Below are 115,343 nucleotides of genomic sequence, written 5' to 3' on the forward strand. Positions count from 1 at the left end.
CCTCGCTGTCGGAGGTCAGGAGCAGCACGTCGGCGGCCGCGTACACGGTCTCGACGTCCCTGCGCCAGCCGAGGAGGCGGAAGGAGTCCCAGACGGGCATGGCGGCCCGCTCCACGTCCTCCTTGAGCTCGCCGCTGCCGCACATGAGGAACCGGCACTTCGGCATTCGTTCCAGGACGAGCCGCGCCACCTCGACGAAGCGGTCCGGCCGCTTGCTCCGCTTCAGCCTCCCGACGTACGCGACCACCGGGGCGTCCGGTGGGACGCCGAGCGACTCCCGCGCCGCGGCGCGGGACGGCAGAGGGCCGAGCTCGACACCGGGCGGGATCACGACGTACTGCTCGGGCCGGCCGATCCCGGTGGCGAGGAGGTCGTCGCGGAGGCGGGCGGCGACCGTGACGAGACGGTCGGAACGCCGGGCGAGGAACCGCTCGGCCCGCCGGTAGGCGGCTCGCCGGAGACGGGAGACGTCGTCGTGCAGCAGGTGCCCGTGGAAGACGTGCACCCGGGCCGCGCCGCCGCCCCACATGCCGGCCGCCAGCCGTCCGAGCGCGCCGGCCTTGGTGCCCTGCGTGTGCACGATGTGCGGCTGGAACTCGCGCATGGCCCTGACCAGACGGAGGAGCGCGCGGTAGTCGTCGGCGGGCTTGATCGCGCGGCCGAGACCGGGCACCCGGTGGACGGGGATCTTCTCGTCGCGCAACTGCAGGTGGTCGCCCTCGCCGCCGTCCACGTAACCGGTGTACAGGCGGTGGTCGAACTCCCGCGGGTCGAGGCGCTCGCAGAGCGCGGCGACCTGGGTGGCGGGGCCGCCGACGTTCATCCGGGCGATTATCTCCATGACACGAATCCGGTCATCCGGTTTCATGCTGGCTGCTCCCTGATCATGTCGGAGAAGCTAGCCCGCCTTACGATGCGCGACGGGGCGTCCGGAGGCACCCGGAGAAGACTTTCCCCTATCCGTGCCCAAGCCTTACACCCGCGGAGTCGGGCAATGAGGGCCCGTCCGGGACGCCGCTCCTACAGTCGTGCCCATGGCGGAGAACCTCGCTGAGAACCCTGCTGAGCACCTCGCGGAAGGCTACGCGGCAGGTTACGCGGAGAAGCTGGTCGTCGTCGGCCAGGGCCGCGCCGGGCTGCCCCTCGCGATGCGGGCGGTGGAGGCCGGGTTCCGCGTCGTGGGGATAGACGCGGACGAGTGGCGGGTCAAGCGGCTCAACGCCGGAGAGGCGTGCGTGGAGGGCGTCACGGAGGGTGAGCTGGCCGTGGCCCACGCCTCCGGCCGGTACGGCGTGAGCGCCGACTACGCCGACGCGGCCGGTTTCGACGTGTGCCTGGTGACGGTGCCGGTCCGGATGCGGCACGGCGCCCCCGATCTCGGGCCGCTGGCCGCCGCCGCGGAGCGGCTGGCACCGCTGCTGCGCCGCGGCACGACGGTGGTCCTGGAGTCGACGACCTGCCCGGGGACGACCGAGGAGTTCCTCCGGCCGCTGCTGGAGGACGGATCAGGCCTGGTGGCCGGGGAGGACTTCCTGCTCGGGCACAGCCCGCGCCGTGCCGAGCCGGGCAACCCGCGGTGGCGGCTCGGCAACACGCCCAAGGTGGTGTCCGGGGTCGGCGCGGCCTCGCTGGACCGGATAGCCGAGGTCTACGGGCGGCTGGTGCGGGAGGTGGTCCGGGTCTCCTCGCCCCGGGTGTCCGAGCTGACCGCACTGCTGGAGGACGCCTTCACTCACGTGAACACCGCGCTCGCCAACGAGTTGTCGGTCGTCGCCGGGCAGGTGGGCGCCGACCCGTGGGAGGTGATCGAGGCGGCGTCGACCCGGCCGTACGGCTATCTGCCGTTCACGCCGTCACCGGGGCTGGACGTCCCGTGCCTGCCGCTGGACGTGTCATACCTGCCGTGGCAGGTCAGGCGGGGCGGGGGCGGCGCGTCGCGGCTCGTGCAGCTGGCCGACGACGTCAACGGGCACATGGCCGATCAGGTGGTCAGCCGGCTCGGCCTGGCCCTCAACCGCAGGTGCCGGGCGGTGCGGGGCAGCCGCATCCTGCTGCTCGGCCTGTCTCCCATCGAGGTGCCGAAGGCGCTGTGCCGCCTCGGCGCCCGGGTGCGGGCCGCCGAGCCCCGCGCGGGCGAGATGCTGCCGCCGGCCGGGCTGGAGATCGTGGAGGCGACCGGCCCCGAGCTCGCCAAGGCCGACGTGGTCGTCGTCCTCAGCGGGGACGACTGCTTCGACTACGAACGGGTCCAGCGGACGAGCCGGTTCGTGTTCGACACCCGAGGGCGATGCCGGGGCCCGAACGTGGAACGGCTGTGAGCGAGCTGTGAGCAGGACCGTGCGTAAGCGCCCGTGAGTAGGCGCCCGTGAGCCGGCGGCCTCAGCGGCGGGCCCTGGCGGACACCGTGGCCGCCAGCCGCCGGGGCACGTGCCTGCCGATCCCCGTGAGCACCTTGTAACGGGTGGACGGCACGCTGACCACGCGGCCGAGGGCCAGGTCCCGCATGGCGTCGCGGGCGACCCGGTCGGCCGACAGCCACAGGAACCGGGGGACGCCGGAGACGTCCATGCGCGCCCGCTCGTGGAACTCCGTCCGGACGAGCCCGGGGCACAGCGCCATCACGCGCAGCCCCGTTCCCGCCAGCTCCGCGGCGGTCGCCTCGCTGAAGCTCACCACCCACGCCTTCGACGCGCCGTAGGTGCCGCTCGTGAAGAACGCGGCGACCGAGGCGACGTTGATCACACCGCCCGGGCCGCCGGCGGGCATGGCCGGGAGAGCGGCCCGGGTGAGGCGGAGCACCGCCTCGCAGTGGATCCGCAGCATCCGCAGCTCGTCCGCCATCGGCACCTCCCGCCCGTTGCCGTTGTGGCCGAAGCCGGCGTTGTTCACGAGCAGGTTGACGCCCGCGCCCAGCCGCTCCTCGACCGCCCCGATGCCGTCGTCGAGGCCGAGATCGGCGGGCAGCGTCTCGACGGCGACGCCGTAGCGTTCGCGCAGCGAGCCGGCCGACGACGCGAGGCGTTCGCGGTCACGGGCCACCAGGACGAGGGAGAAGCCGTCGGCGGCCAGGCGGCGGGCGAAGGCGGCCCCGATTCCCGCGGTCGCGCCGGTGATCAGTGCGGTGGGCATGACGGTGAGGCTACCGCGCCCGGGGCTACGTCCCGGTGTGCCGCGCGATCAACTCCTCGACCTGGCCACTCAGCTTGGCGGCCCGGGGCCAGCCCGCGTAGAGGGTCAGGAAGACGACCGTCTCCCTGAGCTCGTCGGGGGTCAGCTCGCCGGCGCGCAGCGCGGTGTCGAGATGAAGTTCGATCACGTCGTCGAGCCCCTCGCCCACGAGCAGGCCGAGCAGCAGCAGGCGCCGTTCCCTGTCGCTGAGCGTGTCGCGCGACCACACCTCGGAGAACACGTGCTCCATCGTCATCCCGAACAGGCCGCCAGATTCCTCGCCGGCTCCGCCCCCTCCGAAGACCTGCTTCATGCTTTTCAGCCCTCCCGCTCACCCGGCCGCGAAGTTCCTGACGACATGCATCAAGGTGTCGTTTTCTGGGCAGGGACGCGTTACATCGCCGGGACCGGCGGCGGGAATCGCGGCGGAGATCGCGGTCCCTCCCGGCCTCCCGGCCCGGTCGTCGGGTCGGCGGTGAGCGGGACGCGATCCGGGTATGGCCTGAATGGCGATGTCGTCGCCGCTGGTGGATGGTCTGCCAGGATAATTTCGTATCCTGCTGTTCACAGGCGGCGCCTGGCCGGGCATTCTGGCTTGAGGTAACAACACGAGCCAAGGAACGGCCAAGATTTGGTCAAGTTTTCCAAGATGGCGTCGTGTTGCCGGGAGATGGATACTTGGGAAACGGGCACTACTACCTCGTAGACCCGCAAAGCGGAGGTTGCGCCCCAGTGGAAATACCGCGGGTAAGAACCGGGGTGGTAGGAGTGGCCGTTGGTACGGCCTTGGCCGCCTCGGTTCTGTCCGGCTGTGCCGGCCCCCAATATACGTATGTGCGTGACCAGGACGGCGCGACCTACTTCAAGGTTCCGTCGAGCTGGCAGCAGGTCGACCCGAAGGCGATCGAGGCGGCGCTGTTCGGAGATCCGGACTCGGCGACGGCGCAGGTGCAGAAGGAATCGGTCTGGACGGCCGCGTTCGACGCGCACGCCAAACCGTCGGTGCTGCACCTGCTTGAGGGCTCGCCCGGAACGGACGACCAGCCGTTCGTCTTCGCCAAGGTGCAGAAACTCACCGAGGATGAGCAGAATTCAGCTTCGCTGAACATGTTGCGCAATTCGAGCGGGCTGCCCGTCGCGGTGACCGAAGACGTGCGGAAGCAACTCGAGAGCGACCAGGAATCCCAGCTCAAGGGGTTCGAACTGCTCGCCGACGACGTTCTGCCGGTGGCGGACGGGGTGCGCGGAGTGCGAAGCGTGTTCAACTACCGTTTGGACGGCGGAGTGCAGACGTTCGACGAGACCGCGTATCTGTCCGCGGACGGCTCGCACGTCTCGACGCTGCTGATCCGCTGCTCGGCCGCCTGCTATCGGCAGCGGGCCGCCGAAATCGACCTGATCGCCAAGTCCTTCAAGGTCAAGCGCCTTATCAACCAATGAAGGAGCCCCTCATATGAGCACGGCCCTCCCACCGAAGTACCACACTGAGGGGCTTCGGGAGCCGGGATCAGGTCCGGAGGACCGTGACCCCGTGACCCGGAAGCGGCTGGCGCTGTGGGACCGGACGAAGTTCCTGCTCCTGCTGGCCATCGCGTACGGCGTGCTGCTGTGGAACACGACGGCGACCTACGAGGGGATCATCTCGCTCCGAGACGCCCTCGTGATCACCACCCAGCAGGCGTGGTGGGTCCTCGCCCTCGCGGGCGTCGAGGTGGTGCGGCAGTTCCACTTCCTCATCAGCGAGCGGTCCGCCGGCTATCACCGCCTGTGGACCCACAAAATCTTCGGCGGCTGGAACCGCTGGACCCACCGCCGGTTCAACGACTGGAACCGCTACCGCATCGCCCGGGCGATCAAGTGGGTCATCTGGATCGCGGTCATCGCGCTCGTGCTGGCCAAGGTGCAGAGCGTCTCGCCGATCCAGGCGCTGTACAACGTGCCCGCCACCATCTGGGGTTTCCTCCCCACGGTGCTGCAGATCGTGCTGCTCATGCTGCTGGCCGTCGGCCAGTTCGTGGCGATCTTCTGGTTCCTGTCGCGCGGCGGCGTCGACGTGTACTTCCCGGACGACATCAAGACCCGGTTCTCCGATGTCTGGGGCCAGGACCACGTGGTCGAGCGGGTCAAGGAGAACATCGTCTTCCTGGAGAAGCCCGACGAGATCGAGGCCAGGGGCGGCTACGTGCCGAGCGGCATCCTGCTGTGGGGCCCGCCCGGCACCGGCAAGACCCTCATGGCCGAGGCGGTGGCCGGCTCCACCGGCAAGCCGTACGTGTTCGTGGACCCCGGCGCGTTCATCAACATGTTCTTCGGCGTCGGCGTGCTCAAGGTCAAGTCGCTGTTCCGCAAGCTGCGCAAGCTGGCCCTGCGGTACGGCGGTGTGATCGTCTTCTTCGACGAGGCCGACTCGCTGGGCAACCGCGGCGCGCTGGCCCAGGGCGGCCCGGGAGGCTGGGGCCGTTCCGTCCCCGCGCCGTTCGAGGAGGCCGGCTGCAACGGCTTCGCCTACCTCGACCCGCACACCCGCCGCGTGCTCGGGCGGCACACCGCCGAGGCCCCGGCCGCGGCGCCGCAGGTCTCCAGGACCGGCGCGTTCGTCAACCGGCTCATGTACGGCGGGGGCATGGGAGGCGGCGGTGGCGGCATGGGCACGCTGGAGGCGCTGCTCACCGAGATCTCCGGCCTGAAGAAGCCGCGCGGCTTCGTCAACCGGTACGTCCGCAGGCTCCTCGGCATGCGGCCGAAGCCGCCGCCGAAGTACCGCATCCTGATCATGATGGCCACCAACCTGCCGGAGGCCCTCGACGAGGCGCTGCTGCGCCCCGGCCGGATCGACCGCATCTACAAGGTCGGCTACCCCTCCAAGGCGGGCCGGATCCGCACGTACAAGGGATACTTCGACAAGGTCAGCCACCAGCTGACCGACGAGCAGATGGACAAGCTCGCCACGATCACCCCGTACGCCACCGGCGCCACGATCAAGGACATGGTCAACGAGTCGCTGATCACCGCCATCCGGGACGGCCGAGACGTCATCACCTGGTCGGACGTGATGCGGGCCAAGCGCCTCAAGCAGCTCGGGCCGCCCGAGGACGTCGAGTACATCGAGCGCGAGCGGCACGCGGTGGCCGTCCACGAGGCGTGCCACGCGGTGGTCGCGTACCGGACCCGGCAGCACCTCGAGATCGACCTCGCGACGATCGAGAAGGGCGCCGACTACCTGGGCATGGTCGCCAGCATCAAGCCGGAGGACCAGTTCACCCGGTGGAAGTCGGAGTATGAGGCGGACATCATGGTGTCCCTCGCCTCGCTCGCCGGCGAGCGGCTGTTCTTCGGTGAGGACAACTCCTCGGGAGTCTCGGGCGACCTGCAGTCGGCCACCATGCTCACCGGCCTCATGGAGGCCCACTGGGGGATGGGAATCGGCGTCGCCTCGCTGCCCGCCCTCCAGGAGCTGGGCCTGCGCGAGGGCAAGGCGGCGCAGCCGAAGCCGGGCGGCGGGAGCGGCATCGGGTTCACCGGCAGCCCGGCGGGCCACCGCGACGAGATGGTGCCCGACATGCTCCCCGAGCGCATCGAGTTCAACCTGGCCCAGCTGCTGGAGAAGACCGCGGAGCTGATCAGGGAGAACCGGCGGGCCGTGCTGATCGTCGCGCACGCCCTCGAACAGCACAAGACGCTCAACGGCGACGACGTGGTGGCCGTGATCGAGGGCCGGCGGGGCCCGCTGATCGACGGTTCCGTCTACATCTCCGACGAGTTCTACGAGGAGATCGAGGCATACCACGCCGCGGCGGTGGAGGCGCACCGCAGGCACAGCACGGTCCCGGTCGAGCTGCCGTTGCCGCCCCTCCGGGCGCTGGAGCCGTCGACCGTGGTGGCGCCCATGGCCGGTCCGCCGGCGATCGCCCCGGCGGGCGGGCCGCCGCCCGTCTTCGCGCCGGTGCAGTCGAACGGCACCTACAACGGGGGCGCGTACGGTGTGCCGCCCGCGCAGCCGGACTTCATCCCGTGGAACGGCGGCCCTGCGCCCCATCACCCGGCGCCCCTCGCCGCGGCCCCGCCCCGCCGCAGGTCGTACGGGACGCTGTGGGCGGTCGTGGGCGTGATCGTGGCGTTCGTGCTGCTCGTGCTGGTGGGCGTCGCGATCGCCGGGACGTCCGAGGGCGCCCAGGCGGCGGCCGGGCTGCCCGGCGGCCTGCCCGCCAGCACGGCCGTCATGCTGACGGTCGGGCTCGTCGCCGTGATCGGCGGCATCGCCGCCGCCGTCGTGCTGGTGCGAGGGCACAAGGCGGCCCGCCGGCAGGCCGAGTACGACCGGGACCGCGCGGCCGAGCGGGCGCAGCTGCTCGCGGCGGCCATGGATCCCGAGGTCGCCATGCGCCTGCTCGGGTACGACGGCCGTCGCGGCCCCGACCCGTCGTAGGCCCGCTCGTAGGGCTCGCTCAGTTCCAGTCGCACGCCAGGTCTCGTCCGCGGAGCCGGTCACCCCACGCCGGGTGACCGGCTCCCGCGCTCCCTGCCCATCCCGGGGGCTGCGGGACCTCGATTCAGAGCCGGAAGCCGAGATCGGGGACGATCTCGGCGACGTCCATCTGGGCCTTCTGGAGCCTGCCGGAGTAGTCCCAGTTCATCGCCTGCCACCGGGTGAACTGGTCGAGCACCCAGACGCCGCTCTGCCTGCTGCCGTTGCCCGAGCGGCCGTTGCCGCCGAAGGGCAGGTGGGCCTCGGCGCCGGACGTCGAGTTGTTCACGCTCACCATGCCCGCCGACACGCCCTCGCGGAACCGGAACACCGCCTTCGGGTCGCGGGTGTAGATCGACGAGGACAGCCCGTAGCCGGGCCGGTTGGCCAGCTCGACGGCCTCGTCGAGCGTCCTGAAGGTGGTCACGCCGACGATCGGGCCGAACGTCTCCTCGAGGAAGAGACGGTCGTCCGGGCGCAGGCCGTCCACGACGACCGGGTGATAGTAGAGGCCCTCGCCGTCCATGCGGCCCGTCGGGCCGGGCAGCACGGTGTGATGGGGCTGAATCCAGCCCAGATACTCCTCGTAGCGCTCGGCGAACCTGCGGTCGAGCAGCGGGCCGTACAGCACGTCGCCGTTCGGGTCGCCGATCTTGGCGGCGCGCACGGCCGCGGCGAACCGGGCGAGGAACTCGTCGTGCACGTCCTCGTGCGCGATGACCGTGCCCAGCGACGTGCAGCGCTGACCGGCCGTGCCGAACCCGGCGAACAGGGCGCCCTCGACGGCCAGGTCGAGATCGGCGTCGGGCATGACCACCATGGGGTTCTTGCCGCCGAGCTCCAGGCAGGGCGACTGCAGGTGCCGTCCGCACAACTCGCCGACCGACCGGCCGACCTCGCTCGATCCGGTGAAGCCGACCTTCTGCACGGTTCCCTCGCCGAGCGCCCGGTCGAGGCCCGCGAAGGTGGCGGGGCCGTCGGCGAACACGATGTTCAGCACGCCGTCGGGCAGCCCGGCCGCCGTGAACAGCCGGTAGAGCGCGTGGGCGGAGGCCGACGCGTACTCCGCGGGCTTCCACACCACGGCGTTGCCGCACAGCAGCGCGGGCACGAGATACCACGACGGGACCGCGACGGGGAAGTTGCCGGCCGTGACGATCGCCGCCACGCCCACCGGCACGCGGAAGGTGAAAAGGCTCTTGTCCGGCATCTCCGAGGGGACGGTCTGCCCGTACAGGCGGCGGCCCTCGCCGAGGAAGAAGTCGCAGGTGTCGACGATCTCGCGGACCTCCCCGAGCGACTCCGCGTACGGCTTGCCGATCTCCTCGGTGACCAGGCGGGCCAGGGTCTCGGCGTTGGCCTCGACCAGGCGCCCGATGGAGGCGATCGCCCGGCCACGCACCGGCGCGGGGACCCGCGCCCAGTCGTGCCGCGCCGCCGCGGCGGCGCGGCAGGCGCCGGCGAACACCTCCGGGCCGCCGAGCAGGACGGTCGCGACGGTCTCCGCCGGCCGTGCCGGGTTGACCGACTCGTAGGGGACACCCGAGGGGACGTCCGCGCCCCCGACGATGGAAACGATCTGCCGAGCCACCGCTGACCTCCGGAAGGATTTCTCTGCCTGGCGTCTCGATTACACAGTATTTCCGGTGTTTCCGTCCGCCACGCCTGAGACCATCCCCTCCCTGTGGGCGATCGCGGCGGCCTGCCCCCGGTTGGTCACGCCCAGCTTCGCGAGGATGTTCGACACGTGGACGCTGACCGTCTTCTGCGAGATGAACAGCCGCTCACCGATCTCCCGGTTGCCCAGCCCGGCCGCGACGTGCGCGAGCACCTCACGCTCCCGGCCGGTCAGCGCCGCGAGGACGTCCGGCTCCGCCGCCTGCCGCGAATCGCCGGCCGGCCGGAAGCGGGCCCGGCGTCCCAGCTCGCCCAGTGCCGCCAGGAGCGGCCCCGCCCCGAGGTCGCGGGCGGTGCCCGTGGCCGCCTCCCACTCCTGGAGCGCGGCGTCCCGGTCGCCTGACTCCAGCAGCGACTCCGCCAGCCGCCGCCGCGTCCGCGCCTCCTCGTAGACGAAGCCGAACCCCCAGGCGTCCGCGGCGCGGCGCCAGACCGCGGGATCGGCCGTGCCACGCGCCCGGTGCCACTCCGCCTCCGCGCGGGCCAGCCAGGCGGCGCCCTCCGGGCCGAGTTCGGCCCGCGGCCCGGCCGGGCCGTTCTCCGCCGCCCAGCGCGCCCGGCCGAGCAGGTCGTCGCCCCGCCCGTCCGGCCGTCCCGCGTCCGCGAGCGCCGACAGCCCGGTCGCCACGACCCGGATCAAACCCGCGTCGGACGGGTCCAGTGCCTCGACGATCGCCTCGACGTGCTCAAGCGCGATCGCGGGGTCGCCGCGCCAGAGAGCCTGCTCGGCGGCCATGCCCCGGGAGATGTAGGCCACCAGCTCGTCGGACCAGAATTTCGAGAGCCATCGGAGCCGTTCGTCGGCTCCGGGCCGGCCCCGGCCCACCTCGACGAACAGCGCGAACGACGACAGCGTGGCCTCCGCCCGGGTGCCCACCCGCACGGGGAAGCCCTCGGCCAGCCGTTCCGCGGCGTCCCAATCACCGCCCGCATAGCGAACCAGGTAGTCGAGGAACCTCAGGTCAGTGCCGTAGGTGCTCCAGGTGAGGCCGTTCTCGCGGGACAGTTCGATGCCCGCCCGCGCCGTCGGCCCGGCGGCGCGCAGCCGCCCCCGCTCGTACTGCACGCGGGCGTGGTTGAAACGCGCCCGCAGGTCGATCGCCAGGTCGTCGGACCGGCCGACGGCCTCCGCCAGGAGCTCCTCCGCGCGGTCGGCGGTGCCCGCCGCCTCCTCCTGCAGCGCTAGCGACACCAGCGCGCTGGCCTCCGCGTCGTGCGCGCCGGTCGCGCGGGCTACCTCCAGCGCCCGCGTCGCCGTCGCCTTCGCCTCGTCGACGCGGAGGTTGTACCAGAGCGTCCTGCCGTAGGTGGCCAGCGCCATGGCTCGCAGCGGGCTCTCCGGCGCGAGCTCGACCGCCTCCTGCGCCATCCGGAGCATCTCCCCGGCGTCACCGTCGTCGTCGGCGAGGAAGTAGGCCAGCCGCTCGGCGGTCTCGGCCCGGACGACGGGGTCGTCGGCGAGCCGGTAGAGGCGGCGCAACTGGTGGATCGCCCGGTGGTAGTCGCCCACGGCGGCGGCGGTGCGGGCGCTGAGCAGCGCGATCGCGGCGCGGGACGCTCCGGCGAGCGCCTCGGCCTCCGGCACCCGCTCCCACAGTTCGAGCGCCTGTTCCAGATGCCGGTGGGCCTCCGCGGGCGCGCCGAGCCTGGCCGCGCTCCGGCCCGCCTCGACCGAGGTGGCCAGCGCGTGAGCGAGGTCGTGGCTCGCCAGGTAGTGGTGGGCCAGCTCCGCGGCCGAGCCGCCGCGCTCGGCCAGCAGCCGGGCGAACGTCGCGTGCAGCCGGGTCCGCTCGCCGGGGAGCAGGTCGTCGTAGACGGCCTCCTGCAGCAACGCGTGGCGGAAGACGTAGCCGTCGGTGCCCGCCGTCAGCAGGCGCCGGGAGACGATCTCCCGCAGCGCCTCCTCCAGGGGGAGGTCGGCGAGCCCGGTGGCGTCGCGCAGCAGGTCGTGGTCGACGCGGCGGCCCGCGACGGCCGCGACCCGCAGCACCTGCCCGGCGGTGTCGGAGAGCGCCTCGAGCCGGGCGAGCAGCAGATCGGCCAGGCTGCTCGGCAGCCCGCCGCGGTCTTCCGCCGCGGCGAGCAGCTCCTCGGCGAAGAACGGGTTGCCGCCCGCCCGCTCGATCACCCGGGTCACGACGGCCCCGTCGTTCCCGTCGAGGGTGGACAGGTATTCGGCCATCTCGCCGTCGTCGAACGGCCGCAGCTCGACCCCCGTGACCAGCGGCAGGCGCTGCAGTTCCGCGAGGACCTGCCGTAGCGGATGGCGCCGGTGGAGGTCGTCGGTGCGATAGGTGGCGACCAGGCACACCCGCTCGCGCTGCAGCATGCGGGTGAGGAAGACCAGCAGGTCGCGGGTGGACCGGTCGGCCCAGTGGACGTCCTCGACCACGAACAGCACCGGGCTGAGCCCGGCGACCTCGGCCAGCATGTCGATCACCGAGCCGAACAGCCGCTGCTGCGCCAGGGTGCCCACGGGGGCGCCGGCCGGGTCGGCGTCGTGGCCCGGCAGGAGCCGCCGGAGCGCCGGCCGCGCCTCGACGGCGGAGACGACGGGGCCGGCGGGATCGGCCAGAGCGCCGCGCAGCGCGTCCGTCAGCGGCAGATACGGCAGGGCGTCGCCGAGCTCGGCGCACTGGCCGACCAGGATGACGAAGCCCTGCCGCCTGGCCCGGTCGCAGAGCTCCGTGACCAACCGGGTCTTGCCGATCCCGGCGTCCCCGCCCACGAGCGCGACCCCGGCGAGGCCCGCGGCGGCGGCGTCGAGCACGGCTGCAAGACGGTCGAGCTCCCTGGAGCGACCGATCAGTCTCCGCGCGTTTCGCGCCATCACGGTGGCGAGTATGTCAGGCCTCCGCGGCACCGCACCTCCCCTCGATAGCGCCCGCGAGAGGGCACCCGGGCCCGGTGGCCTCTCCGCGCACGTCGTCACAGCCGGGAGCATGGCAGGCGGCACCGACATTCCCGTCCGCCGGCGGGAACGCCGGCCCCCGGAGGTCCGCCTGCCCGCGGAGCGTTGATCGGTGAGCTCTGCAACTTTCAGCGAGGCCGTTTCGGCCGGTGTGCTGGCGATCGCATGAGGATGGCCGTCGAACAGCATGGATATTCGCTTTCGTGACATGGCGGGCCGAGAGCGGGTCTGCGAAACGTTTCAAGTGTCATTGACGGTTCGAAGGGGCGGTCCGATACTTTCGCCGCAGCGCCGATACTTTCGCCGTGGCGGTGCCGGCAGCGGTGGCCGTCACTCCGGTCGCCCGCGGGCCCGCGCTGCCCGGACCCCAGCCCTCATGAGGAGGAAGCGCGCCATGAACCCCCCTGTCCACTGGAAAGGCCGCAGGCGCGGCCGTGCCCGGTCGTTCGTCGTCCGGGTCCTCGCCGTGGTGTTCGCCGCGGCCGTGGCGATGCTGCCCGGCGTCGCCCACGCGGCCGTCACCACCAACCAGACCGGTACCAACAACGGCTACTTCTTCTCGTTCTGGACCGACAGCCAGGGCACGGTCTCCATGGATCTGGGGTCCGGCGGCAACTACAGCACCTCATGGCGCAACACCGGCAACTTCGTCGCCGGCAAGGGCTGGAAGCCCGGCGGGCGCAGGACCGTGAACTACTCCGGGAGCTTCAACCCCTCCGGCAACGCCTACCTGTCCCTGTACGGGTGGACGAGAAACCCCCTCGTGGAGTACTACATCGTCGACAACTGGGGCACCTACCGCCCCACCGGCACCTACAAGGGCACCGTCACCAGCGACGGCGGCACCTACGACATCTACGAGACCACCCGCTACAACGCCCCCTCCATCGACGGCAACCAGACCTTCAACCAGTACTGGAGCGTCCGCCAGCAGAAGAGGACCGGCGGAAGCATCACCGTCGGCAACCACTTCGACGCCTGGGCCCGTTACGGCATGAACCTGGGCAGCCACGACTACCAGATCCTCGCCACCGAGGGATACCAGAGCAGCGGAAACTCCAACATCACGATCGGCTCGTCCGGCGGCGACAACGGCGGCAGCACCACGCCGCCTCCCAGCGGCGGTGGCGGGCAGATCAAGAACGTCGCCTCCGGCCGATGCCTGGACGTGCCCAATGCGAGCACCTCGGACGGCACCCAGGTGCAGCTGTGGGACTGCAACGGTCAGAGCAACCAGCAGTGGAGCTACACCTCCGCCCAGGAGCTGCGCGTCTACGGCAACAAGTGCCTCGACGCCGCAGGCACCGGCAACGGCGCCAAGGTGCAGATCTACAGCTGCTGGGGCGGCGAGAACCAGAAGTGGCGGCTCAACTCCGATGGGACGATCGTCGGCTCCCAGTCGGGGCTGTGCCTGGACGCCGCCGGACAGGGGACTGCCAACGGCACCCAGATCCAGCTCTACTCCTGCTGGGGCGGCAACAACCAGAAGTGGACCCGCAGCTGATCCGCTGAACCCTCCCCTCAGGTGAGAGGGCTCCGGTGCGGCGGAACCCGCCGCACCGGAGCGTTCCCCGCCGACTCCGAGGCCAATTGTCGGAGGCCGTGGCTAGTCTGCGGCGCGTGATGGAACGGCGGAGCCGGGAGCCTTTGTCGGCGGATGCTCCCGACAGCATGACCAGCGCGGGCGGCGGGGCACACGCGGCGGCCAGGCGCACCCACGCGGAGCAGCGGGAGCGCAGGGTCGCCGCGGGCCTGTCGGAGCTGGAGCGGTGGCTGGCCGACCAGGTCGGGCAGGGCATCGCGCAGGCACGGCAGACGGGTCCTGCGGACTGGGACGACCTCGCCCGGCGGCTGGTTGACGCCCAGGCGCCGGGCGTGGCCGGCACGGTCACCCGGCTCTCGCGCGTGCTCACCGCAGAGGAGTGGCCGGGCCTTCTTCTCGGGGAGTACGCGCTGCTCCATCTGCTCGCGGTCGCCCATCGCCGCGCCGCCGCGCTGCCCGAGCCGTTGCGGCGGACCGTGCGGGCGAGGGTCGGCTTCCCCGTGACCAGGGAGTCCGTCCTGGCCACCCCGGCGGTGCGGGACCACTGGGATGTCGTCGGCCGCCGGGACGAGGAGCAGGACCGGCTGGTCGCCCGGCGCGCGTGGCTGGCAGGGCGCACGACGGGCCGCCTGGCGATGGTGCTGTCGTTCTCGCCGGCCGGGCAGCCGATCGAGCCCTTTCCGCCGCCGGGCACGACGATCGACGCCGACCTGGCCTTCTATCCGGGGGCGTCGCCACTGCGTGCCCTGGTGGCCGAGCGGCGGGGCCTCGTCGACGCGGGACCGCCCCCGGGGACGAAGGTCTCGCAGGTCCCCGCGCTGATCGCGGAGGTGCTCGCGGCAGATCCCTGGACCGACTCCTGGCCGCTGGTGCTCGACGGGGCCGTCCCCTGCCCGGACTGCATCGCGGACGACGAGGGGAACGCGCTGCCGCTGCATCCGTCCGCGGGCGTCCCATGGCGGCTGCTGGCCGTCTCCGGCGGACGGCCGGTGACGGTCGCCGCCGAATGGACACCCCGTGGGCTGCGGCCCCTCGCCACGTGGGACGAGGAGGGCCGGGTGGCGCCGTTATGACGGCCTCCTGGGAGGAGTTGGTGTCCACCGCGCTGGTGGGCGCCGACCGTCGCGCCGTCCCACCGGAGAGCCTGCTGGAGCAGGCCGCCGAGCAGGTGGTCCGGATGCGCGCGGGACGGCGGCCGGGCCGGAGCAGGCCGCCGGCCCCGGCGGCGGCGGAGACGCTGCCGCCCGTGCCCGGTGCCGCCGCGGACCGGCTGGCCCGGATGCTCGCCGGTGAGCAGAGCAGGCTGCTGACCGAGTGGCTGGAGACGGCCGCCGCCCGGCGGGTGCGGGTCCCGGCCGGCATGCTCCCCGGCCTGCTCGACCTCGGGGCGCGGGACCGGTCGATCCGCGCCTGCCTCGGGACGGTCACAGGAACGCGGGGCCGCTGGCTCGCCGGGCTCAACCCCGCCTGGTCCTACCTCCTCGACGAGCCGGCCCACCTGCCCCCGGACGAGGTGTGGGAGCTGGGCACGAGCGGCGATCGGCGCGCCTGGCTGGCCGCGACGCGCGCGCGTGACCCGGCCGCGGCGCGCGAGCTGCTCGAAGGCGGCTGGAGTGCGGAGACGCCGGAGGACCGGGCGGCATTCGTGGCGCTGCTCGCCGACCGCCTGAGCATGGACGACGAGCCGTTTCTGGAGGCGGCGCTCGACGACCGCCGTCGCGAGGTGCGCCAGGCGGCGGCCGACCTGCTCACCCGGCTGCCCGGGTCGCGGCTGGCCCTGCGGATGACCGGGCGGGCGGCCCGCCTGGTCCGCCGGGACGGCCGGGGGCTGCGGGCCGAGCCGCCGAAGGCCTGCGACAGCACGATGGAGCGCGACGGCGTGCGGGCCAGGCCGCCCGCCGGGACGGCCCAGCGCGGCTGGTGGCTCCAGCAGGTCGTCGCGCACACCCCGCTGTCCTTCTGGGCCGCCCACCTCGGGTCGCCGGCCGGCGACGTCGTGCGGCTCCCGCTCGGCGACTGGGCGCGGGAGGTGCGGATGGGCTGGATCAGGGCCGCCATCCTGCAGCGGGACCCCGCGTGGGCGCGCGCCCTCTTCGCGGTCGAGCCGCTGACCGACCTGCTGGCCGTGCTGCCTCCGGAGGAGCAGTCGAACCGGGCCGCCGACCTGGTGCGGAGGCAGCCGGTCGACGGGCAAATGATCATGATGCTGGGCGGGGTGGCCCGGCCCTGGGGCCCGCGGCTGACGGACGCCGTGCTGAAGAAGATCGCCGAGACCGTGGAGGCCCAGCCCTGGAACGCCGGAGAGCTGATCCGCCTCGCCGGAGAGCGGCTCGACCCCTCCGCGTACGCGCGGGCCGAGGGCGTGCCCGAGCTGACCGCGACCCTGCGCTTCCGCTTCGAGATGATCAAGGAGCTGTCGTGACCACCGTTCTGCGCCCGCACGCGGAGGACCAGTACGCGGACGAGCTGGAGATGCTCGCCAAGACCGACGACCGGCCGCGCCCGCCCGGGTGGCGGCTGTCGCCGTGGGCGGTGACCACCTACGTGCTGGGCGACGGAGACCGGATCACGCCGAAGTACGTCGGCCCGAGACGGATCGTGGAGGTCGCGGTGGCGACCCTCGCCACCGACCGGGCGCTGCTGCTGCTCGGCGTCCCTGGCACGGCCAAGACCTGGCTGTCGGAGCATCTGGCCGCCGCCGTCAGCGGCGACTCGACGCTGCTCGTGCAGGGCACCGCGGGCACGCCGGAGGAGGCCGTCCGCTACGGGTGGAACTACGCCCGCCTGCTGGCGGAGGGCCCCTCGCGGGCCGCCATGACGCCGAGCCCGGTCATGCGGGCCATGGCCGAGGGGCGGCTCGCCCGGGTGGAGGAGCTGACCCGGATGCCGTCCGACGTGCAGGACGCCCTGATCACCGTGCTGTCGGAGAAGACGCTGCCGATCCCGGAGCTGGGCGAGGAGGTGCAGGCGGCCCGGGGCTTCAACGTCATCGCCACCGCCAACGACCGCGACCGGGGCGTGAACGACCTGTCGGGCGCGCTGCGCCGCCGCTTCAACACGGTCGTGCTCCCGGTCCCGTCGACCCCGGAGGAGGAGGTCGAGATCGTGGCGAGGCGGGTCGCGCAACTCGGCCGCTCCCTCGACCTGCCGGAGGGGGTCGCCGGGATCGAGGAGATCCGGCGGGTCGTCACGGTCTTCCGCGAGCTGCGCTCGGGCGTCACCTCGGACGGAAGGACCAGGGTCAAGTCTCCGAGCGGCACGATGAGCACGGCCGAGGCCATCTCCGTGGTCACGAACGGTGTCGCGCTGGCCGCGCACTTCGGCGACGGGGTGCTGCGCCCGGCGGACGTCGCGGGCGGCATCCTCGGCGCCGTCGTGCAGGACCCCGTGCCGGACCGCGTGGTCTGGCAGGAGTACCTGGAGACCGTGATCCGCGACCGCGAAGACTGGCGCGACTTCTACCGGGCCTGCCGTGACGCCGCGCTCTGACGGCGTTCCCTCTGCCGCGACCCCCACTGCCGGCGCTCTCTCTGCCGGTGGTTCTGCCGGTGCTTCTGACGGTGCCCCGGCAGGAGCTCTCTCGGGGGCGGGCCGGCTGACCGTCGGGCGGGCGCGCGTCGCGGTTCTCGGGATCCGCCACCACGGGCCGGGCTCGGCGAAGGCCGTCCGGGCGGAGCTGGAACGGCTCCGCCCGGATCTGGTGCTCGTGGAGGGCCCGCCCGAGGCTGACGCCGTCGTCGGGCTCGCGGCCGACCCGGACATGCGGCCCCCGGTCGCGCTGCTGGCCCACGTGCCCGGTGAGCCGTCGAGGGCCGCCTTCTGGCCGTTCGCCCGTTTTTCCCCGGAATGGCAGGCCATCGCGTACGCGCTGGGCGCGGGCATCGAGGTCCGCTTCTGCGACCTGCCCGCCGCGGCGACCCTCGCGCTGCAGGCGGATCCGCCCACCCGTGATCCCATCGCCGAGCTGGCCGGGGCCGCCGGATTTGACGACCCGGAACGCTGGTGGGAGGACCTCGTCGAGCATCGCGGCGAGACCGGGACGCTCGACGCGGTCGCCGAGGCCATGACCGCCGTACGGGAGGGCCACGAGCCCCGGGGCGTGGAGGCGCTGCGCGAGGCCCACATGCGCAGGACGGTGCGGAGGGCGGCCCGGGAGGGTCACCGGACCATCGCCGTCGTCTGCGGAGCCTGGCATCTTCCCGCGCTCGCCGGCCCCCTGCCGCCGGCCGACGACGACGAGCGGCTGCTGCGGGGCCTGCCGAAGGTCAGGGTGGCGACGACGTGGGTGCCCTGGACGCACGGGCGGCTCGCGGCGGCCGGCGGCTACGGGGCCGGGGTGGCGTCCCCCGGCTGGTACGACCACCTGTTCGCCGCCGCCGACCGGCCCGTCGAGCGCTGGCTCACCCGGGCCGCCGCCGTCCTGCGCGAGCAGGACCTGCCGGTCTCGTCCGCCCACGTGATCGAGGCCGTACGGCTGGCCGAGACGCTGGCCGTCCTGCGCGGCAGGCCGCTCGCCGGGCTGTCGGAGGTGACCGAGGCCGTCCGGGCCGTTCTCTGCGACGGCGACGAGCTCAGGGTCGAGACGATCCAGCGCCGGATGGTCGTGGGGGAGCGGCTCGGCCGGGTGCCAGGATCGACCCCCATGGTGCCCCTGCAGCGCGACCTGCGGGAGGAGCAGCGCAGGCTCAGGCTGAAGCCCGAGGGGGAGGCCAGGCAGGCCGACCTCGACCTGCGCAAGCCGCTCGACCTCGGCCGCAGCCGGCTGCTGCACCGGCTCGACCTGCTCGGCGTGCCATGGGGAACGCCGGTGCCGGTCCGCGGCAAGGGCACGTTCCGGGAGTCGTGGACGCTGGAGTGGCGCCCCGAGCTCGACCTGGCCCTGATGGAGGCGGCGGTGTGGGGGATCACCGTCGAGACTGCCGCCACGGCGCGCGTCGCCGAGCTGTCCGCCTCGCCCCACCTCGCCGACCTCACCGCGCTGGTCGAGCGCTGCCTGGTCGCGCACCTCCCCGCGGCGCTGCCCGGGGTGCTGCGCGAGATCAGGGAGCGCGCGGCCCTCGACACCGAGGTGCGCCACCTGATGGCCGCGCTGCCCGCGCTGGTCAGGGCCCAGCGGTACGGCGACGTGCGCGGCACCGATGGGCTGGGGGAGATCTCCGAGTCGCTGCTCGCCCGGATCCGCGCCGGGCTGGGCCCCGCGCTCACCGGCCTCGACGAGGCGGCGGCACGTGAGATGACGGCTCTCATCGACGGGGTGCACACCGCCGCCGGGCTGCTGGGCGACCGGCGATGGCCGGCGGCCCTGGCCTCCGTGGCCGGACGAGACGGTCTCCCGGGGCTGGTCGACGGCCGGATCACCCGCATTCTGTTCGACGCCGGGAGGCTGGACGACGTGCCCGCCCGGATGGCCAGGTCGATGTCGCGCGGCGGTCCGCCGGCCAGGGCCGCGGCCTGGATGGAGGGGTTCCTGTCCGGCGGCGGGCTGCTGCTGGTCCACGACGCCCGCCTGCTTACCACCGTGGACGACTGGCTGACCGGCCTGTCGCCGGAGGCGTTCGTCGAGGTGCTGCCGCTGCTGCGGCGTACGTTCGGGGCGTTCGCGCCCGCCGAGCGCCGGATGATCGGCGAGCGGGTCCGGTCCGGCCGGGCCGCCGCTCCGGCGGAGCCGGTGGAGTGCGACGAGGAGCTGGCGGCGGGAGCCGTACGGACCGTGCGGCGGATCCTGGGCGACGGGTGGTGACGGTATGGAACACGGCGGTACGGGACACGGCGGTATGGGCCACGGCGGTATGGGCCACGGCGGCATGGGGCACGGCGACGGCGCGGGACACGACGGTATGGGCCACGGCGGTACGGGACACGACGGCGCGGGACGTCACGACGGCGGTGACGGCACGCCGGGCGGGGCGGCCGGCGACGAGCGGTCGCGCCGGTGGCGGCTGGTGCTCGGCGGCGCTGCGGCCGGCACGGTGACCGGCACCGGGGCCGGCACCGGGACGGGTCAGGCGGGGGGCGGGCTCGACGGCGGGCTCGACGGCGGGCTCGACGGCGCGGACGCCCGCATGGACGCCGCGCTCGCGGCGCTCTACGATGGGCCGGGCGAGCGCGGCGCCGGGCTCGGCACGTCCGCGCCCCGGGTGGCCCGGTGGCTGGGAGACATCAGGGAGTACTTCCCGTCGACCGTGGTCCAGGTGATGCAGCGGGACGCGGTCGAGCGGCTCGATCTGACCAGGCTGCTCCTCGAACCCGAGATGCTGGAGGCGGTGGAGCCCGACGTCCACCTCGCCGCCGCTCTCCTTTCGCTCAACCGGCTGATGCCGGAGCGGGCGCGGCGGACGGCGCGCGAGGTGGTGGGCAGGGTCGTGGCGGAGCTTGAGGCGCGCCTGTCCCGGCGCACCCTCACGGCCGTGACCGGGGCCCTCGACCGGTCGGCCAGGACCCGCCGGCCGCGCCGGGCCGCCGACGTCGACTGGAATCGCACCATCATGGCCAATCTGAAGAACTACCTGCCCGAGCGGAACACGGTCGTGCCGGCCACGCTCGCCGGCTTCGGGCGCAGGCGGCAGGCCGTCCAGCGGGACGTGGTGCTGTGCGTCGACCAGAGCGGGTCGATGGCGGCGTCGGTTGTCTACGCGAGCGTCTTCGGCGCGGTGCTGGCGTCCGTGCGGTCACTGCGGACGTCGCTCGTGGTGTTCGACACGTCCGTCGCCGATCTGACCGGCCGGCTGGACGACCCGGTCGACGTGCTCTTCGGCACCCAGCTCGGCGGCGGGACGGACATCAACCGCGCCGTCGCCTACTGCCAGGGGCTCATCACCAGGCCGGCCGACACGATCTTCGTCTTGATCAGCGACCTGTACGAGGGCGGGGTCCGCGAGGAGATGCTGCGCCGGGTGGCCGAGATGACGGCGTCCGGTGTCCAGGTGATCGTGCTGCTCGCCCTGTCCGACGAGGGGACGCCGCAGTACGACGGCGACAACGCGGCGGCACTGGCCGCCCTGGGGGTCCCGGCCTTCGCGTGCACCCCGGACGCCTTCCCCGATCTCATGGCGGCGGCCGTCGAGCGCAGGTCCTACGACCATTATCGGATGGCCGCGTCCGGGCCCCGATCCGTAGGGTCGCCGACGTGACCTCCGTGATGACGCGGCCCCGGGTGTTCGCTCCGCGCTACCGCGCGGTGAGCACCGGGTTCGTGGCCCTCTCCCTGCTCGTCGCCTTCGAATATCTGGCGGTGGCCACGGCGATGCCCCGCATCGGGCGTGAGCTGCACGGCTACCACCTGTACGCGCTGGCGTTCAGCGGCAACCTGGCCGCCAACATCATCGCGACCCTCGTCGGCGGGCGCTGGAGCGACGCGCGCGGCCCGGGGGCCGCCCTGTGGGCCGGTGTGGGCGGCTTCATCGCCGGGCTGGCCGTCTCCGGCCTCGCGCCGGGCATGGAGGTCTTCCTCGCCGGCCGCTTCCTGCAGGGGTTCGGCGGCGGCCTGTTCAACGTCGCGCTCTACGTCCTCGTGGCCAGGGTCTACCCGGCGCCGCTGCACCCGCGCGTGTTCTCGCTGCTGGCGGCGGCCTGGGTGCTGCCGTCCATCGTGGGACCCGCCCTCACCGGGATCGTCGCGGAGCGGTGGAGCTGGCGCTGGGTCTTCCTGGGCGTGGCCGTCGTGGCCGTGCCCGCTGCGCTGGTGATGCGGCGCGGGCTGCGCACCGGCGGAGAGAAGCCCGCGGCCGGCCCAGCCGGAGAGCTCCCGGCCGGCGAAGTCTCCGGCGCCACGGCTCCCGGCTTCCCGCGCCGTCTCGCGTGGGGCGTGCTGGCCGCCCTGGGCGCGGCGCTGCTGCAGTACGGCAGCGGCACGCCCGAGTCGGGGATCCCGCTGGCCGCGGCCGGGCTGGCCGCGCTCGCGCTGTCGCTGCCCCGGCTGCTGCCGTCCGGCGCGCTGCGGGCCGCCCGTGGGCTGCCGGCCGTCGTCGCCCTGCGCGGGCTCGCCGCCGGATCGTTCTTCGCGGCCGAGGTGTTCGTGCCGCTGACCCTCACCGCGGAGCGCGGCCTGTCCACCGCCCAGGCCGGTCTCGCCCTCACCGGCGGCGCGGTGGCGTGGTCGTTCGGCTCGTGGATCCAGGGGCGACTGCCGGGCGCGCGGGTGCGGACGCTCCGCCTCGGCACGGCGCTGATCGCCCTCGGGGTCTCGATCACGGCGCTTACGGTGTTCCGGCAGGTGCCGGTGGCCGTGGCCTTCGGCGGCTGGATGACGGCGGGGCTCGGCATCGGGATGGTCTTCCCCACGTTGTCCGTGCTGGTCCTTGAGCTGTCGGCGCCGGGAGAGCAGGGCCGCGCCAGCGCGTCGATGAGCATCGGCGAATCGGCCCTGTCGATCGTCGCGGTGGCGCTGACGGGGGCGCTGTACGCCGTCTTCCGCGGCACTCCCGCGACCTACCTCGTGTGCTTCGGCCTGCTCGTCGTGATGGCCGCGACGGGCACCGCGCTCGCGGACCGGGTGAGACCGGAGCCGGAACGGGACTGACCCGCGGCTTCGCCGGGGCTCGCTCTCCGGGCAGTGCCCCCGCGTTTTGACCACCGCCCGGCAGCGGGCACCATGGAGGTCTAGCCGAGGGGGATCCAGTGCCGCGTGTCCGGGAGCTCGAAGTCTTCAGGATGACCTTGCCGTACGGCAGGCGTCCGGAGACAGTCCTGGTCAAGGTGACGGACTACGGCGGCATGGTCGGCTGGGGCGAGGCCGTCGAGCCCGACCGGCAGGGGCCGCTGGAGAGATCCCTGCCCGCCCTGGTGGGCGTCGACTGGGAGCATCCGTCCGAGCTGGGGGTGGCCCCCGGCGGCACGGCCGGTGACATGGCCTGCTGGGACCTGTGGGGCCGCATGAACGGCGTCCCGCTCGCGCACGCGCTCGGCGGGACCCGCACCTCGCTGACCGCCACGGTGCGGCTGTCGGCCGACCGCTCCCTGGAGAGCATGGTCGCCCGGGTGAACCGGCACGTCTGCGCGGGCTACGGCCACGTCACCCTCGACGTCCACCCCGGCTGGGACGTCGAGCCGCTGCGCGCCGTCCGGGCCGCCTACCCGGCGCTCGCCATCGCCGTCGACGGGCGCGGCGCCTACACGGAGATCGAGCAGCTCGAAGCGCTGGACGCGTACGGGGTGGCCGCCATCGAGCGTCCGTTCAAGGACCTGCTGACCAGCGCCGACCTGCAGGACCGGGTGTCGGCGCCGGTCGCCGTCGAGGTCGGCTCCCTCGGCGAGCTCGACGAGGCGATCGGCGTCAACGCGGGCCGCGCCCTGCTGCTGCGTCCCTCCCGATTCGGCTCGCTGGCGTCGGTGCGGCTCGCGCACGACCGGGCGGCGGAGGCCGGCTGGGACATCGTCTGCGCCGGGGGCCTGGGCGCGGGGCTGGCCCGGGCCGCGACCGTGGCGGTGGCGAGCCTGCCGGGCTGCACCCTGCCCAGCGACGTCGCGGAGCCGCCGCGCAGTGCCCAGGTCGTGCTGCCGCCCGTCGGAGCGTCCGGCGGTGTGGTGGCCGTGCCGCTCACGCAGCCGGGCCTCGGCCACACTGTCGACGAGTCCCGCGTCCGCCGGATGGCCCGGCAGTCCTTCCACGTCTGAGGGGCGATCCGGCAGGACCTCACACCGGGACTCTCACAGCGGGGCCTCACACTGGGGCCTACACGGCGGCGCAGCCCTCGCCGATGGGGGCCACGGCCGGTGAGGGGTCCGGTGAGACCTGATGGCGACGCGGGGCGGGGGGCGCCGGGTCCTTGATCGCCTGGTCGGTGAGCAGCCGGATCCGGTCCCAGTCGGGATAGACCGTGCTGATCAGCGGAGGGACGAACTGGAGGCTCGTCACCCTGGCGTGCTTGGCCCGCAGCGCCAGCGGCACCAGGTGTTCCAGCATGGGCCGGGGGATGTCGGTCCTGACGATCCTGCGGGCGACCGCCGCGAGCTGCGTGAAACGGCTCAGCACGGTCGCCGGGTCGGCCTGCTGGAGCAGAGCGCCGAACACGCACCGCTGGCGGCGCATCCGGTTGAAGTCGTCGCTGCCGGTGCGTGAGCGGGCGTACCACAGCGCCTCCGTGCCGCTGAGCCGCCGGGTCCCGGCCCGCACCACGCCCTCGTCGTACCTGCCGAAGACGATGTCCCGGTCGACGGTCAGGACCAGCCCGCCGAGCGCGTCGATGATCTTGGCGAAGCCCCAGATGTTGACCAGGGCGTACCAGTCGATCCGCAGGCCCAGGATGTGGCCGACCGTCTGCTTCAGCGTCTCGGCGCCCATGTGGTGGCGGCCGCCGAACAGTTCGGGGTGGTCGTCGGCGTACTGCCAGACGGAGTAGAGCAGGTCCTCGCGCCAGCCGGGCTTCGACTCGGGCAGCTGGAACCCGTACGGGAAGCGCAGGGCCATCGGGCTGCCCGGCGGGAAGAGGATGTGCTCCAGGTTACGGGGCAGGCCGAGCAGCACGGTGTCGCCGGTCTCGACGTCCACGCTGGCGACGTTGACGCTGTCGGTCCTGATGCCGACGCGGCCCTCGTCCCAGTCGCCGCCGAGGAGCAGGACGTTGACCCGGCGGCGCCCGCCCCACGGGTCGCCTGGCCGTCCGGCGCCCTCCTGGCTGGAGAAGACCGAGTCGATGGTCCGCCGCGACACCGTGAGGTAGCGCGCCGTGATGGCGAACGGCGCCGCGACCGTCACCGCGAGGACTCCGGCGAGGGCGCCGGTGACGATCTGCGCGGACGGGCGCAGCCGTCCCGGACGCAACACCATGAACGAGTGGACGACCAGGCAGAACCACGCGGCGGCGCAGACACCCGCGACGAGGCTCATCTGGGCGAGCCAGTTGAGCGCGCGCGCCGCCAGCCCCGCGTCGGCGCCCGCGAGCACGCCGGCCACGCAGACGAGGACGGTCAGGTGGCAGCAGAGCAGGGTGATCCCCGTGCGCCGCCATCCGGCGCGCAGGTGCGCGGCGCCCGGGAGCACCACCGAGAGCGCCACCCAGCCGAGCAGCGCCGCCGCCATCCGCCTCGACGCACCAGGGGTGTCCATGGTGGACATTGAAGCGGTCCACGTCCGGGGAAGACCGGCGCCTGGGCCGAGCCGGGCGTGTTCATGCCGTCGCTTGACCCCCGCGCGGCCTCATGCGGACCGGCCGTTACCAGGGGAAGCCGAACAGCCCGAAGTAGGCCGCGGTGACCAGGAGCAGCCCGGTGCCGCCGAGCACGCCCGTGAGGACGGACTTCTCCCAGCGGCTCGGCTGCCAGCCCTCGTGGAGCCCGGTGAGCACGGCCGCGACGGCGGCCACCTCCTGCACCAGCATCACCACCGCGAGGATGCGCACCACGAGCCAGCCGGCCTGGACGGCCGGCCACGCCCCCGCCTGGTTCACCGAGAACAGCACGATGAGCGTGATGAACGCCAAGACCGCGGCGAGTTCGCCCAGCCCGGTCCAGGCCATCCGGCGCAGCCGCCGCCGGATCGTCCCCCACAGCTCGGCGTTGGCCTGCAGCCGCAGGTCACGGCCGCGGAGCCGGACCACCATCTCGGTGACGGGCGCGGCGACGTATCCCACCGCCGCAAGGCAGAGCGTGAGCCACAGGAAGGTGCCGTCCCCCCACCAGGGCGCGGCGGGCACGTCGGCCGCCTCGAACCGCTGCACCGGGGTCGCCCCGGCGATCGGCAGTGACGGCTTGGCCGTACCGGGCAGGCCGTTGATCCAGTTGGCCAGCGTCGGCAGGTAGCCGGGGGCGTACCGGCCGCCGTTCAGCCGCATCGCGTGGTCCGCCCCGGCGAGGTACCGGATGGTGTAGTCGGTGTTGCCGCCCTGCTCCAGCGACCGGGTCAGGGTCTCGGTGCTCTCCACGAACGGGATGGACGGGTCCATCGTGCCGTACAGCGCGAGGACGGGCTGGTGGACGCCGCGAAGCGCGGGAACGCCGTCGTAGCGGAGGAAGTCGAAGCCGACGCCGCCCATCGCCCGGGTCAGCAGGTCGCGTACGCCGCCGGGGGCGTGCAGCCGCAGCAACTGCTCGTTGAGCGCCCACGCCACCTGCCGCAGCGGCGACACGTTGGGCGAGGAGACGAGGACGACGAAGCTCGCGGCCGGATCACGAGCGGCGGCGACGGGCACGACCCAGCCGCCCTCGCTCACCCCCCACAGGCCGGCCCGGGCGGGGTCGACGTCGGGCCGTGCCCGCAGCACGCGGAGCATCCGGTCCGCGTCGTCGGCGAGCAGGGTGAAGTCGCGGCTGCGGAAGGAGTAGCCGACGGTGCGCTTGTCGTAGGCCAGGGTGACGATGCCGGCCTTGGCCAGCCACTCCGCCTGCACCGTGAACTCCCCGCCGTCGCCGGAGCCGGAGCCCTGCACGAAGACCATCGCCGGGTGGCGGCCGGGAGTCATGGGATAGCGGATCGTGGCCCTGAGCGTCTCACCGCGCGCGGACACGGACACGGTCTGCGTCCCGACCGGGGCGGTGGCCGCGACCGGCCGGACCTCGGCGGAGGGCTGCGCGGGCAGCGACCGGAACTCGGGCGACGCGGAGAGCGGCGGCGGGTCGAAGGCGGGCGGCGAGATGAGGTGGCCGAGCGCGGCCAGGACCACCATCAGCGTGCCGGCGATCATGGCGAGCGTGCTCCGGCCGAAGTTCATGAGGCCGTCCCCCCATGCCTTGTGTATTACCGGAATCAGGCTAAGTCATTACCCGATCTCCGAGCGGGCGGCCATTGGGAACAATGGGGCCACTTTTGTCACAGGGACCTGTTAGCTTCCTGCGACATGCGTGTGCTGCACACCTCCGACTGGCACCTCGGCCGGTCCTTCCACCGGGAGAGCCTGCTGGGCGCCCAGGCCGCGTTCGTCGACCACCTGATCGAGACGGCGCGGGACGAGCGGGCCGACGTCGTGGTGGTGTCCGGTGACGTTTACGACAGGGCGCTGCCCCCCGTCGACGCGGTGGCCCTCTGCAACGAGGCGCTGGCCAGGCTCAAGGCCCTCGGCGCGCACACCGTGCTGATCAGCGGCAACCACGACTCCGCCGTCCGGCTGGGGTTCGGGGCCGACCTGATGGAGCGGGTCCATCTGCGCACCGACCCCGGCCGGGCCTGGGAGCCCGTGATCGTCGGAGACGTCGCGTTCTTCGGCATCCCCTACCTGGAGCCGGAGGTGGTGCGCGGCCCGTGGGAGCTGGCCGAGCGCGGCCACACGGCCGCGATCACGTACGCGATGGACCGGATCAGGGCCCACCCCGCCGCGCGCAAGGTCGTGCTGGCCCACGCCTTCGTCACCGGCGGCGAGGCGAGCGACAGCGAGCGCGACATCAGCGTCGGCGGCGTCGCCCACGTGCCGCTCCACGCGTTCGACGGGGCCGCCTACGTGGCGCTGGGGCACCTGCACGGGCGGCAGACGATGAGCGAGACGGTCCGCTACAGCGGGTCCCCGATCGCCTACTCCTTCTCCGAGGCCACCCACCGGAAGGGCACGTGGCTGGTCGACCTCGACGCGCAGCGGCCCGGCGCGCCGCGGGCGGAGTTCGTCCCCGCGCCGGTGCCGCGCCCGGTGAGCCGGCTGCGCGGGCGGATCGCCGACCTGCTCGCCGACCCGGCGCACGCCGTCGCGGAGGACCACTGGCTGCAGGTGACGCTCACCGACCCGGTCCGCCCGCGGGAGGCGATGGAACGGCTGCGGTCCCGCTTCCCGCACACCCTGGCCCTCGTCTTCGAACCCGAGAACGGCTCCGATACGGCCCCCCGCCGGGCGCACATGGCGGGCCGGGCGGAGATCGACGTGGCGCTCGACTTCGTCCGGGAGGTCCGCGGCGAGCCGGCGGACGACGACGAGAGACGCCTGCTCGAACGGGCCGTTGAGGCCTGCCGCGTCAAGGAGAGCGCGTGAGCGGGCGGCGCGGGCGGGCCGCGTCCCCCGCGAACGGGCGAGAGGAGGCCCGGTGAGACTGCACCGGCTGCGGCTGACCGCGTTCGGCTCCTTCGCCGGCACCGAGGAGGTGAACTTCGACGCCCTCGGCGAGGCCGGGCTGTTCCTCATCCACGGGCAGACCGGCGCCGGTAAGACGACCGTGCTCGACGCGGTCTGCTACGCCCTTTACGGCCGGGTGCCCGGCCGGCGCGACAGCGCCCGGGCGCTGCGCTGCGACCACGCCCCGCCCGATCGCGGTCCCGTCGTCGTCCTGGAGGCCACGATCCGCGGGCGGCGGCTGCGCGTCACCCGTTCTCCCGCCTGGATGCGCCCGAAGCTGCGTGGAGACGGCCTGGTCGAGGAGAAGGCCAAGGCGCTGGTCGAGGAGCTCACCGACCGGTGGATCACCCGCAGCACCCGCAGCGACGAGGCGGGTCACCTGATCGGCGAGCTGCTCGGCATGAACGCCGACCAGTTCTGCCAGGTGGCGATGCTGCCGCAGGGAGACTTCGCCAAGTTCCTCCGGGCGGACGGCGACGACCGGCGCAAGCTGCTCGAACGGCTGTTCTCCGTCCGGGTCTTCACCGACCTCGAGGGGTGGCTCGCCGATCTGCGCACCCGCACCGGGCGGGAACGGCAGGAGCTGGCCCACCGGGTCGACTCGGTCCTCGACCGGATGCGCGGAGCCGCGGGCGACGGCCTGCCGCTCCCGGAGGACGACGCCGACCCGGCGGCCTGGTCGGGCGCGGTGACCGAGTCGGCGCGGGCGGTCCTCGACGAGACGGTCGCCGGGTGCGAGGCCGCCCAGACCGTCCTGCTCGCGGCCCGCGCCCGGCTGCGGGCCGGTGAGGAGCTGGCCGACCGGCGCGGCCGGCACGCGGCCGCGCTCGCCCGCAGCCGCGAGCTCGACGCCGCCGCCGACGAGCGGTCCGACCTGGAGGTCATGCTCGACGACGCCGCCCGCGCCGACCGCGTGCTGCCGCTGCTCCGCCAGGCGGGGCAGCGGGCCGAGGCCGCGGCCAAGGCGGGGCGGCTGGCCGCCGACGCGGTATCGCGCGCGCTCCCGGGCGAGGACGCGCCCGGCGCGGACCGGCTCGCCACCCTGGAGCGGGAGCGCCGCGACGAGATCACCCGCGTGCGGCAGGCCCTCCCGGAGGAGTCGCGGTTGCGCGAGGTCCGGGAGGAGCTGGATCGCACGGCACGCACGCTCGCCTCGCTCACCGACGAGGATCGGCTGCTGGCCGAACGGCTCGCCACGCTGCCCGCCCGGCGGGGCGACGCGGAAAACCGGCTGTCGCGGGCCCGCGTCGCCGCGGCCGCCGTCCCCGGCCTCACGGCCGCCCGCGACGCGGCGCTGCGCCTGCGCGAGACGACCCGCCAGGCGGCGCTGCTCGACGCGGAGCTCGAACGGCTGGCCGCCGCCGAGGCGGAGGCGCTCGCGGCCCAGGCCGAGCTGCCGGCCGCGCTGGCCGCCGCCGACGGCGAGGCACGGGCGGCGCGCGAGGCCGCGGCCCGCCTTCCCGGGCTGGAGGCGGCCCGCGGCCTGGCCGGGGAGCGGCTGGAGGCCGCCCGGCTCCGAGACGCGCTCCGCGCCGAGCTGGAGGCGGCGGCGCAGGCCCGGCGAGCCGCCGTCGACCGGGCCCAGGACCTCCGCGACCGGCTCCAGGACGTACGGCTGCGCCGGATCGAGGGCATGGCCGCCGAGCTCGCGGCCGGGCTCGTCGAGGGCGGGCCGTGCGCGGTGTGCGGGTCGACCGATCACCCGGCCCCGGCCCGCGCCGCCGTCCGGGCGGCGACAGCGGACGACGAGCAGGCCGCGCAGGACGAGTTCGACGCCGCGCAGCGCGACCGCGAGGAGGCGGAGAGCGCCGCCGCGGCGCTGTCGTCGGCGCTGGAGGCCGCCTCCGCGCGGGCCGCCGGCCGCACGGCCGAGGAGGCCGCGGCCGCGCTGGCGGAGACCGAGGCGGAGCTGGCGGACCGGCGTGAGAGCGCGGCGCGCGAACCGGTCGCGGCGGAGCTGGCGGAGCGGCTCGCGGCCGATCTCGACGCGGCCCGCGACCGCGCGGCGGAACTGGCGTCCGCCATCACCGAGACCCGCACGCGCCGCGAGGCCGTGCTGACCGAGCGGGCCCGCGTCGCGGCGACCCTCGACCAGGGCCTGTTCGACACGGGCGTTCGCGGTGGGGCCGGTGATCTGGAGAGCACGGATCTGGACCCCGCGAACCTGGGTGGCATGGGTCGGGGTGGCATGGCTCTGGGTGGCATGGGTCTGGGCAGCGCCGATCTGGGGAGCCCAGATCCGGCGGGCACGGATCTGGAGGGCGCCGATCCGGAGGGCACGGATCTGGAGAGCGCGGTGGAGGCGGCGGAGCGGCGGCTGGAGCGGGCGCGGGCGCTGGCCGCCCGGGAGGACGAGCTGGCCGTCGAGGTTGCCGGGCTGGCCGCGGAGCACGACGAGACGGACGGCCGGGCCCGGCAGGTGGCGCTCGACCTGGCGGCGGCCCGGGCCCACGCCGACGGCCTGGCCGCCGACAAGGGCCGGCTGTCGGCGCTGATCGACGCCGCCAGGGGGAGCGATCCCACCCTCGCCGCCCGCATCGAGCGGCTCGAGGACGAGGCCACCCTGGTCAGGGAGGCGGCGGAGGCCGTCCGGGCCGCCGCCGTCGCCGACGGGGAGCGGGAGGCGGCGCTCGGACAGGCCGCGCGGGCCGCCCGCGAAGCGGGCTTCGCCGGGGTGGAGGACGCCGAGGCCGCGGCGCGGCCGGCCGCCGACCGGGAGGAGATGGCCCGGCGGCTGCGGGAGCTCGACGCGGAGCGGGCGAGTGTGGAGGCGCTGCTGGCCGATCCCGAGCTGACCGCCGCGGCGGCCGCCCCGGCGCCCGATCTGGCCACGCTGGAACGGGAGCACGCCGAGGCCGAGCGGGAGCACGGTGCGGGGATATCGGCCAGGGACCGCGCGCGCGACCGCCTCCGCCAGCTCACCGGGCTCGCGGCCGAACTGGAGGCGGCGCTGCGCGCCTACCGGCCGGCCGACGAACGTCACCGGCTGGCCCGTCGCCTGGCCGAGCTGACCGGCGGGACCTCCTCCGACAACCGGTGGCACATGCGGCTGTCGTCGTTCGTGCTCGGGGAGCGGCTGCGGCAGGTCGTGGAGGCGGCCAACGAGCGGCTCGACCGGATGTCCGGCGGGCGCTACCTGCTCCGGCACGACCTGGCCAGGTCGGCGGGCGACCGCGGCAGGTCGGGCGGCGGGCTCGGCCTCCGCGTCCTCGACGCGTGGACGGGCGTCGACCGCGACCCCGCCACGCTGTCCGGCGGGGAGAGCTTCATCGCCTCGCTCGCGCTGGCCCTCGGCCTGGCGGACGTCGTCACCCAGGAGGCGGGCGGCGCCGAGATCGGCACGCTGTTCGTCGACGAGGGGTTCGGCACGCTCGACGACGAGACGCTCGACGACGTGCTGGACATCCTGGACGGCCTCCGGGAGGGCGGCCGGGCGGTCGGCGTGGTCAGCCATGTGGCCGAGCTCCGGGTGCGGATCCCCGCCCGGCTCCGGGTCGTCAAGGGCCGGTCGGGGTCGTCGCTGTCCCAGCGCTGAGGCCGGCGCTGGAAATCCCGGCGCTGAGAGTCCCATCGCCGGCCGCTCTTGGCCCCGTACGGGTCCTCAGGTGAGGTGGCCGGGGAGCCAGCGGGCGGCGAGCAGGTAGCCGCCCAGCACGACGGACGCGGCGGACACCAGCAGGAACAGCAGCACCCAGAAGGTGCCGGGGAGGCGGGTGAGCCGCGCCAGCTGGTCGGCGTCGGAGTCGGGCGCCCGCCCCCGCCGGCGCTTGGTCTGCAACTCCAGAATCGGGCGCACCCCGCCGAACAGCAGGAACCACACCGCCGCGCAGGCGATGGCGGACTGCACGCCGGCCGGAGCCCACCACGACAGCGCGAACACCGCGCCGCCGACGACCAGCAGGGTCAGCGCCCCGAAGAAGTTTCTGATCATGACAAGCATGCAGGCCAGCAGCACGAGCACGGCCCACAGCAGCAGCGTGATGTACCCGGCCGCGACCAGCCAGGAGGAGCCAAGGCCGACCAGGGATGGCGCGACGTAGCCCGCGGCCGCCGTCGCGACCATGCCGGGTCCGGTCGGCCGTCCACGGGTGAGGGTGACGCCGGAGGTGTCCGAATGCAGCCTGATCCCGCGCAGTTTGCGCCGGGTGAGCACGGCGGCGAGGGCGTGGCCGCCCTCGTGCGCGATCGTGATCAGTCCTCGGGAGAAGTGCCACGACGGCCGGTACGCCACCGCGGCGAGGGCGGCGAGGCCGGACAGCGCGACCAGCCACGGTGAGAGCGCGACCTGGGTCGCGGTCAGTTGGTTCCACAGGTCTTTCAGGGGGGTCACCTCCGCGCCGAATCGTACGGCCTGGAACGGGCCGCCGACATGTCGTGCCGCCGGAGATGTGGGGCTACGAAGCCGACTACCTTCTATCTGTGGCTGAGCGGCGTATGCGTGGACTGCGTGGTATGGGTGGGCTGTTGCGGGCGAAGCCCGAGCCCGCTCCCGAACATTCGATGGATCCCCGGGCGGGCGACGAGATCCCGGCCAGGCAGAGCGTCGTCGACAACGCGGTTTACGTCGACGGCGAACGGGTGGACTCTCCCGGGTCCCTGACGGACGCGATCGCGGCCCTGCGGTCCCGGCCCGGGGCGATGGCCTGGATCGGGCTCTACCGGCCGGAGGACTCCGAGCTGGTCAGAGCGGCCGAGGCGTTCGGCCTGCACGAGCTGGCCATCGAGGACGCGATCGTGGCGCACCAGCGGCCGAAGGCCGACCGGTACGGCGGCACGTTGTTCGTGGTGCTCCGGGCCGCGCAGTACCTCGACAAGCCGGAGAAGGTGGAGTTCGGCGAGCTGCACGTCTTCGTCGGGCCCGACTTCGTGCTGACCGTCCGGCACAGCGAGGCCCCCGACCTGTCCAGGGTGCGGCGCCGGATGGAGTCGGATCCCGACCTGCTGCGGCAGGGCCCGCAGGCCGTGCTGTACGCGATCCTCGACGCCGTGGTGGACGGCTACGCGCCCGTCGTCGCCGGCCTGCAGAACGACATCGACGAGATCGAGGTGCAGGTGTTCGGCGGCGACCCGGCCGCCCCCCGCCGCATCTACTCCCTGTCCCGGGAGGTCATCGAGTTCCAGCGGGCCGCCGCCCCGCTCGTGCCCATGCTCGACGGCTTCATCGAGGCGTCGCCCAAGTACGGCGTCGACGAGGAGCTCCAGCGCTACCTGCGGGACGTGGCCGACCACGCGATCACGGTGAACGAACGGGTCTCGGCCTTCCGCCAGATGCTGCAGGACATCCTCATCGTCAACTCCACCCTGGTCAGCCAGCAGCAGAACGAGGAGATGACCAAGCTGACCGGCGCGAGCATCGCGCAGGGCGACGAGGTCAAGAAGATCTCGGCCTGGGCGGCGATCCTGTTCGCCCCCACGCTGGTCGGGACGATCTACGGGATGAACTTCGACCACATGCCGGAGCTGCACTGGGTGCTGGGTTATCCCATGGCCGTACTGCTCATGGGGGCCGTCTGCCTGACGCTCTACTTCGTCTTCAAGCGCCGCGACTGGCTCTGACCCGTTCCGGGTGGGTGCCTTTCCCGAGATGCCGGTTGTTTTGCCAACTATCTAGATATATCGTTGGCGTATCCCGATAGTTGGATGGTGACCGATGCGCGACTATCCGTCCCCCTTGTCGCCCCGCGTACGCCGGGGCGAGGTGAGAACCGCTCTCCTGCTGCTGCTCGTGGAGGAGCCGCGCAACGGCTACCAGTTGATCGAGGAGATAGGCCGCCGCAGCGGCGGCGTCTGGCGCCCCAGCCCCGGCTCGGTCTACCCCGCCCTGCAGCAGATGGAGGACGAGGGACTGGTGACCGGTGAGGAGGGCGGCGGCAGCCGCACGTACCGGCTCACGGAGGAGGGACGACGCCGCGCCGGCGAGCGGGCCGAGCCGTGGGCCGACGTGGCCCGCTGCATCCCGCAGGACCGGGACGAGCTGCGCCTGCTGTGGGGGCAGCTCAACGAGGCGTTCCTCCATCTCTTCCAGGTGGCCGACGACGACCAGGTCGTCCAGGCCAAGCGACTCCTCAAGAAAACGAGACAGGCGATGTTCATGATTCTTTCGGAGGACGGATGAACCCCGCGGTGTCCGTGCGCGGACTGCGGAAGTCGTACGGAGACGTCGAGGCCGTCAAGGGCGTCGACTTCGAGGTGGCCCCGGGGGAGGTGTTCGGCTTTCTCGGGCCGAACGGCGCGGGGAAGACCACCACGATCAGCATGCTGTGCACGCTCGTCACCCCCACGGGCGGCGCCGCGGCCGTCGGCGGCCACGACGTGGTGACCCAGCGCGACGACGTGCGCCGCAACATCGGGCTGGTCTTCCAGGACCCGACACTCGACGGCTACCTCACCGCCGAGCAGAACCTGCGCTTCCACGCTGAGCTGTACGGCGTGCCCAAGACCGTGCTGGCCGACCGGCTCCGGCAGGTCCTGGAGATGGTCGGTCTGTGGGACCGCAAGGAGAGCAGAGTCTCGACGTTCTCCGGCGGCATGAAGCGCCGGCTGGAGATCGCCCGCGGCCTGCTCCACTCGCCCAAGGTGCTGTTCCTCGACGAGCCGACGGTCGGGCTCGACCCGCAGACCCGGGCGGCGATCTGGGGCTACATCACCCGGCTGCGCCACACGGAGGACATCACCATCTTCATGACCACGCACTACATGGACGAGGCCGAGTACTGCGACCGCATCGCGATCATCGATCACGGCGAGATCGTGGTCGTCGACTCGCCCGAGGCGCTCAAGGCCAGCGTCGGGAAGGACCGGGTGCAGATCCAGACCGGCGACGACGAACGGGCGATCGCGGCGCTCCAGGACCGTTTCGGCATCGAGGCGGCCGTCCACGAGGGACAGGTGACGTTCGCCGTGGCCTCCGGCGAGGAGTTCGTCCCCCGGCTGTTCGCCGACCTCGGCATGCCGATCAAGTCGGTCAGCGTGTCGCGGCCCTCGCTCGACGACGTCTTCATGTCCTACACGGGCTCCACCATCCGCGACGCGGAGTCGGGCTCGGCGGGCAACCAGTGGATGCGCGCCATGGCGCGGGGAAGGTGATCCGATGGCCACCGATGTCGTACAGGTGACCGTCCCCAGGTCGACGGGCGGACATCACGTCCGCGCCGTCAAGGTCGTGCTCCACCGCGAGCTGCTCCGGTTCGTCAACGACCGCACCCGCATGGTCACGATGCTCATCCAGCCGGTGCTCTGGCTGTTCGTCATGGGCACCGGTCTCGGCACGCTCGTGCGCGGATCCATCCCCGGGATCGACTTCCGCACGTTCATGTACCCCGGCATGATCTCGATGACGGTCATCACCACGGCCATGTTCTCGGCCGGGTCGATCGTGTGGGACCGCGAGTTCGGGTTCCTGCGCGAGATGCTCGTCGCCCCGGTGAGCCGGGGAGCCATCGTGGTGGGCAAGTGTCTCGGCGGCGCCGTCGTGGCGACCTGCCAGGGCGTCGTCATCCTGGCCCTCGCCGGGCTGGTCGGCGTGCCGTACTCGCCGGTCCTGATCGTCACCCTGCTGGCGGAGATGTTCCTCGCGGCGTTCACCATCACGGCGTTCGGCGTGACGATCGCCGCCCGGATGAAGAACATGCAGTCCTTCTTCGGCATCATGCAGATGGCCATCATGCCGATGATCTTCCTGTCGGGCTCGATGTTCCCGCTCGCCAACCTGCCGTCGTGGCTGCACGTGCTGACCACGATCAACCCGCTCACGTACGCCGTGGACCCCATGCGGCAGGCCGTCTTCGGCTACCTGACCGTGCCCGCCCAGGTCGACGCGATGCTCAACCCCGGCATCAGCTGGTTCGGCAACCGGCTGCCGGTCGCGCTGGAGGTCGGCCTCGTGGCCGTCGTCGGGGCCGTGCTGCTGGGCGTCGCGGTCGCCCAGTTCCGCCGCACCGACTGAGGTCTCCCCGACTGGGCCGTTACCGACTGAGCCGCACCCGGCTGAGGCCCACCGATTGGGCCGCACCGGGGCTGAGGAACGACGACCGGCCCGGGGCGTGGCGCCCCGGGCCGGTCACCGTCAGGCGGTCAGCGCTTGACGCGCACCGAGTCGGCCTTGCTCGACGACCCCTTGGCGTGGCCGTCGCCGTCGAACACGAACTTCCAGCTGCCGGACCTGACCGCCTTGGTCTTGGTCCAGAGCTTGCCGGTGCTGTTGGTCCACGTGGTCTTCACGTACGTCCAGTGGCCGCCGGACCCCTTGAACCACAGCGTGACCCTGCGGTTGCCGTAGCCCTCCCAGCCCGCGTCCCACACCTGGAGCGCGCCGCGGAAGCTCAGGTACTTGCCGTACTTGACCGGTTCCGGGGTCGCGTCGAAGGAGACGAAGCGGGTCGAGTGCCGGGGCCGCGGCCTCGGCGCGACCACGTCCACCTGGTCGGTGTCGCTGACCGACGGGCCGGCGGTGTCGGAACCGGCGAACTCGGCCCGCCACCAGCCCGTGCTCCAGGCACGGACGCCGGTGGAGAACTCACCCCGCCAGTTGGTGTAGTCGTAGCCGACCCGGGTGTAGTGCGAGCCCCCTGCCGGTTTGAACTCGATGTACACCTTCTGGTCGGGGAGCCCACGCCGGCCGTGGAGACCGTCGGCGAGCAGCCGCCCGGACAGCGACAGCGTCTCGCCGCGCCGGACCGGCTCGGGGGAGGCGCCGAAGCCGGCGATGCCGGTGTCCCAGACCTGCCGCACCGTGAAGGTCCGCGACTCCTCCTTGACGGCGGAGCCGTTCACGGCCTTGATCCGCAGGGTCCACTCGCCCGCGGGCGCGCTCCTGCCGAACTTCTCCGTCGCCGTCCACCGGGTGCTCTCGGGGATGCCGACCTGGGGCGGCGCCAGCGTGAGCGGCTTCGCGGACCCGCCGCTGGGGGCGATCGAGGCGGAGACCTGGGCGGGGTTGGTGGTGACGAACGCGAAGGTCGCGGTGGTCCCGGCCCAGCCGGTCACGACCACGGGGCTGGGACTCACGTCGATGTGGGAGATCGACGGCGCCGTGTCCGCGTGCGCCGCGGGTCCGGCGACCAGCGTCGCCGTCCCCACGACGGCCGCGAGCACGGCTGTGGTGATGCGTTTCAACATCTCGGGTGAACCTCCCGTTGGTTGAACGCGGCATGAGGGTGCCACGTCGTTTCTCCTCAGTAGACGGGCGATTGACGGCGAAAGTTGTAGCAAGTCCCCATAGGACACCTATCTGGAGCGAAAGGGATAGGTTCGGAGGGTCCCGGGAAGAGAGGCCGAACGGAGATGACGCTCCGCCGGACGGAGCGTGCATCCTGCGACATAATCGGCCGTGTGGTGCGGGACGCTGTGGAGACGCATTTCGCCGAGGTGGTCGGTGCGCTGACGCCCGGACCTCCGACGGATCCGGGGCAGCCCGTGCGTCCGGGCACGACGCTCACCGGCGCGCGCTGCCGGGAGCTCTTCGCGGTCCAGCTCGGCAGTCGCCTCCTCGATGTCGCGGCCCGCCACATGCGTACGCAGGACGAGGGCTTCTACACGATCGGATCGTCGGGCCACGAGGGCAACGCGGCGGTCGCCGCGGCCCTCCGGGTGACCGACCCGGCGCTGCTGCACTACCGGTCAGGGGCGTTCTACCTGGCGCGGTCGGCCCAGGCGGGCCGGCTGGCCGAGGAGGGCCTGCGCGACGTGCTGCTGGGCCTGGCCGCCGCGGCGGAGGAGCCGATCGCGGGCGGCCGGCACAAGGTCTTCGGCAACCGCGACCTCGCCGTCATCCCGCAGACCTCGACGATCGCGAGCCACCTGCCCCGGGCGGTCGGCGTGGGCTTCGCCGTCGAACGCGCCAGGGTCCTCGGCGTCCCCTCGCCCTGGCCGCGGGACGCGGTCGCCGTGTGCAGCTTCGGCGACGCCTCGATGAACCACGCCACGGCGTTGAGCGGCCTGAACACCGCGGCCTTCGGCCGGTTCCGCGGGCTGGCGGTGCCGGTCCTCTTCGTGTGCGAGGACAACGGCATCGGGATCAGCGTCCGGACGCCGCCCGACTGGATCGAGCAGGCCCGCCACCCGCTGCTGGCGTACTTCCAGGCGGACGGCTGCGACCTCGCCGAGGCGTACGACGTGGCCAGGAAGGCCGCCGACCACGTCAGGACCACCCGGGCGCCCGCCTTCCTGCACCTGCGCACCGTGCGGCTGATGGGTCACGCCGGCTCCGACGTGGAGATCGCCTACCGCACCCGCAGGGAGATCGCGTCCGACCTCGACCGCGACCCCCTCGTCCGGACCGCCCGGCTGCTGGTCGAGGCGGGGCTCGCCCAGCCGGAGGAACTGCTGTCGCGCTACGAGGCGGAGCGCGATCACGTGCTCAAGCTCGCGATGGAGTGCGCCCGGCGGCCGCGTCTCGCGTCGGCCGAGGAGGTCATGGCGCCGATCGCGCCACGCCGCCCGGACCGGGTCGCGGCCGACGTGGCCCGCGTCGCCCCGATGGAGGTGCGGGAACGGGCTTTCGGCACGCTCCCCGAACTGGAGGGCAAGCTCACCCTGGCCCAGGCGGTCAACCGCACCCTGGCCGACGCGATGGCGCTCGACCCCGGCGTCGTGGTGTTCGGCGAGGACGTGGCCCGCAAGGGCGGCGTGTACGGCGTCACCCGTGGGCTGCTCCGGAGGTTCGGCGCCGAGCGCGTCTTCGACACGCTGCTGGACGAGCAGGCGGTGCTGGGGCTGGCGCTGGGCGCGGGGGTCTCCGGGATGGTCCCGGTGCCCGAGGTGCAGTATCTCGCCTATCTCCACAACGCCCTCGACCAGATCCGGGGCGAGGCGTCGACGCTGGGGTTCTTCTCCCAGGGCGTGTTCAGCAATCCGCTGGTCCTGCGAGTCGCGTCGTACGCCTACCAGAAGGGCTTCGGCGGGCATTTCCACAACGACAACTCGATCGCCGCGCTGAAGGACATCCCCGGCGTCGTGCTCGCCTCGCCCGCCCGCCCCGACGACGCCGCCGCGATGCTCCGCACCTGCCTGTCCGCCGCCCGGGTCGACGGCAGCGTCTGCGTGTTCCTGGAACCCATCGCCCTCTACCACACCCGCGACCTGTTCGACGAGGGCGACGGCGGGTGGCTCGCGCCGTACGCGCCGCCGGCCCGCTGGGGGGAGACGCACGTGCCGATCGGGCGGGCCCGGTCGTACGGCGAGGGGCGCGACCTCACGATCGTGACCTTCGGCAACGGCCTGCGGATGAGCCTGCGGGCGGCGGTCCGCCTCACCGCCGAGGAGGTGGGCTGCCGGGTGCTCGACCTGCGGTGGCTGTCGCCCCTGCCGGTCGACGACCTGATGCGCGCGGCGGAGCTCACCGGGCGGGTGCTCGTCGCCGACGAGACCCGGCGCGGGGGCGGGGTGTCGGAGAGCGTGATGGCGGCCCTGATCGACAACGGGTTCACCGGCCCCATCGCGCGGGTCACCTCGCGGGACAGCTTCATCCCGCTCGGGCCGGCCGCCGACACCGTGCTGCTGTCGGAGGCCGACATCGAGCGGGCCGCCCGCGCGATGCTCGCCTGATCCGTCGGCCGCCTGATCCCTCCCCGGCGCGCCGGCGTCCGCGCGGCGTGGGGTTCCGACGGAAGTTAGCGATCGTTCACAACGCGGCGAGAGCCGCCCGTGCCATGCCGTGCAGGATCGCTGCCATCGCGTCGGGCGGTAGCTCGCCGGCGCTGCGCGGGGTGGAGTTCAGCAGCCCGAAGACGGCGTGGGTGGCCGCGCGCAGTCGTGCCGGCGGGCACGCGGGACGGAGTTCGGTCAGCACGGTGACCCACTCTTCGACATAGAGCCGCTGGAGCCGCCTGATCGCCCGGCGGGCCGTCTCGGGCACGTTGTCGAGCTCCCGCTCGTGCACCCGGATGAGCGACGGATGGGCGAGCGCGAACTCGACATGTCCCCTGATCAGCGCGTCGAGGATGGCCTCCGCGGTGCCCGGGTCGGCGGTCGTGGCCAGGCGGGCGCCCTGGTCGCGCAGCCGCCCGCTGATGTCGAGCAGCATCTCGGCCAGCAGCGCCTCCTTGCCGCTGAAGTGCCGGTAGAGCGCGGGCCCGGACACCCCGACGGCGGACCCGATGTCCTCGATGGACACCCCGTGGAAGCCGCGCGCGGCGAACAGACCGGCCGCCGCGTCGAGGATCTCGGCCCGCCGGTTGCGGGTAGGTGTCGTGGTCACGACACCATGCTAGACGAGCCGAGTTAGCGGTGATTAACATCCAGGATATGAGACAGAGCACGTGGCCGGTGCTGGAGAGCCGGCTCGACCCGGGCGCGGAACCGTACAAGCGGAACGCCGAGGCGAACGAGCGCCTGGTGGCCGAGCTGCGCGAGCGCCTGGCGGTCGCGGCGCGCGGCGGCCCCGAGCGGTCGCGGGAGCGGCACGTCGCGCGCGGCAAGCTGCTGCCCCGCGACCGGGTCGACACGCTCCTCGATCCGGGCTCCCGGTTCCTCGAGCTGTCGCCCCTGGCCGCGACCGGCATGTACGGCGGCGACGCACCGGCCGCCGGGATCATCACCGGGGTCGGCCGCGTCTCGGGCCGGGAGTGCGTGGTCGTGGCCAACGACGCGACGGTCAAGGGCGGCACCTACTACCCGGTCACGGTCAAGAAGCACCTGCGCGCCCAGGAGGTGGCGCTCGACAACCACCTGCCGTGTCTCTACCTGGTCGACTCGGGCGGCGCGTTCCTGCCCCGGCAGGACGAGGTCTTCCCCGACCGGGAGCACTTCGGGCGGATCTTCTACAACCAGGCCACCATGTCGGCCCGCGGCATCCCGCAGATCGCCGCCGTGCTCGGGTCGTGCACGGCCGGAGGGGCGTACGTCCCGGCGATGAGCGACGAGGCGGTGATCGTGCGGAACCAGGGCACGATCTTCCTGGGCGGGCCGCCGCTGGTGAAGGCCGCGACCGGGGAGACCGTCACCGCCGAGGAACTGGGCGGCGGCGAGGTGCACGCGCGGGTCAGCGGCGTCACCGACCACCTCGCCGAGGACGACGCGCACGCCCTGAAGATCGTGCGGGACATCGTCGCGACGCTGGCCCCCCGCCCGCCGCGGCCCTGGGAGGTCGCGCCGCCGGAGCCGCCCCTCTTCGACCCCCGGGACCTGTACGGGATCGTGCCGCCCGACACCCGCACCCCCTACGACGTCCGGGAGGTCGTCGCGCGGATCGTGGACGGCAGCCGGCTGCTGGAGTTCAAGGCCGAGTACGGCACGACGCTCGTGACCGGCTTCGCCCGCGTCCACGGGCACCCGGTGGGGATCGTCGCCAACAACGGCATCCTGTTCGCGGAGTCGGCCCTGAAGGGGGCCCACTTCGTCGAGCTCTGCGACCGGCGCGGCATCCCCCTGGTATTCCTGCAGAACATCAGCGGCTTCATGGTCGGCAAGGCGTACGAGGCGGGGGGCATCGCCAAGCACGGCGCGAAGATGGTGACCGCGGTGGCCTGCGCCCGGGTGCCCAAGCTCACCGTGATCGTCGGCGGGTCGTTCGGCGCCGGCAACTACGCCATGGCCGGCCGGGCCTACTCGCCCCGCTTCCTGTGGATGTGGCCGAACGCCCGCATCTCCGTCATGGGCGGCGAGCAGGCCGCCACGGTGCTGTCCACGGTCGGCGACGTGGATCCGGAGGAGATCCGGGCGCAGTACGAGACCCAGGGAAACCCGTACTACTCGACCGCCCGCCTCTGGGACGACGGGGTGATCGATCCGGCCGACACCCGCACCGTCCTCGGCCTCGCACTCGGGGCCGCGGCGAACCGCCCCCTCGAACCCGTCGGCTACGGCGTATTCCGGATGTGAGGCACTGCCAATGACCTGTTCACCGGCTCCTCGCCCGCTCCGCGGGCGGACCGCTCCGCGCCGGGTCGGCCCGTGATGTTCACGAGCGTACTGATCGCGAACCGGGGCGAGATCGCCGTCCGGATCATCCGCACGCTGCGCGCCATGGGCGTCCGGGCGGTCGCCGTCCACGCCGACGCCGACCGCGACGCCCGGCACGTCCGCGAGGCCGACATCGCCGTACGGCTCCCGCACGGCTACCTCGACGCCGGCGGCCTGATCGACGCCGCCCTGCGGTCGGGGGCGCAGGCCGTCCACCCCGGCTACGGGTTCCTGGCGGAGAACGCGGAGTTCGCCCGCCGGTGCGCGGAGGCGGGGCTGGTGTTCGTCGGCCCGCCGCCCGCCGCCATCGAGGCGATGGGCGACAAGATCCGGGCCAAGGAGACGGTCGCCGCGGCCGGGGTGCCCGTGGTGCCCGGCGGGGCCGAGCCACACGACGATCTCGCCGAGGTGGCCGCCCGCGTCGGCTTCCCCGTGCTGATCAAGCCGTCGGCGGGCGGGGGCGGCAAGGGCATGGTCCCGGTCCGCTCGGCCGACGGCCTGCCCGCGGCCGTCGAGTCGGCCCGCCGTACGGCCCTGGCGGCCTTCGGGGACGGCACCCTGCTGCTGGAGCGGCTGATCGACCGGCCGCGGCACATCGAGATCCAGGTCCTGGCCGACGGCCACGGCACCGTCGTCCACCTGGGCGAGCGCGAGTGCAGCCTGCAGCGGCGCCACCAGAAGATCGTCGAGGAGGCGCCCTCGCCGCTGCTCGGCGCGGAGGAGCGGCGCCGGATGGGCGAGGCGGCGGTGGAGGCGGCCCGGTCGGTGGGCTACGTCGGCGCGGGGACCGTCGAGTTCATCGTCCCCGGCACGGGCGGGCCGTTCGCGTTCTACTTCATGGAGATGAACACCCGGCTCCAGGTGGAGCACCCGGTTACCGAGATGGTGACCGGCCTCGACCTGGTCGAGCTGCAGCTGCGGGTCGCCGCGGGGGAGGCCCTGCCGTTCGGGCCGGACGAGGTGCGGCTGACCGGCCACGCCGTCGAGGCCCGCGTCTACGCCGAGGACCCGGCCCGCGGCTTCCTCCCCACGGGTGGACGGGTCCTGGCGCTGCGCGAGCCCAGGGCCGGGCTGGACGTCCGGGTCGACTCCGGGCTGGCGGAGGGACTCGTGGTGGGCAGCGACTTCGACCCGATGCTGGCCAAGGTCGCCGCCTGGGGGCCGGACCGGGCCGCCGCGCTCGCCGGTCTCGACCGGGCGCTCGCGGCGACCGCGGTGCTCGGCGTGACGACCAACACCGGCTTCCTGCGCGCGCTGCTCGCCGACCCCGACGTGGCGGCGGGCCGGCTCGACACCGGGCTGGTCGAGCGGTTCGCCGCCGGTCTCGCGGGCGACTCCCCACCCGACGACGTGCTCGCCGCCGCCGCGCTGGTCTTCCACGCCGAGGCGGGTGGCATTGGTGGTGGCGCCGGCGGCGCGGGCGACCCGTGGGACGTCGCGGACGGCTGGCGGATCGGCGAGCGGGCCTGGACGGTCTACCGCCTGGGTGTGCCGGTCCGGGTGCGGGGGACGGCCGCGGACGCCGAGGAAGTGGAGGTCGACGGGCGCGGGCTCGGCCCGGCCCGGCTCGTCATGGACGGCGACGAGGTGTCCGTCACCATCGGCGGCCTCACCCGCCGCTACGCCGTCGCCAGGGACCGCGAGACCGTGTGGCTGGGGGAGGGCGGCCGGGCCTGGGCGGTCACCCGCCACGACCCGGGTGACCCCGGCGACCCGGAGAGCGCCGGCCACGCCGCCGACGGCGTCGTCCGCAGCCCCATGCCGGGCACGGTGCTGGTGGTGAAGGCGGCGCGGGGCGACCGGGTGGCGAAGGGCCAGCCGCTGATCGTCGTGGAGGCGATGAAGATGGAGCACACGCTGACCGCCCCCCTCGACGGGGTGCTCGCCGAGCTGCGGGCCAGGACCGGCCAGGCGGTCGAGCTGGACGCCGTGCTGGCGGTGGTGACGCCGTGAAGGTGACGATCTACGAGGTGGGGCCGCGCGACGGCCTGCAGAACGAGGCGGCCATCCTGCCCGTCGAGGTGAAGGCCGAGTTCGTCCGGCGCCTGGCCGAGGCCGGGCTGACGGTCATCGAGGCCACCAGCTTCGTCCACCCCAAGTGGGTGCCCCAGCTAGCGGACGCCGCCGAGCTGCTGGCGGGCCTGTCCCCGGCGCCAGGCGTGCGTTATCCCGTGCTCGTGCCCAACGAGCGGGGGCTCGACCGAGCCCTGGAGTGCGCGCTCGGCACCGGAGGCGTCACGGACATCGCGATCTTCGGCAGCGCGACCGAGTCGTTCGCCCGGCGCAACCTCAACCGCACGGTCGAGTCGCAGTTCGACATGTTCGCCCCGGTCGTCGAGCGGGCGCTCGCCAACGGCCTGCGGGTCAGGGCGTACGTCTCGATGTGCTTCGCCGATCCGTGGGAGGGGCCGGTCGCGCCCGAGCGGGTGGTGGAGGTGGGCCGGCGGCTGCTCGGCCTCGGGTGCGCCGAGCTGTCGCTCGGCGACACCATCGGCGTCGGCACGCCGGGCCACGTCGAGGCGCTGCTCGACGCCTTCGAGGCGGGCGGCGTCGGCCTCGACCGGCTCGCCGTCCACTTCCACGACACCTACGGCCAGGCACTCGCCAACACCCTCACCGCCCTGCGCCGGGGCATAACGGTCGTGGACGCCTCGACCGGCGGCATCGGCGGCTGCCCGTACGCGAAGAGCGCGACGGGCAACCTCGCGACCGAGGACCTGGTGTGGATGCTCGACGGTCTCGGGATCGAGACGGGCGTCGACGTCAGGTCGCTGGCCGCCACCAGCCTGTGGCTGGCCGACCTGCTCGGCCGCCCCAGCCCGTCCCGCGTCGTCCAGGCCCTCGCGAAGGAGATCTAGATGCTTTCCGACGAGCACGCGGAACTGCGCAAGACGATCGAGGAGTTCGCCCGCTCCGAGGTGGCCCCCGTCATAGGTGACTACTACGAGCGCTGCGCGTTCCCGTACGAGATCATCCGGAAGATGGGCGCGATGGGCCTGTTCGGTCTGCCGGTCCCCGAGGAGTACGGAGGGATGGGCGGCGACTACTTCGCGCTCTGCCTCGCGCTGGAGGAGCTGGCCAGGGTCGACTCCTCCGTGGCCATCACGCTGGAGGCCGCGGTCTCGCTGGGGGAGATGCCGATCCTGCGGTTCGGCAGCCCCGAACAGAAGGAGCGGTGGCTGCCGCGGATGGCCGCGGGCGAGGTGCTGGGGGCCTTCGGCCTCACCGAGCCGGGCGGGGGCTCCGACGTCCCCGGCGGCATGCGGACGACGGCCGTGCTCGACGGCGGGGAGTGGGTCGTCGACGGCACCAAGGCGTTCATCACCAACGCGGGCACCGACATCACCGGCGTCGTCGCGGTCGCCGCGATCACCGGGCGCCGGGGCGAGAAGCCGGAGATCTCCACGATCCTGGTGCCGTCCGGGACGCCCGGTTTCACCGTCTCGAAGAAATACTCCAAGGTCGGCTGGTCGGCGTCCGACACCCGCGAGCTGTCGTTCGACGGCTGCCGGGTGCCCGAGGCGAACCTGCTCGGTGAGCGCGGCCGGGGCTACGCGCAGTTCCTCCAGACGCTCGACGAGGGCCGGGTCGCCATCGCCGCGCTGTCGGTCGGCCTCGCGCAGGGCTGCGTGGACGAGTCCGTCAGGTACGCCGGGGAGCGCCGGGCCTTCGGCCGGGAGATCGGCCGCTACCAGGCCATCCAGTTCAAGATCGCGGATATGGAGGCGCGGGTCCACACGGCCAGGCTCGCCTACTACCACGCGGCCGAGCGGATGCTCGCCGGCCTGCCGTTCAAGAAGGAGGCCGCGATCGCCAAGCTCGTCTCCTCGAACGCGGCGATGGACAACGCCCGCGACGCGACGCAGATCTTCGGCGGGTACGGCTTCATGAACGAGTTTCCCGTGGGCCGCTTCTACCGGGACGCCAAGATCCTGGAGATCGGCGAGGGCACCAGTGAGGTGCAGCGCATGCTGATCGCCCGAGAGCTCGGCATGGGCGCTTAACCTGGTGTTATCGAGGAATACACGTGGGCCCGAGGCCAAAGACCTCGGCCCGGCGTCAGGGAAGATCTGGCAGGCCCGCGTCAGCCACTATCACTGACGCGGGCCGATACCCACCGTAGGTCCCGGAGCCGAAGCTAGCGGATGGTGACCTTCGCCGTTGCCGGGTCGCTCGGGAGGGCGGTCCGGGTACGGCCGAGGACACCTGCGCTGAGCACGAGCCACAGCAGGTCCCAGCCCCCGATGGTCCAGAGCGCCAGCGGCGCCGGCGGGCCGCCAGAGCCGATCATCACTGGGATCAGCACGAGGATGGTGTAAAGGCCGAGCGTGAGCGGCAGGAACCGGGACGACCCGGCCCAGACTCCCGCGCGGATGACGGCCACGCCGGCGGTTATGAGGCCTGCCCCGGTCAGGATCGGGGAGACGCTGAACAGCGCGTCGCCGAGGTCCGGGTTGCTCGGCCAGATCACTTCGGCCGCGGCGATGATGAGCTGGCCCCCGATCGCGGCGGCTAGGCCCGTGCGGGCTACCCGGCTGCGCCCACCAGCGTCCGAGAACGCGAGGGCGGCAACGGCCAAAAGCTCTCCGATGTGGATGATCGCCCGGATCAGCCAGCCCGACGACGGCTCCCAGCCGGCGATGGCCGAGCCGACGACGTACACGATGGCGAACCCGGTGATCAGAAGGGCGGCGACGGCGCTCACCCGGGACTTGTCCATACAGAGCTCCTCACAGCGGTCAACGGACTGTGAACACCGTGACGCACAGGGGAGGTCCCGGGCAGCCGTGCCGGCACCTGTCGCTCAACAGGTGCCAGCACGCTTGTGACCGACGCTTTCACGCTGCGACCATCGCGGGGTGGCTCGGTTCGGGATGCGCGCGCTGCCAGCGGCACTGCTGGTGCTCGCCGTCCTTGGCGCCGTCGCCTCGGTGCCGTTGTCGCTCGGGCGGGAGCCGCTGTACGACACCATCCTCTACCCGGTCAACGGGGTAGCCCTCACCCTGGCCGGTGCGCTGATCGCCTCGTACCAGTGGAGGAACCCGCTCGGCTGGCTGCTGGTCGCCATGGGCGTCGAGGCGGCCTGGGTCGAGTTCGCCGAAGGATACGGCTACCACCCTGGATGGCCGGCGGTCGACTCGATCGAGTGGGTCGGCAACTGGGCCAACATGCTCGGCATCGGGGCGACCGCGCTCGTGCTCACCCTGTTCCCGACCGGCCGGGGGCTCAGCCCAGGTCGGCGGGTGCTCGTGTGGGCGGGGGCCGTGTCGACCGGGCTCCTGGCGTTCGGAGCGGCATTCGGGCACGCCTCCGACCCGGTCTTTCGCTCCGGACGCAACCCGTACGCGCTTGACGGTCTGGAGCCGGTGTACCTCGTCGGTCAGGTGCTGTTCTCGGCATCGCTCGTGATGGCAATCGTCGTACTAGTCGTCCGGTTCGTCCGGTCGCGCGGGATCGAGCGGCAGCAACTGAAGTGGGTGGCCTACGTGGTCGCCCTGCTGGCGGTCGCCGGTCCGCTCGCCATCTTCTTCTACAACGACAGCGTTCTGGTCCAGATCGCGATCGCGGTGGTCGTCACCGGCCTGCCGGCTGCGATCTGCGTCGCGATCCTGCGCTACCGGCTCTACGACATCGACATCATCATCAACCGGACGCTGGTCTACGGTCTGCTCACCGTGTTACTCGCCGCCACCTACCTCGGCACGGCCTTCGTCCTCGGGGCGCTGATCGGCCAACGCGGGTCGCCGTGGGTGACGGCCGGGGCGACCCTCGCCGCGGCTACCGCATTCCGGCCGCTCCGGTCGCGGATCCAGCGCGCCGTGGACCGGCGGTTCCGGCCGGCCCGGTACGAGGCGTTCGCCCGCGTCGACGCCTTTCTCGCCGACCTCCGGGCCGGCCAGGCCGACCCGGAGGCGCTCGAAGCACTGCTCCGGGCGGTCACCGAGCGGCCGGACCTTCAGCTCCGGTACGTCCTGCCGAACGAACCCGTACCGGTCCAGCAGACCGACGACGGGCGCGTCACCCGGATCGTCGAGCGAGCCGGCACCCCCCTGGCCGTCCTCACCTACATCGACACCACGCCGGACACGGTCCAGCTGCTGGTGGAGGTCGTCGAACGGGCCGGCCTGGCGGTCGAGATCGGACGGTTGCGGGCCGAGCTCCACCGCCGGCTCCTGGAGGTCGAAGCGTCCAGGGCCCGCATCGTCGCCGCCGCCTACGAGGAGCGCCGGCGCCTGGAACGGGACCTGCACGACGGGGCCCAGCAGCGGCTGGTCAGCGTCGGCCTGGCGCTACGCCACACCCAGTTCGCGCTCAGCGACTCGGCGGCGGCCCGGGCCATCGACGGCGCCGTCGAGGAGCTGACGGTCGCCATCGCCGAGCTTCGGGTGCTGGCGCAGGGCGTACGTCCGGCCTACCTCGACGACGGGCTCGACGTAGCCCTTCGCGAGCTGGCCAGCCGGACCCCGCTGCCCGTCACCGTCCACATTGGACCCGACCGCTTCCCAACCGACATCGAGTCCACCGCGTACTTCGTCGCCTGCGAAGCGTTGACCAACGCGGTGAAGCACTCGGGCGCGACCTACATCGAGATACAAACCCGGATCCTCGATGACCGGCTCGTCCTGATTGTCCGCGACAACGGTATCGGCGGCGCCCAACCAGCCCGCGGAACCGGTCTGCGTGGACTCTCCGATCGGGTCTCGGCCCAGGGCGGTCGTCTCCACGTCGAAAGCCGGCCCGGCGCGGGCACCACCCTCACCGCGGAGCTGCCATGCGGATCGTGATCGCCGAGGACCAAGTGCTACTGCGCGAAGGACTGGTCCGGCTATTCACCGACCGCGGCCACGACATCGTCGCCGCCGTCGGAGACGCCGAGGCGCTGCGATCGTCGGTCGATCAGCACCGGCCCGACCTGGCCCTCGTCGACATCCGCATGCCGCCGACCTTCACCGATGAAGGCACGCGGGCCGCTCGTATCATCAAGGACACCTACCCGAACCTGGGCGTGCTCGTGCTGTCGCAACACATCGACACCAAGCACGCCATCACCCTGGTCAGTCGGCCCGGGTTCGGATACCTCCTCAAGGACCGCGTCCTCAACGTGGAAGACTTCCTCGCCGCGGCCCAACGGGTCGCCGGCGGCGGCTCCGCGCTCGACCCCCAGGTGGTCGGAGCCCTGATGGCGGTCCGCCGTGACGACCCCCTCGCCGCGCTCTCCGAGCGTGAACGTGACGTCCTCGCGTTGATGGCCGAGGGCCTCAACAATCCCGCGATCGCCCGACGCCTGGTCGTCAGTGAACGCACCGTCGAGGGCCACGTCAGGCATCTCCTGCTCAAGCTCGACCTGGCCGAGTCCAGCGACGGCAACCGCCGGGTGCTCGCCGTCCTGACCTACCTCCGGCGAAACGACGGCGACGCAGGGTAGGTGGATTCCCTCGGATGCGGCGGCGAGGCAGTCGCACACACGGGCACAGCGAGTGCAAGAGAGCCGCGGGTGAGTTGCCTGGACGGGAGGAGGCCTCCCCCATCGGCGATGGGGAAGGCCTCCGGTGCCGGTGCGGCGAGGACGTCAGCGCCGGTGCCAGTTGTGCAGGCAGTGCCAGCCCGTCGGGGTGCGGTAGTAGTAACGGCCGTGGATCCACCGGACGTGCCGGTAGGACGGGTACCGCTGGACCGGTACGAACCGGTGGACGTACCTGTGGCGTGGCGCCCACCACGCGGGCACGTAGCCGTCCGGACCCGTGAACGCCGGCTGATAGACGTGGTCGGGGTGGTGGACGGCCGTGGTGCCGGAGGCGGGCGCCGCCTGCGCGGGTGCGGCGCCGATGGCCATCCAGCCCGCGGCCGCGCAGGCGATCAGGACGGGGGCGATCCCTTTCGAGAGCTTCACCATGTCTCCCTTCGATGCGCGTCGTCGGCCCCGCTCAAGTGCCGGGACCTGTGCCGACTCTCGATGCCGGCATGCGCTTTTCACGGACGGTGATTCCTCGTTTACGGTCCGTTGACACATCTGAGCAGATGATCGTCTGTTTCTTTACCGTCCGGGTGCTCCATGCCCGAGTGGGGGGCCTCCGGGCTGGAGTTCTCAATTGGACGGATATACGGCCGAAATCCTAGAGTCCATTTCATGACGTCTGATGATCTCCTGATCCGCGGAGCCGAGCAGTCGGACGGCGAGGAGATCTTCGCTCTCGCCCGTGAGTTCGCGGTGACGTTCCGCCCCGAGCGGGCGCCCTTCGACGCCGCCCTGCCGCGGCTGCTGGAGGACGAGGACGCGTATCTCGCGGTGGCGACCGTCGGCGGGACCATCCGGGGCTACCTGCTGGGGTACGCCCATCTCACGCTCTTCGCCAACGGCCCGGTGGCCTGGGTCGAGGAGGCGATGATCGAGCGCGCCTACCGCAGGCACGGCATCGGCCGGCGGCTGCTCGAGGACTTCGAGACGTGGGCGCGGTCGCGCGGCGCGGGATACGTGGCCCTCGCCACGCGCCGCGCCGCCGAGTTCTACGGCGCGCTGGGCTACGAGGTCTCCGCGACCTACTACCGGAAACTGCTCAGATAGGCCCGCCGCCCGGGGGTCAGGCGGACGTGAGCTGCGCGTCCAGGCGGTAGCCGTCCACGGTGACGTAGACCGAGTCGCCGGGCCGCGCGTTGAGCCGCATCAGCACCGGCTGCAGCGAGTCGAAGACGGGCTGCCGGTCGCGCCAGACCAGGACGACGGCGTTGTCGCCCGGACCCGTCACCGACAGCAGGGTGCCGGGGCGCATGCCGAGCTGGGCGGCGTACCCCTCGGGCACCGCGACCGGCTCGCCCCGCAGGTGGCCGCTGGTGACGTCGATCCGCTGCCAGCGGCGCGGGTCGGACGCGGGGCTCGAGGACGGCCGGGGGTTCGGCACCAGATGCGGCCGGGGCACGTTTCCCGCCAGCGCGTTGAGCGCGGCGAGCGCGGTGGCCGCGTCGGGTCCGTTGTTGGCCTGCGACGGTATCGGGACGCCACCGCGGTGCTGGTTGTGCCCGTTCGCCCCGGGCGTGCGGCGCGGCAGCAGGGCGGGCGGCACGGCGGGCGGCGGCGGAACGCCCGGTCCCTCGCGGTGCGGCAGCGGGCCGGGGGCGGCGGGCTCGCTCTCGCGCATCGAGTCCAGCCACGCCGTGGCGGAGTGCGCCCGGATGCCGAGCTGCCCGAGCAACTCGATCACGTCCGCGTCGGCCGGCCTGCCCGCCAGGAGCTGCCGTGTCTTCTCGCGCAGGCCCGCGAGGTCGCCCACCACGAGCCAGCCGTCCTGCAGGCGGCGGTCGGGCATGAGCGTGACGAGCACGCGCCACAGCGGCGTGCCGAGCGCGGGCACCTCGATCGGGTGGGACGGGTCGGCCGCGATGAGCTGCTCCTGGGTGGCCGCCGCGCCGAGCCACTCGGTGAGGCCGAACAGGTGTCCGGTGAGCGGGGCGGAGTCGGCCGAGCGCAGCCAGAGCAGGACGCGCTCCTCGGCGGCCCGCTGGGCCTGCGAGAGGGCGTCGCGGTCGACGTTCAGGCGGTGGGCGAGCGTGCGGAGGCTCAGCGGCTCGGCGGCGAACAGCCGTTCGGCCGCGACGGCCCGGGCGAGCGGATCCCAGCCGCGGAACAGCCCCTCCACGACCGAGACCATCGGATGCTCGGCGGGGTTGGGGGCCGGAGGCGGCGCGGAGACGGCCGGCGTGGACCCGGTCGTGGGCCCAGCCGAGGGCCCAGCCGAGGGCCCAGCAGAGGGCACGGCTGCGGGCGGCTGCTGGGCCGCCGCGGGCGCGGCCTGCGGCGAGCCCGGCGCCTGAGGGGGCATCGGGACCTGCCCGGGCGCCGTCGCCTGCGGGTGCGTCGTCTGCGGAGACACCGTGGTCTGCGGAGGCACAGGGGCATGCGGAGGCGCAGGGGCCTGAGGAGGCACGGAGACTGGGGCTTGCCCGGGGACTCGCGGAGGCGCGGGGGCCTGGGGCGGCACCGGGGTGGCCTGCGACGCGGCCGGCGCGGGTGAGGGGAGGGGCGCCTGCGGCGCGGCCGGAGGCGCGCCCGCCGCGGCCGCCTGCCGCCGGCCGTTAACGGCGGGACCGCCCGGCGCCGCCGGAGGAGCCTGAGTGGCCGCCGCGGCCTGTCCGGAGGCCTGTGTGACGGCGGCCGGGGACGCGCCGGGCGCCGTCTGCCGGCCGAGGCCGAGGGTGTCGAAGATCTCTCGGAAGATCGTGGTCAGCAGCAGTTCGGGGGCGGCGGGCGCGGTGGGCGACTGCAGGTCGAGCGGGGTCAGCCGGCGCAGCCGGTACCAGCCGCCCAGGTGGTTGACGAGAGTGCGGGCCGGTTCGGGCCACCCCGGCAGGGCAGGGTCGAGGGCGTGCACCTGGAGGGCGGGCAGGAGGTCGGTGAGGGGCAGGTGATCCCAGCGGCCCATCGCGAGCCGCGCCAGCCGCTCACACAGCCAGTCGACCCCGGTCGCGTCCGCGGCCCGCCGGATGGTGACCGACGCCCACCATCCTCCGGGCAGGCGGGGGTCGGCCAGCGTCTCGGCCACCTGCTGAGGACGGCTCCAGCGCAGGGCAGGCACCAGGTCGCTCAGGCAGAGCTTCGAATCGGCGTCCATTGGTATGACCGCACCCTCTCCAGAGTGACGCATGTTGCTAATGGTGCAGCTTACGCCGGAAACCAGCAATTGGTGTCAATAGGGTAAAGCTCCCAAGGTGGGGCGGCCACCCACCTGCGCGACCGCCGCGGAACCCGCCTCGCAGCCTCTGCGCAGGGCCTCCCGCGGCCCGATTCCGGCCAGCGAACCGGCCAGGAATCCGGCGGCGAACGCGTCTCCCGCGCCCGTCGAGTCCACCACCGAGGCGGCGGCCGGCGGGGCCGCTGTGGCGACTATACGGCCACCGCGGGCGAGCAGCGCCCCATCCGGCCCGAGCTTCACGACCGCCGTGCCGTAACGGGCGCTGAGGACTTCCGCGGCGGCCCGCGGGTCCGTCTCGCCGGACAGCAGCAGCGCCTCCTCCAGGTTGGGGATCACGGTCCGCCCGGGGGCCGCGGTCATGGGAGGCGCGGGCACGGCGGGCGCGGTCATGGGGGGTGCGGTCGTCAGGGGGGCGGTCTCGGCGAGGAAGCGGTCGGGGCCGAACTCGCGCAGGAACCCCGCCGACGCCGGATCCACGCTGACCGCCACGCCGCGCTCGGCCGCCTGCCGCATGGCCAGGCGGGCCAGCTCCAGGCCCGGCGGCGCGAACAGGATGTAGCCGGACAGATGAAGGCGGGCGACCCCGTCGAGCAGGGACGGGTTCCAATCGGCCGGGCCGATGCGCCCGCCCGCTCCCCGGTTGGTGAGCATGGACCGCTCCCCGGAGCCGTCCACCATGGCGATGACGATCGCGGTGGGCAGCTCCGGGTCGATCCGCACGTGTGGCCGCACCCCGGCCCGCGCCAGCTCGTTCACGTGCCACTCGCCGGTGTCGTATCCCGCCCGGCCGAGGAAGCGGGTGTCGGCGCCGAGGTGGGCGGCCCAGGAGGCGGTGTTCGCCCCCGAGCCCCCCGGGCGCAGCGAGATCTCGGCGTGCGTGTCTGTCCCGGTGGCAACTGGCCGCCGGTGCAGCGCCACGACGTCGGTGACCACGTCGCCGATCACCAGCAGGCCCGTCGCGGGCGTGCGTGCCGGCACCTAGTCTCGCCCGGCCCAGGCCACGGCGATCTCCGCGGCCAGGCCCACGTTGCCGCGTACGGCGGTCAGGTTGGCCTCCAGCGAGGCGCCCCCGGTGCCGTTCACCAGATAGTCCAGCAGGAACGGCGTGATGGCCTGCCCGGTGACCCCCTTCTCTTCGGCGGCCCGCAGTCCCTCGGCCAGGACGCGGTCGTGCAGGGCCGGGTCGAGCTGCCGGTCGAGCGGGACGGGGTTGGCCACGATCAGGGCGGAGTCGAGGCCGCCGAGCTCGTCCTGCGCCCGCATGATGCCGGCCGCCTCCGCCGGCGTCTCGATCCGCCAGTCGATCGGCTCACCCGAGGTGTGCAGGTAGAACCCGGGGAACTCGCCGGTCCGGTAGCCGACCACGGTGACCTGCCGGGTCTCCAGGCGCTGCAGGGTGGCCGGCACGTCCAGGATGGACTTGACCCCCGCGCACACCACCGTGATCCGGGTACGGCTCAACGTGTCGATGTCGGCGGACTCGTCCTGTACCTGGGTGTAGCCCCGGTGCACGCCGCCGAGGCCGCCCGTGCCGAACACGCGAACGCCCGCCCGCGCGGCGATGAAGGAGGTCGCCGAGACGGTGGTGGCGCCGCTCGCGCGCAGCCCGGCCGCCGGGGCGAGGTCGCGGAAGCCCAGCTTGCGCAGGCCCGGCTCGGTCGCGATCCGCTCCAGCTGGTCCGCGCCGAGGCCCACGTGGGGCACGCCGTCCAGGACCGCGATCGTGGCCGGCACGGCCCCGCCGCGGCGGACGACGTCCTCCAGCTCCCGGGCGACCTGGAGGTTGCGCGGCTGGGGCAGCCCGTGGGAGATGATGGTCGACTCCAGGGCCACGACCGGCCGCCCCGCGGCCAGAGCCTCGGCGACCTCGTCGGATACGTGCATGTCTCTCCTGCTCATGGTTGACGAAATATGTCGGCTTCGGGATATTGTGCCGGGCATGGCAGCGTTTGAGGCTCTTGAGGGTCTCCGACCGGATCCCCACTGGCAGACCGGCCTCTGACGGCCCCGGCCCCGGCCGGGCCTCCGTCGCCGTCCTCGCAGATCTTCCGGGAGACCCCCATGCCGCGGTCGCACTACGACGCCGTCATCGCCGGTGGAGGTCACAACGGTCTCGTGGCCGCCGCCTATCTGGCCCGCGCGGGGCGGAGCGTGCTCGTGCTCGAACGGCTCGGCCATGTCGGCGGTCTCGCCGTGTCGGCCCGGCCCTTCCCGGGGGTGGACGCCCGCCTTTCGCGTTACTCCTACCTCGTCAGCCTGCTGCCCACCGCGATCGTCGAGGATCTCGGCCTCGGGCTCGACCTGCGCCGCCGCCGCTTCGCCTCGTACACGCCGGTGGGCCGCACCGGTCTGCTGGTCGACAGCGGCGACGCCGCGCGCACGGCCGCGTCCTTCGCCTCGGTCACCGGCGGTTCCGGCGACCTGACGGCCTGGCGGCGGTTCTACGGCGCCGTCGCACGGGTGGCCCGGGCGGTCGCGCCCACCCTGCTCGGCCCCCTCCCGGGCCGCGCGGCCCTGCGCGAGGCCGTCGGCGACGACGAGACGTGGCGCGACCTGTTCGAACGGCCCATCGGGGAGGTCGTCGCCGAGCGGTTCGCCGACGACACCGTCCGCGGGGTGGTCCTCACGGACGCCCTCATCGGCACGTTCGCCGACCCGGACACGGACCTCCTGGCCAACCGGTGCTTCCTCTACCACGTGATCGGTGACGGCACCGGCGACTGGCGGGTGCCGGTGGGCGGCATGGGGGTGGTGACCGACCGGCTCGCCGGGGCCGCCCGCGCGGCCGGCGCGGAGATCGTCACCGGGGCCGAGGTGCTGGCGGTCGACCCGGACTCCGGGGAGGTCACGTTCCGCGTGACCGGCGGGCCCGAGGGCGGGGAAGGGCAGGGCGGCGAGCACACCGTGACCGGCCGCCGGGTGCTGGCGAACGTGCCGCCCGCCGTGCTGGCCCGCCTGCTCGGCCGGGAGCCCGGCCCTGGGGACGGGAGCAGCGACGGAATCGGCGACGGGACCGCTCCCGAGGGCGCCCAACTGAAGATCAACATGGTGCTGTCGCGGCTGCCGAGGCTCCGGGACCCGTCGGTCGGCCCGGCGGAGGCGTTCAGCGGCACGTTCCACATCAACGAGGGCCGCGACGCCCTCGCCATGGCGTACGCCCAGGCGGCCGCGGGCCGGATCCCCGGCGTGCCGCCCGCCGAGGTCTACTGTCACTCGCTCACCGATCCCTCGATCCTCGGCCCCGGGTTGCGCGGGTCGGGGGCGCACACGATGACGCTGTTCGGCCTGCACATGCCGGCCCGGCTCTTCCGCGATCCCGGCACCGGGGCGGAGGCGAGGCGGGAGGCGCTGCGCCGCACCCTGGCCTCGCTCGACGCCGTGCTCGCCGAGCCGATCGAGGACTGCCTGCTCCGCACGCCGGAAGGCGAGCCCTGCCTGGAGGTGAAGACGCCGGTCGACCTCGAACGCGAGGCTGGGCTGCCCGGCGGTCACATCTTCCACCGCGACCTGTCCTGGCCGTACGCCGAGCCGGGCGACCACGGACCCTGGGGTGTGGAGACGGCGTACGAGCGGCTGCTGCTGTGCGGGGCGGGCGCCCGGCGGGGCGGCGGGGTGAGCGGCATTCCCGGGCACAACGCGGCGATGGCCGTCCTCCGCCGCACGCCGTAGGGCGGCGGGTCAGGCGGGGAGCGCGGCCATGAGGTAGGCCAGCCGGGCCGCGGCGTCCCTGACGTTGTCGACGGTGCCGAGGCGGTAGCCCCACGAGGTGATGAAGGCACCCTCGTCGGAGCAGGTGACGGTCTCGCAGAGGGTCTCGCTGAAACGGTTGCGCACCCGGACGAGGGGCGGGGACGCGCCCACGACCCGCACGGACAAGTCGATGTGCAGACGGGCGGCGGAGGCGAACTCCTGGATGCCGGCGAGCACGTCGATCAATCCCGTCACCTCCTGTCGAGGAGACAGAATTGCATGCCGGACGATCTCAGTTCAAGCAATTGCCCCAATCATGGTCGTGATTGTCGAGCGTAGTCGTCGAGGGCGCCGACGATGAGGGTCCTCGCGGTGTCGCCGAAGACCGCGGCCTCGTAGTACTCCTCGAACGCCTGGGCGTAGTAGGCGACGTCCTCCGCCTCGCGTAATACCAGGTCACGGGTCCTGGTCGGCACCCCCACGAGCGTGTCGTTGTAGATGTAGAAGGCGTGCATCGGAGCGCCGGGAAGCGCAGCCTCGAACGGCACCACCCCGAACTCCACGTTGGGCAGCGTGGTGACGGCGATCAGCCGGTCGAGCTGGCCGCGCATCACCTCCGGGGGCGCGAGCCGGTAGTGCAGCACCGCCTCAGGGACGACGAAGCGGAACCGGCGGCCCGGGTCGTACAGGATCTCCTGGCGTTGCATCCGCACCCGGATCGCGGCGTCGACGTCCTCGGTGACCTCGTGGAGCCGCCGGACCTTGCTGAAGATGTGCCGCGCGTACTCGGCCGTCTGCAGCAGGCCGATCACCAGGCCGGGCTCGAAGACCCGGAACACGCGGGTGCGCGCCTCGATGTCGCGGACGTCCTCCTGTAGCGCGGCGAGCCCCGTCCGGTGCCGCTGCCGCCAGGAGTCCTGCCGCTCCACCAGGGCGAGGGCCTGCCGGATCAGGTCGTCGATGGCGTCCGGCCCGGCGGCCACGGCCTGGCCCCACGCGACCACGTCGTCCTCGGTCGCGGTCTGCCGGGCGTTCTCGATGCGGGAGACCTTCGAGGGCTGCCAGCGCAGGCGTTCGGCCAGGTCCTTGCCGGACAGGTGGGCGCTCTCCCGCAGGTGGCGAAGCTGCGCACCGAGGTCGATGCGGGCCTGCTGGAAACCGCTCACTCCCACCTCCGCCCTGGTGCCGACCAAGCTAGACCTCACTTGCCGGATCAGGCCATAGGGAGGTCCCTAATCGTGATCAACGATCACACGGCGCGCGATCTCCGCCAGGAGCTCCCTTGGGACCTCCACCGCGGTCTCTCCGTCGAGCACGTGCCTGAGGTCGCCGAGGGCCTGCCGGTCGACGACCTCCAGGCCCTGCACGACGATCGTGCCACGGTCCGTCTCGTACAGGGAGGGGCAGGCCCCCGCCTCGGACGTGGAGCCAAGAAAGCGCAATCGCATGGGTCTCTCCCCTTTTACCGCAATTGCGCGCAATCTTAGGCGAGCCCGTACGGGACGGGCACGGGGGCCGCCCTGAGACGCTCGCCCAGTGCCTTGGCCTGGGCGTCGAGCAGCGGGCTCGCGGCCACCCCCCGTCCCAGCAGGCCGCGCACCACGAAGTTGAGCGCCCGCAGGTTCGGCAGTTCGTATCGCTCGATCGGCAGGTCGCCCGTCTCGGGCAGCAGCGCGCGCACCCGGTCGGCGGTCAGGAAGGCGGCGAGCCAGGCGTAGCGGTCGTCGCGTTCCACCCACACGCCGACGTTCGCGTCGCCGCCCTTGTCGCCCGACCGCGCCCCGGCGATCGCGCCCAGCGGCAGCCAGGCCACCTCCGCCTCATCCCATGCGGGAGCCGGGGTTTCGCGGACAGCTGCGTCGCGGGCCGGTGTGTCGAGTGTCAGGGCGCGGGAGACGGGCCCGGTGCTTCGCGGCGGCGGATGCGGCACCTCGACGCGCCTGCCGTCCACGGTGACCACCGGCGTGACGGCCGCCGCGTCCACCAGCGACGGCCAGTGGACGCCGTAGGGTGACGCGTCGCCGGGCGGGGTGAGCGCGAAGAACCCGGGATAGCCCGCCAGTCCGGTCTCCACCACGGCCGAGGAGAACGCCCGGCCGGCCCGGCGCGGGTCGGGGTCCATGACCGTGATCCTCAGCAACGCCGTGGCCGCGCCGCCGTCGGGCGCCCGGCCCGGCTCCCCGCCGGAGGGCGGCGGGTCGTACGACGCCAGGGGGGTCAGCTCCACGTTGACCCGCTCGAACGACTCCCTGGGCACGCGGGCCCAGATGGCCTCCTCCGCCACCCGCGCCTTGGCGGGGATGTCGAGCCCGGTCAGCACGAGCGACATCGTGTTGCGGTGGCCGCCGAGGTAGTTGACGGAGACCTTGAGCGTCTCCGGCGGCGGCTCGCCCCGCACCCCGGAGATCCGCACCCGGTCAGGCGCCTCCTGCTCCAGCCGCACGGTGTCGAACCGGGCCGTGACGTCCGGGCCGAGGTAGCGCGGCCCGCCGATCTCGTACAGGAGCTGCGCGGTCACTGTGCCGGCCGACACCAGCCCGCCCGTGCCCGGATGCTTGGTGATCACGCTGGACCCGTCGGCGTGCAGCTCGGCGATCGGGAAGCCGCAGTGGGCGAGATCGGGGACGTCCCGGAAGAACGCGTAGTTGCCGCCGGTCGCCTGGCAGCCGCACTCGATCACGTGCCCGGCGGCCACCGAGCCGGCCAGCGCGTCCAGGTCGCCGGGTCCCCACCCGAACCGCCACATGCCCGGCCCGGTGACCAGCGCGGCGTCCGTGACACGGCCGGTGACGACGACGTCCGCGCCGTTCTCCAGGGCCACGGCGACGGGCCGGCCGCCCAGGTAGGCGTTCGCGGTGACCGGGGCGGCCGGGCAGGGCTCGCCGGTGTCCATGTGCGGGAGCGGCCCGGGATCCGGCATGAGGTCGTCGCCCGTCACGTGCGCGACGGCCGCCCGCAGCCCCAGCCGTGCGGCCAGGGCGGCGACGGCCTCGGCGCAGCCCGCGGGGTCGAGGCCGCCGGCGTTCGACACGATCCTGACGCCCCGGTCGAGGCACGTGCCGAGCACCTCCTCCAGCTGCCTGAGGAAGCTCGGAGCGTATCCCGGCCGGCCCTTCATCCGGTTGGCGGCGAGGATCATCATGGTCAGCTCGGCCAGCCAGTCGCCCGTCAGCACGTCGATCGGGCCGCCCTCGACCATCTCGCGGGCCGCCGACAGGCGGTCGCCGTAGAAGCCGCCGCAGTTGGCCACCCGCAGCGGCCCGGGCGGCCGCTCAGGTGACGGCCCGGATGACGGCCCGGATGACGGCCCGGATGACGGCTCGGATGACGGCTCGGGCGCGGCGTCCCGTGGGGGCGCGTTCATCGGCCGCCCGACGTTCCCTCGCCCGGGATCCAGGCCGGTGGCCGCTTCTCGGCGAACGCCCGGACGCCCTCCTGCCCCTCGGCGGAGGCGAAGCGCTGGGCGGACAGCTCGGCCATCGCCCGGAAGCCCTCGTGGACCGGCATGAGCGGCACCTGCCGCACCAGCCGCTTGGTGATCGCCAGCGCCTCGGGCCCGCCGCGCAGCAGCATGTCCGTGTAGCGGGCGACGGCGGCGTCCAGATCCGATTCGGGCACGGCGGCGGTGAGCAGCCCGATCTCCACGGCCCGGCGGGCGGTGAAGACCTCGCCGGTCAGGAAGTACTCCGCCGCCGCGCGGGGGTCGAGCCTGCGCAGGCACGTGACCGCGATCATCGCGGGTACGACGCCGAGCCTGACCTCGGTGAAGGCGAACGACGCGGTGTCGGGGGCGATCGCGAGGTCGCAGGCGGCGACGAGACCGAGGCCGCCCGCGCGGGCGGTGCCGTTGAGCCGGCACACGACCGGTTTGGGGCTGTCCCAGATCTTGGCCATGACATCGGGGAACGAGGCGGTGAGCGCGGCCCGCCCGCCGCTCCGCTGTTCCTTGAGGTCGGCGCCCGCGCAGAAGACGGGTCCGGTCCCGGTCAGCACGATCACCCGTACGGCCGGTGCGGCGAGCGCCCGGTCGAGCGCCTCGCCGAGCTCCCTGAGCAGCCGGGAGGAGAGGGCGTTGCGGTTGTGCGGCGAGTCCAGGGTGACGGTCGCGACGCCGCCCGCCTCGTCGCCGCGGACGAGCGGCACCGCCGGGTCCGGGGCCGGGTCCGGGGCCTGGTCCGGGTCAGGGGCCGAGGCCGGGCCGGTGGCCGTCACCGGTCCTCTCCGGACTCCGGAGCCGGTCCGGTCTCCGGGCCGGGCGCGCGCTCCGGGCCGGACAGCGGGTCATCGTCGCGCGCGGGCGGCGGCCCCGGCTCGGCCGAGGCGGAGGGAACGGCCGAGGGAACGGCCGGAGGAGCGGGAACGGGGGCGGCGGACGGCTCGGGGGCCGGCCCGCCGGAGGGCGCGGCGGAGGGCCCGGTTGAGGGCGCGGGGGCGGGAGCAGGGGAAGGCGCCGGAGCGGGGCCGGGGGAAGACACGGCGGAGGGCGCCGCCGCTCCGGCCGTCCCGTCGGCTGCCCGGGGCGTGATCACGGCGAGCACCGTCCCGGCGTCCACGCGGCTGCCCGGCGTGACACTCACCGCGGACACCGAGCCCGCGGCGTCGGACAGGATCCGATGCTCCATCTTCATCGCCTCCAGCACGAGGACCGGCTGTCCGGCCACGACCTCGTCACCGGCCGCGACCTCGACACGGAGCACCGTACCCGGCATGGGGGCGAGCAACGATCCGGGCGCGGCCTGTTCGCCCGGCTCGGGCAGCCGCTCCAGGGGGACCAGCCGCACCGGTCCGAGGGACGAGTCGACGTGCACCACTCCGGGATAGGCGGCGACGGCGAACCCGTGCCGCACACCGGCCACGTCCAGGGTGACCAGCTCCGGGGTCGCCGACATCAGGCGGACGTCGTCGAAGCGCTCGGCCCGCAGGCCGTCGCGGGTGAACCGGTAGGCGATCTCCAGCCGGTCGTCACCGGCGGTCCTGAACGCGGCCCGCTGCGGCTGGGAGGGCACGTTGCGCCAGCCGCTCGGCAGGCCGCCGAGCACGGGCGCAGCCTCCCGGGCGGCCGCAGCCCCGGCCAGGGCGGCGGCGAGCGCGGACAGCCGTACGGCGCGCGGATCGGCGAGCGGGGCGGAGCACGGGTCACGGTCGAGGAACCGGGTGTCGAGCGCGCCGGAGCGGAACTCCGGATGCCGCAGCACCCGCACCAGCAGGTCGCGGTTGGTGGCCGGGCCGTGCACCCGGGCCCCGGCGAGCGCCGCCGCCAGCCTGCGGGCCGCCTGCGCGCGGGTCTCCGCGTACGCGATCACCTTGCCGAGCATCGGGTCGTAGTGGACGCTCATCTCGTCGCCCGATGCGATCCCCGAGTCGAGCCGAAGGCGCGCGCCGAGGGCGAACTCGCCGTCCACGCCGGGCACCTCGAACCGGTGGACCACGCCCGCCTGCGGGCGGCCGTCGGCGTCCTCGGCGTAGAGCCTGGCCTCGATCGCGTGGCCGACGGGGCTCGGCGGCAGCGCGGGCAGCCGCACGCCCTCGGCCACCTCGATCTGGAGCCGCACCAGGTCGACGCCGTAGACCGCCTCGGTCACCGGGTGCTCGACCTGCAGTCGCGTGTTCATCTCCAGGAAGTGGAAGGCGCCGTCGGGGGCCAGCAGGAACTCGACGGTGCCCGCTCCGACGTACCCGATGGCGCTGGCGGCCCGGACGGCGGTCTCGAACAGCTCGCGGCGCAGTTCCGGCGTGACGCCGGGGGAGGGCGCCTCCTCGATCACCTTCTGGTGGCGGCGCTGGATCGAGCACTCGCGCTCGCCGAGGGCCCAGACCGTGCCGTGGGCGTCGGCGAGGATCTGCACCTCGACGTGCCGGGCGCCCTCCAGCAGCGGCTCGGCGAACAGCGTGCCGTCGCCGAAGGCCGACAGGGCCTCCCGGCGGGCCGACTCGATCGCCTGGGGCAGCTCCGCGAGGTCGCGGACCACGCGCATGCCGCGTCCGCCGCCCCCGGCCGACGCCTTGACCAGCAGGGGCGTCCGAGGTTCCGGCAGGTCGGCCGGTTCATCGGGGGAGAGCCGGAACGTCGGGAGCACCGGCACCCCGGCCTCCGTCATGATCGCCTTGGCTTCGATCTTCGAGCCCATCGCGGCGATCGCGTCGGGAGAGGGCCCGATCCAGGTGAGACCCGCCTCCAGCACGGCCCTGGCGAACTCGGCGTTCTCCGACAGGAAGCCGTATCCGGGGTGCACGGCGTCCGCCCCGGAGCGGCGGGCGGCGTCCACGACCAGCGCCGGATCCAGGTACGCGGCCGGGGCGCCGAGGCGCACGGCCAGGTCGGCCTCGGCCGTGTGCGGCGCCGCCGCGTCGGCGTCGGAGAACACCGCCACCGTGCCGATGCCCAGCTCACGGCAGGTCCGGAACACCCGGCGGGCGATCTCTCCCCGGTTGGCCACGAGCAGCCGCTCGATCATGGTTCTCCACCCCTCAGGCGGCCCGCGGGCACGCCGTCACATCCGGAACACGCCGTAGCCCGCCGGCGGGGCGGGGGGCGCGTCGCCGATCGCGGACAGGCACAGGCCGAGGACGGTCCGGGTGTCCCTCGGATCGATGACCCCGTCGTCGTAGAGCCGGCCGGACAGGAAGAACGCCAGCGACTCGGCCTCGATCTGCGTCTCGACGGCCCGGCGCATCGCCGCGTCGGCCTCCTCGTCGTACGCCTGGCCGCGCGCCTCGGCGGCGGCCCGGCCCACGATCGACATGACGCCGGCCAGCTGGGCGGGCCCCATCACGGCCGACTTGGCGCTCGGCCAGCTGAACAGGAAACGCGGGTCGTAGGCGCGGCCGCACATGCCGTAGTTTCCGGCTCCGTAGGAGGCGCCCATGACGACGGTGAGGTGCGGGACCGTCGAGTTCGCCACCGCGTTGATCATCATGGCGCCGTGCTTGATGATCCCGCTCTGCTCGTACTCCTTGCCGACCATGTAGCCGGTGGTGTTCTGCAGGAAGAGGAGGGGCGTGCGCGACCGGTCGGCCAGCTGGATGAACTGCGCCGCCTTCTGCGACTCGGCGCCGAAAAGCACGCCCTGGGCGTTGGCGAGGATCCCGACCGGATGGCCGTGGACGGAGGCCCAGCCCGTCACCAGGCTCGGTCCGTAGAGAGGCTTGAACTCGTCGAAGTCGCTGTCGTCGACCACCCGGGCGATGACCTCCCGGGGGTCGAACGGCACCTTGAGGTCCTCAGGCACGACGCCGAGCAACTCGTCCTCGTCGTATCGGGGCGGCGCGCCGGCCGGGACGGGGCCCGCGGCCTTCCGCCAGTTGAGCCGCCGCACGATCCGGCGGCCGATGCGGAGCGCGTCGTGCTCGTCGGCGGCGAGATGGTCGGCGAGGCCGGAGACGCGGGCGTGCATCAGCGCTCCGCCGAGCGACTCGTCGTCGGACTCCTCTCCGGTGGCCATCTTGACCAGTGGCGGGCCGCCGAGGAACACCTTCGCGTGATCGCGCACCATGACCACGTGATCGCTCAGGCCGGGCACGTAGGCCCCGCCGGCGGTCGAGCTGCCGAAGACGAGCGCGATCGTCGGGATGCCGGCGGCCGACAGGCGGGTCAGGTCGCGGAACACCCGGCCGCCCGGGATGAAGATCTCCTTCTGGGTCGGCAGGTCGGCGCCGCCCGACTCGACGAGGTTGATCAGCGGCATGCGGTTCTCGAACGCGATGTCGGCGGCCCGCAGCGTCTTGCGGAGCGTCCAGGGGTTGGACGCCCCGCCGCGCACGGTCGGATCGTTCGCGATGATCACGCACTCGACGCCCTCGACGACGCCGATCCCGGTCACGACGCTGGCGCCGACGGGGAACTCGGTGCCCCAGGCCGCCAGCGGCGACAGCTCAAGGAACGGCGAGCCCGGGTCGACGAGCAACTCGATCCGCTCGCGCGCGAGCAGCCTGCCGCGCTCCCTGTGCCGGTCGACGTACGCCGGCCCGCCGCCCGCGACCGCCTTGGCCTGCTCGGCCTCCAGCTCGGCGAGCTTGGCGAGCATGGCCTCCCGGCGGGCGCCGTACTCGGCCCCGGAGGTGTCCAGCCTGCTCATCAGCACCGTCATCTGGTCACCGTCATTTGGTCACCGAACCTCGCTCTGCCACGGATGATCATCTTGCTGGCGCATCGGCGCCCGCGTCAACGAACGTGCCCCGACCCGGTCATCCGCAGTGCGACCACCCGCTGGTCCAGGTCGCGCTGCCGTACCCGCCGCCCCATATGACGCACGTACGGGTCGCGGCGAGCCGCAGGGGCCCGGCGTACGCCGTGTACTGCCCGCTGTCGGCGGTGGACGCCCCGCCCTTGACCTTCAGGACCGCGGACATCTTGATCTTCGCTGGGATCACGTACTTCGAGAGCGTGACGACGCAGTTCTTCCCGCTCGACGCGTTGTAGAGAAGGTAGGTCGTCGCGGCGCCGTAGGAATGCGAGTCGATCACCTTGAAGCCCGAGCCGCAGACGCCCGCCGCGCTGTACGGGTTCGGTTTCGGCGCCGGGGCGGTCGCCTTCCGCGTCGGCTCCGGGGACGGCTTGGGGCTGGGGGTCGTCGCCGGGGCGGTGGAGCCCCCACCGGAGGTTCCGGTCGAGACGGGGGTCCGCGACGGAGTGGCCGGGGTCCGCGTGCGATGCGAGGACGGCGGTGCGGTGGCGCCGGACCGGGGTCCCGTGTCTCCTGTGCTCCCCGCGTTCCCCGTGCCCTCCGTGCCGGTGGACGGCGTCCGATGCCCGGCGTTCCGCGGCACGGCCTCGGAGGAGCGGGGGGACGACGGCGCCGGAGACCCGGGAGGTGCCGTACCGGCCGGCGCCGAGGCGGCGATGGCTCCCGTGCCGGCGGCGGGGAGCGTGGACACGACGGACGGGGGCCGCACCGCGACCAGCACGACGGCGGTCGTGAGGACGCCGGCCGCCGCCACCCCCGACACGATCAGGGCGGTGCGGGACGGCCGCCTCCGCCCGGGGGAGGGGACCGGCCCGGTCGCCGGGGCGCTGCCCGTGAGCCGGGCGAGGACCTCCTCGGCGGACGGGCGGCGGGCGGGGTCCTTCGACAGGCAGGCCGCGACGATGTCCCTGAGGGGCCCCGACAGCGCGCCGAGGTCAGGCGGGGAGTTGAGGATGCGGGCCATCACCGAGGGGATCGAGTCGGCCCCGAAGGCGGGCGTTCCGGTCGCGGCGAAGACCATCGTGACGCCCCAGGCGAAGACGTCCGCCGCCGCCGTGGCCGCGCCGCCCGACAGCAGTTCGGGCGCGAAGTAGGCGGGGGTGCCGACGGCGGCTCCCGTACCGGTCGTCTGGGGCGAGTCCAGCGCCCGGGCCACCCCGAAGTCGATCACCACCGGGCCCTCCGCGCCCATGAGGACGTTCGCGGGCTTGAAGTCCCGGTGCGTGATCCCGGCCCGGTGGATGGCGGCCAGGGCGGTCACCGTGCTGATGGCGAGGCGCTCCAGGGCGGCGCCCCGGCGTGGCCCCTCCCGCTCCACGAGCTGCCGCAGAGACGGCCCGGGGACGTACTCGCTGACGATGTACGGCTGGTTCCCGGCCATGTCGGCGTGCAGCACGGACGCCGTGCAGAAGCGCGCGACGCGCCGGGCGAGCGAGACCTCCCGCAGGAACCGCTCCCTGGCCTCCGGGTCGGCGGTGAAGCGGGCGTGCAGCAGCTTGACGGCCACGGGTTCGCCCGCGGGGCCCCGGCCGAGGTAGACGACGCCCTGGCCGCCCTCGCCGAGCCGGTCTACGACCTCGTAAGGTCCGAGCCTGGCCGGATCCCCGTCCTGCAACGCCACTGCGACCCCGACTTACCCCGAAATAGAGCGATCTTCCGGGAGAGGTTATCAGTGGCGGGGCACGGTCATCCGGCGATCAGATGGCCTTCCCCGGATTGAGGATGTTGAGCGGGTCGAAGACCTGCTTGATCCCGTGGTTCAGTTCCGTCACGAGCGGCCCGGTCTCCAGCCCGAGCCAGCGCTGCTTCAGCACGCCGACGCCATGCTCGCCGGTCAGGGTCCCGCCCAGGTCGAGGGCCGCCCGGAACACCTCGTCCGCCGCCGCCCACACCGCCGGAGGCGGCTCAGCCAGCCCCCGCTCGAAGATGAACACCGGGTGCACGTTGCCGTCCCCGGCGTGCGCCACCGTCGAGATCATGACGTCGTGCCGGGCGGCGGCCTCCTCGATCGAAGTGATCATCTCGGGCAGCCGGGACCGGGGCACGCAGACGTCCTCGGTGAGGCACTGGCCGAGGCGCTCCTTGGCGGGGTAGGCCAGCCGCCGCAGGCCGACCAGCTCGTCCGCCTCCTCGGGGGTCGAGGCCGTGGCGACGAACGAGGCCGCTCCGCACAGCGCGGCCATCTCGTCCGGCGAGCCCTCCGACTGCGCGATCAGCATGGCCCGGGTGGACGGTTCGAGCCCGATGTTCTTCCACTCGTCGATCGACTTCAGGGTGGTGCGGTCCATCAGCTCCAGCAGGGACGGCTGGCAGCCGGCCGCGATGATCGCGGCGACGGCCTCCGCGGCGTCGCGCAGCGAGGTGAACTCCGCTGCGATGGTGGCGATGCTCCGGGGCGCCCGGCGCAGCCGCAGGGTGGCCGCGGTGATCACTCCCAGCGTGCCCTCCGAGCCGACGAACAGCCCGGTCAGGTCATAGCCGGTGACGCCCTTCATGGTGCGGCGACCGGTCCGCAGCACCCGTCCGCCCGCCAGCACGACCTCCAGGCCGAGCGTGGAGTCGCGGGTCACCCCGTACTTCACGCACCGCAGGCCGCCCGCGTTGGTGGCCAGGTTGCCGCCGATCGTGGAGATCTCGAACGACGAGGGGTCGGGGGCGTACATCAGCCCGTGCTCGCGCGCCGCGCGGTCCATGTCGGCCGTTATGACGCCCGGCTCGACGACGGCGATCTCGTCCCGGGGGGACAGCTCGCGGATCGCGGTCATCCGGCTGAGCGAGAGGATCACGCAGCCGTCGATCGCGGTGGCGCCGCCCGCGAGGCCGGTGCCCGCCCCCCTCGGCACCACGGGCACCCGATGGTCGGCGGCCCAACGCATGGTGGCCACCACGTCGTCGCGAGACTGCGCGAGCACGACGCCCAGCGGCCGGCCCGGCGGGAGGAACGTGCGGTCCCGGGCGTATGACTCGGTCACATCTGGATCGGTGAGGACGCGGCCCTCGGGCAGCGCTGCGATGAGGTCATCCACGCCTGGACTTTACGACATCAATTGTGGACAACCAGTAACCGGACTAACGGATCATCTCCGGAGTAATCACGTTTTGACAACCATCGCCGATGGGCCTTTACCTTCCCTTTACCTTTGCGCTTAATGTCCCGATTGCGTGCTCATCCCGGCACGCCGCGCAAGGGTGTCCGGGGAACCCGGACGGGAAGGGATCTCGTTGTCCAGAAGAATCCGGCGTCTCGCCGCCGTGGTGCCCGCCCTGGGCCTGGCGGTGAGCGGTCTCGCCGCCGCCGCGGCGGCGGCCCCCACGGCGGGTTACCAGCCCTCCGCCGGCGATCACTACATCAACTACGCCCCACCACGGGTGCAGAGCGATGTGTCGGTCATCGACGAGAAGGTGCCGTCGAAGGGCGCCAGGCGCACCGCCGCCCTGGCTCAGGCGATCGACCACAAGTTCGCCAGTGGAAATCCGGTCGCCGCCCGCGTGCTCGCGAAGCACGAGAAGCAGGCCATCAGGACGGGCAAGAACCCCTTCGACTTCATCTACAAGAAGGCGAACACCACCAAGACCGCCAAGCTCCTCACCCTCCTGGTCGAGTTCAACGACCAGGCCAACGACGACTTCTCAGGCTGGTCGCACCCGAAGACGATCGACGACGTCAACGACTGCGTGACCGAGCCGCCGGGCACCAAGCTGAACGGCCCCCTGCACAACCACATCCCCGACCCGGCCACCGCGGCCGGGGGCGGCAAGGACAACAACTCGATGTGGGTGGCCGACTTCAACACGGCCCACTACAACAACATGCTCTACACCTCCAAGGGCATCACGACCCGGGTCCGCCCCGACCTGACCGACCCCAGGGACGGCAAGAAGGGCATCGACATCTCCGGCTCCACGATGAAGAACATGTACGAGGAGCTGTCGAAGGGCGCCTACACCGTCTCCGGCCAGGCCGTCGGCTGGATCAAGGTCCCGCACTCGGAGGCGTGGTACGGCGCCGGCCGCTGCGGCACCTACCCGCAGGAGATGGCCGGTCACCCGGACAACCCGCGCGGCGCGACCCAGCTGCCCATCGACGTGGTGAACACGCTCGCGGCGCAGGACCCGTCGTTCCCCTGGGCCGACTACGACAAGGAGGACGTCGCCGACTTCGACGGTGACGGCAACTTCGACGAGCCGGACGGCGTCATCGACCACCTCGTGCTGATCCACGCGGGCGAGGACAAGTCGGGCGGCGGCGGCGCTGAGGGCACGTTCTCGCTGTGGGCTCACTCCAGCGACGTGGCCGGCGGCTACACCGTTCCCGGCACGAACGTGAAGATCTCCAACTACATCCTCCAGCCGGAGGACGCGGGCGTCGGCGTCTTCGCCCACGAGTACGGCCACGACCTCGGCCTGCCCGACCTGTACGACACGTCGGGCGCCGGCGACTCGGACGTGGACTTCTGGGACCTCATGTCCAGCGGCTCCCACTCCGGCCCGATCTTCCAGTCGCTGCCGACCCACATGGGCCTGTGGGACAAGTGGATCCTCGGCTGGGCCAACCCGAAGATCGTCAACCCGGGCGACAAGACCTCGCTGGTCGCCGTGGGCCAGACCTCCCGCACGCCCAAGGGCACCGAGGACGGCATCCGGGTCAACCTGCCCGACAAGCACGTCGTGCTGTCCACCCCTCACAGCGGGTCCAACCTGTGGTGGTCGAACAGTGACCAGAACTGGGCCGACCAGCGGCTGACCCGTACGGTCGACGTCCCCGCCGGCTCCGACGCCAAGTTCCGCTGGTGGAGCGACTGGGGCATCGAGCAGGACTGGGACTACGGCTTCTTCGAGGTCTCCACCGACGGCGGCTCCACGTGGACCGACCAGAAGGTCTACAAGGACGACGGCAGCCTGGCCAGCACCGGTGACGACTACACCGACCCGAACGGCCGCCTGCACGACTACGGCGGCAAGAAGTACGGCCTGACCGGCGAGAGCGGTGGCTGGCAGCACCTGTACGCCGACCTGTCGCCGTTCGCGGGCACGTCCGTCCAGGTGCGGCTGCGGTACGCCACCGACGCCGCCTCGGTCGGCCGCGGCTGGTTCAGCGACGACTTCTCCGTCACCAGCGGCGCCTCCACCGTCTGGAGCGACGACGTCGAGAACGGCGCCAACGGCTGGACCGCGACGAAGGGCACCTTCACCGACACCTCCGGGGCCGGTTGGACGATCTTCGCCGGTGAGGTCGACTCGGCGCAGTACTACCTCGCCGAGTGGCGCAACTTCGACGGGTTCGACAAGGGCCTGCAGTACACCTACGACTCGACCTACCTGCGCGACGGCGCCTGGAAGGTCGAGAAGATCAAGTACAACGCCCCCGGTCTGCTGGTCTGGTACCGGGACGCGTCCCGCACCACCAACGTCGTGGCCGACACGACCTTCGACCTGCCGTCCGTGGGACCGAAGGGTCAGCTCCTCATCGTCGACTCCCACTTCGACCCGCTGCGCCGCACCGGCGCCGCGGCGCAGAAGGACCCGACGGTGCTGAAGAACCTGCAGTCCCGCCCGCAGTCGTCCAACGCGGCCTTCAACTTCGTCGGCACCTACCCGTTCAAGGAGTGCCTGGAGGGCGAGCCGTTCACGGAGTACTGCACCTCGTTCGGCAAGCAGCCGGCGGTCACCACCTTCACGGACGCCAAGGGCTGGTACCCCGGCCTGGAGATTCGCGACGGCAGCCTCTACTACCGCCTGCGCGATGCCTCCACGGTCATCCCGTCGAAGGACAACCAGCCGTACACCACCCGGATCGTCAACCCTGACGGCACCCCGGCGAAGGACCTGTACGGCACCGACATCGGCGGTGCGATCCTCGGCTCCGGCAACCCCGGTGACGAGGGCAAGCAGTTCGGCGTCGCGCTGAAGCTGATCAGCCCGCTGCCGGGCAACCTGGGCGCGATCGTCCAGGTGACGGCGCCCAAGAAGTAAGCGGGCACGACCGTGCCGCGCCGCCGGGCGCGGCACGGCACGGCACCCGTCCGTGTTTCCCGGTGTATCCCGGTGTTTCCCGGTGCCGCCCCCGCGGCACCCGTGCCCGGCGGCCTCTCCGCGGCCGCCGGGCACGGCCTAGCATGTGATCGTGCGGAACAAGGCGGACCATACGGCGGCGATCCGCGGAGAGCGGCGCGCCGCCGTCGTCGTGAACACCAAGTCCCGGCGCGGCCGCCGGAGTTACGCGGAGGTCCTGCGCCTGATGCGGGCGCACGACTTCCGGCTCACCGGGGTCCACCCGGTGACCGAGCCGGCCCGGCTGCGCGAGGTCGTCTCCCGGGCCCTGGCCGACGGCCCCGACCTGCTCGTCGTCGGCGGCGGCGACGGCACGCTGAGCAGCTCGGTGAAGTACGTCGCCGGGCTCGACGTCGCCCTCGGCGTCCTGCCGCTCGGCACCACGAACAACTTCGCCCGCAGTCTCGGGCTGCCCCTCGACCTCGCGGGCGCGATCGGCGTCTTCCGCGAGGGCAAGGTCGCCGACATCGACCTCGGGATGTGCGGCGACCGGCCGTTCGCCAACCTGGCCAGCTTCGGCGTCTCCGTCGAGGTCGCCGGGACGGTCAGACCGTGGGTGAAGCGGCTGCTCGGCCGGGCCGCCTACCCCCTCACCGCGATCACCGTCCTGCCCGGTCACCGGCCCTTCCGCGCGTACATCACCGTCGACGGCAGGCGGCACGAGCTGCTCACCCACCAGCTGAACATCGCGAACGGCCGCTTCCACGGGGGCTGGCAGATCGCCAGGGACGTCAGCATCGACAACCGGCAGCTCGTCGCCTACCAGCTCGGCTCGGGCAAGCGCCTGCGGCTGCTCGGCGAGACCCTGGTCAGGGCCACCACCGGCAGGTGGCGCAGCCTCGCCGGCGGCCCCTTCGTCACCGGCCAGGAGATGGTGCTCGAGACCGACCCGCCTCTGGCCGCCGACATCGACGGCGAGGTGCGGCTGCGCACCCCCCTCGTGCTGAAGACGATCCCGAACGGCGTCAGGGTGATGGTGCCCCAGAGCTTCGTCGACCGCTGACCCGGCCGCCGGGCGCCCCGCCGAGTGAGTCGCCGGGCGCCTCGTCCGGCGGCGGCTCCGCCAGCCTGCGGTAGGCGGGCCGCAGCAGGTCGAGGATCGGGATGTGCCGCGCCTTGACGGGCGGCGGGTCGAGCAGCCGCAGCAGCAGGTCGGGCGGGGCCGGGGCGCCGGCGGGCGGCTCACGCAGCCGGGCCGGCGAGACCCCGGGCTCGTAGAAGTCCGCGAGCCGCTCGGCGAACGGCACGTCGGCGACCTCCGGCCGGCCCGCCGCACCCAGGCCGGCCGCGGTCCCGCCTGCCGGCGCGGCGCGCAGCGCGCCGAGCAGGGTCTCCCGGTCGAGGCCCCGCCAGGCCAGCACGAGGAACGGATCGTCGTCGAAGGACTCGGCCAGCAGATAGAGGACGGCCGACAGGTGCTTGCACGGGAAACCCCAGTCGGGGCACGAACAGGACATGTCCAGGGCGTCCTCGGCGGGGAAGAGCGGCAGCCCGCACTCGTCGAAGACCTCCTCGATCTCCGTCGGCATCTCCCCGGCCAGCAGCTTCGCCCGGTAGAGGGCGCGGGACGCCAGCGCGGCCGTCAGCCGGTCCCACTCGTCCCGCCCGTACGCGCGGATCCGCACCCGCACGTCGTACGGCCTGGGCCGCGAGCCCTGCACGTGGGCCCGCGCCTCGCCGGGCCCGAGGTCGAGGTCGACGACCTGGCCGGCCCGCGCGTACGCCCGGCCGCGGGTCAGGCGGCCCTTGTCGCAGACGCGTTCCAGGATGTCGACGAAGCGCCGCGACCACCACCGCTGCCCGATGGATCCGCGCGCGGTCCTCGCCCTGATGCCGTTCTCGACTCTGATCGGGCGGCTCGCCTCGAACCAGCCGTCCCTGCCGGCGGGCATCAGCGCACCGCCCCCGGGGCCAGGCGGAACAGCTCGGCCAGCTCCGCCGTCGACAGGTCCGCGATCCAGTCTTCGCCGGTGCCGACGACGCTGCCGGCCAGCGCCTTCTTCCGCTCGATCATCTCGTCGATCCGCTCCTCCAGCGTTCCCGCGCAGATGAACTTCCTGACCTGGACGTTCCGCGTCTGCCCGATGCGGTAGGCGCGGTCGGTCGCCTGGTCCTCGACCGCCGGGTTCCACCACCGGTCCACATGGACGACGTGGGCGGCGCCGGTGAGGTTGAGGCCCGTGCCGGCCGCCTTCAGCGAGAGCAGGAACAGCATCGGCTCGTCGTCGGTCTGGAACCGCTCGACGAGCGCGTCGCGCTGTCTCTTCTGCAGTCCGCCGTGCAGCCACAGCACCGGCCGGTCGAGGTGGGCCGCCAGATAGGGCTGCAGGAGATGGCCGAACTCGGCGTACTGGGTGAACACCAGCGCCTTGTCGCCCTCGGCGAGGATCTCCTCGGCCAGTTCCTCGAGCCGGGCGAGCTTGCCCGACCTGCCCGCCAGCCGGGAGCCGTCCTTCAGCAGGTGGGCCGGGTGGTTGCACACCTGCTTGAGCTTCGTCATCGCGGCCAGCACGTTGCCCCGCCGCTCGATCCCCTCGCTGTCCGCGATCCGGTTCATCATGTCGTCCACCACGGCCTGGTACAGGCTCGCCTGCTCCGGGGTGAGGGTGCACCACACCTTCATCTCCATCTTGTCCGGCAGATCGGAGATGATCGTCTTGTCGGTCTTGAGGCGTCGCAGGACGAACGGCCGGGTCGCCTGCCGCAGCGCGGCCGTCGCCGTCTCGTCGCCGTGCCGCTCGATCGGCTCCTGGTAACGCTCCCGGAAGGACCGGGCCGGACCCAGCAGCCCCGGATTGCAGAACTCCATGATCGACCAGAGCTCGGCGAGGTGGTTCTCCACGGGCGTGCCCGTCAGCGCGAGCCGGGTCCGCGCCGGAAGCGACCGCACGGCCTGAGACTGCCGGGCCGCGCTGTTCTTGATGGCCTGCGCCTCGTCGCAGACCACCCGCTCCCAGCTCAGGGCGGCGAGTGCGTCCCGGTCGCGCAGCGCGGTGCCGTACGTGGTGATGACCAGGTCGGCCGCCGCCACCCGCACGTCGAGATCCTCGCCGCGCACCCGCGAGGCGCCGTGGTGCAGGTAGACGTCGAGCGAGGGGGCGAACCGCTCCGCCTCCTTCTGCCAGTTGCCGAGCAGGGACATGGGGCAGATCAAGAGGGTCGGCGCGGGGCGGCCGTCCGGGGCGGCGGCCCGCTCGTCGAGCAGCAGCGACAGCGTCTGCGCGGTCTTCCCGAGCCCCATGTCGTCGGCCAGGATGCCGCCCAACCCCACCTCCGACATGAAGGCCAGCCACGACAGCCCCCGCTCCTGATACGGCCGAAGCACCCCCTGGAAGGAGCCGGGGGTCGCGCGCGGCCGCAGACGGCGGTCCGCCTCTCCCGAGAGCAGGTCGCCCAGGAGGCCGTCCGCGTCGATCCCGACCAGCGGCACATCGTCCTCGCCGCCCTGGACGACCTCACGGACGACCTCCGCCGCCGTCATCTCACCCGTACGACGGCCCTCGACGGCCCGCAGCGCCGCCTTGAGCTGCCGCTCGTCCAGCTCGACCCAGCGGCCGCGCACCCGCACCAGCGGCAGCTTGAGCCGCGCCAGCTCGGCCAGCTCCTCCTCGGAAATCGTCTCGTCGCCGACCGCGAGGTCGACCCGGAAGTCCACGAGCTGACTCAGCCCGAACCCCTGGTCCGCCGCCGCTCCCGGGCCGGTCTTCCGCGTCCGCGTCGTCAGTCTCAGCCCGAGCCTGGCGCGCCCGGCCCAGGCGGGCAGCTGCACGCCGAATCCGGCCGCCTGCAGCAGCGGGGCCACGTGGCGCAGGAAGTAGAAGGCGCCGCCCGTGTCGAGTGTCACCTCGGCCGGACGCGCCTCCGCCAGCGCCTTCTCCACGGCGGGGTAGAGCCGGGAGGCCCGGCCGAGCCCGGCGAGCAGCGTCTCCTCCGGCGGCCCGGCCAGCCCCGGCACCGTCTCCCCGGCCCAGATGAGTGACGCGGGCAGATAGAGGCTCGGGTCCTCCACCGACTGCACGGCGAACTCCACCCGCCACTGCGCCCCGGTCTCGCCGGTCTCGCCGGTCTCGTGGGTCTCCTCGCCGGCAGCTCCCCGCGCGGTCTCCACGTCGTGCCCGACCCGATCCTCCGGGACTTCTTCCGTCTCCGCGGCCTCCCGCGCCGTCTCCTCGTCATCGCCCACGCCCACGTCATCGGGAGGCTCGACCAGGCGGAAGGACAGGCGGAACGGGCCCTCGGCGCGGTGCGCCTGCTCATACCAGTCCCGCAGGGGGGCCGCCAGCTTCTCGGCCTTGTCCGGGGTGACACTCGTGAGGAGAGCGTCGTCGCCGGTGAGCGCCACCGTCCACCGGTCCTCCAGAGGAGAGCGCGCCCCCGGCCGGTGCCCGCCCAGCAGCCGGTCTGGCAGCGCCCGCCGCACCGCGGCGTCGGCCAGCCCGGCGAGCGCCTCCGCGAGCACGTCCGCGGACGGCCGCTCCGCGCCCACCGCGCGGCAGACGGGCGGCATCGCGGCGGCCAGTTCGCGGAACCGGCCGGCGTCCGGGCCGGCGACGACCGGCCGCCACCGGGCGGCGTGGCCGCCGTCCTCCGGAACGAGCTGCGGGAGCACCCGCCCCCGGCGGACGAGGTCGGCGGCGTCGCGGGCGACGACGGCCAGATAGCGCAGTGAGGCGCCGGGGACGGTCACCCCCTCTGGGGGCAGCCCGCCGCCCGCTCCGCCGGGCTCGCGCCGCCCGTCGGGCCCGGCCCGGCCGTCCTGCCCGTTCAGCCCGTTCAGCCCGTCCTGCCCGTTCAGCCCGTCCTGCCCGTCCTGCCCATCCAGCCCGTTCGGCCCATCCAGCTCGTCGGGCTCGCCAGCTTCGCTCGCCGGAAGGTGGGTGATCCCGTCGACCAGCTCGAGGAGGCGGAGCGCGGCGCCCGGCGGGACGAGTAGCGCGGGGACCCGCCACGGGCTGATCCGCGGCACCCGTGCGGCCACTGTGATCCCCGACTCCGGCGACGGGATCGGGCTCTTGGCGCCGCTCGGCAGTAACACCGTCAGCGAGGCGGTACCGAACGTACCGGCCGTCCCGGCGGCGCCTGCCGCATCTGACGTCCCGGTCATCCTGGTCAGCGCGGTCACCTCGGCCAGATCCGCGGGCGGCAGGGGCCACTGCGCCAGCCCGGCGGCGATCAGCTCAGGGCCCGCGGCGAACGGGTGGGCGCGCCCGGCACGGCCGCCGTCACCTCGGGGGCGGCCACCCGGGGCCGCCGCCGGTCCGTCCGGGTGCTGCGGCGGGTGGTCGGGCACGGCGGGAGCACGCGGAGAGGGCTCCGCCGCGGTGGACCCGGGACCGGCCTCGGCCCACAGCACGAGTCGTCCCCCGACCCAGCTTCCCTGGACCACCAGCACGGCCGCCCCTTCCGTCTCCTCACCGGCACGCTAGCAGCGGCCCGGCCCTCTCGCGCCCACGCCGGACGGACCTGTGGACAAGGCGGGCGACGACACGGGCGGCGAGGCGGGCGACAAGACAGGCGGCGCGGCCGGGAAGCCGGGAGTCCGCCAGGTGGCGCCGGTGGCCGTGACCGCGAACGCATCCAGGCCGGGCAGTCCCTCCACCCACTCGCGGGCCGCGTCGCCCATCGCGAACGCGGCGGTGGCGCAGGCGTCGGCGACCGTCAGGCTCTCGCCGGCGAGGGTGATCGAGGCGAGCCCCGTGGCGGGGCGGCCCGTGTGAGGGTCGAGGATGTGCGGCCCGCGCTCCGCCGTCCCCGACGTCGCCACGGCGGACACGCCGGGGCCCGCACAGACCACCACGGCCAGCGCGCCGGGCCGCAGCGGATGGGCGACCCCCACCCGCCAGGGCCGGCCGGGAGCGGGCGAGCCGGACGTCTGGATGTCGCCGCCCCCGTTGACGCAGTGATCGTGGAGGCCCGCCGAGCGGAGGATCCGCGAGGCGCGCTCCACCGCCCAGCCCTTGACCACCGCGGACGGGTCGAGGCGGCCGCCGGGGCGCGCGGTGAAGTAGCCGCCGGACAGGCGGGACGCCTCCGCGCAGAGTTCGAGGATCTCGGTCACCTCCGGCGGGCACTCGGCCGGTGTGATCTCACCCCGGTCGAGCAGGCTCACGGCGCTGCCGGGGCGGTAGGTGGAGAACATGGCGTCCACCTCGTGCAGAAACGACACGGCGTCGGCCAGCGCCCGGACGGCCACCGGGTCGTCCGGCTCCCGTCCGCGTACGTCGAAGGAGACGGCCGTGCCCATGACGTGTTCGACGAGGCGCATCAGACGTGCGCCTTGTCCAGGGCGCTCTGCAGGGAGGCGAGATAGCCCTCGCTGGTGTAGGTGGCGCCCGAGACGGTGTCGATCTGGGCGGACTGCGCCGACAGCGCCTCCTGGTTGAGCAGGGGCAGGGCCTCGTCGTTGATGGCGAGGTCCCGGCGGCTGCGGTCGGGGGCCCGCAGCACCGCGATCCCGGTGACCTTCCTCCCCGACAGCAGGATCTGCACCTGCACCGGGCCGTAGACCGTGTCGGCGACCCCGCCGGTCACGGCCCTGTCCCCGGTCCGCGCGCCCGCCGTGGCGCCGCCACCCGTCCAGCTTCCGCTGCTCAGCGTGGCGGAGCCGCCGTTCCGGCCGGATCCGCTCGACGACCCGCCGGTGGAGCCGCCCGGGGAGGCCCCGCCGGAGTCATCGGCGTCGCCGGTGCCGCGGGTGTCGCCGGTGCCGCGGGTGTCGCCCTGGTCGTTTCGCGTGGGCGGATCGTCGCCTTGGGCCACGAGCGCCGGACGATCCGTCGTCGCGGTGATCTGGTGAGGCTTGAAGGACAGCAGCAGCACCAGGCCGATGGCGGTGACCATCACGGCCAGTACGGCTCTTCGCACGGTAGTGCCCCCTGTCGGGATCTCAGGCGAGGGTGGGAACGGCCCGGGGCCGTCAGAACTCGAACGACTCGTGGTGGACGCGCCTTCCCGGCACTCCGGCGGCGCGCAGCGCGGCGACGACGCCGGCCGTCATCCCGGGAGGGCCGCAGACGTAGACGTCGTGGACGGTCAGGTCGGGGACGAGCCGCAGCAGGGTCGCGGGCCCGAACGGGTCGCCGACCAGGCCGCGCGGGCCGACGGAGTAGTGCAGCGCCGCGCCCCGCGCCTGGGCGATCGCCTCCAGTTCGGCGCGGAGCACCAGGTCGCCGGTGGTCCGGGCGCGATAGAGAAGGGTGAGGTCGCCGGAGGACGCCGGGAGCGACTCGAACAGCGCGCGCAGGGGGGTGATGCCGATGCCGCCGGCGATGAGCAGCACCTTGCGCGCCCGCCTGCGGCGCGACGTGAACGACCCGTAGGGGCCCTCCGCGACGACGCGCGTGCCCGGCCGCAGCCGCGACAGCGAGCGGCTCTGGTCGCCCATGTCCTTCACCGTGATCCGCAGTTCGTCCGCCCGGGGCGCGGCCGACAGGGAGTACGGGTTCGGCGACCACCACAGCTCCCGGGTGAGGAACCGCCACCGGAAGAACTGGCCCGGCTCGGCCCGCAGCCGGTCGAGGCGCCGCCCGGTGAGATGCACGGACACGACCCCCGGCCCCTCGGCGACGACCGCCGCCACCCGGAGCCGGTGCCGTACGGCCCGCCGGAGCGGGGTGAGCAGCCGATACCAGCCGAGCACGGCCGCGACGCCGATGTAGAGGGCGTACCAGGCGGCCCTGGCGACGGGCGCGTCGATGAACTCGGCACCGGTCGCGAGCTGGTGGCCGAACGCCAGCCAGGCCGCCAGATAGGTGTAGAAGTGCAGGTGGAACCAGGTCTCGTAGCGCAGTCTCGGCCGGACCGCACGGGCGGAGACGACGCCCACTCCGGCCAGGAGCAGCAGCGCGACGGTGGCCTTCAGCACGTCCGGGTAGGTGAGGTTGAGCGTCACCGTCTCGTCGACCAGGCCGGTCCGGTCGGTGAGGGAGTAGCCCCACGTGATGAGCAGGGCGTGCGCGAGCACCAGCCCGACCACGTACCGGCCGCCCATCGAGTGCCACCGGGCGAGGACGTCGGAGCCCACGCCCCGCTCCAGGGCCGGGATCCTCGCCATCAGCGCGAGTAGCACGGTGATCCCGTAGCCGGCGAGCAGACCGGTGACGCGGCCCGCGTTGGTGAGCCAGCTGTCCGGGCCGGTAACGGCCGGGGTGTTCAGCCACCACAGGCCGGTCACGGCGACCGCGCCCGCCGCGACGACCGCCGGGACCAGAGCCGGAAGGACGCGCGGGCCCCGGGTCACGGCCCGGTGGGTCCCGGTGACCGTTCTCCCGGCGAAGGCGGTGCTCACGGTTTCTCCTCCCTTCGCCGCCCGCGGACGGACGCCGGATGACGCGTACGCGGAGTCGTGCACGCGGTCGTGGACGGGACGCCGGGGAAAGCCGGTGAAAGTCCCGGAGAGTCCGGGAAAACGAGGGGGACGCCCATCCGATAGCAGGGGACATTACGGGACGATCCCTAAGATTTTTGGAAGACGAAGATGAGCGAAAGATGAGCGTGACGACCTCACGACATTCACTGTCAAGCAGGGGCCGAAGTGAGTAACCGCAATCGCATGGGGCAATATGGCGCTTCTGAGACTGGAGATTCCGCCGCGAATCTCGCGTTGAGATGAGGTGTGAGATGACCGCGACGGCGACGGAACGCCACAGTGGCGACGAACTGGCCCATCCCTGGCCGGCCGACCGCTACGAGGTCAGATGCGACCGCGACAACCCGTTCGCGGGCAGCCGCGACCGCTACCACTTCGCGAAGAACGCGGTCGATTCGGCCAAGGCGCTGGAGCGGGCCGGTCTGGCGCGGCGCGTCCTCGTCGTACGACTGGAGGACGAACGGGTGATCTACGACCGGGTCGGCCAGGTGGACCTGCCGCCGGAGGCCTGGTGAACGCGGGCACGAGGAATCCCCCGGGGGAGCGCTGGCCCCGGGGGATTCCGGCTGGAGAGGCGGCGGCCGGGCGGGGGCCGGGCCGCGTCTGACGGGGGTGAAGGTCAGGCGACGGGCGTGCAGGTGACGGGGCTGGGGGAGATCGCGACCGGGCTCAGCGGGATGCGGGCGGCGAAGCCGAAGACGGTGGCTCCGTTCGGCGCGAGGTCGCCGTTGTACTTCTCGTTGCCGTACGCGTAGGTGCCGACGGGGCCGACGACCGGGAGCGGCACCGCGCCCCACACGTCGAGGACGGACGAGCCGTCGGTGTAGCGCCAGGTGACCCGCCAGCCGTGGATCGCCGACGAGCCCGAGTTGCGCACGGTGACCTGGCCCAGGGTGACGCCGTCCCGGGTCGACGACGGCCAGGTGTTTGTGATCTTGTATTCCGCCGTGCAGCCGATGGAGTCGGCCGCGGCCGCCGGTGCCGTCGCCGCCGTGGCCGAGGCCAGGACCAGGGCCGTCGCGGCGAGTGTCGATCTGATCATCGAACTCCTTCCCCTTGCGTGTCTGGTGCGGACAGTGGAGGTGGAGCAGGTGGATGCCCTGCCTTCCCCGGAGGGGTCCGTCCGGGGAAGGCGGGCGACTAGGGGGCCGGTCCGGCTACACGGATGTGCAGGTCACCGGCGACGGGACGGCGTTCGATCCGTTCCACGCGCCGGTGAAGCCGAACGAGGTGGCGGCTCCGGCGGCCAGGCCGCCGTTGTAGGAGAGGTTCTTGACGGTCACGTTGGCTCCGGACTGACTGGGCGTGCCGCTCCAGAGCTGGCTGATGGTCTGCCCGTTCGGGAACGCCCAGGCGACCGTCCAGCCCGAGATGGGTGTCGCGCCCGAGTTGAGCACGGTCACCTCGGCCTGGAAGCCGCCCTGCCACTGACTGATGACCTTGTACGTGGCCGTGCAGGCCCGGCCGGTCGGCGAGGCCGACGGGCTGGGTGACGGGCTGGGCGACGGAGATGGGCTGGCCGACGGCGACGCCGACGGTGAGACCGAGGGCGACGCGGACGGTGAGGCCGAGGGCGACGCGGACGGCGAGGCCGAGGGCGACACGGAGGGTGACACGGAAGGCGACGGCGACGGGCCGCCGGTCGGCGCGTCACCCCAGATCGTCGTGCCGCCCGAGTGCAGCGTGATGTTCCGCACGGTCACCGGCGTCGATCCCGGTGTCGTCGCCACTCCGGTGTAGGACCAGTCGTTCGCCGGATCCCAGGTCCCGGAGGAGGCGATGCGGAACTGGACCTCCCGCCGTGACTCCGACTGTCCCTGCGGCGCGATGGCCTGGCCGGAGCAGTCGATCGTGACGTAGTAGATCTTGCCGGAGAAGAGGGTCGGTCCCGTCGGCGGCTTGCACTGGTTGTACGCGGAGGTCAGCGTGATCTGGCTCGGCGTCGTGCTGCCGTCGAGGGTGAAGTAGTAGCGGAACGACCCGTCCGTGAGCGCGCGCGCCGGCCACGCCGAGTGGTTGACGACCAGCGTCTTGATCTCGGTGAAGTTCGGGCCGGTCGCGTTGACGGACGCCTGGACGTAGATCTCCGGGCCGTCGGGGGTCTCCGCCACCGGGAAGTTCGCGAGCGGCGTGCCGCCGTACTCCTTGTACAGTCGCGCCAGCGCGCCGGTGAAGGCGGCGTTGTAGTCGGTGGCGACCTCGTTCGACGTGTAGTCGTTACGGCTGTCGGTATAGGCGTCGTCGGCCGACTTGGGGCCGCCCACCAGGGCGCCGTACAGGATGTGGCGGCTCTGGGCCGGCTCGTTGATGTTGTTCGACCAGGAGCCGTGCGCGGTCCGGTGATGGGGGTTACGCGGCGGGTTCGCCCCGAAACCGACCATGTACGAAGACTTGCGCGGGTTGTCGCCCAGAGCGTAGTTGATCTGACGTACGGCGAAGTCGTGGTAGCGCGACTTGCGGGTGGCGTCGGTCAGCCAGTCGCTGTAGACGAACGCCGTGAAGGCGGTGTTGGCGGCGTAGCGCAGCGACCCCCACGTGTCGAGCACCGCCTCGCCGCCGGGGGAGTACGGCACGTGCTGCCCGTTCACCCCGACCGTCCAGTAGTCGAGCCATCGGTTGGCGTCGTCGACGTACTGCTGCTTGCCCGTGAGCTTGGCCAGCAACACGTAGCAGCCGTACGACTTGTCGTCCCACGCGATCGTCCACTTGTACGACTTGGTGGTCGACTGCGGCTCGGTGCCGAGGTTGGCGTAGTACGACTCGGCCTTGGCGAGATAGGAGGAGTCCTGGGTGGCCCGGTAGAGCCAGATGGCGCCCCAGACCAGCTCGTCGTTGTAGCCGCTCCACGACTGGTAATAACCGGCCGCGTCGGTGATGCAGTCGCTGTACTTCTTCCTGACCGTGTCGGCGAACGTGTAGAGCTGCTTGGCGTGGGTCAGCAGGGTGTCGGCGTACGAGGGGTTCGTGGACCGGAAGACCATCGAGGAGGCCGCCATCGCGGCGGCGGTCTCGCCGGCGAGGTCGGAGCCGCCGCACGACGAGTCGATCTTGTAGGCCGGCCGGTTCATCGGGAGCACCTCGGCCGGGCCCCACCAGGCGTGGTCGGTGCCGCCGTTGCCCACCTGCCCGTACAGGACGTTGGGCGAGGGGTGCGCCTTGATGAAGTAGTCGTTGACGAACTTCAGGTTGTTCAGCAGGTAGGTGAGCTGCCCCGACGACGTGTAGGCGTCTCGATACTCGATCGCGCCCCACGCGAGCATCGTGGTACTCGCCGCCATCGGCAGGCCGAACTTGACGTGGTCGCCCGCGTCAAACCAGCCGCCCGTGAGGTCGAGCCCCACGTCCTTGCCGTCGTTGAGCGCGGAGTCGCCGCGCCACGTCACGCGGTTGGTGGACGGCAGCTTGCCGGACTGCTGCGCCTCGTAGAAGAAGAGCGACTTCTGCAGCGCCTCGCCGTAGTTGAACGCGGGCGCGGCGGACGCCGCGGTGGGGACCACCGCGGCGGTGAGCATCAGCGTCGCAAGAGCCAGAAACGTACGCCGCATTTATGAGCCTCGCAATGTGGGGGGTCGGGGGCGCGGCGGCGGGTCAGGCGCCGCCGCGCCCCGGCTGGCTTGGGGTGCGGTGAAGGGTCAGGCGACACCGCACCCCGGCCTGTGGGACCGGTCGCCGGTCAGGCTCAGCCGTTCGGGAACAGCACGCCGTACTGGCCGAGCGCGGTGGCCACGTCGACCTGCGCCCAGAACCGGTGGTAGTGGAAGACCGGCGCGGAGGCCGTGCCGTCCAGGTACGCCTGGACCTTCGGCCAGTCCGGGTCGTTCTTGTACCAGGACCGGATGGAGATGAAGGTCGAGTTGCTGTTGATCGTGTCGCCGTTCGGCATCTTGCCGGTCCAGCCGGACGGGACGTAGATCGGGTCGTCGAGACGCTGGTAGTCGGTCTTCGTCTCGGGAACCGACACGCCCTTGCTGTCCTGGTGGTACTGCCAGATACCGTCGAGCAGCGCCTTCGCCGTCGTCTTGGCCTGGGTGTTGTTGGCCTTGGCGGCGTAGAACATCAGCAGCTTGGCGTACGAACCGGCCACGCCGATGTCGTCGGTGTAGTCGACGATGCTGACGTGCAGGCCGGTGTTGGCGGCCGGCATGCCCGTCCCGCTGAAGCTGGAGTCAGGCTGGCCGGTCCACTTCAGGGTCGAGGGGAACTGGTAGCTGCCGTCGGAGTTGACGGTGGTGTTGGCCAGCGCCCAGCTCACCCACTTGTCGAGGATGGTCTTGGCGTTGGCGTTGCCCGTGGCGTAGTAGTACTCGGCCACGCGCTCCATCGACCACGCCTGGAAGCCGAACCACTGGTTCGACGGCGGGTCGTGGTAGACCGGCTCCCAGTCGTAGGCCATGCCGAAGAACTTCGGCAGGGTCGACGGCGGAGCGGCGTAGTGACCCTCCCAGCTGTTGGTCGCGCCACCGGCGATGGCGCCCTCGGCCGACTGCAGCCACCGGTAGAACTGCACCTGCCGGGTGAGGCTGGTCGTCCAGTCGCTGACGGCGGTCGAGCCCTTGGGCTTGAGCGCGTTCACGTTCGACAGCGCCCACGCGGCCAGCGGGTTCTGGTAGCCCGAGTGGTTGTGGCTGGAGCCGATGCGCCAGGCCCATCCGGCCGACGTGTCGTACGCGCCGCCCCAGGCGTAGTACCAGGACAGCAGGTAGTTCGACGCGTTCTTGCCGGTGCCCGCCGGGCACGAGGTGCTGGTGCAGCCCGGCTGCTTGAAGTACTTGTCGTACATCGAGTAGCGCAGGTAGTCGCCCATCTTCGCGGCGTTGGCCACCGCGGTCGAGACCTGCGACTGCTTGCCCTGCTCGGTCGCCCAGGTCAGCGCCCAGTAGGCGGCCTGGACGGCGCGGGCGTCGGCGTCCGGCGCGTTGGTGTACTTCCACTGCTTCGCGTACGACTGGTCACCCGTGAACAGGTCGAGGAACCCGTTGGGGCCGCCGAACTTGAAGGTGTCGCACGACGGCTGCGGGATGGTCTCGAAGACCGACTCCTCGGGGCCGCGCTGGTAGGTGTTGATGTACGCCGGCTTGGTGGTGCCGTCGCCGCAACGGCCGAAGCCGTAGGTGTTGTCGACGTCAAGCAGCCAGTGCATGCCGTAGATGTCGGAGGTGCCGTAGGCGCTCTTCAGCTCCCCGGCGATCGGGTCGCTGCCGACGCTGACGCTGTTGTCCAGCTGCGACGGGTACTGATTGATGTTGTTCCACTCGCCCGCGTACGTCGCCGGCTTGCTGGCGTCGTACTTGTCGTTCGTGGGCTGGTCGGCGTGCGACGGGATGATGTACTTCTCCATCGTCGTCCACGCGGTGTTGAACTTCGACCAGTCACCGGTGACCTTGCCGTACATGGCCTCGAGCCACAGGTAGTAGCTGAACGCCTCGGAGGTCGTCTCGTGGCCCTGGTCCGGCGCCTCGACCATCAACGTCTCGACCGAGTGGTACGGCACGCCCTGGGGCGAGAAGTACCCGTTGGCCGGGTCGTGGATCTTGTTGTACATCTTCAGGAAGTTCTGGACGTACGCGTTGTCCGGCCCGCCGGACGGGCTCGTCGACGGCGACGGCGAGGCGCTCGGCGACGTGCTCGGGGAGGCGCTGGGAGAGGCGCTCGGGGACGTGCTGGGCGACGTGCTCGGCGAGGCGCTGGGGCTGGAGCTCGGGCTCGTCGTGGGGCCGCCGCCGCAGGTCACTCCGTTGATGGAGAACGAGGTCGGCTTGGGGTTGCTGCCGTTCCACGAGCCGTTGAACCCGATGTTCGTCGTTCCGCCCGTCGGGATGCTGCCGTTCCACGACATGCTGGTGGCGGTGACGTCGGCTCCGCTCTGGCTCCAGTTGGCCGACCAGCCCTGCGTGACCTGCTGGTTTGAGGGGAACCGGAACTTGAGGGTCCAGTTGCTCAGGGCGTCACCGAGGTTCTTGATGATGATGCTGGCGGTGAACCCTCCGGAGCCTGAGCCCCAGTCGTTGGTGGTGTACGCGACGTCACAGGCGACGGCCGCGGAAGCGGGAGTCTGCGCCAGCCCGGCGAGCAGACCGCTCGCCACGGTGGCGGCCGCCAAGAAGGCGAGCCGCTTCCGTGGGCGTGGGAGCGCTCCCGTTCTAAGAGCTCTCGTTCGCATTGTCGGGGGGTCTCCAAGTGCATCGGGGAAATGGGATGCATCGGAACGGCCCTGCCTGGCGGCGGCCGTGGGTCCGATGCGAGCGATGGTGGATCTGATTCGTATGATGGGAGCGCTCCCACACAGGATTGTGGTTGGGGCCCTGGGGATGTCAATCGCGCGTTGCGTCCGTGTTACCGGACTCTGTCCGCGGGTCCCGATCACCGCGCCCTTACAGGTCTTTTACAAGCCGCCGCCAAACACGGTGCCGTCCAGCACTTGAAACATTCATCGTCTTGCGCTCCCGGCGACTCCCGGTTGGGGCGCGTGGTTAGGGCCTCCGGCTGGGGGTAGGCGCTTCCCAACCCCCTCGAAGGGAGGCAGGCCATGACCAACCAGATGGAGACGATGTCGACCGGTGAGCTCGTGCATCGGCTCTCGGAGGACGTCTCCCGCCTGGTCCGCGACGAGCTGCGGCTGGCCCGGCTGGAGATGACGGAGAAGGGGAAGCGCGCCGGTTTCGGGGCCGGGCTGCTCGGCGGAGCGGGCGTATTGGCGCTGTTCGGCGGAGGCGCCCTGGTGGCCACCGTGATCCTGCTGCTGGCGATCGTGCTGCCCGCGTGGCTCAGCGCGCTCGTCGTCGGCGTCGCGCTGATGTTGATCGCGGGCGTGCTCGGCCTGGTGGGCAAGCAGCAGGTGTCCCAGGCGACCCCGCCGACTCCGGGCGAGACGATGCGGAGCATCAGGGCCGACATCGACGCCATGAAGGGGAGTGCGCACAGATGACGGAGGCGGACCCCGGTGCCGCCCGGCCGACCGCCGGGCTGGTCGGGGTGCATCGGCAGAAGGTCACCGAACCGGTCACCGAGCCCGAGTCGCTGAACGCCGTGCCGCAACGCCGCTCGGCGCCGACGGAGGAAGACCGGGAAGGCGAAGGGGGCGACATGACAGAGAACAGCAACGTCACCCGGCGTGGCGGGCAGCAGGAAAGCCGGCAGCCAGGCTCCCAGGCAAGCACGGGGACCGTGGAGACCCCGGCGTCTTCGGGCGGCGGCACGGGCGTGCGGGCGCCGGAACGCCCGGCCGAGCACGGCCGGACAGGGGGCGACGAGATCTCGCACGTGCGGGAGGAGATCGAGCGGACCCGCGGCGACCTGGGCGACACCATCGAGGCGCTGGCCGCGAAGGCCGACGTCAAGGCCCGGGCCCGGGAGCGTGTCCACGAGACGGCGGCGGCGGCGCGGGCCAGGGCGACGGGCGTGGCCGGTCGCGTGCGCGAGGCCACCCCGGCCCAGATGCGCCACACGGCGGGCAAGGTGGCCGGGAAGGTCGGCGCGGAGACCAGGCGCCGTCCCGGCACGATCGCGGCGGCCGGAGCCGCCCTGACCGCCGCGGTGATCCTGCGGCGGATGATGGCGGCCAGGGGCGCGGCCACGCGGCGGACGGCGATGCCGTTCGGGCGGCTGATGCCGGGAAGGCGGGCCACGATGGGCACCCGGATGCGGGCCCGGATCCGTTCCCGGATGCGGAGCCGGATGGGATCCATGATGTGGCCGCGAAGGTGGTACGGGATGACCGGGTGGACGACCCCGGGGCCGGTGCGGGGGATGCTGCTCCGGCTGACACCCGGAATGAGCCACCGGATGACCGTAGGGGCCGCCCGCAGGAAGCTGACCAGGAGCGCGATGCGCAACGTCCGGGCCGCGCGGCGCCGGATCCCCGTCACCCGGTGAGCTCTGGGACCGCGTCTGACGCCGGGTGCGACGGTTCGAGGGCCGGCCGTACGGGCGACGCCGGCCCGAACCGGACCATCGGCATGGACGGCGGCCGAGGGGACGTCGGCATGAGATTCGGGCGGATCTACGAGGAGTTCGAGGTCGGGGCGATCTACCGGCACTGGCCGGGCAAGACGGTCACCGAGTATGACAACCATCTGTTCTGCCTGCTGACCATGAACCATCATCCGCTGCATCTCGACGATCAGTACGGCGCGACCACCGACTTCGGGCGCACCCTCGTCGTCGGCACGTATGTCTTCTCCCTGCTGATCGGGATGTCGGTGCCCGACGTGTCGGGCCGGGCGATCGCCAACCTGGAGGTCGAGTCGATCAGGCACCTCGCCCCGACGTTCCACGGCGACACCATCTACGGCGAGACGACCGTCCTGGACAAGCGGCTGTCGAGGTCGAAGGACGACCGCGGCGTCGTCCACGTCGAGACCGTCGGCTACAACCAGGACGGCACCGTCGTGTGCGTCTTCCGCCGCACGGTCATGGTGCCCACACGGAAGTACGCCGATGAACGCGGCGAGCACCCCGGCCGCCCTCAGCCGCGCCTGTGATGCCTGGCACCGGGATTCCCCAACCGACGCGAAGGCATCAGGTCACGCGGCGCTTCTGAGTCATCTAGGTGTCGCAGGTGCCGGACTTGCCGGAGCTCTATCCCACCGCGAGCCCGGGTTCACCTTGTACCTGGGATGCGACTATTTCACGGACTTCTACAGGTGCGCTGGATAATCTCTTCCTGGAGCGCATTCACCAGGGTCCGCAGGACAGTGCGGATGAACTGGACCATGCGAATCCCAATCTTGTACTCGCAGCAGTTGCCGCCCTTCGTAGCGCAGCACTCCGGCGGCCCGCCGGGGGTCCGCGGTCATCGCCTGTGGGCCGCCGAAGTTGCGATTCTCAGTCGTCTGGCCCTTGCTCGTTCCAGTTCGAGGCGATCGTGTCCTTGTATGCGCACGAGGCGGTGGAGTGCGATGACCAGCCCGCTCACTGCGACATCACTGATGCGCTCGGCATTATCCATAATCTTATTCACGGTTCCGATTTTCAGCACGCCATCCAGCGTTTCGGGTACGCCACCTTGATGGGATTGATCAACAGCAACAAGTTCCGGCTGGAGCTGATCACAATGGCTGCGGCCGAGGGTCACCCCGGACCATCTCATGGGAATATTTACGGCTGTCGCGGAGGGAGCGGCGCTTCGTGCCCTTATCGATCCCGGCCTGGGCGTGGTCGATCATGCCAGCCAGAGTTCTCTGCTTGGGACGGCTATATACGCGGTGATCTCGGGGTGCACCCAACCCGCTGGGTGAACGGCGCGCTCCGGTCGCGAACAACGACAGTCGCGCGCCAAGAAGGCGCAGGAGTTACGTGTTGGGGCCGTCGCTGAGGGCGAGCCCATTCCACCGGCTTGGGGCGTCCGCTGCGACGATGGGGCGGTAGGGCTGGGTGCGGGCCGCGGTCTGAGCGAGGGCGGCCGGTGGGGGCGGGCGGCCTGAGGCGCTCGCGCGGCGGCCCGTACGGCGAGAGACCGAGCTCGCTGGAGGCGTGATGGACTTGGAGCTCAACGAGGACCAGCGACTGTTCCGGCGGACGCTGCGCGAGTTCGTCGACGGGGAGATCGTGCCGGTGGCCTCGGAGTGGGAGCGGAGCGGGCGCTACCCGGAGGAGATCGTCGCCCGGTTCGCCGAGCTCGGCCTGTTCGGCATGACGGTGCCCGAGGAGTATGGCGGGCTCGACCTCGACCGGGTGTCGTTCGCCCTGGTCTTCGAGGAGGTCGCGCGGGGCTGGATGGGCGTGGCGGGCGTTCTCGGGTCCCATTCGATGTCGACGTGGATGATCGCCAGGTACGGCACCGAGGAGCAGAAGAGGCGCTACCTGCCCGGCCTGGCCGCCGGGATCCGCCGTACCGGGATCGCGCTGACCGAGCCGGGCGCGGGCACCGACCTGCAGGGCATCTCCACCCGGGCGGTACGCGACGGGGACCATTACGTCGTCGACGGCGCCAAGACGTGGATCACCAACGCCCGGCACGCCGATCCGCTGCCGGTGCTGGTCAAGACGTCGGCCGAGACGCCCGCCCACCGGGGGATGTCGGTGCTGCTGGTCGACGCGGGGAGCGAGGGTTTCAGGGTCGGCCGCGACCTGCCCAAGCTGGGCTACAGGGGCGCCGAGACATGCGAGGTCGTGCTGGCCGGCGTCCGCGTGCCCGTGTCGCGGCTGCTCGGCGGGGTCGAGGGGCACGGCCTGCGGCAGGTGCTGTCCGCGCTGGAACTCGGCCGGATCAACGTCGCGGCCCGGGCGGTCGGAGTGGCCCAGTGCGCCTACGAGGCGGCGCTCGGCTACTCCCGCGGGCGGCAGGCATTCGGGCGGCCGATCGCGGACTTCCAGGCGGTCCGGCTCAAGCTGGCCGACATGGCGACGGAGATCCAGGCGGCCCGGCTGATGACCTACTGGGCGGCCGCGCGGTCGGCGGCCGGTCCGGTGAAGGCCGAGGCCGCGATGGCCAAGTACTTCGCGTCCGAGGTCGCGCTGCGTGCCACGATGGAGGCCATGCGGATCCACGGCGGATACGGCTACTCCCAGGAGTTCGTGGTCGAGCGGCTCTATCGGGACGCGCCCCTCATGGCCATCGGAGAGGGCACCAACGACGTGCAGCGATTGATCATCGCGAGGGCGCTCATCGACGGCGAGGCCGTTCTTGGCTGGTGACCTGTTCGGCGGCTACGCGGCGGGCTGCCTGTTCTGTGAGATCGCCGCCGGTGACAAACCGGGATACGTGGTGCTGTCGGACGACGTGGCGGTGGCCTTCCTCGACACCCGGCCGGTCTTCAAGGGACACGTGCTGGTCGTGCCGAACGGCCACGTCGAGACCCTCGCCGACCTGCCCGTCGAAGCGGTCGGTCCCCTCTTCCGGAAAGTCCAGGCGGTCGCCCGGGCCGTGGAGGAGGGCCTGGCGGCGGCCGGCACGTTCGTCGCCATGAACAACAAGATCAGCCAGAGCGTGCCTCACCTGCACGTCCATGTGGTGCCGCGCAACCGGAAGGACGGACTGCGCGGCTTCTTCTGGCCGCGGGTGAAGTACGAGGGCGACGCCGAGATCGAGGACTACGCGGCACGCGTCCGGTCCGCCCTCAGATCATGATCTACATTGTAAAGGCACCGCACGCGCCGCACCGGCCCTGAACGGGCGCGGCGCCGCCGCGTGACCCTGAGGAGACGACGATGACCTTCGAGACCACCGCTTCGCCGGCCGCCAGCCGCGCGTTCCCGCTGACGCCGGCCCCGATCCACGTGCCGGACGACGTGCTCACCGATCTTCGGCACCGCCTGGAGCTGACGCGCTGGCCCGACGACGTGGGCAACGAGGATGGCTACTACGGCGTCCGGCGCGTCTACCTGGAGGAGCTCGTCGACTACTGGCGGACTGGATACGACTGGCGCAGGGCCGAGGCGGCGATCAACGCCTACGAGCACTACCGGGTCGAGGTCGACGGCGTCCCGGTGCACTTCATGCGCAGGCCCGGCACCGGTCCCCGCCCGACGCCGCTGATCCTCACGCACGGCTGGCCCTGGACGTTCTGGCACTGGTCGAAGGTCGTCGACCCGCTGGCCGATCCCGGCTCGTACGGCGGCGACCCCGCCGAGGCGTTCGACGTGATCGTGCCCTCGTTCCCCGGCTTCGGGTTCTCCGGACCGCTGCCGAATCACCCCGACATGAACTTCTGGAAGGTCGCCGACCTCTGGCACACCCTGATGACCCGCACCCTCGGGTACGAGAAGTACGCGGCGGCGGGCTGCGACGTGGGCGCCCTGGTCACCGGCCAGCTCGGGCACAAGTACGCCGGGGAGCTCCACGCCATCCACATCGGCTCCGGCCAGATGCTCACCATGTTCAACGGTGACCGGGCGTGGGACCTCAGCGGCGGACGGCGGATCCCCGAAGGTCTGCCCGCCGACGTACACGCTCGGGTGGTCGCCCTGGAGAAGCGGTTCGCCGTTCATCTCGCCGCCCACGTGCTGGCGCCGAGCACGCTCGCGTACGGGCTGTCCGACTCGCCCGCCGGCATGCTCGCCTGGATCCTCGAGCGCTGGATGAAGTGGAGCGACAACGGCGGCGACATCGAGACCGTCTTCACCATGGACGACCTGCTCACCCACGCGATGATCTTCTGGGTGACCAACTCGATCGGCACGTCGATCCGCACCTACGCCAACAACAACCGCTACCCGTGGACCCCGTCCCACGATCGCCTGCCGCCGGTCGAGGCGCCCACCGGCCTCACGTTCGTCGGGCACGAGAACCCGCCCGGGGTCACCACCGACCGGCGGGTCGAGCACTTCCTCGGCACCGACCGCGCGGCCTGGTACAACCTCGTCAACGTGACCGCGCACGACCGCGGCGGTCACTTCATCCCCTGGGAGATCCCGGGGGAGTGGGTCGACGACCTGCGGCGCACCTTCCGCGGCCGCCGATGACCCGCTGACAACACGCCGAGAGACCCACCCGCGCGATTCACCCATGTGCGGCCCGCGTGCCCCGTGGCGCGCACGTACGCAGTAGGCTCCGGCGGCGTGGAACCGCTCGTCGCCGTGCTCGTCGTCGCCGCTCTGGTCGGAGTGCCCGGCGTGGTGCTGTGGCGGCTGCTGCGCGGGCGCCGCGACCTGGGGAGCAGCCCGGCCGAGCGGGCGACGTTCGAGACGCTGCACACCGCGTCGCTGGCCGCGCCGCCGCTGCGGGCGGGGCTGACGCAGGCCGGGGCGCTGAAGGCGTCGCGTCACCTGCGGGAGCTGCTCGGCTCGCCCGCCGTGGCGGTCACCGACCGCGAGCAACTGCTCGTCTACGACGGCGCGGGCGACCATCACGCCCAGGACGCGTTCGAGCACGCCGCGGCGACCCTGGAGGACGGCCGCACGCAGGTGCTGGCGCTCGACTGCCCGTTGTACGAGTGCCCGGTGCGGCACGCGGTCGTCGTGCCGCTCACCACGGACGACCGCGTCGTGGGCTCGCTCGCCGTGTACGGCGACCACGCGTCGGCCGGTCTGGTGCGGGCCGCGCAGGAGGTGGCCCGATGGGTCGACTCGCAACTCCAGCTCGCCGAGCTGGACCGGTCGCGGACGATGCTCATGGAGGCCGAGGTCCGGGCGCTGCGCGCGCAGATCTCGCCCCATTTCATCTACAACTCGCTCACCACGATCGCGTCGTTCGTCCGTACGGATCCGGAGCGGGCGCGGGAGCTGCTGCTGGAGTTCGCCGACTTCACCCGCTACTCCTTCCGGCGGCACGGCGACTTCACCACCCTGGCCGAGGAGCTGCGCTCGATCGATCGCTACCTCACCCTGGAGCGTGCCCGCTTCGGCGACCAGCTCCAGGTGACGCTGCGCATCGCCCCCGAGGTGCTCCCGGTCGCCGTGCCGTTCCTGTGCCTCCAGCCGCTGGTGGAGAACGCCGTACGGCACGGCCTGGAGAGTAAGCCGGGGGTCGGCCGGATCACGATCGTCGCCGAGGACGCGGGCGCGCAGTGCTGCATCACGGTGGAGGACGACGGCATCGGCATGGACCCCGAGCGGCTGCGCCGGGTGCTCGCCGGTGAGGACCGCTCCGGCGCGGGCGGCATCGGCCTGGCGAACGTCGACGAGCGGCTGCGCCAGGTCTATGGCGATGAGTACGGCCTGGTGGTGGAGACCGGTCCGGAGGCGGGGACCAAGGTGACCGTGCGGGCGCCCAAGTATCACCCCGGCGTCGCGGCCGACAATCGGTGAAGACAGCTGCAGGCTCGCAGCTGTGATGCTGTCGTGATGCCGGGAAACGTTGACTTCGGGATATCCGGGTCATCACTCTCTAGGAGATTGTTCCGTGAGAGGGGTGGTCGTGAGCGGTGTGCGGGTCCTGGCTGTGGACGACGAGCTGCCCGCCCTGGAGGACCTGTCCTACCTGCTCCGGGCGGACTCGCGGATCGGCGACGTCCTCACCGCGCGCGACGGCGCCGCGGCGCTGCGGCTGCTCGACCGGGCCATCGCGGACGGACGGCCGGTCGACGCGGTCTTCCTCGACATCCGGATGCGCGGCCTGGACGGCGTCGTCCTCGGCCGGCTGCTCACCCAGTTCACCCGCCCGCCGAAGATCGTCTTCGTCACGGCGTACGACGAGCACGCCGTCGACGCCTTCGAGCTGAAGGCGGAGGACTACCTGCTCAAGCCGGTACGGCCGGAGCGCCTGGGCGAGGCGATCAGGCGGGTGTGCGGCAGCCGTACGGAGACCGTGGCGGGCCGGCAGGCCGACACCATCCCGGTCGAGCTGGGCGGGGTGACCCGGTTCGTGTCGAGCGCCGACGTCCGATACGTCGAGGCGCAGGGCGACTACGCCCGCCTGCACACCGCGAACGGCAGCCACCTCGTCCGCATCCCCCTCGCGACGCTGGAGGAGCGGTGGGGGTCCTCCGGGTTCCTGCGGGTGCACCGCAGCCATCTCGTCGCCGTCAAGCACATCGAGGAGCTCCACATCGACTCGGGCAAGTGCGTGGTGCGGGTGGGGGAGACGGAGATCCCGGTCAGCCGCCGTCACACCCGTGAGCTGCGCGACCTGCTGGTGCGCCGGGCCAGGAGGGGCGATGCCCGGTGAGGGCCGCGTGAACGGGAAGCCGCGCCGCGTCGTCGTGATGAGCCCGCGCGCCGCCGCCGCGCGCCGGCCACGCCACCCGCTGACCCGGGAGATCGACGAGCAGACCCGGCTGGGCGAGGTCTACATGCGGTCGCTGGTCAGGACGCAGTTCCGGCTCGCGCTGTTCGTCTGCACCGTGCTCGCCTGCGTGGTGGGCGGGCTCCCGCTGCTGTTCCTGCTGGTCCCGCAGTTGCGCGACGCGCGGCTCTTCGGGCTGCCGGTGCCGTGGGTGGTGCTGGCGGGGCTCATCTATCCGGCGTTCGTCGCCGGCGCCTGGCTCTACGTGCGTCAGGCGGAGCGCAACGAGCGGGACTTCGCCGACCTGATGGAGCGCCGGTGAGCGGCGTCCCCGCCACGTGAGCGGTATCGCGGCCGTCGTCCTGGTGATGCTGGCGACGCTGCTGATCGGCGCGTTCGGCCTGCGGATGGCGCGCACCACGTCCGACTTCTACGTGGCCTCGCGCACGGTCTCGCCCTTGTGGAACGCCTCGGCGATCGGCGGCGAGTATCTGTCGGCGGCCTCCTTCCTCGGCATCGCGGGGCTGATCCTCACGTTCGGCGCGGACATGCTGTGGCTGCCCGTCGGCTGGACGGGGGGGTACCTCGTGCTGCTGGTGCTCGTGTCCGCCCCGCTGCGCCGCTCGGGCGCCTACACCCTGCCCGACTTCGCCGAGGCCCGGCTGGAGTCGATGGCCGTGCGGCGGTTGTCGAGCGTGCTGGTCGTGGTGATCGGCTGGCTCTATCTGATGCCGCAGTTCCAGAGCGCCGGTCTGGTGTTCCGCACGATCACCGGCGCGCCGGCCTGGGCGGGGAGCCTGCTGGTCGCGGGGGTGGTGGCGACCAACGTGCTGTCGGGCGGGATGCGGTCGATCACGTTCGTGCAGGCGTTCCAGTACTGGCTCAAGCTGACCGCGCTGGCGGTGCCGCTGGCGTTCATGCTGATCGTGTGGTGGGGGGACGGCTCGCCCGCGCTTCCGCCGGGCGACGACTGGATCCTGCCGCTGCACGGCCCGGAGCACCCGGTCTACGAGACGTACTCGCTGATCCTGGCGACGTTCCTCGGCACGATGGGGCTGCCCCACGTGCTCGTCCGCTTCTACACCAACCCCGACGGCCGGGCGGCCCGCCGGACGACCCTGGTCGTGCTTACGCTGCTCGGCGCGTTCTACCTGATGCCCGCCGTCTACGGCTTCCTGGGCCGCGTGTACGGCCTGCCGGCGAGCGACACGGTGGTCATCGGCCTGCCGGGCCGGCTGGTCGGCGGGCCCGTCGGCGACCTGCTGACCGCGCTCGCGACGGCCGGGGCGTTCGCGGCGTTCCTGTCGACGTCGTCGGGGCTGACGGTCTCGGTCGCGGGGGTGATCGCACAGGACATCCTGGGCGGCGGCGTCCGGTCGTTCCGGGTGGCCACGGTCGTGGCCGTCGTCATCCCGTTCGCGCTGGCCGGGGCGGCCCGGTCGCTGCCGGTCGCGACCGTGGTCGGGCTGGCCTTCGCGGTGGCCGCGTCGTCGTTCTGCCCGCTGCTCGTGCTCGGCATCTGGTGGCGCAGGCTCACCACCGTCGGAGCGGCGTGCGGGCTGCTCGCCGGGGGCGGGCTCGCCTGCTTCGCGGTGGTGACGACGATCGCGGGCGGGCCGCGCTCCGGCTGGGCGGAGGCGCTGCTGGCCCAGCCGGCCGCCTGGACGGTACCGGTGTCGTTCACCGTCATGATCGTGGTGTCCCTGCTCACCCCATCGCGGGTGCCGCGGGGGGTCGCCCGTACGATGGTGCGACTCCACACCCCCGAGACGCTGGACGTCGACCGGGGCGACTGGCATCCGCGCTTCATGTGACGCGTTTCCTGTGACGGCCGTCCGGACCGCTCGGCGCACATAACCGACCATTCATCGCATGTAGTACCCACGTGAACGAATCAGCGGTACGGCTCGGCGACCCGGCCGCCCGGGGGTCTCGTGCCGGAGGGGTGGCACTCCTAGCGTGAGGTGATCCGCATCACTTTCATAGGAGGCCATGTGACCGTTCAGCATGACGCATCGGTCTATGAGCAGATACAGTCCAGCGACCAGTTCCAGGAGCTGCGCCGCCGGTACCGTTCCTGGGCCTTCCCGATGACCGTCGCGTTCCTGGTCTGGTACCTGCTCTACGTGGTGCTGTCCGGCTTCGCCCGCGGCTTCATGGGCACCAAGCTCTTCGGCAACATCAACGTGGCCCTGGTATTCGGCGTCCTGCAGTTCGTCTCGACGTTCCTGATCGCCTGGGCCTACTCGCGGCATGCCGCGGCCAAGCTGGACCCGCTCGCGGACGAGCTCCGCAACGAGGCCGAGGGGAAGGCCCAGTGAAGCACGAGACCCTCTCCACCATCCTGTTCGTGGTGTTCGTCGCGGGAACGCTCGCCATCACGTACTGGGCCAGCCGCAACACCAGAAGCGCCGCCGACTACTACGCCGGCGGCCGGTCGTTCAGCGGCGTGCAGAACGGCCTGGCGATCGGCGGCGACTACATGTCCGCCGCGTCGTTCCTCGGCATCGCGGGCATCATCGCCCTGTCCGGCTACGACGGCTTCCTCTACTCGATCGGCTTCCTCGTCGCGTGGCTGGTGGCGCTGCTGCTGGTCGCCGAGCTGATGCGGAACTCCGGCAAGTACACCATGGCCGACGTGCTGGCCTTCCGGATGTCGCCCCGGCCGGTCCGCACCGCCGCCGGCGTGTCGACCATCGTGGTCAGCATCTTCTACCTGCTCGCCCAGATGGTGGGCGCGGGCGCACTCGTGGGCCTGCTGCTCGGCGTCACCTCCAGCTCGGGCAAGGTCTGGACCATCATCGCGGTCGGCCTCCTGATGATCATCTACGTGGTCTTCGGCGGCATGAAGGGCACCACCTGGGTGCAGATCGTCAAGGCCGTGATGCTGATGGTCGGCGCCGCCCTCGTCACCCTGCTCGTCCTCGGCAAGTACGGCTTCAACCTGTCCGGCCTGCTCGGCGACGCCGCCGCGCAGAGCGGGAAGGGCGCGAACTTCCTCGCCCCCGGCCTGAAGTACGGCACGGCGGCCCAGGGCACCTGGGGCAAGATCGACCTGATCAGCCTCGGCCTCGCCCTGGTGCTCGGCACAGCCGGCCTGCCGCACGTCCTGATCCGCTTCTACACGGTGCCGACCGCCAGAGACGCCCGCAAGTCGGTCCTGTGGGGCATCGGCATCATCGGAGTGTTCTACCTGCTCACCCTGGTCCTCGGCTTCGGCGCGGCGGCCCTGGTCGGACACTCCAACATCGACAAGTCGGGCAACACGGCGGCGCCGTTGCTGGCGGGCGAGGTCGGCCGGCAGATCTTCGGCGACGTCGGCGGCACGGTCCTGCTGGCGATCATCGCGGCGGTGGCGTTCGCCACGATCCTCGCGGTGGTGGCCGGTCTGACCCTGGCCTCCTCGTCCAGCTTCGCCCACGACCTGTACGCGCACGTGTTCAAGCGGGGCGAGGCCACCGAGCGCCAGGAGATCGTGGTCGCCCGGGTCGCGGCGTTCGTCATCGGCGCGGTCGCGATCGCGCTGAGCATCTTCGCGCAGTCGCTCAACGTGGCGTTCCTCGTCTCGCTCGCCTTCGCCGTGGCCGCGTCGGGCAACCTGCCGGCCATCCTCTACAGCCTGTTCTGGAAGCGGTTCAACACGGCGGGCGCCGTCTCGGCGATCTACGGCGGTCTCATCTCCGCCCTGATCCTCGTGATCTTCTCGCCGGTCGTGTCCGGCGCGGAGACCGCGATGTTCCCCGACGTCGACTTCCACTTCCTCCCGCTGTCGAACCCGGGAATCTTCTCGATCCCCATCGGCTTCCTCTGCGGCTACCTCGGCACCGTTCTCAGCAAGGAGTACAACGCGGCCAAGTACGCCGAGATCGAGGTCCGCTCGCTCACGGGTCTCGGCGCGGAGCAGGCCGGTACGCACTGATCCACCCGCCCCGTCTGTGATCACGCCTGTGATCATCCGTTTGTGACCGCCCGGCCGCGCGCAGCACGCGCGCGGCCGGGCGTCCGCTTTCGCGGGAGCGCAGATTCACCTGACCTTTCCGTCATGGTGTTGGGACCCCCGGTGTGGTTAGTGTCTGGCCTGTGGACGGCCCCATCCAGACCGCCAAGGCGTGGTCGCGCCCCCGGAAGCGGCAACCGACGCCGGACGCCCGCGACCCCCGCGACGGCGACCCCCGCGACGGCGACCCCCGCGACGGCGACCCCCGCGACGGCGACACGCGTGAGGGCGACTCCCGCACCCGCATCCTCGACGCGGCCGAGGAGCTGTTCGCCGGCGGGGGATACGACGCCACTCCGACGGCCCGGATCGCAGAACTAGCCGGGGTGCCCAAGGGGCTGGTCTTCCACTACTTCCCCCGCAAGATCGACGTGCTGATCTCGCTCGTCGACGAGCGAACGGTCGTCACCGACGACGAGGTCGAGGCGGTGCCGGGAGACCCGGCGGGGACGCTGTCGCGGCTGGCCCGGCGCCTGCCGCTGCGGGCCTCTCCGGCCATGCGCCGCATCCTGTTCCGCGAGGCCGACACGCACCGTTCGGTCCGGGAACGGCTGGGCGGCCTCAACGCCGAGATCATCAGGCGGGCCCGGTTCGCCCTGGAACTCGCGCTGCCGGGCAGCCGCGGCGACGCCGCTCGCCTGGAGGCCGCGGCCGCGACGTTCGCCGCCGTCCTCCTCTACCAGGAGAGCCTCTGCCTGCTGACCGGCCACCACATCGACCCCGACGCCGTGGCGGAGCTCATCGCCCACGCGCTCGGCTGAAATGCGCGGCTGAAATCCACGGCTGGCTCAGGCGGGGACCTTCTCCGGCGGCGCGGCCGGTTCGGGGGAATCGTCGGCGGCCAGCCGCAGGAGCTCGTCCATCCCGTCGCGCAGATGGCCGATCAGCGTCCACACGTCGGGCACCTTGGTCGGGCACGCCACGATGCCGAAGTCGAGCCGGCCGTCGTACGACGCGCAGGTGACGCTGATGCCGCCGGTGGCGTCGGTCACCACGGAGAGCGGGTGATACGACAGCATCCGCGCCCCGCACATGTAGAGCGTGCTGCGCGGGCCGGGCACGTTCGAGACGATCAGGTTCACCCCGGCCCCGGCCATTCCGGCGAGGCGGAAGAGCAGGGGGGTGGCGAGCGTGGAGACGGCCGTCGGCACCATGGCGCAGACGTCGTTCAGCCAGCTCCGGCGCGAGACGGCGAAGCGGCGCTTCGCCGTGGCCATCGCGGCGCGCGTCGCCGCCAGCCGCTCCCGCGGGCAGCCGACGTCGGTGGCCAGCGGTGTGATCATGGCGGAGATGTGGTTGCCGATCCCGTCGCCGCCGCCCTGCCGCAGCGCCACCGGGACGGCCGCCACCAGCGGCCGCTCGGGCAGGGCGTCGTGGTCGAGCAGCCACCGGCGCAGCGCCGTCGAGCACAGCGTCATGACGACGTCGTTGGGCCCCATGCCGAAGGCGCGGGCGACCCGCCGGACCTCGTCGAGCGGGAGCGACCCGAAGGACACCGCGCGCTCGCCGGAGATGGGGCCGTTGAGCGGCGTGCGCGGCGCCACGAGTGAGGGCGTGTGCGGCAGCGCCCGGGAGTCGCCGGAGAGGGCGCGGGCGGCCTGCGCGACGATCCGCGCGTCGGGCAGCGCCGACACGATCGGCATCGCGTCGAGGTCGGCGGCGGTCCTGACCAGCGAGCACAGCGTCTCAACCGGCTGCACCACCGATCGGGCGACGGCGCCCGCCAGCATCCCGAGCAGCCCGGGGGCGGTCTCACCGGCCGACGGCGGCGTCCGGAGCACCGGACGGGGATCGGGGGAGGGGTCCAGCAGCGTGACCAGCAGCTCCGATCCGGACACGCCGTCGATCGCGCAGTGATGCACCTTCGTGTAGACAGCGACCCGGCCGCCCGAGAGCCCGTGGATGAGGTGCGCCTCCCACAGCGGCCGCGACCGGTCCAGCCGCCGCGCGTGGATCGCCGCGACCAGCTCGGCGAGCCGCGCGTCGTCGCCGGGAGCGGGCAGGGTGTGCTCGTAAACGTGGGCGTCCAGGTCGAAGTCGGGATCGTCCACCCAGTACGGCCGATCGAGCCCGAACGGCACGTCCACCAGCCGCGTCCGCAGCGGAGCGGCCAGGTGGAGCCGCTCGCGCAGCAGGCCGATCAGGCAGCGGCGGCTGACGGTGCCGGACGGTGCGCTCGACGGGTCGAGGATCGCGACCCCCGCCACATGGGCGGCGGTCGTCGCCGATTCCACGCTCAGGAACTGCGCGTCGAGTGCCGTCAGCTGCCGCATGGCCGTCCTTCCTGCTCGCCCCCCGGAGTGGCCATCATCACGGCGTGCTGTTACCGGGACATTTCTCTGCCATCTCCTGCAGACACCCCTTGGCCCGCGCTCGGATCACCCCTGTTCACGATCCGTTTGGCCGGGCCGGCTGCGGGGTGACATTCCCAATCACGGGCCGACGGTAACGGCCGCCGGACGATCTCGCCGTAGAGATGGGCCATGGTGTCGTATGGGGTGGGCAAAGCCGTATGCCGGCCAAGGCGCCGCCGGTCAGCGTGGACGGCTCCGCTTGCCCTCCAGGTGGGCGAGCAGGCGCTCGACCGGCCAGGTGTTCACGACGTCGTCCGGGGTGAGCCACCCGCGCTGCGCGATGCCGACGCCGTACCGCTGGTGGTCGAGGTGCGGGATGGCGTGGGAGTCGCTGTCGATGGAGAACTTCACGCCGTGGTGGCGGGCCAGCCGCACCAGGTCGGACGGCAGGTCGGCGCGGTCCGGGTAGGAGTCGATCTCCATGATGGTGCCGGTGCGGGCCGCCGCCCGGAAGACCGCATCCCAATCGGCGTCGACCGGCGGCCGCTTGCCGATCTTCCTGGTCGTCGGGTGACCGATGACGTGGACGTACGGGTTCTCGCAGGCGGCGACGAACCGGCGGGTCATCTCGTCGCGCGACTGGGTGAAGTGGGAGTGCACCGAGGCGACGCAGACGTCGAAGCCGGCCAGCACCTCGGCCGGCCAGTCGACGGACCCGTCCGGCGCGATGTTCAGCTCGGTGCCGTGCAGCAGCCGCATGCCGGGGTAGCCCGCCTGCGACTCGGCGAGGCGGGCCCGCTGGTCGAGCGCCTTGTCGAGGGTCATCCGCTGCATGACGAGGTCGGGGGCGTGGTCGGTGACGGCGTAGTAGGCATAGCCGCGCTTGGCGGCGGCGGCCAGCATGTCCTCCAGCGACGCGATCCCGTCGGTCAGGTCGGTGTGAGTGTGCAGGTCGCCCCGCAGATCGCCCGTCTCGACCAGCCGGGGAAGCTCGCCGCGCAGCGCCGCCTCGACCTCCCCGCCGTCCTCACGCAGTGTGGGCGGCACCCACTCCATGCCGAGGGCCCGGTAGACGTCCTCCTCGGTCTCCCCGGCGACGAGGTGGTCCTCGCCGTCGAACAGGCCGTACTCCGACAGCTTCCAGCCCTTCCTGACGGCCATCTCCCGGATGCGGACGTTGTGCTCCTTGCTGCCGGTGAAGTAGACCATCGCCGCCCCCCACGACTCGGCGGGCACTAGGCGCAGGTCGACCTGGAGGCCCCGGTCGGTGCGGACCGACGTCTTCCGCTCGCCCTTCGCGACGATCTCGGTGACGAACGGCAGCCGCGCGAAGACGTCCATGAGATCGGGCGGGGCGACGGCCAGGATGTCGATGTCGCCGATCGTCTCGCGCATCCTGCGCAGCGAGCCGGCGTGGGCGATCCGCTCGGCCGGCAGCGCGGCGACGACCCGCTCGGCCAGGTCGGTGGCGACGCCGAGATGCACGCGCCCGCCCGACCGCTCCATCTGCTCGATGCCCCTGAGCAGGTTCTCCGCGGTCTTGGCGCCGAAGCCGCGCAGACCCGAGAGCCGCCCGGCCCTGATCGCCTCGGCCAGCGCCGCAGGCGAGTCGACGCCGAGCTCGTGGAAGAGGAACAGCGCCTTCTTCGGCCCCAGCGACGGCACGCGGGTCAGCCGCCGCACCCCCTCGGGAACCCGGGTGCGCAGGTCGTCGAGCTGACGGAAACTGCCCCGCTGGAGAAACTCCTCGACCTTCTTGGCGATCGCCTCGCCGACCCCCGGGATCGCCCGGACACTGGTCTCACGCAGATCCTCGGGGAAGCCCGCGATGGACTTGGCCGCCTTCTGGTAGCTGCGGACCCGGAACGCGTCGCCGCCGTTCAACGCGAACAGCTCGGCGTACTCCTCCAGCGCGGCCGCGGCCTCGTCGTTCGCCCGTCCCATGGAGGTCAGCGTACGCGGTCCGGCCGACACGATCAGGCCCCACGATCAGACCCCACGATCAGACCCCACGATCAGACCCCACGATCAGACCATGGAGAACGGCTCCGCGTAGACGAACGCGCCGCGCGGCGCGCGGGACAGGACACGCACCTGGAAGTGGGGAGCCCAGGACGGGTCCGGCGGTGTCACGCCGTGCTCGCCGGCCGGCTCGAAGCCGAACCGCGAGTAGTAGGCGGGATCGCCGAGCAGCGCCACCATCGGCTCACCCAGCGCCTCGGCCGCGCCCAGGACGGCGTGCATCAGCGCCGAGCCCACGCCGCGGCGCTGATGGCCGGGGTGGACGCTGAGCGGCCCGAGGCCGAGCGCGGGCTCGCCGCCCACACGGGCGCGGCTGCACACCACGTGTCCGGCGACCTGTCCGTCCGCCGCCTCGGCGACGAGCGAGAGGGCCGGCAGCCATCCCGCGTCGGCGCGCAGTGCGTCGACGAGCAGCGCCTCCGCGGGCGTCTCACCGGGACGCCTCGCGAAGGCGGCGCTCGTCACGGCCCGTACGGCGTCGGCGTCCGCCGGGGTCTCACGTCTGATCAGCACGGGCCCAGCCTCCCGCGCCCGGCGGACGGCGGCAACACGATCAGAACGGGACAGGCTGGAACCGCACCGGCTAGAACTGGACCGGCCGGGCCTGGTAGGGCTCCTCCAGGTAGGCGCGCTCCTTGTCGGTGAGCGAGAGCTCCAGGGCGGCGAGCGCGTCGTCGACGTGGTGCTCCTTGGTGGCGCCGACGATGGGGGCGGTCACCCCGGGCCGGCCGAGCAGCCAGGCGAGGGCGAGGGTCGCCGGGGCCACGCCGCGCTCGGTCGCCGTCTCGGCCACGCGGGTGAGCACGCCCTCGTCGCCGGGGCCGCCGTACAGCTGCTGCTGCCGGCCCCCGTCGTCCACCTGGCGGGTGGTGTCTGCCGCGGTTCCGGCGCGTGCGAGCAGGCCGCGGGCCAGCGGGCTCCACGGGATGAGCCCGACGCCCTGGTCGAGGCAGAGCGGGATCATCTCCCGCTCCTCCTCACGGTAGAGAAGGTTGAGGTGACCCTGCATCGACACGAACCTCGTCCAGCCGTTGCGCTCGGCGACGTGCTGCGCCTTGGCGAACTGCCACGCCCACATGCTCGACGCGCCGATGTAGCGGGCCTTCCCGGCGCGGACGACGTCGTGCAGCGCCTCCATCGTCTCCTCGATCGGCGTCTCGTCGTCCCAGCGGTGGATCTGGTAGAGGTCCACGTAATCGGTGCCGAGACGGCTGAGCGAGGCGTCTACGGCCGACATGATGTGCTTGCGCGACAGGCCGTAGTCGTTCTTCCCCGCGCCCATCGGGAAGTAGACCTTCGTGGCCAGCACGTAGTCGTCGCGCCGGGGGAAGATTTTCCGTAGCAGGCTGCCGGTGATCTCCTCGCTGACGCCGCCCGAGTACACATCGGCGGTGTCGAAGAAGGTCACGCCGCCCTCGGCCGCCTTGCGCACGATGGGCTCGGCCTGCTCCTCGTCGAGGACCCAGCCGTTCCACGCGACGGGATCGCCGTAGCTCATCATGCCGAGGCAGATCCTGCTGACCTTCATACCGGTGGTGCCAAGCCGTACGTATTCCATAAAACTCACCCTATTTCCTGTGCAACCGCCACCGTGCGCGGAGGTCCTGGTGGTCGCGGGGCGGCCGTTCCGGGGAGGGCAGGAAGAGCGCCCGGATGGCCGTCGCCGCCGGACGAGGGGGCCGATTTCGGTCACTCGAAAGCTCTTACTCATTCAGGGGGAGTGAAGACGTGGAAGCCGCGAACTATGTGACGCGCACGCTCGCCGCGTTTTCGGGACACGGGGAAAGACCTGCGCGGGTGGCGTGTCACACGCTCGGCGTCCGGCTGGTGGCCGTGTAGCCGGGCCCGGCGACCGAGGGCTGGCGCACATCCTCACCGACGCCAACCCGGTGGCGGTCGTCTTCGACCCCCGCTGCGAGACACCGGGCCCGGCGATCCCGGCGCTGGCCGGGCCGGACGTCCTCGCCTCGTTCTTCGGCCTGCTGGCCCTCGGCGCCACGCCGTCGGTGCTGCCCGCGCTCTTGGCGGCGCTGCAGGACGGCGCGGGGTACGAGACACGGCTGCGGTCCATCCTGAAGGCCATCCGCCCAGGTGGAGCTCAACGCCAGGACCGGTATCCCGGTGCGGAACCTGACAGTGGTCGGCGGCATGGGCCAAGGCAGGCCCACTGTGCTCGTCGTGGCCGAGCAGGATTTCCCCGGCGAACTGACGGAGAGCGTGGACGCCGTACGGGGCTTCACCGGATCGGGTACCCGCCTCAAGATCCTGCGAGCGAGGAGAGGGACGATCCCGCGCTCGGTCGAATGTGGCGCGACGCACGCCTGGCCCGGCTCGGTGGCGGAAGCGACGAAATGATGTGGGAGCTGGTCGCGAGCGGGCTGGTTCCCGATTTCCAGGACTACGAAGACCAGGTCGACCTCGCCATTGGGAGTACGCCATGAATGCCCTCAAAACCCTCGAAGACATCTACCGGGACATCAAGCGCATCCGCCGGGAGATTCACCCGTCGGATCGCCTCGTTTAGGACCTCGAAATCGACTCGCTGGCATCGGTCGAACTACTCCTGGCGGTCGAGGAGCGTTTCGGGGTCACCCTCTTCAACGACGAACGAGCCGCACGTGTGAGCACCGTCGGAGACCTGATCGCCCTCCTCGAGACCACTCCGGTACGCGACCGGTTGTGATCAACTCGCCGTGCGGCGGCGGCAGCTACGGCCGCGATAGCTGAGCCATCATTGGATCATGGCCAACCTGGTTGTGGAGATTCACGTCCCGCTGCACGAGGTCGAGACCCTGCCGGAAGGCGCCTACGCCTTTCCGTGGATCGACGAGATCGATGAGTTCCTGTTCGAGATGGAGGAGCAGGGGCAGGCGGAGATCTTCGACGACAGCGAGGAATTCGGAGACCTGTACGTCTTCTTCATCACCGGCGCGGACGAAGAGACCCTCCTGAGGGTCGCCTCGCGTGCGGTGACTCTGGATCAGGTGCCTCACGGTGCCTTCGCCATGGTCACCGACGATGAGGCCGGGGAGTTCGGCTTGGGGCGGCGGGTGGACCTGCCTTCGCCCTGATGCGTCCGGTCGCGGGCGTTCCGCCGAAGGCGCGACCGTAAAGTACCTCCGCCCTTCGGGCTTCGGTGTCTTGTCGGATGATGGGCATGGGTATGGAGCCTGAACCGAGGCTGCGAGGCGTCGGAGCGAGCTGGGAGGGATCGATCCCATGCCGGACGCATTGAAGTCGGTAAATCTTTTCTTTGACGCGTGCAACGCGCACGATCTGGACGCGGTCGCGCGCTGCTACACGGAAGACGTGATCTTTGTAACGCCCAGCGGGCAGGCCGAGGGCTGCGATCAAGCGCTCTCGCACCACGCGGTGATATGGGACGCGTTTCCGGATGAGAGCTTCACGATTCTGCATACGATCGCGCAGGGCGACGACGTCGGCATGGCGGTCCTCATCACGGCCACGCACACCGGCCCGTTGCTCCTCGCCAAGGGCGAGATCGCCGAGCCGACCGGCCTGCGCGTGAGTATCCGGTCCTGGTGGACGTTCTCCGTGCTGGAAGGCCTGATTGAGAGCCATCAGCTTTATTGGGACCAACTGGAGATGTACGCCCAGCTAGGACTCACCTACTCCCCAGCCTGAGGGTGCTCCACCCTGCCTCGGGCAGCGCCCGCCGTTGACCACCTGCCGGCAGGGCCGGCCGCGCGGGCGGGGGCCGTTCAGCGCGGGATGACCCAGCCCGGTGCCCAGGTCCCGGCGGCGTCGTGGCCGGCCGCTGTGGCGGCGAGGTGGGCGCGGAGGGTGGCCAGCGCCGGGTGGGGGTTGTCTCGGTGCCAGAGGAGCGAGTGCGGGTAGACGGGCGTCGGACCGGTCACCGGGACGCGGCGCAGGCCATGGCCGGCGGGCCAGATCAGGCGGGTGTGCTCGCCCATGAAGGTGGCCAGGGCCGGGGTGTCGGCGATGGTGTCGAGGAGCGCGTCGGAGCCGAAGTTGGGGCCGGTCGCCTCGATGGTGAGGCCGAACTCGGCGACGAGGTCGTCGTAGTAGGCGGCCCACTCGGTGCCGGGGGCGATGCCGGGCATCCAGATCCGGTGCCCGGCGAGCTCGGCGACGGTCACCGACCGGGCGCCCGCCAGCGCGTGCGCGGGGCCGATGAGGAACTGGAGCGGCTCGTCGAGCACCCGGACGGACTCGATGTCCTCGGGAAGGGGCCGGCCGGGCACGGCGACGGCGCGGAAGGACGCGTCGATCGCGCCGGATCCGATGGCGGCGACAGCCGTGTCGACGTCGAACAGCATCACCACGTCGAGCTCGATCTCGGGGTGCGCGCGGTGGAAGCCGCGCATCAGGCCCGACGCCGCGCTGCGCGACGCGACGACGTCGACGCGCAGCGGACGGCGCCCGGTGCGCACGGACGTGACGGCGCGCTCGGCGACGCGCAGCAGTTCGCGCGCGTGGGGCAGGAACGCCTGCCCGTCGATGGTGAGCTCGGCGCCGCGCGGCGTTCGGGTGAACAGGCGTACGCCGAGGTCGCGCTCCAGCGCGGCGACGCGCTTGGAGACGGCCTGCTGAGTGATCGACAGGTCGGCGGCGGCCTTCTGGAACTGACCCGCTTCCGCGACGCCTACGAAGGTGCGTACGGCTTCGAGATCCACGCCGGTTCACCTTAGTGAACAACCAATGGTTGTGAACAGCCGCCGAGGCGGTTGTTTGACCTCCTGTCGTGCCGCTCGCTTAGCTCTCACCGGTCAACGTCGGTTCGTTCGGCAAGACATCGAGGGGCGCGCTGAGCATGGTGGGCAGGAGACGGCTGGGCCGGCGGTTCGGCTGGTTGTGGACGGCGTACGCGGTGAGCGCCTATGGGTCAGGGCTGGGGTTCGGGGCGTTCTCGCTGATCGCCGTGCTGGCGTTGCGGGCCGGCCCCGCCGAGGTGTCCGCGTTGTCCGCGATGGGGCCCGCGGTGGGCGCACTGTTGGCGGTTCCGCTCGCGCCGTGGGTGGAGTTCCGGCGTAAGCGCCCGGTCATGATCGCTATGGACCTGACCCGGTTCGCGGTCATGGCGACGATCCCGATCGCCTACGCCTTCGGCCGGCTCGGTTTCGTCCAGCTGCTCGCGACCTCGGCCGTGGTCGCCGCAGCCAAGATCGCCTTCAACGCGGCAAGCGGCGCCTACCTCAAGGCCATCGTCCGGCCGGATGACCTGCTCGTGGCCAACGCGCGGTTTGAGTCCACCAACTGGAGCTCCATCGCGGTGGGGCCACCGCTGGGCGGGGCGGCGATCGGCCTGTTCGGGCCGGTCGCCACTGTGGTGGCCGACGCACTCAGCTACCTGTTCTCCGCGCTGGCCATCACCGCGATCCGCGGCCGGGAAGGCCGGGAAGACCGGGAAGACCGGGAAGACCGGGAAGAAACGCCGCGAAGGACCGGCGAGCGTCCGGTCCGGGCGGGCGCGCTGCTTGACGGCTGGCGGCACATCATGGGCCATCCCGCCTTGCGGGCGCTCTACGTCAACAACATGCTCGTCGCCGGCCTGATCATGGCGACCGAGCCGGTGCTCGCCGTGCTCCTCCTCCGCCAGCTCGGGTTCCCGCCCTGGCAGTACGGCCTCGCCTTCGCGGCCCCTTGTCTCGGCGGACTCATCGGCTCCCGGCTGGCCCGTCGTGTCGTGGCCCGCCACGGCCGGCAGTGGGTCTTCAGGACCGTCGGCACCCTGCGCGCGATCTGGCTGATCGGCCTGGTCTTCGTCCGTCCCGGCGTCGTCGGCCTCGTCACCGTGATAGCCGTCGAGCTGGCGATCATCATCAACATGAGCCTCTACACCCCGGTGCTCGCCACCTACCGGCTCGAGCAGATCCCCAGGCATCTCGTCGCGCGCACCCTGTCGGCGTGGTCGATCGGCCAGCAGGCGTCCATCGCCGTTTTCACCGCGCTCGGCGGGCTGCTCGCCGACGTCACCGGCCCGCGCACCGCTCTCGCGGTCGCGGGACTGCTCATCCTGACCACCCCGCTCCTGCTTCCCCGCCGCGACCATACGCCGCGAACGCCGCGGCACGAGCCGGAAGCGGCCCGTAGCCACCCATGACACGCGGCGACTCGCCGCTACGGCCCGCAGGCCCCCGTCGCCCGGCCCTTCCTCCGATCGGACGTCAGGCCACGACGTCGACGACGACCTTCCCGATGGCCGTGCCGTTCTCCACCGCCCGGTGCGCGTCCATCGCGGCGGCGAGGTCATAGCGGTTCTCGTCCAGCAGGGGACGCAGCTCGCCGGCGTCCACCAGGGCCGCGGCGGCGCGCAGGATCTCACCGTGATGCTCACGGCCCTGGCCGGTCAGCATCGGCAGCAGTGTGAACACACCCGAGTACGTCGCCCCCCGGAACGACAGCGGCGCGAGCGCGTGGGTGCCCCAGCCGAGCGAGCTGACGACGTGGCCGGTGTAGGTGCGCACCGCCTGGAACGAGGCGTCCAGGACCGGGCCGCCGACCGTGTCGTAGACGATGTCGAACCCGGCGCCGCCGGTGTGCTCGGCCACATACTGCTCCACGGACGTGGTGTCGCGGTCGATCGGCGTCGCTCCCAGGCGGCGCACGATGGACGCCTTGGCCGCGGACGTGGTCGCGAACACCTCGGCCCCGCGGGCGGCGGCGATCTGGACCGCCACGGCACCCACGCCGCCGGCGCCGCCGTGCACCAGGACCTTCTGACCGGCCCGCACCGCGGCCCGGTCAACCAGCCCCTCCCACGCCGTGATCACGGCCAGCGGGAGCGCCGCGGCCTCGCGCATCGAAAGACCGGTGGGCTTGCGGGCGATCAGGCGGGCGTCGACCGCCGCGAACTCGGCCAGCGACCCCTGCAGGTCGCCCACGCCGCCGGTCAGGCCGTACACCTCGTCACCGGCCGCGAAGCCGTTCACGCCCGGTCCCGTCTCCACCACCTGCCCGGCCAGGTCGACGCCCAGCACGGCGGGCAACCGCACACGGGCGTGCGCCGCCCGGCCCGCTCTGATCTTCGTGTCCAGCGGGTTGACCCCACTGGCGTGCACCCGCACCAGCACCTGGCCCGGCCCGGGCACGGGCCGGGGGATCTCCCGGAGGCGGAGCGGGTCTCCGAACTCTTCCAGCACCATCGCACGCATCACGGCACCTCACTCATCCTTCGCGCATTGTTTCCAGTGGCGGCCTCTCCGCAACTAAACGAACAGACTAGTTCGTCCGATTAAGGCTCGACAACCGGGTGTGGCCCTGACGAAACCGCTGATGACACCGGCTGACGCAAACCTTGATGGGGCCGTTAACGAAACGGACTAGTCTGTCTGGCATGGCGACGCGCGTACGCAAGACGAACACCGAGCAGAAGATCCTCGACACGGCGGCGGGTCTCTTCCACCGGCACGGCCTGCGCGGAGTGGGGGGCGACCAGGTCATCGCCGGCTCCGGGGTGGCCAAGTCGACGTTGTACGCCCACTTCCGCACCAAGGACGACCTGATCGCCGCCTACCTGCGGCGTACGGACGACTCCTGGATGGGGCGACTGCGGGCGGCGGCCGAGGCGGCCGGGCCGGAGCCGGCGGAGCAGCTGGTGGGCCTGTTCGACGCGTTGCTGGCCTCATTCGACCGGCACGGTTTCTTCGGCTGCCCCTTCATCAGCGCCGCCGTCGAAGCCGAACCCGGCTCACAGGCCCACGCGGCCACCGTCGCCCACGTCCGGCGCCGCCAGGAGTGGCTGACGGGCATGGCCCGCAGCGCCGGAGCCGGCGAGCCCGCGGCGCTGGCCGCGCATCTGGGGCTGCTGATCGACGGCGCCCTCGCCGCCGGGCGCCTGCTGCAGGACCGCGCGGTCGTGGACGACGCCAAGGCGTCCGCCCGCGCGGCCGTCCTGGCCCACACCGCACAAACCAACCACACCACCCGGGCGCCCTCCGCCTGACCGTCAGCCGCGTGGCCGGAGGCGGAGGCGGCGCGGGTCACTCCGACAGGTCGTCGAAGCCGTCGAACTCGCCGAAGGCGGCGCCGTACCGGACGCAGACCATGCGCGCGACCGCCTCGTGCGCGCCGAGCGGCGCGGCGCAGCCGGCCCCGATCGTCTCGGCCGCCGTCGTGATGCGCTCGTGGTCGGCCTCGGGGCCGATGACGTACGGCACCATGGCCAGCCGGTTGGCGCCGATCTTGCGCAGGCGCTCGGCGGCGTCGCGGACGGTCGGGACCCCGTCGAGCGCGGCCGGGACCACGGGCAGGGTGAGCCGGGCGGCCAGCAGGACGGCGGTCGCGTCGGCGCCGCGGGCGGCCTCGTCGCCCCCGGCCGTGGCCACGATGATGCCGTCCACCGGTGAGGTGACGTTGAACAGCCGCATGCGGTCGGCGCGGGCCAGTCCGGCCTCGGCGAGCCGGACGTGCAGCGCCTCGGCGAGCAGGGGATGCGGGCCGAGCGGCTCGGTGATCTTCACCGCGGCCTCGCTCTGCGTGACGGCGTCCCGTACCGCGCGCAGCACGCGTGGGTGCGGCCCGGTGACCAGGGGGACGACGACCGCGGCCGGGCCCTGCGCGGGGCGCTCCGCCGCGATCGACGTGAACTCCTTGGTGAGATCGGCGCCGCCGTCGGCGAGCGAGACGATGCGAAGGTCGATCTGTGGATTGTCGATCCGCACGATGGAGGCCACCTCGGCGGCCACGTCCGCGGCGGCCTCCACCTGGACGCCGGCCTTGCCCGGCACGGCCAGGACGAGCGCGGGCGCGTCGGGCGGCAGGTCGGCCGGGAGCGGTCGTCGGTGGCGGCCGGTCCCGGGCCGGGACGAGCGCTCCCGGATGGGAAGCTTCGGCGGGTCCTCGTGACCTTCGTTCACATCGGCGGATTCTAGGGCGAATCCGGCCGAATCGCGGAACCAACTCGCACCTTGTTGCCGATGGGTGATCTAGTAAGTCGGTGCGGCCGTTACTCGATCACGTTCGAGACTACCCCCCGGACGGCCGATCCGGCGGCGATGCGCGACCTGGGCCTCCGGGCGACAGGCCGGGCCGGATGTGCGATCGTGCGGGGAGTTCCCGGAGGGTATGGCGGGTGAGCAGCGGGTGATCTCGGTATTCGGCAGCGCCAACATGGACCTGGTGGCGTACGTGACGTCGGCTCCCTCCCTGGGGGAGACCGTGATGGGGCGCGCATTCCACACCGTTCCCGGAGGCAAGGGCGCGAACCAGGCGATCGCCGCCGCCAGGGCGGGGGCACGGGTCGCGTTCGCCGGCGCGGTGGGGGACGACGCGTTCGGGACGGAGCTGAGGGCCGCCCTCGTGGACGCGGGCGTCGACACCGGCCTGCTGCGGGTCGTGCCGGGGCCCTCGGGCGTCGCCCACATCGTGGTCGAGGACGGCGGGGCCAACTCGATCATCGTCATCCCCGGGGCGAACGGCACCGTGACCGGGCCGGACGAGGAGGCCGCCGCGGTCATCGGCCGCTCCCGGGCACTGCTCCTGCAGCTCGAACTGCCGATGGCGGCCGTGGTCGCGGCCGCCCGGCTGCCCGGGGCCGAGGTGATCCTCACCCCCGCGCCGGCCGTCCCGCTGCCCGGCGAGCTCCTCGCGGAGGTCGACCTGATCATCCCCAACGAACACGAGGCCGCGGTGATCACGGGGGCGGCCGATCCCGGTGAAGCGCTGGAGGCGCTGCTCGACCTGGTGCCCGAGGCCGTCGTCACGCTCGGCGCGGACGGCGCGATCTACGGCTCCCGTGACGGCACCCGGCTCAGGCAGCCCGCCGTACCCGTCGAAGCGGTGGACACCACCGCCGCGGGCGACACGTTCGCCGGCGCGCTCGCCGTGGCGCGGGCCGAGGGACTCGACGCGCGGCACGCGCTTCGGTTCGCCACCGCCGCGGCGGCGCTGTCGGTGCGGCGGCGGGGCGCGAGCCCGTCGATGCCGAGCCGCCGGGAGATCGACCGCGCGCTGGCGCGCCCGGAGGACGCCGGGTCCCTTGGGGGCGCACATGGAGCTTCATGACCTGTCGGGCGGCGACGGCGTCCTCGCCCGCGTGGAGGCGACCGCGCGCCGCGCCCTCACCCGCTACGGCGTGTCGCCGGACGCGGACGTGACGCTCCTCAACGTGTCGGAGAACGCGGTCTTCCTCGTGGAGGACGCGCATGCCCGGACCATCCTGCGGGTCCACCGGCTCGGTTACCACTCGGCGGAGGCGATCGCGTCGGAGCTGCTGTGGCTGGACGCGCTGCGCTCGGACGCCGGGATCCGGACGCCGCGGGTCCTGCCGGCCGGCGACGGGACGAGGGTCGTGCCGGTCGCCGGGCCGGGGAACGAGACCCGGCACTGCGTCATGTTCGAGCTGCTCCCCGGGGCCGAACCGGCGATGGACCGCGTGGCGGAGGACTTCGAGGTCCTCGGCGAGATCACCGCGCGGATGCACCGGCACGCCCGCTCCTGGGCCCGGCCCGCGTCGTTCACCCGCTTCCACTGGGACCTCGACGCGGCGTTCGGCCCGGCGCCCCGGTGGGGACGGTGGCAGGACGGCGTGGGCGTCGACCGCGAGGCGCGGGCCGTGCTGTCGCGGCTGGAGGCCGAGCTGCGCCGGCGGCTGGAGCGGTACGGCCGGGGCCCGGACCGCTACGGGCTCATCCACGCCGACCTGCGCGCGGCCAACCTCCTCGTCGACGGCACAGGCGGCACAGACGGCAAAGGTGACGCGGCGGGCACGAGCGTCATCGACTTCGACGACTGCGGGTTCGGCTGGTACCTGTACGACCTCGGGGCCGCCGTGTCGTTCGTCGAGCACGACCCGCGGGTGCCGGAGATGGTGGAGTCATGGTTCCGCGGCTACCGCAAGATCGTCGACCTGCCGGCCGACGACGAGGCGGAGGCCTGGACGTTCGTCCTGCTCCGCCGTCTCATGCTCGTGGCCTGGATCGGCTCCCATCCGGCCGCCGCCGGAGCCGGCGAGCTCGGCGCCGGATACACCGAGGGAAGCTGCGAGCTCGCGGAGCGCTATCTCGGCGGAGCGTCGCGCGCGGGCCGCTGACGTCGAGAGCCCGGCCGCGCGGAACGGCCCCGCGTAATGTTGGCCACATGACGCTTGAGGTCGACGGCAGGGCGCTCAAGATCACAAACCCCGACCGCGTGGTGTTCCCGGAGACCGGGCACACCAAGGGCGACCTGATCGCCTTCTATCAGGTGGTGGGGGAGGGGGCGCTGCGCGGCGTCGAGGGGCGCCCGGTCATCCTCAAGCGCTTCGTGCACGGCGTGGGCCAGGAGGCGTTCTTCCAGAAACGGGCGCCCGCCAGGCGGCCCGACTGGGTCGGCGTGGTGGAGCTGCGCTATCCCTCCGGCCGTACCGCGGAGGAGGTCGTCGTCACCGGCCTCGCCGTGCTGCTGTGGACGGTGAACCTGGGGTGCGTCGACCTCAACCCCCACCCGGTGCGCGCGGTGGACCTCGATCATCCCGACGAGCTGCGGATCGATCTCGACCCGGTGCCCGGCGTGGACTGGGACCAGATCGTGCGGGTCGCCCTGGTCGCCCGTGAAGTGCTGGAGGAGCACGGGCTGACCGCCTGGCCCAAGACCTCCGGCTCGCGCGGGTTCCACGTCTACGCCCCCATCGAGCCGCGCTGGGCCTTCGCGGACGTGCGGCGGGCCGCCGAGGCCGTCGCCCGGGAGGTGGAGCGCCGGGCGCCGGACGTCGCCACCAGCCGGTGGTGGAAGGAGGAGCGCCGGGGCGTGTTCGTCGACTACAACCAGAACGCCCGGGACCGCACCGTCGCCTCCGCCTACTCGGTCCGCCCGACCGGCCTCGTGTCCGCCCCGCTGCACTGGGAGGAGGTCGCGGAACGCCGCCCCGAGGAGTTCACGCTCGTCACGATGCCCGACCGGTACGCCGAGGCGGGCGACCCGTGGGAGGGCATGGAGGCGGCGGCGGGCCGCCTCGACGGGCTCCTCGACCTGGCCGCCGCCCAGGGGCCCCGCCCGGCCGGCCCCAAGGGCGAGGGACGGCGCCGGCCGACCAGGCCGCTGATCGAGATCGCGCGGGCGGAGACGAAGGACGAGGCGCTGGCGGGCCTGGAGCGGTGGAAGGCCCGCCATCCGGAGGTGACGGCGCGGCTCGAACCCGCCGACGTCCTGGTCGACTCGATGCGGGGACGCAGCTCCACGTGGACCCGGATCCGGGTGAACCTGCAGAACGTGCCCGAGGCCGAGCGGCCCGCCCAGGAGCCCCTGGAGGTCGACTACGACCCGTGGTCCCGCCGTTAGAGACGGCCGGCGGCCAACGGAAAGTCATGGAAAGGAACCGGTCAGTTCGGTCGATTTCGGGATCAGATGCCCATATGGCCGGGTACGGGGAGCGTCGTTCACACATCGTCACCGCGGAGGTGTCAGGTGCTGGACCGTACCGCCGACGACATGGCGCGGAGCACGCCGTACGAACCTCCGGACGCGGTGGAACGACTGGCGGCGGCCCTCCCGGGACGACTCCGCGACGCCCTTCCCGCGGTCATCCGCACGGGCAGCCCCTGGCCCGTCCGGGTGGACGTCCTCCTGGACGAGGGACTGACAGAAGACGACGTGGAGTCGTGGGCGCGCGCGGTCTCCGTCCTCGGCTCGGGCGGCGACGCCCTCGACCTCGCGGTGCGCGCCGGCCGGGTCGTGGGCGTGCGGGGGCGGGCCGGCGACCGGGTGAACCACGGGCGGCTCGACCCGAGGGAGCGGTACGCCTGGCCGGCGGGAGGCGACCCGGCCCACCGGCTGACCCGTCCACTGGTCCGCGAGGGCGGCCGGCTCGTGGAGACGACGTGGGACGACGCGATGGACCGTCTCGTCCGCAGGTCGCGGGACCTGCTCGCCGAGCCGGGCGGCTGGGGACGGTTCGGCTTCCACACCGGCGGACGGCTGCTGCTTGAGGAGCACTACACGCTCGCGGTCATCGGCAAGGCGGGCATCGGCACCCCGCACATGGACGGCGACACGCGATGGGACGGCGCGGCGGCGTCCGCGGCCCTGGTGGCGGGCTTCGGCTGCGACGGGCAGCCGGGCTCGTTCGCCGACGTGGACCACTGCGACGCGATCGCGTTGTGGGGACACGACGTCCCCGCCGCCCACGCGGTGCTGTGGGAGCACGTCCTCGACCGCCGCCGCGGAGCGAGCCCGCCCGCCCTGGTCGCCGTCGGCGCGGCGGGCACCCCCGTGGCCCGGGAGGCCGACGTCCACCTCGCCGTACGCCCGGGGACGAACGTCGCCCTCATGAACGGCCTGCTGCACGAGCTGATCGCGGGCAACAGGTACGACCCCGCGTACGTCGCCGCGCACACGACCGGCTTCGACCGGCTGTGGCGGGTGGTGGAGGCGTACCCGGCCAAACGCGCGGCGGAGATCTGCGCCGTGCCCGCGAGTCTCATCGAGCGGGCCGCCGAGGTCATCGGCGGCAGCGCGCGCCTGGTCTCCGCGGTCGGGCCGGGTTTCCACGCGTCGAACCAGGCGACGGCCGCGGCCTGCCAGGTCGACAACGTCCATCTGCTGCTCGGCATGCTGGGCCGGCCGGGGGCGGGGATCCTGCAAATGAGCGGGCTGCCGTCCGGCCGCAACGCGCTGGAGACGGGCGCCGCCGGCGACCTGCCCGGACTGCGCAACTGGGCCAATCCGCGGCACGTGCGGGAGCTGGCCGACCTGTGGAACGCGGACGCGCGCGTGATCCCGCACTGGGGGCCGTCCACCCATGCCACCCAGATCTTCCGGTACGCCGAGGAGGGCTCGATCGGGTTGTTGTGGATCTCGGCGTCCGATCCGGTGACCCGGGAGCCCGCCCTCGCCCGGGTGCTGCGCCGCCCGGAGCTGTTC

The 115,343-nt window shown here is 72.5% G+C and carries 92 protein-coding genes (2 of these 92 cut by a window edge); 52 read left to right on the forward strand and 40 right to left on the reverse strand.

Features of this window, described 5'->3' with window-relative positions:
* Window positions 1–841, reverse strand: partial view of a glycosyltransferase gene (locus JOL79_RS18070; RefSeq protein ID WP_230984994.1) — the 5' portion only. Its footprint begins 302 nt before the window's first position; the window shows 841 of its 1,143 coding nt (coding positions 1–841); the start codon lies at window positions 839–841; its stop codon lies off the left edge, out of view.
* A 193-nt stretch (window positions 842–1,034) separates the two neighbouring features.
* On the opposite strand from JOL79_RS18070, the gene JOL79_RS18075 reads away from it, so the two are divergent.
* Window positions 1,035–2,318 (forward strand): nucleotide sugar dehydrogenase, encoded by a 1,284-nt coding sequence (locus JOL79_RS18075; RefSeq protein ID WP_210157009.1) that lies wholly within the window; start codon window positions 1,035–1,037, stop codon window positions 2,316–2,318.
* 61 nt (window positions 2,319–2,379) lie between these two features.
* Here the strand turns inward: JOL79_RS18075 and JOL79_RS18080 are convergent, their stop codons facing one another.
* Together JOL79_RS18080 and JOL79_RS18085 are read right to left on the reverse strand one after the other, a co-directional pair.
* Entirely contained in the window at window positions 2,380–3,129 is a 750-nt protein-coding gene (locus JOL79_RS18080) for an SDR family NAD(P)-dependent oxidoreductase (RefSeq protein ID WP_210157010.1), read from the reverse strand.
* A 25-nt stretch (window positions 3,130–3,154) separates the two neighbouring features.
* Window positions 3,155–3,481: a carboxymuconolactone decarboxylase family protein gene (locus JOL79_RS18085; RefSeq protein WP_210157011.1), complete on the reverse strand. Its 327-nt coding sequence runs from the start codon at window positions 3,479–3,481 to the stop codon at window positions 3,155–3,157.
* A gap of 521 nt (window positions 3,482–4,002) precedes the next feature.
* Between JOL79_RS18085 and JOL79_RS18090 the strand changes: the two genes are divergently transcribed.
* Together JOL79_RS18090 and JOL79_RS18095 are read left to right on the forward strand one after the other, a co-directional pair.
* On the forward strand, window positions 4,003–4,608 hold the full coding sequence (locus JOL79_RS18090; protein WP_210157012.1) for a hypothetical protein: 606 nt from the start codon (window positions 4,003–4,005) through the stop codon (window positions 4,606–4,608).
* 91 nt (window positions 4,609–4,699) lie between these two features.
* Window positions 4,700–7,594 carry an AAA family ATPase gene (locus JOL79_RS18095; RefSeq protein WP_307848589.1) on the forward strand — a complete coding sequence of 965 codons (2,895 nt, stop codon included), beginning with the start codon at window positions 4,700–4,702 and terminating at the stop codon, window positions 7,592–7,594.
* A 124-nt stretch (window positions 7,595–7,718) separates the two neighbouring features.
* Here JOL79_RS18095 and JOL79_RS18100 read toward each other — a convergent pair whose 3' ends face one another.
* Window positions 7,719–9,224 carry an aldehyde dehydrogenase family protein gene (locus JOL79_RS18100; protein ID WP_210157014.1) on the reverse strand — a complete coding sequence of 502 codons (1,506 nt, stop codon included), beginning with the start codon at window positions 9,222–9,224 and terminating at the stop codon, window positions 7,719–7,721.
* A 39-nt stretch (window positions 9,225–9,263) separates the two neighbouring features.
* Window positions 9,264–12,140, reverse strand: a complete 2,877-nt coding sequence (locus JOL79_RS18105; RefSeq protein WP_210157150.1) for a helix-turn-helix transcriptional regulator — start codon at window positions 12,138–12,140, stop codon at window positions 9,264–9,266.
* Window positions 12,141–12,615: 475 nt separating this feature from the next.
* Here JOL79_RS18105 and xynA point away from each other — a divergent pair, with 475 nt between their 5' ends.
* The 8 genes from xynA to JOL79_RS18145 all read left to right on the forward strand — a co-directional run bounded on the left by xynA (window position 12,616) and on the right by JOL79_RS18145 (window position 23,376).
* Entirely contained in the window at window positions 12,616–13,725 is a 1,110-nt protein-coding gene (gene xynA, locus JOL79_RS18110; protein ID WP_210157015.1) for an endo-1,4-beta-xylanase XynA, read from the forward strand.
* A 167-nt stretch (window positions 13,726–13,892) separates the two neighbouring features.
* Window positions 13,893–14,837, forward strand: a complete 945-nt coding sequence (locus tag JOL79_RS18115) for an SWIM zinc finger family protein (RefSeq protein ID WP_210157016.1) — start codon at window positions 13,893–13,895, stop codon at window positions 14,835–14,837.
* Complete coding sequence (locus JOL79_RS18120; protein ID WP_210157017.1) at window positions 14,834–16,186, forward strand: DUF5691 domain-containing protein; 1,353 nt, start codon at window positions 14,834–14,836, stop codon at window positions 16,184–16,186. The genes JOL79_RS18115 and JOL79_RS18120 overlap by 4 nt, the downstream gene beginning before the upstream one ends.
* A 50-nt stretch (window positions 16,187–16,236) precedes the next feature.
* Window positions 16,237–17,253 carry an ATP-binding protein gene (locus tag JOL79_RS18125; RefSeq protein ID WP_210157151.1) on the forward strand — a complete coding sequence of 339 codons (1,017 nt, stop codon included), beginning with the start codon at window positions 16,237–16,239 and terminating at the stop codon, window positions 17,251–17,253.
* 106 nt (window positions 17,254–17,359) lie between these two features.
* A complete protein-coding gene (locus JOL79_RS18130; protein ID WP_210157152.1) occupies window positions 17,360–19,504 on the forward strand; it encodes a DUF5682 family protein in 2,145 nt (714 codons plus the stop codon).
* A gap of 4 nt (window positions 19,505–19,508) precedes the next feature.
* Complete coding sequence (locus tag JOL79_RS18135) at window positions 19,509–20,894, forward strand: vWA domain-containing protein (RefSeq protein WP_230984995.1); 1,386 nt, start codon at window positions 19,509–19,511, stop codon at window positions 20,892–20,894.
* On the forward strand, window positions 20,891–22,282 hold the full coding sequence (locus tag JOL79_RS18140) for an MFS transporter (RefSeq protein WP_307848590.1): 1,392 nt from the start codon (window positions 20,891–20,893) through the stop codon (window positions 22,280–22,282). The genes JOL79_RS18135 and JOL79_RS18140 overlap by 4 nt, the downstream gene beginning before the upstream one ends.
* Window positions 22,283–22,380: 98 nt before the next feature.
* Complete coding sequence (locus JOL79_RS18145) at window positions 22,381–23,376, forward strand: enolase C-terminal domain-like protein (RefSeq protein ID WP_210157018.1); 996 nt, start codon at window positions 22,381–22,383, stop codon at window positions 23,374–23,376.
* Between the two features lie 58 nt (window positions 23,377–23,434).
* Here the strand turns inward: JOL79_RS18145 and JOL79_RS18150 are convergent, their stop codons facing one another.
* Both JOL79_RS18150 and JOL79_RS18155 read right to left on the reverse strand, forming a co-directional pair.
* Window positions 23,435–24,808 (reverse strand): LCP family protein, encoded by a 1,374-nt coding sequence (locus tag JOL79_RS18150; RefSeq protein ID WP_230984996.1) that lies wholly within the window; start codon window positions 24,806–24,808, stop codon window positions 23,435–23,437.
* Between the two features lie 106 nt (window positions 24,809–24,914).
* Window positions 24,915–26,408, reverse strand: coding sequence for an alpha/beta hydrolase family protein (locus tag JOL79_RS18155; protein ID WP_210157020.1), 1,494 nt, complete (start codon window positions 26,406–26,408; stop codon window positions 24,915–24,917).
* 126 nt (window positions 26,409–26,534) lie between these two features.
* On the opposite strand from JOL79_RS18155, the gene JOL79_RS18160 reads away from it, so the two are divergent.
* Window positions 26,535–27,650, forward strand: a complete 1,116-nt coding sequence (locus JOL79_RS18160; RefSeq protein WP_210157021.1) for an exonuclease SbcCD subunit D — start codon at window positions 26,535–26,537, stop codon at window positions 27,648–27,650.
* Between the two features lie 52 nt (window positions 27,651–27,702).
* Window positions 27,703–31,266 (forward strand): AAA family ATPase, encoded by a 3,564-nt coding sequence (locus tag JOL79_RS18165; RefSeq protein ID WP_210157022.1) that lies wholly within the window; start codon window positions 27,703–27,705, stop codon window positions 31,264–31,266.
* 66 nt (window positions 31,267–31,332) lie between these two features.
* Here JOL79_RS18165 and JOL79_RS18170 read toward each other — a convergent pair whose 3' ends face one another.
* On the reverse strand, window positions 31,333–32,052 hold the full coding sequence (locus JOL79_RS18170) for a M50 family metallopeptidase (protein WP_210157155.1): 720 nt from the start codon (window positions 32,050–32,052) through the stop codon (window positions 31,333–31,335).
* A gap of 98 nt (window positions 32,053–32,150) precedes the next feature.
* Here JOL79_RS18170 and JOL79_RS18175 point away from each other — a divergent pair, with 98 nt between their 5' ends.
* From JOL79_RS18175 to JOL79_RS18190, 4 genes are all read left to right on the forward strand, one after another.
* Window positions 32,151–33,287, forward strand: coding sequence for a magnesium and cobalt transport protein CorA (locus JOL79_RS18175; protein ID WP_307848592.1), 1,137 nt, complete (start codon window positions 32,151–32,153; stop codon window positions 33,285–33,287).
* A gap of 142 nt (window positions 33,288–33,429) precedes the next feature.
* Entirely contained in the window at window positions 33,430–33,846 is a 417-nt protein-coding gene (locus tag JOL79_RS18180) for a PadR family transcriptional regulator (protein ID WP_210157023.1), read from the forward strand.
* Complete coding sequence (locus tag JOL79_RS18185) at window positions 33,843–34,817, forward strand: ABC transporter ATP-binding protein (protein WP_210157024.1); 975 nt, start codon at window positions 33,843–33,845, stop codon at window positions 34,815–34,817. The genes JOL79_RS18180 and JOL79_RS18185 overlap by 4 nt, the downstream gene beginning before the upstream one ends.
* A 4-nt stretch (window positions 34,818–34,821) precedes the next feature.
* Window positions 34,822–35,676, forward strand: coding sequence for an ABC transporter permease (locus JOL79_RS18190; protein ID WP_210157025.1), 855 nt, complete (start codon window positions 34,822–34,824; stop codon window positions 35,674–35,676).
* Between the two features lie 128 nt (window positions 35,677–35,804).
* On the opposite strand, the gene JOL79_RS18195 is transcribed toward JOL79_RS18190, so the two are convergent.
* The gene (locus JOL79_RS18195) at window positions 35,805–36,848 is read right to left on the reverse strand and encodes a hypothetical protein (protein ID WP_210157026.1); all 1,044 of its coding nucleotides are present in this window, start codon (window positions 36,846–36,848) and stop codon (window positions 35,805–35,807) included.
* Window positions 36,849–37,061: 213 nt separating this feature from the next.
* Here JOL79_RS18195 and JOL79_RS18200 point away from each other — a divergent pair, with 213 nt between their 5' ends.
* Window positions 37,062–39,275: a thiamine pyrophosphate-dependent enzyme gene (locus JOL79_RS18200; RefSeq protein WP_210157027.1), complete on the forward strand. Its 2,214-nt coding sequence runs from the start codon at window positions 37,062–37,064 to the stop codon at window positions 39,273–39,275.
* Between the two features lie 76 nt (window positions 39,276–39,351).
* Here JOL79_RS18200 and JOL79_RS18205 read toward each other — a convergent pair whose 3' ends face one another.
* Complete coding sequence (locus JOL79_RS18205) at window positions 39,352–39,927, reverse strand: TetR/AcrR family transcriptional regulator (RefSeq protein WP_210157028.1); 576 nt, start codon at window positions 39,925–39,927, stop codon at window positions 39,352–39,354.
* A gap of 47 nt (window positions 39,928–39,974) precedes the next feature.
* On the opposite strand from JOL79_RS18205, the gene JOL79_RS18210 reads away from it, so the two are divergent.
* From JOL79_RS18210 to JOL79_RS18225, 4 genes are all read left to right on the forward strand, one after another.
* Window positions 39,975–41,549: a carboxyl transferase domain-containing protein gene (locus JOL79_RS18210; protein WP_210157029.1), complete on the forward strand. Its 1,575-nt coding sequence runs from the start codon at window positions 39,975–39,977 to the stop codon at window positions 41,547–41,549.
* Between the two features lie 75 nt (window positions 41,550–41,624).
* Entirely contained in the window at window positions 41,625–43,583 is a 1,959-nt protein-coding gene (locus tag JOL79_RS18215; protein WP_210157030.1) for an acetyl/propionyl/methylcrotonyl-CoA carboxylase subunit alpha, read from the forward strand.
* Window positions 43,580–44,488: a hydroxymethylglutaryl-CoA lyase gene (locus tag JOL79_RS18220; RefSeq protein ID WP_210157031.1), complete on the forward strand. Its 909-nt coding sequence runs from the start codon at window positions 43,580–43,582 to the stop codon at window positions 44,486–44,488. The genes JOL79_RS18215 and JOL79_RS18220 overlap by 4 nt, the downstream gene beginning before the upstream one ends.
* A complete protein-coding gene (locus JOL79_RS18225; protein ID WP_210157032.1) occupies window positions 44,489–45,634 on the forward strand; it encodes an acyl-CoA dehydrogenase family protein in 1,146 nt (381 codons plus the stop codon).
* Window positions 45,635–45,768: 134 nt separating this feature from the next.
* On the opposite strand, the gene JOL79_RS18230 is transcribed toward JOL79_RS18225, so the two are convergent.
* The gene (locus JOL79_RS18230) at window positions 45,769–46,350 is read right to left on the reverse strand and encodes a hypothetical protein (RefSeq protein ID WP_210157033.1); all 582 of its coding nucleotides are present in this window, start codon (window positions 46,348–46,350) and stop codon (window positions 45,769–45,771) included.
* 139 nt (window positions 46,351–46,489) lie between these two features.
* Here JOL79_RS18230 and JOL79_RS18235 point away from each other — a divergent pair, with 139 nt between their 5' ends.
* On the forward strand, window positions 46,490–48,415 hold the full coding sequence (locus JOL79_RS18235) for an ATP-binding protein (protein WP_210157034.1): 1,926 nt from the start codon (window positions 46,490–46,492) through the stop codon (window positions 48,413–48,415).
* Window positions 48,403–49,056, forward strand: coding sequence for a response regulator (locus JOL79_RS18240; RefSeq protein ID WP_210157035.1), 654 nt, complete (start codon window positions 48,403–48,405; stop codon window positions 49,054–49,056). The genes JOL79_RS18235 and JOL79_RS18240 overlap by 13 nt, the downstream gene beginning before the upstream one ends.
* Window positions 49,057–49,200: 144 nt before the next feature.
* Here the strand turns inward: JOL79_RS18240 and JOL79_RS18245 are convergent, their stop codons facing one another.
* On the reverse strand, window positions 49,201–49,521 hold the full coding sequence (locus JOL79_RS18245) for a hypothetical protein (protein WP_210157036.1): 321 nt from the start codon (window positions 49,519–49,521) through the stop codon (window positions 49,201–49,203).
* A gap of 237 nt (window positions 49,522–49,758) precedes the next feature.
* Between JOL79_RS18245 and JOL79_RS18250 the strand changes: the two genes are divergently transcribed.
* Complete coding sequence (locus JOL79_RS18250) at window positions 49,759–50,193, forward strand: GNAT family N-acetyltransferase (protein WP_210157037.1); 435 nt, start codon at window positions 49,759–49,761, stop codon at window positions 50,191–50,193.
* 16 nt (window positions 50,194–50,209) lie between these two features.
* Here the strand turns inward: JOL79_RS18250 and JOL79_RS18255 are convergent, their stop codons facing one another.
* From JOL79_RS18255 to JOL79_RS18265, 3 genes are all read right to left on the reverse strand, one after another.
* Window positions 50,210–52,234 (reverse strand): hypothetical protein, encoded by a 2,025-nt coding sequence (locus tag JOL79_RS18255; RefSeq protein WP_210157038.1) that lies wholly within the window; start codon window positions 52,232–52,234, stop codon window positions 50,210–50,212.
* A gap of 75 nt (window positions 52,235–52,309) precedes the next feature.
* Entirely contained in the window at window positions 52,310–53,293 is a 984-nt protein-coding gene (locus tag JOL79_RS18260; RefSeq protein WP_210157039.1) for a carbohydrate kinase family protein, read from the reverse strand.
* Window positions 53,294–54,199, reverse strand: coding sequence for a pseudouridine-5'-phosphate glycosidase (locus JOL79_RS18265; RefSeq protein WP_210157040.1), 906 nt, complete (start codon window positions 54,197–54,199; stop codon window positions 53,294–53,296).
* Window positions 54,200–54,376: 177 nt separating this feature from the next.
* Here JOL79_RS18265 and JOL79_RS18270 point away from each other — a divergent pair, with 177 nt between their 5' ends.
* A complete protein-coding gene (locus tag JOL79_RS18270) occupies window positions 54,377–55,984 on the forward strand; it encodes a phytoene desaturase family protein (RefSeq protein ID WP_210157041.1) in 1,608 nt (535 codons plus the stop codon).
* Window positions 55,985–55,993: 9 nt separating this feature from the next.
* Here JOL79_RS18270 and JOL79_RS18275 read toward each other — a convergent pair whose 3' ends face one another.
* The 9 genes from JOL79_RS18275 to JOL79_RS18315 all read right to left on the reverse strand — a co-directional run bounded on the left by JOL79_RS18275 (window position 55,994) and on the right by JOL79_RS18315 (window position 67,214).
* Window positions 55,994–56,260 (reverse strand): hypothetical protein, encoded by a 267-nt coding sequence (locus tag JOL79_RS18275; protein WP_307848593.1) that lies wholly within the window; start codon window positions 56,258–56,260, stop codon window positions 55,994–55,996.
* A 59-nt stretch (window positions 56,261–56,319) separates the two neighbouring features.
* Window positions 56,320–57,210 carry a helix-turn-helix domain-containing protein gene (locus tag JOL79_RS18280; protein WP_307848594.1) on the reverse strand — a complete coding sequence of 297 codons (891 nt, stop codon included), beginning with the start codon at window positions 57,208–57,210 and terminating at the stop codon, window positions 56,320–56,322.
* A gap of 27 nt (window positions 57,211–57,237) precedes the next feature.
* Window positions 57,238–57,453, reverse strand: a complete 216-nt coding sequence (locus JOL79_RS18285; RefSeq protein WP_210157042.1) for a hypothetical protein — start codon at window positions 57,451–57,453, stop codon at window positions 57,238–57,240.
* A 35-nt stretch (window positions 57,454–57,488) separates the two neighbouring features.
* Complete coding sequence (locus JOL79_RS18290) at window positions 57,489–59,369, reverse strand: acyclic terpene utilization AtuA family protein (RefSeq protein WP_210157043.1); 1,881 nt, start codon at window positions 59,367–59,369, stop codon at window positions 57,489–57,491.
* A complete protein-coding gene (locus tag JOL79_RS18295) occupies window positions 59,366–60,148 on the reverse strand; it encodes an enoyl-CoA hydratase-related protein (protein WP_210157159.1) in 783 nt (260 codons plus the stop codon). Before JOL79_RS18295 ends, JOL79_RS18290 begins: the two co-directional genes overlap by 4 nt.
* A 65-nt stretch (window positions 60,149–60,213) precedes the next feature.
* Entirely contained in the window at window positions 60,214–62,460 is a 2,247-nt protein-coding gene (locus JOL79_RS18300) for an acetyl/propionyl/methylcrotonyl-CoA carboxylase subunit alpha (RefSeq protein ID WP_230984998.1), read from the reverse strand.
* A 36-nt stretch (window positions 62,461–62,496) separates the two neighbouring features.
* Window positions 62,497–64,092 carry an acyl-CoA carboxylase subunit beta gene (locus tag JOL79_RS18305; RefSeq protein WP_210157044.1) on the reverse strand — a complete coding sequence of 532 codons (1,596 nt, stop codon included), beginning with the start codon at window positions 64,090–64,092 and terminating at the stop codon, window positions 62,497–62,499.
* 97 nt (window positions 64,093–64,189) lie between these two features.
* Window positions 64,190–65,809: a protein kinase domain-containing protein gene (locus tag JOL79_RS34125; RefSeq protein ID WP_307848595.1), complete on the reverse strand. Its 1,620-nt coding sequence runs from the start codon at window positions 65,807–65,809 to the stop codon at window positions 64,190–64,192.
* 76 nt (window positions 65,810–65,885) lie between these two features.
* Entirely contained in the window at window positions 65,886–67,214 is a 1,329-nt protein-coding gene (locus tag JOL79_RS18315; RefSeq protein ID WP_210157045.1) for an FAD-binding oxidoreductase, read from the reverse strand.
* Window positions 67,215–67,410: 196 nt separating this feature from the next.
* Between JOL79_RS18315 and JOL79_RS18320 the strand changes: the two genes are divergently transcribed.
* On the forward strand, window positions 67,411–70,161 hold the full coding sequence (locus JOL79_RS18320; protein ID WP_210157046.1) for an immune inhibitor A domain-containing protein: 2,751 nt from the start codon (window positions 67,411–67,413) through the stop codon (window positions 70,159–70,161).
* 151 nt (window positions 70,162–70,312) lie between these two features.
* Window positions 70,313–71,242: a diacylglycerol/lipid kinase family protein gene (locus tag JOL79_RS35485; protein WP_210157047.1), complete on the forward strand. Its 930-nt coding sequence runs from the start codon at window positions 70,313–70,315 to the stop codon at window positions 71,240–71,242.
* Here JOL79_RS35485 and JOL79_RS18330 read toward each other — a convergent pair.
* From JOL79_RS18330 to JOL79_RS18350, 5 genes are read right to left on the reverse strand one after another with little or no spacing between them, the layout of a single operon-like run.
* Window positions 71,205–72,131 (reverse strand): SWIM zinc finger family protein, encoded by a 927-nt coding sequence (locus JOL79_RS18330; RefSeq protein WP_210157048.1) that lies wholly within the window; start codon window positions 72,129–72,131, stop codon window positions 71,205–71,207. The two genes, JOL79_RS35485 and JOL79_RS18330, sit on opposite strands and share 38 nt — an antisense overlap.
* Window positions 72,131–75,631 (reverse strand): DEAD/DEAH box helicase, encoded by a 3,501-nt coding sequence (locus JOL79_RS18335; RefSeq protein ID WP_307848596.1) that lies wholly within the window; start codon window positions 75,629–75,631, stop codon window positions 72,131–72,133. The genes JOL79_RS18330 and JOL79_RS18335 overlap by 1 nt, the downstream gene beginning before the upstream one ends.
* Window positions 75,632–75,661: 30 nt before the next feature.
* Window positions 75,662–76,504 carry an FAD:protein FMN transferase gene (locus tag JOL79_RS18340; RefSeq protein WP_210157049.1) on the reverse strand — a complete coding sequence of 281 codons (843 nt, stop codon included), beginning with the start codon at window positions 76,502–76,504 and terminating at the stop codon, window positions 75,662–75,664.
* Window positions 76,504–77,103, reverse strand: a complete 600-nt coding sequence (locus tag JOL79_RS18345) for an FMN-binding protein (protein WP_210157050.1) — start codon at window positions 77,101–77,103, stop codon at window positions 76,504–76,506. Before JOL79_RS18345 ends, JOL79_RS18340 begins: the two co-directional genes overlap by 1 nt.
* A 52-nt stretch (window positions 77,104–77,155) precedes the next feature.
* Window positions 77,156–78,526 carry a ferredoxin reductase family protein gene (locus tag JOL79_RS18350; RefSeq protein WP_210157051.1) on the reverse strand — a complete coding sequence of 457 codons (1,371 nt, stop codon included), beginning with the start codon at window positions 78,524–78,526 and terminating at the stop codon, window positions 77,156–77,158.
* A gap of 332 nt (window positions 78,527–78,858) precedes the next feature.
* Between JOL79_RS18350 and JOL79_RS18355 the strand changes: the two genes are divergently transcribed.
* Entirely contained in the window at window positions 78,859–79,122 is a 264-nt protein-coding gene (locus JOL79_RS18355) for a hypothetical protein (protein WP_210157052.1), read from the forward strand.
* A 104-nt stretch (window positions 79,123–79,226) separates the two neighbouring features.
* Here JOL79_RS18355 and JOL79_RS18360 read toward each other — a convergent pair whose 3' ends face one another.
* The 3 genes from JOL79_RS18360 to JOL79_RS18370 all read right to left on the reverse strand — a co-directional run bounded on the left by JOL79_RS18360 (window position 79,227) and on the right by JOL79_RS18370 (window position 84,767).
* A complete protein-coding gene (locus JOL79_RS18360) occupies window positions 79,227–79,649 on the reverse strand; it encodes a cellulose binding domain-containing protein (protein WP_210157053.1) in 423 nt (140 codons plus the stop codon).
* 115 nt (window positions 79,650–79,764) lie between these two features.
* On the reverse strand, window positions 79,765–82,152 hold the full coding sequence (locus JOL79_RS18365; RefSeq protein ID WP_210157054.1) for a glycoside hydrolase family 9 protein: 2,388 nt from the start codon (window positions 82,150–82,152) through the stop codon (window positions 79,765–79,767).
* Window positions 82,153–82,286: 134 nt separating this feature from the next.
* Window positions 82,287–84,767: a glycoside hydrolase family 48 protein gene (locus JOL79_RS18370; RefSeq protein ID WP_210157055.1), complete on the reverse strand. Its 2,481-nt coding sequence runs from the start codon at window positions 84,765–84,767 to the stop codon at window positions 82,287–82,289.
* A gap of 366 nt (window positions 84,768–85,133) precedes the next feature.
* Between JOL79_RS18370 and JOL79_RS18375 the strand changes: the two genes are divergently transcribed.
* From JOL79_RS18375 to JOL79_RS18385, 3 genes are all read left to right on the forward strand, one after another.
* Window positions 85,134–85,532: a phage holin family protein gene (locus JOL79_RS18375; RefSeq protein ID WP_210157056.1), complete on the forward strand. Its 399-nt coding sequence runs from the start codon at window positions 85,134–85,136 to the stop codon at window positions 85,530–85,532.
* Window positions 85,529–86,479 carry a DUF3618 domain-containing protein gene (locus JOL79_RS18380; protein ID WP_210157057.1) on the forward strand — a complete coding sequence of 317 codons (951 nt, stop codon included), beginning with the start codon at window positions 85,529–85,531 and terminating at the stop codon, window positions 86,477–86,479. Before JOL79_RS18375 ends, JOL79_RS18380 begins: the two co-directional genes overlap by 4 nt.
* Window positions 86,480–86,589: 110 nt before the next feature.
* On the forward strand, window positions 86,590–87,087 hold the full coding sequence (locus JOL79_RS18385; protein WP_210157058.1) for a MaoC family dehydratase: 498 nt from the start codon (window positions 86,590–86,592) through the stop codon (window positions 87,085–87,087).
* Window positions 87,088–87,398: 311 nt separating this feature from the next.
* Here JOL79_RS18385 and JOL79_RS18390 read toward each other — a convergent pair whose 3' ends face one another.
* On the reverse strand, window positions 87,399–87,680 hold the full coding sequence (locus JOL79_RS18390; protein WP_210157059.1) for a hypothetical protein: 282 nt from the start codon (window positions 87,678–87,680) through the stop codon (window positions 87,399–87,401).
* Window positions 87,681–88,081: 401 nt separating this feature from the next.
* Between JOL79_RS18390 and JOL79_RS18395 the strand changes: the two genes are divergently transcribed.
* The 10 genes from JOL79_RS18395 (at window position 88,082) to JOL79_RS18440 (ending at window position 97,967) form a co-directional block, all read left to right on the forward strand.
* A complete protein-coding gene (locus tag JOL79_RS18395; protein ID WP_210157060.1) occupies window positions 88,082–89,242 on the forward strand; it encodes an acyl-CoA dehydrogenase family protein in 1,161 nt (386 codons plus the stop codon).
* Window positions 89,232–89,675: an HIT family protein gene (locus JOL79_RS18400; protein WP_230984999.1), complete on the forward strand. Its 444-nt coding sequence runs from the start codon at window positions 89,232–89,234 to the stop codon at window positions 89,673–89,675. The genes JOL79_RS18395 and JOL79_RS18400 overlap by 11 nt, the downstream gene beginning before the upstream one ends.
* Window positions 89,676–89,755: 80 nt before the next feature.
* A complete protein-coding gene (locus JOL79_RS18405) occupies window positions 89,756–91,009 on the forward strand; it encodes an epoxide hydrolase family protein (RefSeq protein ID WP_210157061.1) in 1,254 nt (417 codons plus the stop codon).
* A gap of 96 nt (window positions 91,010–91,105) precedes the next feature.
* Window positions 91,106–92,293, forward strand: a complete 1,188-nt coding sequence (locus JOL79_RS18410; RefSeq protein ID WP_210157062.1) for a sensor histidine kinase — start codon at window positions 91,106–91,108, stop codon at window positions 92,291–92,293.
* Window positions 92,294–92,402: 109 nt separating this feature from the next.
* The gene (locus JOL79_RS18415) at window positions 92,403–93,152 is read left to right on the forward strand and encodes a LytR/AlgR family response regulator transcription factor (protein WP_210157162.1); all 750 of its coding nucleotides are present in this window, start codon (window positions 92,403–92,405) and stop codon (window positions 93,150–93,152) included.
* On the forward strand, window positions 93,142–93,531 hold the full coding sequence (locus JOL79_RS18420) for a hypothetical protein (protein ID WP_230985000.1): 390 nt from the start codon (window positions 93,142–93,144) through the stop codon (window positions 93,529–93,531). Before JOL79_RS18415 ends, JOL79_RS18420 begins: the two co-directional genes overlap by 11 nt.
* Before the next feature lie 16 nt (window positions 93,532–93,547).
* Complete coding sequence (locus JOL79_RS18425) at window positions 93,548–95,023, forward strand: sodium/solute symporter (protein ID WP_307848597.1); 1,476 nt, start codon at window positions 93,548–93,550, stop codon at window positions 95,021–95,023.
* A 180-nt stretch (window positions 95,024–95,203) separates the two neighbouring features.
* On the forward strand, window positions 95,204–95,530 hold the full coding sequence (locus JOL79_RS18430) for a DUF485 domain-containing protein (RefSeq protein ID WP_210157063.1): 327 nt from the start codon (window positions 95,204–95,206) through the stop codon (window positions 95,528–95,530).
* Window positions 95,527–97,128 (forward strand): monocarboxylic acid transporter, encoded by a 1,602-nt coding sequence (locus tag JOL79_RS18435; RefSeq protein WP_210157064.1) that lies wholly within the window; start codon window positions 95,527–95,529, stop codon window positions 97,126–97,128. The genes JOL79_RS18430 and JOL79_RS18435 overlap by 4 nt, the downstream gene beginning before the upstream one ends.
* A gap of 161 nt (window positions 97,129–97,289) precedes the next feature.
* Window positions 97,290–97,967 (forward strand): TetR/AcrR family transcriptional regulator, encoded by a 678-nt coding sequence (locus tag JOL79_RS18440; RefSeq protein ID WP_307848598.1) that lies wholly within the window; start codon window positions 97,290–97,292, stop codon window positions 97,965–97,967.
* A gap of 27 nt (window positions 97,968–97,994) precedes the next feature.
* Here JOL79_RS18440 and JOL79_RS18445 read toward each other — a convergent pair whose 3' ends face one another.
* The 4 genes from JOL79_RS18445 to JOL79_RS18460 form a co-directional block, all read right to left on the reverse strand.
* Window positions 97,995–99,479 carry a WS/DGAT/MGAT family O-acyltransferase gene (locus JOL79_RS18445; RefSeq protein WP_210157065.1) on the reverse strand — a complete coding sequence of 495 codons (1,485 nt, stop codon included), beginning with the start codon at window positions 99,477–99,479 and terminating at the stop codon, window positions 97,995–97,997.
* 261 nt (window positions 99,480–99,740) lie between these two features.
* Complete coding sequence (gene polX, locus JOL79_RS18450) at window positions 99,741–101,444, reverse strand: DNA polymerase/3'-5' exonuclease PolX (protein WP_210157066.1); 1,704 nt, start codon at window positions 101,442–101,444, stop codon at window positions 99,741–99,743.
* Between the two features lie 84 nt (window positions 101,445–101,528).
* Window positions 101,529–102,035 carry a GNAT family N-acetyltransferase gene (locus JOL79_RS18455; protein ID WP_210157067.1) on the reverse strand — a complete coding sequence of 169 codons (507 nt, stop codon included), beginning with the start codon at window positions 102,033–102,035 and terminating at the stop codon, window positions 101,529–101,531.
* Window positions 102,036–102,105: 70 nt separating this feature from the next.
* Complete coding sequence (locus JOL79_RS18460) at window positions 102,106–103,080, reverse strand: aldo/keto reductase (RefSeq protein WP_210157068.1); 975 nt, start codon at window positions 103,078–103,080, stop codon at window positions 102,106–102,108.
* A gap of 563 nt (window positions 103,081–103,643) precedes the next feature.
* Between JOL79_RS18460 and JOL79_RS18465 the strand changes: the two genes are divergently transcribed.
* From JOL79_RS18465 to JOL79_RS18480, 4 genes are all read left to right on the forward strand, one after another.
* Window positions 103,644–103,877, forward strand: coding sequence for a hypothetical protein (locus tag JOL79_RS18465; RefSeq protein WP_210157069.1), 234 nt, complete (start codon window positions 103,644–103,646; stop codon window positions 103,875–103,877).
* Window positions 103,878–104,055: 178 nt separating this feature from the next.
* Window positions 104,056–104,205, forward strand: coding sequence for an acyl carrier protein (locus tag JOL79_RS35810; RefSeq protein WP_210157166.1), 150 nt, complete (start codon window positions 104,056–104,058; stop codon window positions 104,203–104,205).
* A 58-nt stretch (window positions 104,206–104,263) separates the two neighbouring features.
* Window positions 104,264–104,593: a hypothetical protein gene (locus JOL79_RS18475; RefSeq protein WP_210157070.1), complete on the forward strand. Its 330-nt coding sequence runs from the start codon at window positions 104,264–104,266 to the stop codon at window positions 104,591–104,593.
* Window positions 104,594–104,741: 148 nt separating this feature from the next.
* Window positions 104,742–105,167: an ester cyclase gene (locus tag JOL79_RS18480; RefSeq protein ID WP_210157071.1), complete on the forward strand. Its 426-nt coding sequence runs from the start codon at window positions 104,742–104,744 to the stop codon at window positions 105,165–105,167.
* Between the two features lie 77 nt (window positions 105,168–105,244).
* On the opposite strand, the gene JOL79_RS18485 is transcribed toward JOL79_RS18480, so the two are convergent.
* Entirely contained in the window at window positions 105,245–106,180 is a 936-nt protein-coding gene (locus tag JOL79_RS18485; RefSeq protein WP_210157072.1) for a LysR family transcriptional regulator, read from the reverse strand.
* Between the two features lie 137 nt (window positions 106,181–106,317).
* On the opposite strand from JOL79_RS18485, the gene JOL79_RS18490 reads away from it, so the two are divergent.
* Window positions 106,318–107,607 (forward strand): MFS transporter, encoded by a 1,290-nt coding sequence (locus JOL79_RS18490; RefSeq protein ID WP_210157073.1) that lies wholly within the window; start codon window positions 106,318–106,320, stop codon window positions 107,605–107,607.
* Between the two features lie 64 nt (window positions 107,608–107,671).
* Here the strand turns inward: JOL79_RS18490 and JOL79_RS18495 are convergent, their stop codons facing one another.
* Window positions 107,672–108,658 carry a zinc-dependent alcohol dehydrogenase family protein gene (locus JOL79_RS18495; protein WP_210157074.1) on the reverse strand — a complete coding sequence of 329 codons (987 nt, stop codon included), beginning with the start codon at window positions 108,656–108,658 and terminating at the stop codon, window positions 107,672–107,674.
* Between the two features lie 182 nt (window positions 108,659–108,840).
* Here JOL79_RS18495 and JOL79_RS18500 point away from each other — a divergent pair, with 182 nt between their 5' ends.
* Window positions 108,841–109,449, forward strand: coding sequence for a TetR/AcrR family transcriptional regulator (locus JOL79_RS18500; RefSeq protein ID WP_210157075.1), 609 nt, complete (start codon window positions 108,841–108,843; stop codon window positions 109,447–109,449).
* A 37-nt stretch (window positions 109,450–109,486) separates the two neighbouring features.
* Here the strand turns inward: JOL79_RS18500 and JOL79_RS18505 are convergent, their stop codons facing one another.
* Window positions 109,487–110,362 (reverse strand): sirohydrochlorin chelatase, encoded by an 876-nt coding sequence (locus JOL79_RS18505; RefSeq protein WP_307848599.1) that lies wholly within the window; start codon window positions 110,360–110,362, stop codon window positions 109,487–109,489.
* A 208-nt stretch (window positions 110,363–110,570) separates the two neighbouring features.
* Here JOL79_RS18505 and JOL79_RS18510 point away from each other — a divergent pair, with 208 nt between their 5' ends.
* From JOL79_RS18510 to JOL79_RS18525, 4 genes are all read left to right on the forward strand, one after another.
* Window positions 110,571–111,509: a ribokinase gene (locus tag JOL79_RS18510; protein ID WP_210157076.1), complete on the forward strand. Its 939-nt coding sequence runs from the start codon at window positions 110,571–110,573 to the stop codon at window positions 111,507–111,509.
* Window positions 111,496–112,536: a phosphotransferase enzyme family protein gene (locus tag JOL79_RS18515; RefSeq protein WP_210157077.1), complete on the forward strand. Its 1,041-nt coding sequence runs from the start codon at window positions 111,496–111,498 to the stop codon at window positions 112,534–112,536. The genes JOL79_RS18510 and JOL79_RS18515 overlap by 14 nt, the downstream gene beginning before the upstream one ends.
* Before the next feature lie 47 nt (window positions 112,537–112,583).
* Entirely contained in the window at window positions 112,584–113,762 is a 1,179-nt protein-coding gene (locus JOL79_RS18520; protein ID WP_210157078.1) for a DNA polymerase domain-containing protein, read from the forward strand.
* A gap of 126 nt (window positions 113,763–113,888) precedes the next feature.
* A protein-coding gene (locus JOL79_RS18525; protein WP_210157079.1) for a molybdopterin oxidoreductase family protein crosses the window boundary here: on the forward strand, window positions 113,889–115,343 show its 5' portion. 1,113 nt of this gene lie beyond the right edge of the window; only the first 1,455 of its 2,568 coding nucleotides appear in the window; the start codon lies at window positions 113,889–113,891; the stop codon falls past the right edge of the window.

It is taken from the genome of Microbispora oryzae, assembly GCF_017896165.1.
GTDB lineage: Bacteria > Actinomycetota > Actinomycetes > Streptosporangiales > Streptosporangiaceae > Microbispora > Microbispora oryzae.

Coding starts and splice junctions, on each gene's coding strand:
- JOL79_RS18075 (WP_210157009.1), top strand. CDS start 1,035: ATGGCGGAGAACCTCGCTGAGAACCCTGCTGAGCACCTCGCGGAAGGC.
- JOL79_RS18080 (WP_210157010.1), bottom strand. CDS start 3,129: ATGCCCACCGCACTGATCACCGGCGCGACCGCGGGAATCGGGGCCGCC.
- JOL79_RS18085 (WP_210157011.1), bottom strand. CDS start 3,481: ATGAAGCAGGTCTTCGGAGGGGGCGGAGCCGGCGAGGAATCTGGCGGC.
- JOL79_RS18105 (WP_210157150.1), bottom strand. CDS start 12,140: ATGGCGCGAAACGCGCGGAGACTGATCGGTCGCTCCAGGGAGCTCGAC.
- xynA (WP_210157015.1), top strand. CDS start 12,616: ATGAACCCCCCTGTCCACTGGAAAGGCCGCAGGCGCGGCCGTGCCCGG.
- JOL79_RS18115 (WP_210157016.1), top strand. CDS start 13,893: ATGACCAGCGCGGGCGGCGGGGCACACGCGGCGGCCAGGCGCACCCAC.
- JOL79_RS18120 (WP_210157017.1), top strand. CDS start 14,834: ATGACGGCCTCCTGGGAGGAGTTGGTGTCCACCGCGCTGGTGGGCGCC.
- JOL79_RS18125 (WP_210157151.1), top strand. CDS start 16,237: ATGCTCGCCAAGACCGACGACCGGCCGCGCCCGCCCGGGTGGCGGCTG.
- JOL79_RS18135 (WP_230984995.1), top strand. CDS start 19,509: ATGGAACACGGCGGTACGGGACACGGCGGTATGGGCCACGGCGGTATG.
- JOL79_RS18150 (WP_230984996.1), bottom strand. CDS start 24,808: ATGGACACCCCTGGTGCGTCGAGGCGGATGGCGGCGGCGCTGCTCGGC.
- JOL79_RS18155 (WP_210157020.1), bottom strand. CDS start 26,408: ATGAACTTCGGCCGGAGCACGCTCGCCATGATCGCCGGCACGCTGATG.
- JOL79_RS18160 (WP_210157021.1), top strand. CDS start 26,535: ATGCGTGTGCTGCACACCTCCGACTGGCACCTCGGCCGGTCCTTCCAC.
- JOL79_RS18185 (WP_210157024.1), top strand. CDS start 33,843: ATGAACCCCGCGGTGTCCGTGCGCGGACTGCGGAAGTCGTACGGAGAC.
- JOL79_RS18190 (WP_210157025.1), top strand. CDS start 34,822: ATGGCCACCGATGTCGTACAGGTGACCGTCCCCAGGTCGACGGGCGGA.
- JOL79_RS18195 (WP_210157026.1), bottom strand. CDS start 36,848: ATGTTGAAACGCATCACCACAGCCGTGCTCGCGGCCGTCGTGGGGACG.
- JOL79_RS18210 (WP_210157029.1), top strand. CDS start 39,975: ATGAGACAGAGCACGTGGCCGGTGCTGGAGAGCCGGCTCGACCCGGGC.
- JOL79_RS18215 (WP_210157030.1), top strand. CDS start 41,625: ATGTTCACGAGCGTACTGATCGCGAACCGGGGCGAGATCGCCGTCCGG.
- JOL79_RS18225 (WP_210157032.1), top strand. CDS start 44,489: ATGCTTTCCGACGAGCACGCGGAACTGCGCAAGACGATCGAGGAGTTC.
- JOL79_RS18230 (WP_210157033.1), bottom strand. CDS start 46,350: ATGGACAAGTCCCGGGTGAGCGCCGTCGCCGCCCTTCTGATCACCGGG.
- JOL79_RS18240 (WP_210157035.1), top strand. CDS start 48,403: ATGCGGATCGTGATCGCCGAGGACCAAGTGCTACTGCGCGAAGGACTG.
- JOL79_RS18250 (WP_210157037.1), top strand. CDS start 49,759: ATGACGTCTGATGATCTCCTGATCCGCGGAGCCGAGCAGTCGGACGGC.
- JOL79_RS18255 (WP_210157038.1), bottom strand. CDS start 52,234: ATGGACGCCGATTCGAAGCTCTGCCTGAGCGACCTGGTGCCTGCCCTG.
- JOL79_RS18265 (WP_210157040.1), bottom strand. CDS start 54,199: ATGCACGTATCCGACGAGGTCGCCGAGGCTCTGGCCGCGGGGCGGCCG.
- JOL79_RS18270 (WP_210157041.1), top strand. CDS start 54,377: ATGCCGCGGTCGCACTACGACGCCGTCATCGCCGGTGGAGGTCACAAC.
- JOL79_RS18285 (WP_210157042.1), bottom strand. CDS start 57,453: ATGCGATTGCGCTTTCTTGGCTCCACGTCCGAGGCGGGGGCCTGCCCC.
- JOL79_RS18290 (WP_210157043.1), bottom strand. CDS start 59,369: ATGAACGCGCCCCCACGGGACGCCGCGCCCGAGCCGTCATCCGAGCCG.
- JOL79_RS18300 (WP_230984998.1), bottom strand. CDS start 62,460: ATGATCGAGCGGCTGCTCGTGGCCAACCGGGGAGAGATCGCCCGCCGG.
- JOL79_RS18305 (WP_210157044.1), bottom strand. CDS start 64,092: ATGACGGTGCTGATGAGCAGGCTGGACACCTCCGGGGCCGAGTACGGC.
- JOL79_RS18330 (WP_210157048.1), bottom strand. CDS start 72,131: ATGCCCGCCGGCAGGGACGGCTGGTTCGAGGCGAGCCGCCCGATCAGA.
- JOL79_RS18340 (WP_210157049.1), bottom strand. CDS start 76,504: ATGCGCCTCGTCGAACACGTCATGGGCACGGCCGTCTCCTTCGACGTA.
- JOL79_RS18355 (WP_210157052.1), top strand. CDS start 78,859: ATGACCGCGACGGCGACGGAACGCCACAGTGGCGACGAACTGGCCCAT.
- JOL79_RS18360 (WP_210157053.1), bottom strand. CDS start 79,649: ATGATCAGATCGACACTCGCCGCGACGGCCCTGGTCCTGGCCTCGGCC.
- JOL79_RS18365 (WP_210157054.1), bottom strand. CDS start 82,152: ATGCGGCGTACGTTTCTGGCTCTTGCGACGCTGATGCTCACCGCCGCG.
- JOL79_RS18370 (WP_210157055.1), bottom strand. CDS start 84,767: ATGCGAACGAGAGCTCTTAGAACGGGAGCGCTCCCACGCCCACGGAAG.
- JOL79_RS18375 (WP_210157056.1), top strand. CDS start 85,134: ATGACCAACCAGATGGAGACGATGTCGACCGGTGAGCTCGTGCATCGG.
- JOL79_RS18380 (WP_210157057.1), top strand. CDS start 85,529: ATGACGGAGGCGGACCCCGGTGCCGCCCGGCCGACCGCCGGGCTGGTC.
- JOL79_RS18385 (WP_210157058.1), top strand. CDS start 86,590: ATGAGATTCGGGCGGATCTACGAGGAGTTCGAGGTCGGGGCGATCTAC.
- JOL79_RS18395 (WP_210157060.1), top strand. CDS start 88,082: ATGGACTTGGAGCTCAACGAGGACCAGCGACTGTTCCGGCGGACGCTG.
- JOL79_RS18405 (WP_210157061.1), top strand. CDS start 89,756: ATGACCTTCGAGACCACCGCTTCGCCGGCCGCCAGCCGCGCGTTCCCG.
- JOL79_RS18420 (WP_230985000.1), top strand. CDS start 93,142: ATGCCCGGTGAGGGCCGCGTGAACGGGAAGCCGCGCCGCGTCGTCGTG.
- JOL79_RS18445 (WP_210157065.1), bottom strand. CDS start 99,479: ATGCGGCAGCTGACGGCACTCGACGCGCAGTTCCTGAGCGTGGAATCG.
- polX (WP_210157066.1), bottom strand. CDS start 101,444: ATGGGACGGGCGAACGACGAGGCCGCGGCCGCGCTGGAGGAGTACGCC.
- JOL79_RS18460 (WP_210157068.1), bottom strand. CDS start 103,080: ATGGAATACGTACGGCTTGGCACCACCGGTATGAAGGTCAGCAGGATC.
- JOL79_RS18475 (WP_210157070.1), top strand. CDS start 104,264: ATGGCCAACCTGGTTGTGGAGATTCACGTCCCGCTGCACGAGGTCGAG.
- JOL79_RS18480 (WP_210157071.1), top strand. CDS start 104,742: ATGCCGGACGCATTGAAGTCGGTAAATCTTTTCTTTGACGCGTGCAAC.
- JOL79_RS18490 (WP_210157073.1), top strand. CDS start 106,318: ATGGTGGGCAGGAGACGGCTGGGCCGGCGGTTCGGCTGGTTGTGGACG.
- JOL79_RS18495 (WP_210157074.1), bottom strand. CDS start 108,658: ATGCGTGCGATGGTGCTGGAAGAGTTCGGAGACCCGCTCCGCCTCCGG.
- JOL79_RS18500 (WP_210157075.1), top strand. CDS start 108,841: ATGGCGACGCGCGTACGCAAGACGAACACCGAGCAGAAGATCCTCGAC.
- JOL79_RS18510 (WP_210157076.1), top strand. CDS start 110,571: ATGGCGGGTGAGCAGCGGGTGATCTCGGTATTCGGCAGCGCCAACATG.
- JOL79_RS18515 (WP_210157077.1), top strand. CDS start 111,496: ATGGAGCTTCATGACCTGTCGGGCGGCGACGGCGTCCTCGCCCGCGTG.
- JOL79_RS18520 (WP_210157078.1), top strand. CDS start 112,584: ATGACGCTTGAGGTCGACGGCAGGGCGCTCAAGATCACAAACCCCGAC.